Source organism: Streptomyces diastatochromogenes, assembly GCF_002242805.1.
GTDB classification, from domain to species: Bacteria; Actinomycetota; Actinomycetes; order Streptomycetales; family Streptomycetaceae; genus Streptomyces; species Streptomyces diastatochromogenes.
Genome location: NZ_MCGQ01000026.1, coordinates 1 through 115,343, shown reverse-complemented (window position 1 = coordinate 115,343; position 115,343 = coordinate 1). Strand labels below are relative to the sequence as shown.

Here is a 115,343-nt window from a genome sequence, read left to right as displayed (position 1 = left end):
GCTGTGGGTGTCGCTGGGCGTGCTCGGGGCGACCGCGCTGGCGCAGGCCGTGGTGGTGGCCCTGTCCGGGTCCGTGGCGCTGCTCGGGGACACCGTGCACAACGCGGCCGACGCGCTGACGGCCGTCCCGCTGGGCATCGCGTTCGTGCTGGGGCGGCGTGCGGCGACCCGGCGGTTCACCTACGGGTACGGGCGGGCCGAGGATCTCGCGGGGCTGGCGATCGTGCTGACCATCGCCGCCTCCGCCGCGTTCGCGGCCTGGGCGGCCGTCGGGCGGCTGCTCGACCCGCGCCCGGTGGAGCATCTGCCGGCGGTCGCGGTGGCCGCGCTGGTCGGGTTCGTGGGCAACGAGTGGGTGGCCCGGTACCGGATCCGGGTGGGCCGGGAGATCGGCTCGGCCGCGCTGGTCGCCGACGGGCTGCACGCCCGGACGGACGGGTTCACCTCACTGGCCGTGCTGCTGGGGGCCGGCGGCGCTGCCCTCGGCTGGCAACTGGCCGACCCGCTCGTCGGGTTGGCGATCACCGCCGCGATCACCCTGGTGCTGCGGGACGCGGCGCGGGAGGTGTTCCGGCGGGTGATGGACGCCGTCGACCCGGCGCTGGTGGACCGGGCCGAGCGGGCGGTGCGCGCGGTGCCGGGCGTGCGCGAGGTGGGCGAGCTGCGGCTGCGGTGGATCGGGCACCGGCTGCGGGCCGAGCTGGCGGTCGTGGTGGACGGCGAGGTGTCGGTCCGCGAGGCGCACGCGATCGCCGTCGAGGCCGAACACGCCCTGCTGCACGCCGTACCGAGGCTCACGGCCGCCCTGGTGCACGCCGACCCGGCACCGGTGCCGGGCGAGACGGACCCGCATCTGGCGCTCGCCCATCATCTGACGGCCTGAGTTCGGGCGGCCCCGAGGTTCAGGCGGCCCCGAGCCCTTCGAGCACCACCGCGCCGGGCAGCTCCGCGAACGCCTTGCCCGGGACCAGCAGCTTGCCGCGCCGGCGCCCGCTGCCGACCAGGACGTAGGGCAGGTCGACCACCGCCGCGTCCACCAACACGGGCCAGTCGGCGGGCAGTCCGACCGGGGTGATGCCGCCGAACTCCATGCCGGTCTCGCCGGTCGCGGTGTCCATCGCGGCGAACGACGCCTTGCGGGCCCCGAGTTGGCGGCGCACCACGCCGTTCACGTCGACCCGGGTGGTGGAGAGCACCACACACGCCGCGAGGGTGGTCTCGCCGCCCCGCTTGCCGGCGACCACCACGCAGTTCGCCGACCGCTCCAGCAGGTCGCGGCCGTAGTGCTCGACGAAGACGGCCGTGTCGGCCCAGCGCGGGTCGGTGTCGACGTAGAGGATCCGGTCGGCAGGGACGCCGCCGCCCTGCCAGTGGCGTACGGCGTCGGCGACCGGGGCGGTCAGTTCGTCCAGGCAGTCGGGGGCGGGGGTCGCGGTGTCGAAGTCTCCGATGGGTGCGCGCATGTCCGCACGCTAGCAAGGCCCGCCCGCCCGCCTCACCCACGTCTCAGTGCACGGGCGGCACCGAGACCGCCATGACCATCTCCATCGGGACGTCGCCGGTGTTGCCGTACACATGCGGGGTGTTGGCCTCGAAGGAGGCGCTCGCGCCGGCCGGGACGCGGTACTCCTCGCCGTCGACGGTGAGCGTCAGCTCGCCCGCGGTGACATGGACCAGCTCGACCGTGCCGCCGGGGTGCGGTTCGGAGGGGCTGCGCTCGCCCGGCATCAGCCGCCAGTCCCACATCTCCAGCGGTCCGGGCGCCTCGGTGCCGGCCAGGAGCCGGTTGTAGCTGCCGGCTTCGGTGTGCCACAGCCGCACGGCCCGCTCGGCAGGGACGATGCGGACCTTCGGACCCTGCTCGTAGTCGAGGAGGGTCGTGACGCTGACGCCGAGCGCGTCGCCGATCTTGACGACGGTGCCGATGCTCGGGTTGGTGCGGGCCTGCTCGATCTGGATGAGCATGCCGCGGCTGACGCCGGCCCGGGCGGCGAGCACGTCCAGGGTGAAGCCGCGCACCGCGCGCCAGTGCTTGACGTTGCGCGCCAGGGACTGGGTCAGGAGTTCGAGGTCCGACACGTTCCGTCCAAGGGTTCACTATTGGGTTCAATATTTTGGATGGCAGAGTTCACTGAACCGAACTACGGTGGGGTGCACCAGCTCGTTCACCAAACTGTACTGCGAGGCATCAGTGACAGCGTTCTTCGCCCTGACCACCAGCCTCCTGTGGGGCCTGGCCGACTTCGGCGGCGGGCTGCTGACCCGACGGACGCCCGCGCTGACGGTGGTGGTCGTCTCCCAGGCGATCGCGGCGGTGGTGCTGGGCGTGATCGTGGTGGCGACCGGCGGCTGGAGCGAGGCGGGCCCACGGCTGTGGTTCGCGGTCGCGGCCGGTCTGGCCGGCCCGTTGGCCGTGTTCTCCTTCTACAAGGCCCTCGCACTGGGCCCGATGGGCGTGGTCTCCCCGCTGGCCACGCTCAGTGTGGCCGTCCCGGTCGGTGTGGGTCTGGTGCTCGGCGAGCGCCCCGGGGCCCTGCAGGTCGCGGGCATCGCGGTCGCCGTCACCGGTGTCGTCCTCGCGGGCGGCCCCCAGCTGCGGGGCGCGCCCGTGCAGCGGCTGACGATCCTGCTCACCCTGGTCGCGGCGCTGGGCTTCGGCACGGTGTTCGCCCTGATCACGGAGGCCTCGACCAACGTCACCGGCCTGTTCCTGTCGCTGTTCGTGCAGCGCGTGACGAGCGTCGCCGCGGGCGGCGCGGCCCTGTACGCATCGGTCCGGCGGGGCACCCCCGCCCTGCCGGAGGGAGGCCTGCCGCAAGCCTCGCTGCCGGCGCTGGCCTTCGTCGGCCTCGCGGACGTGGCGGCCAACGGCACCTACGCGGTCGCCGCCCAGCACGGCCCGGTCACGGTGGCGGCGGTGCTCGCCTCCCTCTACCCGGTGGTCACCGCGCTGGCCGCACGCGGCTTCCTCAGCGAACGGCTGCGCGCGATCCAGGCCGCGGGAGCGGGGCTCGCCCTGCTCGGGACGCTGCTGCTGGCGACCGGCTGAGTCAGCCGTCGGCCTCCAGGCGGGCCAGCCGTTCCACACCCTCCTCGTCGAGGTCGGCCAGCGCGCGCAGCTGCTCCGGCGTGACCCCTTCCGGGGGCGGTACCGGCGCGGGGGTGCGCAGGGGCGGCTGCCAGCCGTCGTCGGGTGTCCAGCGCCGTACGACCCGGGCGGGCGCCCCCGCCACCACGGCGTGGTCGGGCACCGTGCCCCGCACCACGGCGCCGGCCGCCACGACCACGTTCCGGCCGATCCGCGCCCCCGGCAGGATCACCGCGCCGGTGCCGATCCAGCAGCCCGGGCCGATCTCCACCGGCTCCATGCGCGGCCACTGCCTGCCGATGGGCTCGTGCGGGTCGTCGTAGGAGTGATTGGTGGAGGTGACGTAGACGTACGGCCCGAAGTAGCAGTCGCTGCCGATCGTGACCGTGGTGTCGGCGATGACATGGCTGCCACGGCCGAGGACGACTCCGTCGCCGATGCGCAGGATCGGGTCCGGGCCGAGGTCCAGGTCCGGCATCAGGCCGGCGGTGAGGGTGACCTGCTCGGCGATGATGCAGTGGGATCCGAGGTGGATCCAGGGCTCGCCGAAGACGGTGCCGAGCGGGAAGGCCAGGCGGGTGGCTTCGCCGATCGAGCCGAAGTTCAGCCGGCCGGGGTTCTCGGCCGTCACCGATCCTGTGCGTTGGACCCATGACCAGGCCGCGTGGACCACGCGTTGTGCTGCGCGGCCTCGCCAGGATGAGAACGTGTTCTTGCTCTTCGGCACGGGGTCAAGTTACTCGTCGGGAGCCTCTGGTATGAGGGCGGGCTGCTGTGATCTTTGCCCCAGTCCTGACGTACCGTGCGGAGTACTACTGACGTGGCGAGGAGACGGTGATGACGCACAAGGCGCTGATCGTGGGCATCGGGGGGAAGGAGCCCCAGGTCGATGCGGAGGTGTTCGTGGCGCCTACCGCTTCGGTCATCGGGGACGTGACGCTCCGCTCGGGGGCGAGTGTCTGGTACGGCGCGGTTGTGCGGGGCGACGTCGAGAAGATCGAGGTCGGTGCGAGCAGCAATGTGCAGGACAACGTCACGCTGCATGCGGATCCCGGGTTTCCGGTGAGCGTCGGTGAGCGGGTGTCCATCGGGCACAACGCTGTGGTGCATGGGGCCACCGTGGAAGACGACTGCCTCATCGGGATGGGGGCGACCGTGCTGAACGGGGCCGTGATCGGGGCGGGGTCGCTGGTTGCCGCTCAGGCCTTGGTGCCGCAGGGGATGGTCGTGCCGCCCGGGTCGCTGGTGGCGGGGGTGCCGGCGAAGGTTCGGCGGGAGTTGTCGGAGGAGGAGCGGCAGGGAGTGACCCTCAACGGCACCATGTACGCGGAGTTGGCCAAGGCGCATCGCGGGGTGCATGAGTAGGTTGTTCGGCGGGTGCGCGTGGTGGGGGCTTGTCGCGCAGTTCCCCGCGCCCCTTAGGGGGTTTTACTCCCCGGCGCCGACAGGCTCTGCTTCTCGCTGTTCCGTCTGGACCTTCTTGGCCCTGCGCTTGATCAGCAGCATGGACGTCAGGCCGATCAGGACCGCTGCCGCCAGGCCCAGGTACGAGAAGCGCTTGAGCCAGTCCTCGGCCACGACGCCGACGTAGTAGATGACGGCCGTGGTGCCGCCCGCCCAGCAGATGCCGCCCAGGACGTTGGCGGTCAGGAACTTCCAGTACGGCATGTGGAGGACGCCCGCGAGAGGGCCGGCGAAGATGCGCAGGAGGGCGACGAAGCGGCCGAAGAAGACGGCCCACATGCCCCACTTCTCGAAGGAGCGCTCCGCGGTGGCGACATGGCCCTCGCTGAAGTGTCTCGGGAACTTCCTGCCCAGCCAGGCCAGCAGGGGGCGTCCGCCCTTGCGGCCGATCGCGTAGCCGATGGAGTCCCCGATGACGGCGCCGGCGGTCGCGCACGCGCCGAGGACGATCGGGTTGATGCCGGAGTGCTGGGAGGACATGAGCGCGGCCGAGACCAGGACGATCTCGCCCGGCAGCGGGATGCCCAGGCTCTCCAGACCGATCACCAGGGCCACCACGGCGTAGACGGCGGCCGGGGGCACCGTGTCGAGCCATTCCTGGACGTGCACCGCCGGGTCCTCCCCTGTCGCCTTGCTGATCTTCCGGGGCGCGGCTTGCGCGGCGCGCCCCATGGGAAGGCTACCTGGTCGGCGGTGAACGGCTGCTCCCGCGGACACCCGGCGGCACCGTCCCGCCCTCACTCCTTCGGTTTTCGGACATCCAGGTGTCACACGGGAGGGGAAGGCTCTCCGCGGTTTCGCCGCCCCGCTTCCCCCAGGTCCCCCGCGAGGGGGCCCGATGCGGAAGGACGACGTCCCCGTGTCCTCACTGTCCCCGCTGTCCTCCCCGATATCCCCGAGGTCTTCGCTCTCCCCGCCCGTATCACCTCTCTCGTCCGTATCACCTGTCTCGTCCCTCTCATCTGTCTCATCTGTCTCGTCCGTCTCTCCCTCGTGTCCTCGGTCCGAGGAGCCGGTACGCCGGGGCTCCCTCATGGCGGCCCGGCCGGTCCGGCTCGCCCTGTGTCTGGCTCCCCTGCTGCTCGCCGTTGGCTGGGCGCTGGCCAACCGGCCCGTGGCGTACGAGGGGGCCGCGCGCCTGCTCGCTGCCGACCCGTGGTGGCTGCTGGCCGGGGTGGGGTTCACCTGTCTGAACTGGGTGGCGGCCTCCTGCGCCCGGCAGGGTGCGCTGCCCGACCGGCTGCCGGCCCGGCTCCTGCTGGCCTCGCAGTTCGCCGCCGGTGCCGCGAACCACGCGCTGCCGGCCGGCCTCGGCGCACACGCCGTCACCGTGCGGTTCCTGCGCACCCGAGGGGTGCCGCTGCAACGGGCGACCGCCTCGATCGGCCTGTACTCGCTGGCCAAGTCCGGTGCGAAGACCCTGGTGCTGCTGGTGTTCCTGGCCGCGTCGCCCGCCTGGCGGCGGCTCGGGGACCTGGTACCGGACGGGCGGCTGCTGGTACCCCTCGCCGCCGTCGCGGGCGGTGTGCTCGCCGTGGCGGGGGTGCTGCTGACGGTCGTACGGCCGTTGCGGCGCCCCGTGACGGGGCTGGTGCGCTCCTCCCTCGCCGATGCGCGGGAGGTGCACAGCCGGCCCTGCCGGGTGCTGGCCCTGTGGGGCGGGGCTGCCGCGATGCCCCTGCTGCAGGGGGGTGTGCTGGTCTGTGTGGGGGCGTCGCTCGGCCTCGGGCTGCCCTGGGAGCAGGTGGTCCTCGCCTATCTGGCGGCCGGTACCGCCGTCGGGGCCGTACCGTCGCCCGGTGGTCTGGCGGTGGACGCGGCGCTGGTGTGGACCCTGGTCGCGTTCGGCGCCGAGCCGGCGGCGGCCACCGCGACCGTGATCGGCTACCGGGTGCTGACCGACTGGCTGCCGCTGGTGCCGGGCGCCCTGGTGCTGTCGGCGCTGATCCGCGCCAAGGTGTTGTGAGCGCCGGGGCGTCGTGAACCCGGCGTCGTGAACCCGGTCACTCGCGCCGGGCGACCAGGCGGTAGGCGTTGGACAGGCCGAGAGGGTGGGACAGCGGCCGTAGCGCGAAGCGGTCGAGGAGGGTGGCCGTGAGCAGGGCGGGGACGCCCGCGAGGAGGAGGGCGGTGCGCAGGGCGCGGCGAAGGGCGCCGGGGGGTTCGGGCAGCCAGGGTGCGTCGTCGCGCGGGGCGAGGTGGTCGAGGGCCAGCCAGACGGCGGCGAGCAGGTCGACCGGGTCGTGCGGCTCGGCGTGCTGCTCGGCGACCACCGTGAAGCCGAGTTCGGTCAGCCGCCTGCGCAGGTTGGCGACGGGCATGAAGTGCAGGTGCTGCGGCTGGAGCCAGGGCAGCCACCAGCGGCCGAGGAGGCGGGCGTACCGGCTCTGCGGGTCCGGTACCTCGATCAGCAGGTGGCCTCCGGGCCGTACGACCTCGTGGGCGGCGCGGAGTTCACGGTCGGGGTCGGTGCTGTGCTCCAGGTAGTGGAACATGCTCACCACGTCGTAGCGGCCCGCGAGGTCGGGCGCGAGGTCGGGGAAGGCGCCGCGGTAGGCGTGCTCCACGCGGCCCTCGCGGGCGGCGAGTTCGACGCCGTCGGTGAAGTCGAGACCGTCGAAGGAGGTGCCGGGCAGGACGGTACGGGCGGCCTCGCAGAAGTGGCCGTGGCCGGTGCCGACGTCGAGCCAGTTCTTCGCGGTGGGGTCGTGCGGCGCCATCGCCTGCGCGCGGTCCCGGTACATCGCGGTGCGGCCGCCGAAGGTGCCGCTCATACGCTGTTCGCCCAGGCCGTCGTAGAAGTCGCGGTAGTAGAACTCCAGCCCCGCGTCGGTCAGTTGCGGGTTCTGGAAGAGGTGTCCGCAGTCCGTGCAGGCGTCGAGGGTGAAGTGGCCGGGCTTGTGCTGGAGCAGGTCGGTGGTGTGCAGGCGGGGCGTCAGGCGGCTCGACTCGCACCAGGGGCAGGTGGTGCGGCGGGGTGCGAAGAAGCGTTCCGTGCCGTCGGCGAGGTCGGCCTGGTAGGCGGGGCGCAGGGCGGCGATACGCTCGCTCTTGTCACTGTGGTCGCTCATCGGCTCTCCGTTGTCCCTCCGCTGCTTCCTACGGCCAGTCGTTCGAGGTGGGTGGCGGCCGCGCGGGCGCCGCCCGCCGCACGGAACGCCGTGCGGACGCGCATGGCGGCGGCCCGGTACGCGCGGTCCTGCAGGACGGTGTCGAGGGCCGCGCCGAGGCGGGGTGCGGTGACCCGGCCGAACCGGACCCGGACACCGGCGCCCGCGTCCACGACCTGGGCGGCCACCACGGGCTGGTCGTCGCGGATGGGCGCCACGACGAGCGGCACACCGTGCCAGAGCGCCTCGCACACCGTGTTGTGTCCGGCATGGCAGACGACCGCGTCCATCCGCTCCAGCAGCGGGAGTTGGGGCACGGACCGCAGGACCAGCACGTCCTTGTCGGCGGGGTCGGCGGGCAGGGTGGCGCCCGGATCCACCAGCACCGACTGCACCCGGTCGGCGCGTTCGCGCAGCGCGGTGCGGCACTCGGCAAGGAAGCGGCCCCCGGCGTCGGCGTTGGCGGTGCCCAGGGTCACCAGGACCTTCGCCCGGCCGGGGTCCAGCCGGTCCCAAGGGAAGCCGGGCCCGCCGGGGCGGTCGTCGAGGGACGGACCGACGTAGTGGATCCGCTGCCCCAACGGCGCCTGGGGGCCGATGAGTTCGGGCGTGCTGAAGACGAGCAGCAGATGAGGCGAGTAGCGCGGGTCGGCGGTGCCGGCCGGGTCGCCGATCCTGGCGCGCAGCTCGGCCAGGCGCTGCCGCAGCCACTCGGCGACCTTGGGCATGCCGTCGTAGGCGCCGGTGAACTCGGCCGAGGTGGTGGCGGAGGTCGCCCAGGGCAGGCCGAGCCGTTCGGCCACCAGGGCACCGGCGAAAGCCTGCTGGTCGGCGACGACCACGTCGGGGCGGAACCGCTCGACGGCCGTACGGACGCCCGCCGCCATCGCGTCGGCGAGCGGCACCAGATACCACTCCCACAGGAACTTAAGCGCCTCCGCACCCCGCAGGTCGGGCGGTCGTACGGCGCCGTCGGCACCCGGCACCGGGCCCGCGCAGGCGAACACCTCCGCGTCCTCGCCCGCGAGCCGGCGCACCAGCGCCGGGTCGGGGCACGCCCAGGCGACGCGGTGTCCGCGCGCGGCGAGCCGGGCGGCGACGCCGACGGCCGGGTTGACGTGCCCGACCAGGGGCGGGACGACGAACAGGAACCCGCTCACCGGACCCCCGCCCGCACGCCGCCGACGGAGTGGATCAGGTCCAGAATGTGCCCGCCGACGGCCGGGGCCGCCTCGACCAGCACCGAGTGCTCGTGCCCGGGCAGCACGACCGGCCGGAAGTCCGTGAGCAGCTCCTCCTGCAGCGGCACCAGGTCCACCAGGTCCGAGTCGCCGCCGTACACGCCGAGAACCGGGCAGCGTACGGCCCTGATCTGCTCCTCGGTCAGCACCCGGCTGGCGGGGATGTCCCGGCCGAGGGTGGTCTCGCGGGCGAGCCGGGCCGCGCCCTTGGCCAAACGGGCGGTGTTGTGACCGCGGTTCGCGGCGATCCAGGCGAGGGCGTCGGGCTCGTTGTGCGCGAGTTCGGTCAGCACCCGGCGCAGGATGCCGCCGAGTTTCTCCGCCCAGGCGGTGGTCGCGGGTTCGGACTCGATCAGGGTGAGGCTGGCCGTGCGGTCGGGGTGGCGGGCCGCGTGGCCGAAGGCGATGGTGCCGCCGTAGGAGTTGCCGACGAGGTGCACGGGCCCGGTGATCCCCAGCCGGTCGAGGAGTGCCTCCAGGTCGTCGATGTTGTGGTCGAGGGTGTACCCGTCCGGCGGGCGTTCGCTGCGGCCGTGTCCGCGCAGGTCGTACATGACGACGTCGAGGCCGGCCGCCGCGAAGGCGGGGGCGACGGTGAAGTAGTAGCTGGCCAGGCTGTCGGTGAGCAGCCCGTGCACGAGGACGACCGTGGCGTGCGGGGTACGGCCGTCGGCGGGCCCCGTCCGCTGGACGTGCAGGCGGATTCCGCCGGCGTCGATCATCGCCATGGCTCAGCCCGCCTCCGTGGTCTTCAGGCTCCACACCACGTACTCGACGAGCCGGCCCACGGTCAGCTCGATGATCTCGTCGAACTCCATGCCGGCCAGGAACTCGGCGAGGTTGACCCGCCGTCCGTACCGCTCCTCCAGCAGGCCCGCCAGGGTGACGAGGTCGATGCTCTCCAGTTCCAGGTCGCGGTTGAAGGTGGTGGACATGCCGATCACCACGTCGTCCTCGCCGTACTCCGCGAGGAGGGTGCGGAGCATGCCGGTGATGTCGGCGAGCACGGTGTCGGTGGTGGGCTGCGCCGGCACCGGCTGGGTGGGGTTCATCGGGGGTACTCCTCGGCTGCTTCGTCTTGTCGTCCGTCGCCTGGTCCGGCGTCTGGTCCGTCGCCGGACCCGGGTCCCGTCGTCCAGGCCACCACGTAGGCGCGTGGGGGCAGCGCCGGCGGATTGCTCACCTGCGCGCAGTGCACGGTGTAGGCGCGCTCCAGCCGCCCGGAGACCTCGACGCGGCTCCCGTCCGGGGCGGCCTCCCGCACGGCGAAGTCCCGGGGGCGGCCGCCGAATCCGACGCCCTCGGCCTTCGCCACGGCCTCCTTGGCGGCCCAGAAGCGGGTGAACCACAGGTCCTCGCCGTCGGGGCCGTCCGCGCAGAGCGTGCGCAGGAGCCGGAGTTCGTCCGTGCCGAGAGCGGTGGCGAGGGTCGCGGGGTCGCGCGCGGTGACCTCCTCGATGTCGATGCCGGGGCCCGGATGGGAGGTGTGCGGCCGTACGATCGCCACGCCCGCCTCGGCCCGGTGCGCGAGCGAGACGTCCAGCGGGGGCAGGGTGCGGCCGTGCACGCCGGTGACGTACGGACGGCCGAGTTCGTCGTTGTGCACGCGCAGCTCCGCCGGGAAGACGGGCCCTTCGCCGTGCTGCCACAGCCACTGCCGTACGGCGTCCTTGACCGCGATCCGGCCCAGCAGCCACTGTCTGCGGCCGCGCGGCGGGCGTTCGGCGTACTCCGCGCGCTCCGCACCGCCGAGCGAGTTGCGCATGATCAGCTCGCGCGAGGCGAGGTCGGGCCACCGCTCGTGCACCAGCGCCCAGCCTCCGGACCGGGCCTCGGAGAGGGTGTGGCGCTCGGGGAAGCGTTCCACGGGCCGGGTCTTCGGGTCGTTGTCGAAACGGCGGTCCTGCCAGCCGCTGAGCACGGCCCACACCTGCCCGCCGACGGTCAGCTCCGCGTCCGCCTCCAGGACGGTGTCGGTGAGCGAGGTGATCCGCAGCAGGCAGTCGACCCGCGTCCCGGGAGCCGGGTGGGGCCCGTGGAAGCGCATCTCCCGCATCTGCACCGGGAACACGACGGTCCGCTCGGTACGCGTCGCCATGATCCAGTAGCCGAGCAGCTGGCCGACGTTGTCGAGCAGGGCGCCGGGCGCCGCGGGGGTGGTGATCACTCCGCGGATGTGCCGGTCGCCGATCGCGGTCAACTCGGTGAGGCCCTGGAAGGCCGGGCCGTGGAACATCCAGCGGTCACGGTAGAGCTGCGCGGCGGAGTGCTCGGGGGCGTGTTCGGGGACGTCCGGGCGAGGGCCCGGCGGAGGCGGTGCGGGGTGGTGCGGGGCGAGTTCGACCACGGCACGGGCCGTGGGGCCGAAGGCGACGGCGACGCGGTCCGGGCGGCCGGGCTCGGGGGTGACGGTGACGGGCACGTCGACGGCGGGCGTGGCGGTGAGCCACCGGTCGAACCGGGCACCGTGCACGGCGACGGCGCGCAGACCGGGTGCCGCGTCCTGAGCCGCGTCCATCATGTGCCGGACGATCGTGGTGGCGGGGACCACCGGCCAACGGTCTTCCATGTCCGGCCAGTTGGGGCGTTGGGGGAAGAAGCAGTGGTCCAGGAGGTGGGGCATGGCGTGGGGGGAGACGTGGAGGGTTGTGGTGGTGGACGGGGTCGGGGTCGGGGTCGAGGTCGGGGCTGGGGTGCGGGGTGTGGCGGCCGGGGGTGCCGGGGCAGCGGCTTGGGCGGTGGCGCGGGATGCGGAAGTCGGGGATGGTGCGGAGGCGGTGGTCGCGGGGGCGGTGATCCTGCCTGGGCCCGGCGCGCTGTCGCTTCGGCGGCCGCTCGCCGCGATCAGCTCCGCCGCCGTGTCCGCGGTGTCCCGCAGCAGGGCGGTCAGCTCGGCGGCGGCCGGGAAGCGGGTGGCCAGCTCGTCGAGGCGGGGGGTACCGGGGCGGGGCGGCTGCGAGGGGTGCGCTGCCTGCCGGCTCGGCCGCAGCTCCGACCGCAGTGCGTCCAGGTCCGGCCCGGCCAGGGACACCAGGGCACCGTCCAGGTCGAGGCGGACGGCGGGGCGCGCGGGTGCCTCCGCGGACGCGTGGGGGCCGGATGCGACCACGGATGCCTGGGCTGTTGCCACGCGGCCCGCCGCCCCGCGCGCGGAAGCAGACGACAACGCCGCTGCCACGCGCGCCCCCGCCGTCCACAACGCCGTCGCCACGCGCCGAAGTTGGGCCATTCCGGAGCGATGAGGCGAGTTCGCGGCGACAGCCAGGTGGTCGCGGTCGCCGAGGGTGTCGTCGATGAGGGAGGCCAGTTGGCCGGGGCCGGTCTGGACGAAGGTGTGGTGGCCCGCCGCGTACAGGGACTCGATCAGTTCGCGGAAGCGGACGGGCTCCAGCAGGTGGCGTACGAACAGCTCGCGCACCGCCGTCTCGTCGGACGGGAAGGGCGCCGCGGTCGTCCCGGACCACACCGGCACGGTCGGCGGGTGGAGCCGGAAGCGCTCGGCGGCCTGCTCGATGGGGGTGAGATACGGCTGGAGCATCGGCGTGTGGAAGCCGGAGCGGAACGGCAGCACCTGGCACAGGACGCCCTGGGCGCGGAAGGACCGTACGAACTCCTGGACCGCCGCGTCCGGACCGCAGACCATCGACTGGCGGGGCGCGTTGTCGTGGGAGAGCACGATTCCGGAGCCGGACCAGGCCTGGGCAAGCGCCGTCCGGACACGGTCCGCCGAGGCGCCCACCGCGGCGAAGGCCAGGCCCGGCACGGTCACCGTGTCCGGGTCGAACTCGGCCATGAAGGCGTCCACTTGGGCGCCCGAGTAGAGTCCGGCGGCCGCCATGGCAGTCCACTCGCCGACGCTGTGCCCGGCGACCGCGTCCGGTACGACCCCGATGCGGCGCAGCGCGGTGTCCAGGAGCCGGCCCACGCCCACGACGCCGAAGCCGTGCCGTCCGACGTCGTCGACGCGTACGTCCGTGCCGATCGCGGTGAGCGGGGGCAGGCCGAAGTGGGCGGCGATGTCGTCCGCGCGGGGCGCGAAGTCGCCTTCCAGGCCGGGGAAGACGAAGGCCAGCTTGCCGGGCCCGAGCAGCGGGGTGGGCCGGAACCAGACGTCGCTGCGGCCCTGCCAGGCACGCCCCTTGCCGACCGCGCGGCGGGCCAGGGCGAGCCGCTTGGCGGTGGGGTCGACGATGCCGAGGCGGGCCGGACCCGCGTTCGGGTGCGGATGCGCGGGGTCGAGCCCCGAGGCGAGGACTGCCGAGTCTTCGGCGTCGAGGAGGGCGGCGAGCGCGCCGACGTCGTCGGCGGCCAGGAGGAGGACGCGTTCGGGCTCGGTGACGGTGCCCTGGTGCCGGGAGCGGGCGGGGGACGGAGCCCCGTCGGCCGCGAGAACGCGTGCGGCGTCCGGGCGCCGGGTGCGGGCGGGTGACCGTACGGGCGTGCCCGGCGCCTCCTCCAGCACCACGTGGGCGTTGATCCCGCCGAACCCGAAGGCGTTCACGGCGGCCCGCCGGACCGGTTGTTCCGGGCCGGTCTCCCACGGGCGCGCCCGGTCCAGGGTGCGGAAGCGGGTGGCCGCGAGGGCGGGGCGGGGATCGTCGCAGTGGAGGGTGGGCAGCAGGGTGCCGTGGTGCAGGGCGAGGGCGGCCTTGACCAGACCCGCCACTCCGGCGGCCGGCATGGTGTGGCCGATCATCGACTTCACCGAGCCGAGTACGGGCCGCTCGGCACCGTAAACCGTTCCCGGCCCGAACACCTCTTTCAGCGTGGTGAGTTCGGCGGCGTCACCGGCCGGGGTGGCGGTGCCGTGCGCCTCCAGCAGGCCGATCGAGTCGGGTGCGGCGGGGTCGAGTCCGGCCGCCCGCCAGGCCTGGCGCACGGCACGGGTCTGGCCGCCGGGGTCGGGCGAGACGAGCCCGGCGGTACGGCCGTCGCTGGCCACGCCCGTCCCGCGGATCACCGCGTACACGCGGTCGCCGTCGCGTTCGGCGTCCGCGAGCCGTTTGAGTACGACGACGCCGGTGCCCTCGCCGATGAGGATGCCGTCGGCGTCACGGTGGAAGGGGCGGATGCGCTGGGTCGGGGACAGGGCGCGGAGCTGGGAGAAGACGCTCCAGAGGGTGATGTCGTGGCAGTGGTGCACTCCCCCGGCCAGCATCATGTCGCAGCGGCCGGTGGTGAGTTCGGTGACGGCCTGGTCGACGGCGACCAGAGACGAGGCGCAGGCCGCGTCCACGGTGTAGGCGGGGCCGCGCAGGTCGAGCCGGTTGGCGATGCGGGAGGCGGCGAGGTTGGGGACCAGACCGATCGCGGACTCGGGGCTGTCCGGGCCGAGCCGTTCGGTGAACGCCTCCCGCACCCGGTCCAGTTGGGCGGACGACAGCTCGGGCAGTAACTCCCCGAGCGTGCGGACGAGTTGTCCGGCGGTGCGCACCCGCTGGTCGAGCCGGACCAGGCCGGGGGTGAGGTAGCCGCCGCGCCCCAGGGCCACCCCGATCCGGTCCCGCCCGGGCAGCCGGTCCGTGCCGCCCGCGTCGGCGAGCGCGGCGGCGGCCACGTCGAGGGCGATCAGCTGGTCGGGCTCGGTGCCCGGCACCGAGGCGGGCATGATGCCGTACCGGGTGACCTCGACCTCGGCCAGTCCGTCCACGAATCCGCCACGCCGGCAGTAGATCCGGTCGGCGACGGCGGGCTCCGCGGCCGAGCCGGGGCGGTAGTAGCCGGCGTCCCACCGGCCCTCGGGTACGTCGCCGATCGCGTCCACGCCGTCGCGCAGGTTGCGCCAGTAGGCGTCCAGCCCCGCGGCACCGGGCAGCAGAACCGCCATCCCGACCACGGCGACAGGAGTCTGAGGCTCCGTCATCTCACCAGCCCGAGGCGGTGTAGACGACGGCGCGGGCCGAGCGGTCGCCCCAGGCGAGTTCCCGGAGCAGGGCCGCGGTGCCCTCGTCCGGGTCGATCAGCTTCACCCCGCGGCGGGCGTACTCCCGGCCCAGTTCCTCGCCGACCATGCCGTTGTGGATGCCCGAGGGCGCCCAGGGGCCCCAGTGGACGGTGAGCGCACGGTGGCCGGTTCGCTCGGACCAGTCGGCGCCGAGGCGTTCCAGGGCGTCGTTGGCGGCGGCGTAGTCGGCCTGGCCGCGATTGCCGAGGACGGCGGCGATGCTGCCGAACAGCACCGTGAATCCCGGTCCGTCGGGCAGGTCCTCCAGCGCGCTGAGCAGGGCGGCGGCCCCGGCCGTCTTCGTGCCGTACACGCGCCGGAACGAGTCGGGGTCCTTCTCGGCGATCAGCCGGTCCTCGATGACCCCGGCGGCGAAGACGACTCCGTCGAGCCGGCCGTGTTCGGCGTGGATCTCCTTGACGGCCTGGAGCGCGGCGTCCTGCTCGCGGAAGTCGACCGAGCGGTAGCGGGCCTCGCTGCCGAGGGCGGCCAGTTCGGCGAGGGTGGCGGTGATCTCCCGCTGGGCCAGAACGAGTTCGGCGGCTCGGTTGACCTCCGCCGGCTTGAGCGAGCCGGTCCCGGCGAGAGCGGCACGCAGTGCGACGGCGGTGCGGGCGGCGGCGATCTCCGGAGTCTCGGGCGCAGTGGGCGCGGGAGTGCGGCCTACCAGCTCGATACGGCAGCGGCTCGCGGCGGCCAGCGCGGCGGCGAACCGCGCCGTGATGCCCCGGGCCCCGCCGACCAGCAGCACCACGGAATCCCGGTCCAGGCCGAGCGCGGCGGCCTCGGCGGCGCCGTCACCGGCGGGCCCCGCGCCGGTGCTGCCGAGCGGGCCCAGGGGCGCGGGCACCAGCTCGAACCCGTGCCGCTGCCCCGTGGCCGTACGCAGGACGACGGGGGCCGGGGCCGGCGCGAGCAGCTCGGCGAGCAGGGCGTCGGCGACGGCCGCGGGTGCGGTGTCGGGGACGGTGACGATCCGGGCGAGGGTGTCGGGGTACTCCCGGGCGACGGTACGGAAGAGACCGTGGAGACCGGCCGACCGGGTCGCCGCCTCGCCGTCGGCCGGCTGGACGGCCAGCAGGCTGCGGGGTGCGCGTGCCAGGGCCGCCTGCAGCACGGGGAAGGCGTCGGGCAGCACCGGGAGTTCCGGGCCCGGGAGCGCGCCCAGGTACAGGACGCCGTCGACTCTGCCATCGGCTCTGTCGTCGATCTCGCCGAAGGGGTGGGCCTGGTCGGCGGTCACCGCGTCGGCCCCGTGCGCACGGAGCCGTACCGCTACCTCGGCCGCCGCTCCCCCGCCGTCACCGAGGAGGAGGTACCGCCGGCCGGAGAGGGTGGCGGCGGGGTCGGCCGAGGGGTCCGGGAGCGGCACCGGGCGCAGCTCACAGCGCTTCGGGGTTTCGCCTAGGGGCGTGTGCTCGTGCGGGGCCGCGGGTCCCTGATCAGCCCCTGCTGGGAGTTCCAGGTCGACCTCCGCTCCCCCGCCGACCCGCGCCATCAACCAGGCCGTCACCGACGCCGCCGTACGCGCCTTCGCCAGTTCCTCCAGTTCCGCGTCGTCCAGGATCTCCGCCCCGCCCGCGATCCCCAGGCGTCTGGCGAGTTCGCCCGCTATCTCGGCCCGTTTGATCGAGTCGATGCTCAGATCCGCTTCCAGGTCGAGGTCGGGCTCGATCATGTCGACGGGGTAACCGGTGCGCTCGCTGATGATCTCCAGGACGACCCGCTCGACGTCATGCCCGGGCTCGACGGTCTGGGGCAACGATGGCTCAGCCGCTGGGAGTCGGGCGGGTTCCGGCAGCACGGCCTGTGGGAGCGGCGCAGGGGCGGCGGGTGCCGGCGGGGTCGCTCCGGGTGTCGCACCGAAGTAGGTGAGCAGCACATCGCGCTGGGCGGCGATCATCTCCCGGCTGGTGCGCAGGAATTCGGCGATCAGTGCGTCCTGGCCGGCCGGGGCGCCGTACTGCGGGTTCGTCGTCACAGTCGTCTCCACGACTCGTCGGGCCGGTGCCAGGGCACCGGGGAGGAGTGCGCCGTCGGCGGTGCGGACGAGGTGTCCGTCGACCGTCCAGCCGGGCCGCCGCGGCGCCGGCGTCCGCAGCGCGTCGACGGCGTCGCGGCCCCGCAGGAGCCAGGCTGTGCGCACCGGCAGCCCCGCCAGGGCCAGGTGGGCGAGGGCGTCGAGCCAGCCGGGCAGGCCGCTGTCGGCGCGGGGCTCGCAGGCGACGGCGCGATGCGGGCGGTCCCCGAGGATCTGGCCGACGAGCCGGGTGAGGACCGTGCCGGGGCCCGCCTCCACGAAGATCCGTGCTCCGGCCTCGTACATCGCCTCGATCTGGGCGGCGAAGGCGACCGGCGCGCCGATCTGTGCGGCGAGTTCGCCGCGTACGGCGTCACCGTCGTGCGGGTACGGGGCCGCGGTGCGGTTGGCCCAGACGGGGAACTCGGGGGCCCGTACCGTCTTGTCCGCGAGGACCTTGGCGAACCGCTCTCCGGCGGCGGCCACCACCGGACTGTGGAAGGCACAGGCGACCGGGATGCGGCGCGCCCCGAGCCCGGCTTCACGCAACAGGCCCACGGCGGTTTCGACTTCGGCCGTGGGACCCGAGATCACCGACTGCTCGGGCGAGTTGTGATTGGCGACGACGACCGACTCGGGCGCCCCCGCGGCGCGCAGCGCGCGTACGACGTCCTCGGCACCGGCTCCCACGGCGGCCATGGTGCCGGGTTCGTCGCCCGCGGCCGCCAGGATCGCGCTCGCGCGTTCGGCGCTCAGCTCCAGCAGGGTCTCCGGGTCGAGGGCTCCGGCCGCGCTCAGGGCGACCAGTTCGCCGTAGCTGTGCCCGGCCGCGAGGTCCGGTCGGATGCCCGCGGCGGTGAGGAAGGCGTGGGCGGCGAGGCCGGTGATGCCGAGCGCGGGCTGCGCGGCCCGGGTGTCGGTGAGGTCGGCCCGGCGGCGTTCGCGGGCGGCCTCGTCGAAGGCGGCGGGCGGGTACAGGGTGTCGGCGTGGGCGCGGCCGAGGTGCAGATAGTGGCGCAGCTCGGGCAGGGCGACCAGCAGGTCGGCGAGCATGCCGGGCCGCTGGCTGCCCTGGCCGGGGAAGAGGAAGGCGACCTTGGCCTCACCGTCGGCGGGGCTGCCGTCCGCCGGCTCGTGCTCCCCGGCGAGGATCCGTCTCAACTGCCCGATCAAGTCGTCGACATCACGAGCCACGACCGCTGCCCGCACCGGTTCGTGGGAGGTGTCCGCGCGCCGGGCGGCGGCGAGTGCGAGGTCGCGCAGGCGCCAGGGGCGGCCGTCGGACTCGGCGGCCCGCAGGATCTCCTCGACGTCCCGGTGGGCCGCCGCCGTGTCCTTCCCGCGGAACAGGAACAGCTCGGCGGGCCATGCGTCCAGGGTCTGCTGAGGCGGTACGGCACCGTCGTAGGCCCCCACCACCGCGTGGAAGTTGGTGCCGCCGAACCCGAACGCGCTGACCCCGGCGAGCCGTTCCGCGGCCGGGGCCGCCCAGGGCTGGGCGCGCGTGTGGAAGGCGAAGGGGCTGTCCTGCTCCGACCAGGCCGGGTTGGGCCGGTCCAGATGGAGCGTGGGCGGCTTGACACCGGTGTAGAGGGCGAGGGTGGTCTTGATCAGGCCGGCGAGTCCGGCGGCGCACTTGGTGTGCCCGATCTGCGACTTGACCGAGCCGAGTGCGCAGGTGCCGGTCGCGGCGCCCGCTTCGGCGAACACCTCGCCGAGTACGGCGAGTTCGGTACGGTCCCCGACGACCGTGCCGGTGCCGTGCGCCTCGACCAGGCCGACCTCGGCGGGTGAGACGCCGGCATTGCGGTAGGCGCGCAGCAGGGCGGCCCGCTGCCCTTCGGGGCGGGGTGCGGTCAGGCCGAGGGAGCGGCCGTCGCTGGCGGAGCCGAGGCCCTTGATCACGCCGTAGACGCGGTCGCCGTCGCGCTCGGCGTCCGCGAGCCGCTTGAGGACCACGCAGGCCACGCCCTCGCCGAGGGCGATGCCGTCGGCGGAGCCGTCGAAGGCGCGGGAGCGGCCGGTCGGCGAGAGGGCGTGCACCGAGGAGAACAGGACGAAGTCGTTGATGCCGTTGTGCAGGTCGGCCCCGCCGCACAGCACGACGTCGCTGCTGCCGGAGACGAGTTCCTTGCAGGCCACGTCGAGTGCGGCGAGGGAGGAGGCGCAGGCCGCGTCGACGGTGTAGTTGGCGCCGCCGAGGTCCAGCCGGTTGGCGATGCGGCCGGAGATGACGTTGGCGAGCATGCCGGGGAAGGAGTCCTCGGTCAGCCGGGGCAGCTGCTCCTCCAGACCGTCGGGGACCTTGCCGTAGTACGACGGGAGGACGGCGCGCAGGGTGGCCGCGTTGGACAGGTCGCTGCCCGCCTCGGCACCGAAGACGACGGAGGTGCGCGAGCGGTCGAACTCCCGGCCCCGGTCGCCGTAACCGGCGTCCTCCAGGGCGCGCCGGGCCGCCTCCAGGGACAGCAGCTGGACCGGCTCGACGCTGCCGAGGGAGGCCGGCGGGATGCCGTAGCGCAGCGGGTCGAAGGGGATGCGGGGCAGGAAGCCGCCCCACTTGGACGCCGTGCTGCCGGCCTCGTGGTGCACGGCCGGGTCCCACCGGTCGGCCGGGACCTCGGTGACGGCGTCGTGTCCGGCGACCACGTTGGCCCAGAAGGTGGCGAGGTCGGGGGCCTGCGGGAACATGCAGGCCATGCCGACCACGGCGACGTCGAGCGGGGCGGGCGGCTCCGGTTCAGGGGCCTGCGAGGCGATCGGCCGCCTGGCCCGGGCGATAAGGAGGTCGGCGGCGCCGTCGGTCACCGCGCGATGCAGCTCCGCGACGGTGGTGGTCGCCGAGCGCAGCACGGCCACGTCGCCGGCCATGAACATCCCGTCATTGAGCTGCCGTTCCTCGCCCACTCCGGTCAACTCGCCCTGGGCCGACCGCTCGACGCCCTTGCTCGCGATGCGCAGCCGTCCGACGTTGAGCCGCTCCAGCGCCTCCCACACCTCACGGTCGGGCAGGCCGGACGCGCGTAACCCGGCTTCGCGGGCGCGGTAGTCGGCGGTGAACGGGCTGGGCACGCAGCGGGTGGCGTGGCCGGGTGCGGTCTCCAGCAGGGCGGTCGTGGTGGCGGTCAGGACCTGCCGCTGGAAGAGCGGCTGGATCGCGCCGTGCGCCACGGCCTCCTCGGTGAACAGGTAGGCGGTGCCCATGAGGACACCGACGGCGGCGCCCCGGGCGGCGAGGGGTGCGGCCAGGGCGGCGACCATCGCCGCGGACCGCTCGTCGTGGATCCCGCCCGCGAAGAACACCTCCAGCTGCCGCGCGGCTTCGGTATCGGCTTCCTCGTCCAGGAAGTCTTCCAGTACGGCGAGTTGGGCCTCCCACAGCGGAAAGGAGGCGCGCGGTCCCACGTGCCCGCCGCACTCGGACCCCTCGAACACGAACCGGCGCGCCCCGGCCTGCAGGAACTGGCGCAGCAACCCCGGCGAGGGCACATGCAGGAAGGTCCGGATCCCGGCCCGCTCCAGCGCCTCGGCCTGGGCGGGCCGTCCGCCCGCGATGATCGCGTGCGTGGGGCGCAGTTCCCGTACGGCCTCCAGCTGCGCGTTCCTGACGTCCTCGGGCGCGAAGCCGAGCACACCCACACCCCAGGGCCGCCCGTCGAGCACGGCACGCGCCTCGGTCAGCATCGCCCGCGTCCGCTCACCGTCGGCGAGCGCCAGCGCCAGAAAGGGCAACGCACCGTCCGCGGCGACGGCGGCCGCGAACGCCGCCTGATCACTGACCCGCGTCATGGGCCCTTGCGCGACGGGGAGCCGGGTACCGAGCGCGTGGCTCATGGGGGAGCCGGGGCGGAGAGCACGGGCGGGGCCGTGGTCGAGCGGATCGGTCGAGCCGGAGCCGAGCGAGGCGGCCGGGCCAGTGCCGGGCGGGGCAGCCTCGGCCACAACCTCCCGTATCGCCGCCCTGACCTCACGCACCGTCCGCCGCACATCCCCCCACCGCTCGGCGAACCGCGCCGCGAGGAAGCCGTCCTGGCCGACCGGCAGGAGTTGGCGGCGCAGGTCCTGTGCGCCGAGCAGGGAAGCGACCACGTCCGCGTCGTCCGGTGGTGGTGGCGGGGCGTCCGGGCCGCGCCGGCGCAGTACCCGGTGCCCGGCGACGAGCACGGTCTCGGAACCGTCCAGGGAGCGCACCGCGGCCCGCACCGCCTCCGGCAGCCGTGACTCGGCCAGCAGGGCCAGTTGGCTGTCCAGGACGACACCGGCCGCCCCGCCGGCCACCGCGGCCGCCGCCGTACGGGGCCCGATGCCTCCACAGGCCCAGACGGGAACCTCCAACCCACCTTCGGACAGGAGCAGTTGGAGCAAGACGAACGTGCTCAGCCCGCCCACCCGGCCACCGCTCTCGGCACCCCGCGCGATCAGCCCGTGGACCCCCGCGCGCACCGCCGCCCGCGCCTGCGCCAGATCCGTGACCTCCGCCAACACCCGGTACTGTGCGGCCACTTCACCCACGTCCCAGGGTGCGTCCGGGGCGAGGACCACGGTGTCGGGGGCGCCGGCCAGTGCGCCGGGGTCCAGTGCGCAGCGCCCGGTCACCCGTACGCCGAACGGCCCCGGCGCCGCTCTGCTCAGCCGGGTCAGCTCCTCGCGGGATCGCCGGTCGCCGTCGCCGAGGTCGAGGATGCCGAGCGCACCGGCGCCGCAGGCGGCCGCGGCCGGCCCGGCGTCGGGTTCTCCGAAGGGGGTGAGACACAGGATCAGGTCTTGGGCGCGCACGGGGGAGGTCATGATGCTCCGAAGAATCGGCAAGACAGCACGGTGGGGGGTGTGCGGCAGGACACTCTGGTGCGAGGCCACCGGAACCTAGCGAGGTGCTTACTGGCGGGTCAATAACGCCGCGTCCTTTTCACGGGCAGTGGCATCGATTCGGCCAGCCCGCCGAATTCCCCCGCAAGCGCCGGAAATCCGAGCAATCCCCTTCCGCCCCACGACCGCACGGCCGTACCGGCCCTCTCGGCACACCCCCACAAGCCCGTCAAACCACCGGGCATATTCACCGCGGACTCACCGGGGACTCACCCCGGAGCAACATCGCGGGACACGGGTTCGGTTTCTGTAAATTCCGCATGACGTCCGCGCGGTGGCTCGATCCCGGCACGCACCCGCGCCGAACGGGGAGACGACCGTTCGCGCCCGCGCCGTACGGTGAGATGGCCGTTCGCACCCGAGCCGGACGGCGTGATGGCCGGTGGACGGCGGGCGGGGGCCACCGCGTCTCCGCGGTGGCCCCCGGGTGTCAGCCGAGCAGTGAGCCGACAGCCGCCGGTACGGAGGCGACGGTGCCCGCGATCGGGGAGACGACCTCACTCACCGGGCCCTCGGGAGGGGCGGACTCCGCCGCGCCGGGATCCTCGTGGGCGCCGACCTGGGCGATCCGGGTCTCGTACTCCGACCCGGTCGGCCGACTCCCGTGCCCCTGTCCGGACCCCTGCCCCTGCTTCTTGTTCGGGGTGCCCTTGTCCGACCGCCCGGGCGGCGGCTGCTCGGCGGCCCCCTCCGAGGATTCGGGCCGCCCGGGGTCCGGCACGTCCGGCCCATCCGGCAGGGCGCCCCGCCCCGGTCGCACACCCACCCCCGCCTCCAGAACCCACCGCTGCCCCCTGGAGCCGTCACGCGCCGCGACCACCACCCGCGTCGAGGAGTCCCCCGGTCCCGGCGCGAGGGCGAGGCCCTTGGGGCTGCGCAGCAGGAGTTCGCCCCGGACCGTGAGGTCGTACGACACCTCCCCGGCGTGCACGACACAGCCGGACACCACGACGCCCCGCGTCCCCGGGTCGGCGGCCAGGCACAGCGTGGGATCGGCGGCGCTCCGCAGCAGTCCGTCGTCCTGGTACGACCACTGCTGCGATCCGGCGGACGAACACCCCGCCAGCACAGCACCCGCGCCCGCCTCGGCCCTCCCCCCACCGGCGTCCAGACAGAGCCCGGAGACGAGGCTGCGCAGCCTGCCGTGGGCGACCTCGACGGGATCGCCGACCGAGGCGGCGGACGGGGAGGCCGCGGGAGGCCGCTCGCTGTCGGCGCCGGGGCGGGCGGAACTGCCCACCGGGGCACCCCAGGTGGCCCCGGGCCCCGGGACACCGTTGTCATCGGACCAGCCCTTGGCCACGAGCACGGTGGCGAGCAGCGCGAGCGAGGTGAGGCCGACGCCCACCGCCAGGGCCGTACGACGCCTGCCCTCGGGCATCGTGCGGTGCCGGCCCCCCGGCGCGGGGCCTGCGACGTGGGGCGCGGGCGACTCCTCCAGGGCGCCGCGGCCGGGCCGGGAGTCGAGATAGCGGCGCGCTCCCCAGCCGAGCACGGTCTCGGCGAGCAGGACTTCCAGGCCGCCCTCGAAATGGCTGAGCTGTTCGGCGGCGTGCCGGCAGTGGCGGCACGCCGCCAGATGCTCCTGAACATCCGGCAGCAGGGAGCCGCCACGGCGAATGGGGACGTCCAGGAGGCGGTTGTAGAAGCGGCATTCCCTGGAGGGTGCGAGTTCCCGGTGGGCGCGTACGCAGCCCGCCCGGAATTGCTCGCGTGCCTGCTCAAGGGCGGTCGCGGCGGTGGGCGCGTCCACGCCCGACAGACCGGCGGGTATGTTTATGGGCTCCGCCTCGACCTCGGTATGCCACAGAAGGCATTGGGAGGCGCCGGGCAGGGCCTGGAATGCGCGTTCGGCGAGTTGCCGCCTTTCGGGCGTGCCGGGCATCGTCGCGCGTAGACCACGACCACCGGTGGGTTTGCGCAATTCCGGCATGACCACGCAGGCGCTCTCGTCGGCGGCCCAGGCGCGGACGGTCTCCCGGACGGCCACCAGCAGCTGCGGGCGCAGGGCGCCGCCGACCGCCCCGCCCGTCAGCCGGCCGAGTACCTGCTGGAAGGCGGCGGTGGCCACCAGCTGTGCCGTGGGCCCGGCAGCGGCCAGGCAGACGATCGCGTAGTCACGGGTGGCCCGCCAGTGCCGGGCCAGCAGCAGGGCGACAGCGTGATGGCGGCCGTCACCGGGGTCGCCCAGCCGGGCGACGAGATCACGGTCGGACTCTCCCGGCAGCGAACCGGGGCGGGGCGGGAACGGCGGGCGTGGGGGGTAGGGGGACTGCACGGAACACCATTTCCTTTCCAGCCGCAGGGCGGCATCCGAAATGGCGCCCCGTCGGAAAGCAGTGCCTGATTGGTGCATGCCTGATTGGTGCATACCTGAGGGGCCCGGCCTTGCCGTTCGGTTCCGGCCTTTGCCCCCTCACAGGAAGGCTCACCTTCGCACACGCGCCTCACAGGAAACAAGAAGTTCGAATGCCTGGGCGTCAAAGTCAGGGAAATACACAACAGTTACCGGCGGTATCCACACGCCTCTAACAAGGCAAGCGGTTGCCTGACACCCAACTTGTGTGCAGGGAAAGCCGGATGGCACACGAAATCTCCAACTTCCCGCCCGCCGACCTCTCGGCGGACACCCACAGCCGGTTCCCACGTTCCTCTCGGCGCACTCTCATCCGCGTGCCCCAGCATGGCCGCATGATCGCCCCCCACTCCACAGCGACCCCCGCCTCCCCACGCCAGGTGCGCAAGGCGGTCGTCCCGGCCGCCGGGCTCGGCACCCGGTTCCTGCCCGCGACCAAGGCGACGCCGAAGGAGATGCTCCCCGTCGTCGACAAGCCGGCCATCCAGTACGTCGTCGAGGAGGCCGCGGCGGCCGGTCTCGACGACATCCTGATGGTCACCGGCCGGCACAAGCGCGCCATCGAGGACCACTTCGACAGCGCCTTCGAGCTGGAGCAGGCCCTGGCGGCGAAGGGCGACACCGTGCGCCTGGACGCCGTACGCGATCCCGCACGGCTCGCCGACATCCACCACATCCGCCAGGGCGACCCGCTCGGCCTCGGCCACGCCGTGCTCTGCGCCCGCCACCACGTCGGCAACCAGCCCTTCGCCGTCCTGCTCGGCGACGACCTGATCGACCCGCGCGAGACCCTGCTCAGCCGCATGCTGGACGTGCGCGACCGGTACGCGGGCACCGTGGTCGCGCTGATGGAGGTCGACCCGGCGCAGATCCATCTCTACGGCTGCGCGGCGGTGGAACCCACCGGCGAGGAGGGTGTCGTACGCGTCACCGGTCTGGTCGAGAAGCCGTCACCCGAGAAGGCGCCGAGCCGCTACGCGGTCATCGGCCGCTACGTCCTCGACCCCGCCGTCTTCGGCGTCCTGGAACGCACCCCGCCGGGCCGCGGCGGCGAGATCCAGCTGACGGACGCCCTCCAGGACCTGGCCGCGAGCGGCACGGTGCACGGCGTCGTCTTCGACGGCCTGCGCTACGACACCGGCGACAAGGCGGACTATCTGCGCACGGTGGTCCGCCTGGCCTGCGCCCGCCCGGACCTGGGCCCCGAATTCCGGGGCTGGCTCAGGGAGTTCGTGGCGGGACTGGAGGACGGCGAGGCCGGCATCGGGGACCGGCGCCGGGCGGCCTGAGGCGACGCGGCGGGGAAACGCGACGGGGAGGGGCCCACCCGGACCCCTCCCCCCATACCTGCCGGCCCTACAAGTCCCGCAGGCCCGAGAAGTCCCGCAGATCCTACAAGTCCCGTATCAGTCCTTACTGTTGGGACGCAGCGTCCACACGACCTGCATCTCACTCGTGACGGCTCCGTCCGCACGGCGGATCTCGATCGTCACCGGGAACTCGGGACGCTGCCCCGCGTCCAGTTCGGCCACGACCTCGGCGGCCGGGCGGCCCAGCTTCGCGGTCGCGGTGACGGCGCCCATCGCCAGCTTCTTGTAGGCGATCTCGGCCCGCACGGCGAGCGGCACGGCGCGCGAGAGCTGGTCGCCGAACGCGGCCAGCACGATGGCGCCGCTGGCCGACTCCCCGAGCGTGAACATCGCGCCGGCGTGCGGCCCGCCCACGTGGTTGTGGTACTCGCCCTGGTCCGGCAGGGACACCACGGCCTGCTCCGGAGAGGTCTCCAGGAACTCCAGGTTCAGCGTCCGGGCCATCGGCACGGTGGCGGCGAGCATGTCGCCGATCGACATCTGGTCTGCGCTCATGCGGCCATGTTACTCATGAGTAGCACGGCTGGCCAGTGCCACCGGTGATCACCGCTGTATCGTTGCGGCCCATGTGGCCAGGGGAACAGCCGCCGGGAAGCGGCCAGCAGCACAACCCGTACCAGCAGCCCGGCTCCCAGCAGCCCAACCCGTATCAACAGCCAGGGCACCAGCAGCCGAATCCGTACCAGCAACAGCCGAATCCGTACGGCGGACAGCAGCCCAACCCATACGCCGGACAACAACCCAACCCATACGCCGGGCAGCAGCCGCCCGCCCCATGGGCACAGCCCCCGGCACCGCAGCCGCAGCCGGGCGGCGGTCGCACCAAGCTCGTGGCGATCCTCGCCGCGGCGGCCGTGGTCGTCGCGGCCTGTGTGACCGGGGTCCTGCTGCTGGGCGGCAAGAGTGACGACGAGGCCCGTCCCGGCCCCACCGCGTCCTCGCCCACCTCCGCCACCCCGTCGGTCACGGACGCCCCGCGCTCTGCCGACGACGTCCCGAAGCCGACCGTGGCCGGCTGGAAGGTCGTGGTGAACCCGGTCACCGGCGTCGCCTTCGACGTGCCCGCCGACTGGCAGGTGCGCTCCAAGGACTGGATCACCTACGTCACCGAGGGCACCGACCCCCAGGACCCCGACGGCAAGTTCCTGGTCGGCATGAAGGCCCCCGCCGTGCTGAAGGCGAAGTGGTGCGGCACGGACGAGGACAGGGACGGCAAGACCGACTACACCTCGCTGGCGAACGTGGGCACGCGCGGGAACAAGGGCGCCAAGAGCACCGCCGAGGTCGCCCGCCAGGACTCGGCGAACTGGGTCTACGGCTGGTACACGCAGCCGGACCACAAGAAGGTCACGACCGGCCCGGTCACGTCGTACACCACCGCGTCCGGCATCACGGGCAGCGTCGCCACCTCCCAATCGTCCGGGGTCGCCAAGCGGCACAAGTGCGACACCGACGGCAAGGCGACGACGTTCGCCTTCAAGGACTCGGACGGCGCCATGCTGTCGTGGTCCTTCTTCGGCGCCAAGGGCGTCTCGGAGGAGGTCCCGGACGCGACGATCCGTAAGATCATGCGGACCGTGCGGCTGTACGACGAGAAGTCGCACTCCTGAGAGGCGTCTCGCTCCTGGTTCGGTACGGCCCTGACAAGGGCCGGTGACCGAATCGTGTCCCCGGGCCCACTAGGGTTACTCGCCATGTGGCCAGGAGAGCAGCCGCCAGGGGGCGCGCAGAACCCGCAGAACAACCCGTACCAGCAGCCGGGTTACCAGCAGCCGAATCCGTACCAGCAGCCCGGCTACCAGCAGTACCCGCAGCAGGGCCAGCAGCCGAATCCGTACGGGCAGCAGCCTCAGTGGGGAGCGACCGCTCCCGCCGGCGCTCCGCAGCCGCAGCCGCCGCAGAGCGGTGGCGGCGGCGGTGGTGGCCGGACCAAGCTGGTCGCGATCGTCGCGGCCACGGCTGTCGTCGTCGCGGCGGGTGTCACCGCGTTCGTGGTGCTCGGCGGCTCCAAGAAGGACGAGGCCGACAGCGGCAAGGACAAGCAGAAGACGAGCCAGTCGCCGACGACGGACCCGACGGCGACCTCGTCCCCGACGGACGACGACCCGCGCGGCGACTCGACCGAGAAGCCGACCGTCGCGGGCTGGAAGGTCGTCGCCAACCCCAAGTTCGGCACGGCGTTCGAGGTCCCGGCCGACTGGGAGGTCGACTCCCCGGGCACCTCCGTCTTCATGGAGGACCACGCCGACAACGACAAGCTGATCACCTCCGTGTCCGGCCCGGCCGAGTACCAGTCGAAGTGGTGCACGACCGACAGCGACAAGGACGGCAAGAGCGAGGACACCCCGCTGGCCGTCGCCGGCACCCGGGGCGAGAACGGCGCGAAGAGCCCCGCCGACGCCGCGGTCACGCGGGTGCCCTGGTACGTCTACGGCGGCTACACCCAGCCGAACAAGAAGAGCATCACCTTCGACAGGAAGGCCACGCCCTACAAGACCGCGTCGGGCCTCCAGGGCGCCTACGCGTGGGCCCGCTCCTCGGGCAGCCCGCAGAAGGGCAAGTGCGCGAGCGACGGCAAGGCCCTGACCTTCGCCTTCAAGAACTCGGCCGACGACATCGTGTCGTTCGACTTCTACGGCGCCAAGGGCGTGCACAACGAGGTCGACACCGCGACGATCATGAAGATCCTCAGCACGGTACGGCTGCACGGCGACCCGACGGAGAGCGGCTGACGGACGGGCGCGGGACGCGGGGAAACCGTTTGCGGGCCGGACAGCAGGCGGCGATAGTCGCCCGGTGACCTCCACCACCGGCTCCTCCGCAGCCCGTTCCCGCAGACCCGCCTGGGCGGGCCGCAACTACTCCTTACTGACCGCGGCAGCCATCGTGACCAGCCTCGGCGCCAACGGCTCGCTGATCGCCGCCGCGTTCGCGGTGCTGGACGCGGGCGGCGACGGCGGCGACGTGGGACTGGTGGCCGCCTCCCGCACGCTGCCGCTGGTGGTGTTCCTGCTCATCGGCGGCGCGATCGCGGACCGGCTGCCCCGGCACCGGGTGATGGTCGCCGCCAACGCCCTCAACTGCCTCTCCCAGGGGGCCTTCGCGCTGCTCGTGCTCACCGGCGAGCCCCGGCTGTGGCAGATGATGCTGCTCACCGCGCTGGGCGGCACCGGGCAGGCGTTCTTCGGCCCGGCGGCCGAGGGCATGCTGATGTCGTCCGTCGAGGGCGAGCAGGCGGGCCGCGCCTTCGCGGTGTTCCGCATGGCCACCCAGGGAGCGGCCCTCGGCGGCGCAGCACTCGGCGGCGCGCTGGTCGCGGCGGTCGGCCCCGGCTGGGTCCTCGCGATCGACGCGGTGGCCTTCGCCCTCGCCGGAGCCCTGCGCTCCTTCCTCGACGTCAGCCACATTCCGCCGCGCGAGCCGGGCGACGGCATGCTGGCCGATCTCCGGGAGGGCTGGCGGGAGTTCATCGGCCGCCCCTGGCTGTGGGGCATCGTCGTCCAGTTCTCGATCGCCAACGCGGTGGTCGGCGCGGCCGACGCGGTGTACGGCCCGCTCGTCGCCCGCGACAGCCTGGGCGGGGCGGGCCCCTGGGGCCTGGCGCTGGGCGCGTTCGGCGCGGGTACCGTGGCCGGCGCCCTGCTGATGACCCGCTGGAAACCCCGCCGTCTGCTCCTCGCCGGCACCCTGTGCGTCTTCCCACTGGCCCTGCCCTCGGCCGCACTCGCCGTGCCGGTGCCGGTGGGCGTCCTCTACGTGGTCATGTTCGTCGCGGGTACGACGGTGGAGGTGTTCGGCGTCTCCTGGATGACCGCGCTGCACCAGGAGATCCCCGAGGACAAGCTCTCCCGGGTCTCGGCCTACGACTGGTTCGGCTCGGTCTCCCTCATGCCCCTCGCCACAGCCCTGGCGGGCCCCGCCGAGTCCGCCGTAGGCCGCACGACCGCGCTCTGGGGCTGCGCGGGCCTGGTCGTCCTGGTCACCGCCCTGGTCCTCCTGGTCCCGGACGTCCGCACCCTGACCCGCCGCACCGAGCGACCGACGCCCGCTCCGGCCGCGTCATCCGATACCGAACACGCCGTCGGGGGGCTCGGCTGACGGTACGGCGCCACACTCCTGGGACTTCAGCCGATGCCGAACGCCCCGTCAGGGGGCTCGGGTGACGGAACGGCGTCGGCATCGTGGACCGGCTGGGCGCCGCCGATGAAGTCCCGCAGCGCCGCGCCGTGTTCGACGCGGGCCGGAAAGACGTCGGCGGCGGTGAGACGAGCCACGCCGGCCGTGTCGACGGGCCGGTGCGAGGCGACGAGAACCGCGTTGCCGAACCGCCGGCCGCGCAGCACGCCCGGCTCGGCGATCAGCGCCAGCTCCTCGAACACGGCTGCCAGATTGGCCAGTTGGGAGCGGAGGAACCCGAACGGCGCCGCGTCGGCGAGGTTGGCCAGATAGACCCCGCCGGGGCGCAGCACGCGCTCGGCCTCGCGGGCGTAGGCGAGCGAGGTGAGGTGGGCCGGGACCCGTGAGCCGCCGAACACGTCGGCGATCAGCACGTCGGCCGAGTCGTCCGGGGCGGCCTCGAGCCAGGCCCGGGCGTCGGCGGTGTGCAGCGCGACACCCGAGCCCTGCGGAAGCGGCAGCCGCTCGACGACCAGCTCCAGCAGCCCCCGGTCGGCCTCGACGACGTCCTGCCGGGAGCCGGGCCGGGTGGCGACGAGGTACCGGGGAAGCGTGAGCGCTCCCCCACCCAGGTGCACCACGTCCAGCGCCCGCCCCTCCTCGGCCACGGCGTCCAGCACGTACCCGAGCCGCCGCGCGTACTCGAACTCCAGATACGTCGGCTCGTCCAGATCGACGTACGACTGCGGCGCCCCGTCGACGGTGAGCAGCCAGGCCCGCTCGCGATCGACATCGGGCATCAACTTGGCGGTGCCGTAGTCGACGGCCCGGGTCACAGGTATGGCTTCACTCACGAAACCATTGTCACCGGTACTGGAGAACACCGGTGCGGGGAGACCGACCTCAGGGGCGCGGGGCCGTATCGATATGCGGCTCCGCCGCGTGGGCGCGACCAGCCGCAACCGGCCCGCAGTCCCCCACGCACCTCACCTCCTACGAACCGACGGACACGACCGTCCCAGCCCCGACAGTCCTGCCACCCTCACGAATGGCAAACCCCAGCCCGGGCTCCAACGGCACCTCCCGCCCCAGTTCCACACTCATCTCCACCGTCTCCCCGGGTCGCGCAACAGCCACCTCCCCGAGGTCGACGTCCCCGACCACATCCGCCGTACGGATATAGAACTGCGGCCGATACCCCGTCGACACCGGAGTCGTACGACCCCCCTCGCGCCCCGACAGCACATACACCCGCGCCGTGAAACGCCGGCTCGTCACAACACTCCCCGGCGCAGCCAGCACGTGCCCCCGCCGGACGGCATCCCGCGGCACACCCCGCAACAGCACCGCCACGTTGTCCCCCGCCTGCGCCTCGTCCATCGGCTTCCCAAAGGTCTCCAGCCCGGTGACGACGGTCTCCACGTCGGTACCGAGCACCGAAACCCGGTCTCCCAAGCGGAGCGTCCCGCGCTCGACGGCGCCGGTGACCACCGTCCCGCGCCCGGTGATGGTGAGCACGTTCTCCACCGACAGCAGGAACGGCGCGTCCAGATACCGCTCGGGCATCGGCACGTACGTGTCGACCGCGTCGAGCAGCGCCTCGATGGACGCCGTCCAGCGCGGGTCGCCCTCCAGCGCCTTCAACCCGGAGACCCGTACGACGGGTACGGCGTCCCCCGGGTATCCCTGGGCGGTGAGCAGGTCGCGGACCTCCAGCTCGACGAGGTCGGTCAGCTCCTCGTCGCCCGCGTCGGCCTTGTTGAGAGCGACGACGATGTGGTCGACGCCCACCTGCCGGGCGAGCAGCACATGCTCGGCGGTCTGCGGCATGATCCCGTCGAGCGCGGAGACGACGAGGATCGCCCCGTCGAGCTGCGCGGCGCCGGTGACCATGTTCTTGACGTAGTCGGCGTGGCCCGGCATGTCGACATGGGCGTAGTGCCGGGTGTCGGTCTCGTACTCGACGTGCGCGATGTTGATGGTGATGCCGCGGGCGGCCTCCTCCGGGGCCCGGTCGATGCGGTCGAACGGGACGAAGGTGCCGGTGCCGCGCTCGGCCAGGACCTTGGTGATGGCGGCGGTCAGGGTGGTCTTGCCATGGTCGACGTGGCCCATCGTGCCGATGTTCAGGTGCGGCTTGGTGCGCACGTATGCCGTTTTGGACATGGCTGTACCTCGAAGCCTCTCAGCCGTACGAAAATGCGGGACCCCGAGGACTGGCCGACCCTCCCCCTGCGGGGTCCGCCGGACAATCCGGAGAGGGTCAGCTTCGGGCGCCGTCGACAGCGGCCACGAGGATCGGGACGGCAGCCTTCGGGGCATCCGCGACGGCGGATGCTGCGAGGAGGAAGGCGTACCGGAACATGACGACGATCATCGCCGACGGTTTGTCCGGCGTCGAATGGTTTTTCGCGGTACGCGAGTTGGGGTACCCGGGTCGAGGCCCCTCAGGACCCGGTGTTCTTCAGCGCCTCGCGCACCGTCAGCGGCGCGAACCGGCTCCGCTCGCCGGCCAGGAAGCCGCGTACGGCCTCGGGATCGGTCTTGGCGTACTCGCGCAGGCACCAGCCGATGGCCTTGCGCACGAAGAAGTCGGGGTGGCCGGACTGGAGCAGGCAGTAGGCGAACAGCCGGTCGGTGTCGGTGCGTTCCTTGTAGCGGAGCTGGTGCAGCAGGGCCGTACGCGCGAGCCAGAGGTTGTCGTCCGTGATCCAGGCGTCCATGTCGGCCGTGAGCCCGGGGTCGGCCGCGACCAGGGCGCCGACGACGTGCGCGGCGAGCAGGTCGACGGTGTCCCACCAGGAGACGGTGGTGATGAGCTGCCGGGCGACGGGCAGGAACGCGGAGGAGCAGCGGGCCGCGTACCGGCGCAGGTAGTCCACGGCGAAGTAGTGGTACTCGCGCTCGGGCAGCCGCCAGCAGCGCAGGGCGATCGCGGTGCAGTCGGCCTCGGTCGGCCGGTGCGTGCCGGCCAGGACGGTGCGGGACAGGGCGCGCCGGTCCGGGGTCGGGATCCCGAGGAAGGGCGCCACGTCCTTCATGTACGCCCGCATCGGCACGGCCCTGCCCGGATCGGCCGCGGCCGCGTACGTGGCGGTCAGCCGCTCCAGCACGGTGTCGGCGAGGGCGCTGGGCGGCACGTCCGGCGGGGCCGCACCTGTGACGGTCATGAGTCGAACGATACGGCGATCACCTGCTCACAGACCGTCCTGCCCCACGATGATCAGGCGGTCACCGTCGTAGGCCTCGCGCACGGCTAAGTTGTGACGGTGGGGACAACACTCCGACCCGCCGCGCGGGTCATCTGCCTGGACGCCGCCCACCGCGTACTCCTGCTGCGCTGGCGCGACTCCTTCGACGGGTCATGGCTGTGGGAACCGCCCGGCGGTGGCATCGAGCCCGGTGAGACACCGCTGGAGGCGGCACGGCGCGAACTGGCCGAGGAGACCGGCCTGGACCCGGCGGCGGTCATCGACCGGTCCGTGCCCGTCGAACGGGACGTGTGGTGGAACGGCAAGCGCTACACGGGGTCCGAGCAGTTCTTCGTGGCCCGTTTCGCCGAGGAACAGCCGACGCCGGTACGGACCGGCCTGCTCCCCGACGAACAGATCAACCTCGACACGCACGCCTGGATCGCCTGGCCGGACCTGGCCTCACTCCCGGACCGCCTGGAGCCGCCCCAGCTGCTGACCGTACTCGAGGCCCTGGTACCGGAGGGTCCCTGGCGGACCTGAGAGCGGGACACACACCACACACGCCTGCCGGTCCACGGTCATGAGACGGACCATACGGCGATCACATGTATGCGTCGGTTAGTGTCGCCGGATGCTCGATGCCAACCGCTCTGGCACCGCCACGGCCCCTCCCCGGGCCGCCGCCACGGAGCCGGCCGTCCCCGCGGCCGTGTCCGTACCGCCCCTGCCCCGCACGGGGTTCGTCGCCCGCTGCATACGCGTGGTGCTGTCGCCGTACGCGCGGCTGTCCCTGCTGCTCGCCCTGCTCGCGGGCGCCGCGTCCTGCGTGCTGGCGTTCGAGCCGCAGCGGCTGCTGACGCACGGCTGGCCGCCACAGCTCGGCGGGGCCGCGGCGGCCGTGGTGTTCGCGGTGGCGTACGGGCTGTGCACGGTGGCGTTCGTGCCGCGCCCCCTGCTGAACCTGGGGGCGGGCGCGCTGTTCGGCTCCCAGCTCGGGCTGACGACGGCGCTGGCGGGTACGGTGCTCGGCGCCGGGGTGGCCTTCGGGCTCGGCCGGATGCTGGGGCAGGACGCGCTCCGCCCGCTGCTGCGGGGCCGCTGGCTGAAGGCGGCCGACGGGCAGCTGAGCCGGCACGGGTTCCGTTCGATGCTGGCGGCGCGGCTCTTCCCGGGCGTGCCGTTCTGGGCGGCGAACTACTGTGCCGCCGTCTCCCGGATGGGCTGGCTGTCGTTCCTGCTGGCCACGGCGCTCGGCTCGATCCCGAACACGGCCGCCTACGCGGTCGCCGGCGCCCGTGCCTCAGCGCCGACCTCGCCCGCCTTCCTGATCGCGATGGCCGGCATCGCCGTACCGGCTCTGGCGGGCACGGTGGTGGCCTGGCGCAAGCGCCACCACCTGCGCGGGCACTGATCAGCCGGTGACCGGCCGGTGATCCGTCAGACGCCTTCCAGGATCATCGCGTTGGCGAGCCCGCCGGCCTCGCACATGGTCTGCAGGGCGTAGCGGGCGCCGCGCTCGCGCATCGCGTGGACCAGGGTGGTGGTCAGGCGGGTGCCGCTGGCGCCCAGCGGGTGGCCGAGGGCGATGGCGCCGCCGTTCACGTTGACCTTGGCCAGGTCGGCGCCGGTCTCCTGCTGCCAGGCGAGGACCACGCTGGAGAAGGCCTCGTTGATCTCGAAGAGGTCGATGTCGTCGAGGGTCAGCCCCGCTCGGCGCAGCACCTTCTCCGTCGACGGGATGACGCCGGTGAGCATCAGCACCGGGTCGGAGCCGGTGACGGCGAAGCTGTGCAGGCGGGCGAGCGGGCGCAGACCGAGGCGGGCCGCGGTCTCGCTGGAGGTGATCAGCACGGCCGAGGCGCCGTCGTTGATGGGGCTCGCGTTGCCCGCGGTGACGTTCCACTCGATCTGCGGGAAGCGCTCGGCGAAGGCGGGATCGTAGTAGGCGGGCTTGAGGCCGCCCAGGATCTCCGTGGTGCTGCCGGGCCGTACGCACTCGTCGCGGGCGACGCCGTCCAGCGGCGCGACCTCGGCGTCGAACAGGCCGGCCTGCCACGCGGCGGCGGCCTTGTGGTGCGAGGAGACCGCGAACTCGTCCATCCGCGCGCGCGTGAGGGACCACTTGGCGGCGATGAGTTCGGCGCTGACGCCCTGCGGGACCAGGCCCTCCGGGTAGCGCTCGGCCACGCCCGGTCCGAAGGGGTCCTTGCCGGCGGGCACGTTGGACCACATCGGCACCCGGCTCATCGACTCCACTCCGCAGGCGACGACGAGGTCGTAGGCGCCCGAGATGACGCCCTGCGCGGCGAAGTGCACGGCCTGCTGGGAGGAGCCGCACTGGCGGTCCACGGTGGTCGCCGGGACCGTCTCGGGGAGGCCGGCGGCGAGGACGGCGTACCGGGTGGTGTTCATGGCCTGCTCGCCGACCTGGTCGACGGTGCCGCCGATGACGTCGTCGATCAGCGCCGGGTCGACGCCGGAGCGGTCGACCAGGGTGCGCAGGGTGTGGGCGAGCAGTTGCACGGGGTGGACGTGGGCGAGGGAGCCGTTGGGCTTGCCCTTGCCGATGGGGGTGCGTACGGCTTCGACGATGACTGCGTCTCGCATGGTGCGGGCCTCCTGCGACGACTGGAGCGGCTACTGGTGAGTAGGAAATCCAAACTCACCATAACTCCATGAGTTGGAAAATCAAACCCTCCTCTACACTGAACCGCATGGCCGCCACGAAAGACCCGCGCCCCTGCTCCATCGCGGACGCCCTCGCCCTGGTCGGCGAGAAGTACTCGCTGCTCGTCCTGCGGGAGGTGTGCCTCGGCAACGGCCGCTTCGACCAGCTGGTCCGCAACATCGGCGCCCCGCGCGACGTCCTGGCCACCCGGCTGCGCCGGCTCGTGGACGCGGGGATCCTCACCAAGCGCGCCTACAGCGAGCGCCCGCAGCGCTTCGAGTACCGGCCCACACCGGCCGGGCTGGAGCTGGAGCCGGTCCTGATGACCCTCAAGGAGTGGGGCGACCGCCACCTGCGCAAGGGAGCCGACCTCCCCATGGTCGTCGAGCACAGCTGCGGCAACGAACTGGTCCCCCAGGTCACCTGCCAGGCCTGCGGCGAGCCCGTCCACCACGACGACCTGACGGCCCACCCTCAGGCCCCGGGCTGGACGGTCACCGGCCCGGCGGCCGCCTAGGGGGTGTCTTCCGGATCATGCCGGCGACGCGGGGCCCCTGGCCCCTGCCGGCCTCGGCGCCCGCGACGCTCTCCGCGAGGCCGAACACCGTCTCGCAGTTCGGGCACTCGGCCTCGAACTCCTCCAGCAGCATCTCCAGTTCCCGCGACCAGAACGGCACGCCCGTGCGTGCCAGACCTGCTCGTCACCCGGTCCGCCGTCGAGCCGGGCGAACAGTCCGGGTATGTCGTCGGCCGGCCCGTGGCGTGCGTGAGCTGCGACCAGTCGATCGTGAGGCGCGTCATGCGACGCATGGTGTCCCGCCCCTACGACAACGCCTCAGACCGGTACACGTCCAACCGCCCGCACATCCCGAACTTCCCCTGCTCCGACGGCTGTTCGGCGCGTACGACGGCGTCGGCGAGGTGGGAGACGTCGCCGCGTTCGAGGCGGTCCAGGTGGTCCCCGGTGGTCTCGGCGGCCGTTCGCGCCCCGCGCCGCCACCGCTCGCGCCACTCCGCCAGCCGGGGCCGTACGAGGGCCGCGGCGGCCCGGTGGAAGGCGGCCAGCGGCTCGGGGCCGGAGGCCTCGCGCAGGGCGCGGTAGCCCTCCAGGGCGAGGTCACGGCGGGCGCGGGCGATCCGCTCCCGTTCCCGCTCCGGCGCGTCGGCGGGGATCGTGGTCGCGGCGGCGTACGTGTCCGGGTCGGTCAGGTACTCCGGGGGCAGGGTGAGCACCGCGTCGCCGGCCTCCGGCAGGCCGCTGTTCTGCATCAGGACGGTGATGCGCAGGTCACCCTCGTTGACCAGCCGGTGGATGGTGCCCGGTGTGAACCAGGCGACCGTGCCCGCCGTCAGGGGTGTCACCTCGTACCCGGACGCCGTCAGCGTCTGGACGGCGCCGGTCCCGCCCGTGACCACGTACCCCTCCGAACAGGCCAGGTGCAGATGGGGGGTTCCGCCGTGCAGGCCGTCGACGGCGGGCCAGTCGTAGACGCACAGGCGCGAGACGGCGACCCCGCCGGGCAGCCCGCCGTAGGCGCTCACCACGGGTGCGCCTCCAGGTACTTGGCGATCTCCTCCCGCTCCCAGGCGCCGTCGGCCACGACGACGCGGTAGCGGCGGGTGAGGGTGTCGCCGGGGGCCAGCTCCAGCTCTCGGTGGAAGGCCCAGGACGGGGCGATGCCCGCGAAGGGGTCGTTGCGGACGAACCAGTGGGCGGGGTGGGTGCCCTGAGCGCCGGAATGATCGTTCTCCGGGGCGTGCGCGAAGACAACGGTGGCGTGGCCGTCGGTGCCGTCGTGCTCGCCGGACAGCGCCAGCCAGGGGCTCTGTGAGCCCATCAGCTCCGGCCCCTCCCCGTCGGGGCCGATGATCCGGCCGTCCCGGAAGGCGCGCGGGCCGCGCCAGAACAGGCCCGTGTAGCCGGCCATCTCGCGTCCGGCGGTGGTCGGACTGCCGAAGCGCAGCGGCTCCTCGCGGCGGTTGGTCACCGCGGACGTCCAGGTCAGCGCCCAGGAGCCGGAGGCCGGGTCGACATCGTGCACCTCGACGCGGCGGGCCTCCTCGGCCCACAGCTCACCGCTGTGCGGGTGCCAGGTCAGCCGCTCGGCGATGACGGCCCGGTCCTCGTCGGCGACGATCTCGTCGAAGCCGACGTGCACCATCGAGCCGACCCGCTGTGGGAGTTCGAGATAGCCCTTCCCGTGGACGTATGTGTTGCCGCCCCACAGGTTCGCCCCGGACAGGTGCGAGGCCGTCAGGGACAGGCCCTTGTGCCAGCGGTGGTCGTTGGGCCGGTAGTCGGTGACGACGTCGCCCGCCAGGGTCCGGACCGGGTGGAGGTACGGCTTCGGCGCCTCCCAGGCCGCCTCCGGACGGTAGACGTAGGCGAACAGCTCGACGCCGGTGAGCCGTTCGGTCACCGTGATCCGGTCGCCGTGCGCGTGGACGAGGCGCAGCCCGCCGCTCATGCCGGGACCTCCTCGGCCGCCGCGGGTGCCCAGCCGGGCGCGTCGCCGTGCAGGGCCGTGTAGTACGGGTCGCCCGGCCCGATCTCGCCCGCCCGTACGGTCGTGTCGGTGAACGCCGACTTGTACAGCGCGGTGATCAGCTCCAGGCTGGTGCGCCCGTCCGCCCCGCTGCTGCGCGGCCGCTCGCCCGCGCGCATGCTCGCGATCAGCTCCCGCAGCTGCGCGAGGTGCGAGCTGGGCACGTCGGGCCCGAAGTCCCGCCAGGCGGCTACCTGTTCGGACGGCACGTCCGGGGCCGGGGTGATGCGCCAGTTGTCGTTGGCGTGCCCGTAGAGGTGGGTGAGTTCGACGGTGGCGCGTTCGCAGTCGATACGGATGCGGCTGACCTCGTCGGGGCTCAGCACGCTGTTGACGACGGTCGCCAGCGCCCCGTTCTCGAAGCGGACGAGTGCGGTGGAGACGTCCTCGGTCTCCACGTCGTGCACCAGCCGGCCGGCCATGGCCCGCACCTCGCTCCACGGCCCGAGCAGGTCCAGCAGCAGATCCATCTGGTGGATGCCGTGCCCCATGGCGGGGCCGCCGCCCTCGGTGTGCCAGCGGCCCCGCCAGGGCACGGCGTAGTAGGCGGTGTCCCGGTACCAGGTGGTCTGGCAGTGGGCCACCAGCGGGCGCCCCATCGCCCGCTCGGCGAGGAGCTGCCGCACATGCTCGGATCCGGAGCCGAAGCGGTGCTGGAAGACGATCGACGCGTACGGCCCGCCGCCGGTGCCCTCCTCCGCCTCGATCGCGTCGAAGTCGGCGAGCGAGGGCACCGGGGGCTTCTCGCACCACACCCAGGCCCCGGCGCGCAGCGCGGCCACCGTCTGTGCGCGGTGCAGCGTGGGCGGGGTGCCGATGGTGACCAGGTCGGGCCGCTGTTCGGCGAGCATCCGGTCCAGGTCGGTGTAGGCGTGCGGGATGCCCGCCTCGGCGCAGAACGCCTCCACGGCGTCCTTGTCGATGTCGACGGCGGCCACGACCTCCGTCTCGCCCTCCTCGGCGAGTCGGGCGAGCGCGGGCAGATGCGATCCGCGCCCGATGGCGCCGGCGCCGATGACGGCCGCCCGGATGCGCCGGCCGGCGAAGGGGGATGTCGAGCGGGACATGGGCGGGTTCAGCACTCCTCCGGGGACGGCGGCGGCGCGGTGCGGCGGATGCAGCAAGCGCTTTCTCCTGCGCTGCAACGTAAGCGGAGGCGCCGGGGCCGGTCAACACCCGGCGCGACCTGGGGGCCTCCGTGTCCGGCCGCGCACCAGGGAGCAGGCGGCGAACCCCTGTTCCCGGGCGGTCTCCAGAGCCCGATACGCTGCTCTCGTCACATGATCACCACGCATCCCCATCGCCACGTATCCCATCAGCGCTTGGACGTCGCACCTTCATGTCTTGGTTTGAATCCCTCGTCCTCGGACTCGTCCAGGGGCTGACCGAGTTCCTGCCCGTCTCCTCCAGCGCGCATCTGCGGCTGACCGCGGCCTTCTCGGGCTGGAAGGACCCCGGGGCGGCCTTCACCGCGATCACCCAGATCGGTACGGAGGCGGCGGTCCTGATCTACTTCCGCAAGGACATCGGGCGGATCATCTCGGCCTGGTTCCGGTCACTGTTCGACAAGACGATGCGGCGGAACCACGACGCGCAGATGGGCTGGCTGGTGATCGTCGGCTCGATCCCGATCGGCGTGCTCGGCGTGACGCTCAAGGACCAGATCGAGGGGCCGTTCCGTGATCTGCGGATCACCGCGACGATGCTCATCGTCGTCGGCGTGGTGATCGGCGTCGCCGACCGCCTGGCGGCCCGTGACGAGACCGGCGGGCGGCACCGCGCGCCCAAGCAGCGCAAGGCGCTGGAGAACCTCGGTGTCAAGGACGGCCTGATCTTCGGCCTCTGCCAGGCCTGCGCCCTCATCCCCGGTGTCTCCCGCTCCGGAGCGACCATCAGCGGTGGCCTGTTCATGGGCTACAAGCGCGAGGCGGCGGCCCGTTACTCCTTCCTGCTGGCCATCCCGGCAGTGCTGGCGTCCGGGCTGTTCGAGGTGAAGGACTCGGTGGGCAGCGGCGATGTCGACTGGGGCCCGACCCTGTTCGCGACGGTGATCGCGTTCGCGTCGGGATACGCGGTGATCGCCTGGTTCATGAAGTGGATCTCCAACAAGAGCTTCATGCCGTTCGTCTGGTACCGCGTCGCCCTCGGCATCGTCATCATCGCGCTGGTGGCGGCGGGCGCCCTGAGCCCCCACGCGGCGGAATCGGCGAGCTGACGGCGCCGGCGCCCCGCCCCCTGCCGTTTCGGACATCTCCCGCGCGCCGGCCGGGGCGGACCTGAACGAGCCCTCTCCCACCTGCCCGAGGACTCCGCCGAAGCGGCCGTGGCCTGCGGATTCGATGGCTGCCCGGGGGACGAACGGGCTTATGCGGACCGGCGCTTCACCGTCGCCGCGACTTCTTCCGCCCGGCAGCCGGGTGGGGCATATGCCTTCTGGGCTGGCGCGACCGAGAACGCGGCCGCGATCGGCGGTGACCAACCCCATACGTTCTGCGTAGCGGCGCGGTAGCGCAGTGTCAGTGCTTGCCCCTAGGCTTGTCCGCATGTCCCCCGATTCCCTGCCCCCTGGTTCCGTGCGGTCTGCTGCCGAGGTCAACGAGCAGATCCGGGCGCTGTGGCTGCGTGCGGGCGGCACCCTGTCGGCCCAGGAGCGCGCGGAGTACGAGCTGTTGGTGGTCGAGTGGGCGGAGGCCATCCGCGGAGAGATCATCGAGGCGGCCTGAGCGCCACTCGCTCCCGCCGCTTCGGGCACACGGCCGTGTCGTTCCTCATCACCCCGGTCACCGTCCTCTAGGCTCGCGCCGCCACACCAGTTGCGATCTTCACGGAGGGCAGGACGGCGAGGATCAATCGCGAGCGTCTCGTCAGAACGCTGACGTTCTGGCTGCGTCCCGCCTTCGCGTTGCGGGTCATCAACCGGTTTCAGAAGATCGTCGGATTCGACCGCTCGATGGCCCTGGCCTCCAGCGCTCTCACCGCGCTGGTTCCGCTCGCCATCCTCAGCAGCGCCGTCCTCAGCAACGTCGTCCACTACGACTCCGCGCAGCGGATCATCCAGCGCTACCACCTCACCGGGGCAGGCGCCGAGGCGGTCGACTCCCTCTTCTCCCCCGCCACGGGCACCAGCACGAGCGGGGGCATCTTCGGGCTGGTCTTCCTGACGATCTCGGCGCTGAGCTTCGCGCGAGCCTCGCAGCGGCTCTTCGAACAGACCTGGGAACTGAAGCCCCTCAGCGTGCGCAACACACGCTACGGCCTGTGCTGGATCCTGACCCTCGGCGGCTACGCGGTGATCACCGGGTGGCTCTCCGCCGTCGTCGACGGGCACGGGCTGGGTCTGACGACCGCGCTGTGCGAGGCACCGGTGACCGCGGTGTTCCTGGTCTGGAGCGGCTGGATCCTGTCGGCGAAGCGGATCACGTGGTCCGACCTGATCCCCTTCGGCGTCACCGCAGCCGTTCTGACGGTGGCCTACTCCGTGGGCACAGCCTTCTATCTGCCGCACCTCTTCAACTCCTACGCCGCACGCTACGGGGTGGTCGGTGCCGTCTTCGCGATGCTCTCGGCCCTCTTCGCCGCCATGCTCATGCTCGTCGCATCGGCCGCACTGGGGCGAGAGGTATGCGACGAGCTCATCCGGATCCGCCAGGGCCACCGTCCCTCCGACCACGAGGTCCGCCGGCAGTGGGACAGCGTGGTCGAGCAGACACGGTCACGGTGGCGCACGGCACGGGAACAGGTCGCTCATCGTCGGGCCAAGGACGCGGACCACTGACGGCCGGGGCCGGCCGGCACCGGCCGGCGAACTCGACGGTTACGCCCGCAGATGCGCGAGCAGCTCGTCGGCCACGGGGTACGGCCGCTCCTCCGGCAGCAGCTCCGCCGCCCGGTCGAGGTCGCCGGCCCGTACCAGCGCGTGGATCTCCGTCGCCAGCGGCGTCACGTCCTCGATGCCGACGATCCACTCGTCGGCATAGCGCGCGGCCGCCTCGCCCGCGAGGCCGAGCTGCAGCGAGCGATGCGGCAGCGGGTTGAGGCGCAGGTCCCGCTCCGGGTCCCACTGGACACGGGCCGGGGACTGCCTCAACTCCCTCTTCCAGGCGGCCTGGTTCTCGTGCAGGCCCGACACGTAGTGCGACAGACAGGAGTGCCGCAGGGCCCACTCGAAGCCGTCGCGGGCGATCTCGACGGCGAGCACCGTCTCCTGCCCCTCCTTGGTGCCCCAGCCGCAGCGGTACATCATCCACAGGAAGGACGGCTTGATCCACGTCATCCGGTCCCGCTTCCAGGAGGCCGGAAAGCGGCCGGTGCCTGCCGCCGCGGCGCCTATCTCCGGGCGGTAGGCCTGGTAGACGGTGACCGTGGAGTCCGTGTGCCGGGCCCGGATGCGGAACTTGGGCTCGGATTCGACTGATTGATCGTTCACAGGGACAGGTTCGGCTGCCGGCGGCGCCCCGCACCACCGAATATCGCCGACGTTGACCTTGGACACGCGTCATGCACAGAATCCGCGGGCCGCGACGCCGGCCGGCGAACAGGGAGGGGCACCATGAGCGGACATCGCGGTCACCGCGAGACCCTTGAGGCGATCGCGCGCAATCCTGCGGCGCCGGCCGAGGTACTGACCCGGCTGCTGTCCGAGGAGGCCATCGCGGCCTGGGAGACGATCGTCCGGCGTGCTCTGCCGGACGAGGTGGTCGACGCCGTCGTCACGCATCCCGACCGCTGGCTGCGCACCGCATTCACTGACAACACCGAGGTGACGGCGGAACAACGCGCCCGGCTCGTGGACGACGCCGATCCACGCGTCCGCCATGCTCTGGCCGGCGGACCCGAAGGGTTCCGCATCCCCGTCATGCCCTTGCCCCTGTCCACGCAGCAGCGCCTGCTCGCCGATCCGGAACTGCGGGTCCGCCGCAGCGCAGCCTTCGGCCGCCACACTGCTCCGAGCCTGGTCGCCGGGCTCGCCGACGACCGGGACGCGGACCTTCGGCAGGCCGCCTGCCGCCAGTGGACCTTGCTCTCCGAGGACACCCGGGACCGTCTGCTCCGCGACACCGACGACAAAGTACGTCAGGCGGCCATGCTCAAGGCCTGCCGCGATGACGCGGGCTGCACGGACCTCCTGCTCGACGCGGGAATCGGCGGCTTCCACAGGCAGGAGGTGATCCGGTACGGCGCCATGAGCACGGCGACCGCCGAACAGCTCGCGGTGAGCGCCGAAGAGGAGGACCGGCGGGAGCTGGCGGCCAATCTCCATGTTCCCCTCGACATCGTCATGACGTTGGCGGACGACGACTCGTACCGCGTACGGCTGGAGGTATCGGTACGGCCCGAGCTGACGGAGACCGAACGTACCGCCATGGACGTCACCATCAGCCCGTCCGACCGGCACGATCCGGTCGAATGGGTCCGCCTCTGCGCCGATCCCGACGTCCTGCGCCGATGCGCCGGGTCGGCCCACACCCTGCTGCGGCGCAGCGCCGCCTACAGCCCGCACCTGCCCGCCGACGCCGTCGACCTGCTCTCGAAGGACGACGACTACGCCGTGCGCCTCCTGCTGTGCGAGAACCAACCGACCGTCGACGGCGAGGTGGTGCTGCAGACGTTTCTGGACTGCAAGGTCATCACCAAGGGCTTTCTGCTGCGCCACCCCAACTTCCCGCGCGCGGGCAACGGACAGCGCTTCGCCGACGACCCGGATCCACAGAAACGATGGCTGGTGGGGCTCGACCCCGAAGCGCCCGTCGATGCTGTGATCCGGCTGCTCGCCGACCCCGACGATCGCGTACGTGCCATGGCGGCCGAGCACCCCGCGCTGCCGGTCGACCTCATCCTCCGAAGCTGCGGGAATCCGGAGCTCTCCACCCACGCCCTCGGCAACCCGGGCCTTCCCACGGACGTCATGCACCGGTACCTGGATGATGCGGGCATCCCTCGCTGAGACAGGCGTACACAGGTTCGGGCGGCCTAATAGTCCGGCACGCCTCTTGGCACCTGCCGCCCCATGTCCAACACTGTCCCGATGACGCAGCGCGTAGAGCTCGCTACCGTGATGGACCGGCTGGCCGTGGACGAGTTGGTCACCGAGTACGCCGCGGCGGTGGACGACGGTGACTGGACGGCGTACCGAGGGCTGTTCACGCCGGACGGGCGGGCCGACTACCGTTCCGCCGGCGGTATCGAGGGCGAGGCCGGCCGGGTGGCCGGGTGGCTCGCCGAGAGTCTGGACCTGTTCGCGATGCGGCAGCATCTGATCGTCAACCGGCGGCTGCGGTTCGGGATCCTGGAGCACGACACCGGGGACACCGCGCGGGTGCGCGCCGACTACCTCAACCCGATGCGCTTCGCGGGCGACGGCGGCTCCGGTGCGCCGGACCTGGTGTGCGGCGGCCGGTACGACTTCGGGTTGCTGCGCACGCGGGACGGCTGGCGGCTGCGCGAGGTCGTCGTGCACGAGAAGTGGCGCCGCATGCCCGAGCGCAGCCCGGCGGCCGTGCCCGAGTGAGCCGCTGAGCCGCCCCGGTGCCCTCTGTCGGAGATCGCTTCCGGCGCGCACACTGGAGGCAGCCCAGGTAGGGAGACTCCGTATGAGGACGATCGACCGCTGGCTGACCTCCTCCTGGCGGCGCTCCGTCGTCGTCGCTCTCGCCGGTGCTCTGCCCGTGTTCGCGTTCCCGGTGCCCTCGCTGTGGTGGTTCGCGTACGTCGCCCTGGTCCCCTGGATCCTGCTGGTGCGCTCGGCACCGACCGGGCGGCGGGCGGCGTACGACGGCTGGTGGGGCGGCTTCGGTTTCATGCTGGCCGTGCACCACTGGCTGTTGCCGAGCCTGCATGTGTTCCTCTTCCTGATAGCCGGGCTGCTGAGTCTGCTGTGGGCGCCCTGGGGCTGGCTGGTCCGCAGGTTCCTGGGCGGGGTGCCGTCGCCGGGGCGGGGCGTGGCCGCGCTGCTGGTGCTGCCGTCGGCCTGGCTGGCGGTGGAGCTGGTCCGCTCCTGGCAGGGCCTCGGCGGGCCCTGGGGCATGCTCGGCTCCAGCCAGTGGCAGGTGGCCCCGGCGCTGCGGCTGGCCTCGGTGGGCGGGGTGTGGCTGCTCAGCTTCCTGGTGGTGGCCGTCAATGTCGCGGTCGCCATGCTGGTGGCCGTGCGCGAGTTCCGGATACCCGCCCTTGCCTCGCTCGTCGCCACAGCGGCCGCCACCTCGGCGGCCTGGGTGTGGTCACCCCGCCCGGACATCGACGGGCGCGTCCGCATCGCCGTCGTACAGCCCGGCGTCATGGACGGCGGCGACCGGCGCTTCGACCACGAGGAGCAGCTGACCCGGCAGCTGGCCGGACAGCACGTCGACCTGATCGTCTGGGGCGAGAGCAGCGTCGGTTTCGACCTGGGCCGCCGGCCCGACCTGGCGCGGCGGATCGCGGCGCTGTCCCGGCAGACCGGTGCGGACATCCTGGTCAACGTGGACGCACGCCGCTCGGACCGGCCCGGCATCTACAAGAGCTCGGTCCTCATCGGCCCGGACGGCCCGACCGGAGCCCGGTACGACAAGATGCGTCTCGTTCCCTTCGGGGAGTACATCCCGGCCCGCTCGCTGCTCGGCTGGGCCACCTCCGTCGGCAAGGCGGCGGGCGAGGACCGGCGGCGCGGCACCGAGCAGGTCGTGATGGACGTCGGGCACGGGCTGCGCATCGGCCCGATGATCTGCTTCGAGACCGCGTTCCCGGACATGAGCCGGCATCTCGCCGAGGACGGTGCCGACGTCCTCCTCGGCCAGTCCGCGACCTCGACCTTCCAGCACAGCTGGGCTCCGGAGCAGCACGCCTCGCTGGCCGCGCTGCGCGCCGCCGAGACCGGCCGCCCGATGGTGCACGCCACGCTGACCGGCGTCTCCGCCGTCTACGGCCCGAGCGGGCAGCGCCTCGGACCGTGGCTCGGCACCGGCGCGAGCACCGCGCGTGTGTACGACGTACCGCTCGCGCACGGCGTCACCCCGTACGTCCGCTACGGCGACTGGCCGGTGCACGGCGCGCTGCTGGTGCTGGCCGCGCTGTGCGGCACCGAGGGCGTGCGGGCGCTCAGGCAGCGCCGGACGGGTCGAGAACCGCTCGTACGACCCGCTCGCACAGCTCATGGGTCGCCAGTGCGTCACGGGCGCTGAGCACCCGGCCCGCGCGCACCGCCTCCAGGAACGCGAGGACCGCCTGCTCGATGCCGCGCTGCCGGGCCACCGGAACCCAGTCGCCGCGCCGGCGCACCGTCGGCTGTCCCTTGTGGTCGACGACCTCGGCGAGGTTGAGCACCTGGCGCTTGGTGTCCTGCCCGGAGACCTCCAGGATCTCCTCGGCCGAGCCGCTGAGCCGGTTCATCACGCCCAGCGCGGTGAAGCCGTCCCCGGCGAGCTGGAGCACGACGTGGTGGAGCAGCCCGCCCTCGGTGCGGGCGCGGACGGTGACGTCGTCGACCGGGCCCGGCACCAGGAACCGCAGGGTGTCGACGACATGGATGAAGTCGTCCAGGATCATCGAGCGCGGTTCCTCGGGCAGCCCGATCCGGTTCTTCTGCATGAGGATCAGCTCGCGCGGGTGGTCCTGGCACTGCGCGTACGCGGGGGCGTAGCGCCGGTTGAAGCCGACGAAGAGCGAGACACCGCGCTCCTCGGCGAGATCCACCAGCCGTTCGGAGTCGGCGAGTTCGTAGGCGAGCGGCTTGTCCACGTACGTGGGTACGCCCGCTTCCAGCAGCCGGGCGACGATCTCCGGGTGGGCGACGGTGGGCGCGTGCACGAAGGCCGCGTCGAGGCCCGCCTCCAGCAGGGAGTCGAGGGTCGTGTGCCGCCGGTCCTCGGGCAGGTGGAGCGAGTCCGCGACCCGGGTCAGGGTGTCGGGCGTGCGGGTCTGCAGGTGGAGGTCGACCCCGGCCTGGGTGCTCAGCACCGGCAGGTACGCCTTCTGCGCGATGTCCCCGAGACCGATGCAGCCGACCTTCACGTGCGCTCCCCTACCGCCTGTCCGCGTGTGCCTGCTCGGAAGCATACGGGGGCCGCCAGTCGGCGATGCCGTCGAAGCTCCGCAGGAACAGCGCGGGACCTGCCTTCGACAGGGCGGCGATCGCGGTGTCGCGTACGGCGACGACGGCACGGCCTCGCGCCATGTTGAGGCGGGCGACCTTGACGGCCTGGCGCCCGATCGCTGTCGTACGCGGGAGGCGGGCGGCTGTGTAGGCGGCGAGGTCGTCGGCACTGTGGGCGAGGACGATCGCGTCCTCGATCGCCTGGTTGCCGCCCTGGCCGAGCGTCGGCGGCATGGCGTGGGCGGCGTCGCCGAGGAGGACGGTGCGGCCCCGGTGGTAGGCGGGCAGGGGCCGGGCGATGTGGTGGACGTCGTGGCGCAGGACGTCCTCGGGCCGGGCGGCGGCGATGACGGCGGGGATCGGGTCGTGCCAGTCCCCGAACCGGCGCACGAGTTCGGCCTTCTCGTCGTCGGGAGCCCGCTCCCCGGCGGGGGTCATGGCGGCCGCGTAGGCGTAGACCCGGCCGTCCTTGAGCGGGTGGGTGCCCCAGATGCGACCCCGGCCCCAGGTCTCGTGCGAGGCGAACTCGGCGCCGGGCACCGGGATCAGCACCCGCCAGGTGGTGAACCCGGCGTACACCGGCCCCGGGTGGGCGGGGAACAGCGCACTGCGGACGCGGGAGTTGATGCCGTCCGCGCCGACCACCAGGTCGGCCTCCAGTTCCTCGCCGCCGGCGCTCACCCGGGCCGGGCGGGCCGTGTCCCCCGGGTCGGCGAGGGTCGCGGTGGCGGCCGTGCGGACGGTGCCGGGCGGGAGCAGGGCGGCGAGGCGGGCGACGAGGGTGGTGCGGGGCAGCAGGACCAGCGGGCCGCCGAAGCGGGCGGCGGCGGCCTCGGCGCTGGAGCGGGACAGCCACCGGCCGCCCGGGGTGCGCAGGCCTCCGTCGCCCTGCCAGTTGGCCAGGTCGCGGATCTCGTCGCCGATGCCGATGACGTCCAGGGCGCGCAGGGCGTTCGGGGCGAGCGAGATGGCCGCGCCCACCGGCTCCAGCGAGCGGGCCCGCTCCAGCACGGTGACCTCCCAGCCCCGCCGGTGCAGGGCCGCGGCCGCGGTCAGGCCTCCGATTCCGCCGCCGATGACGATCGCGCGGGCCGGCTGTGCCATGGCTCCTCCTGAAGACTACAGATGTAGTGAGCGCAACTTTACTACAGCCGTAGTGAGACGGGTAGGGTCGGCTCATGTCCGTACGCACCCCGAGCGCGTCCCGCGCCGATCTCGTGGCCGACACCGCCCTCGCCCTGCTCGCCGAGCGCGGGATGCGCGGCCTGACGCACCGGGCGGTGGACGAGGCGGCCGGGCTGCCGCAGGGCTCGACCTCGAACGTGGCACGCACCCGGCAGGCGCTGCTGGAACTCGCGGTACGGCGGCACGCCGAGCGGGAGGCGCGGGTGCTCGCGCTGGAGGAGATGCCGGACCCGCGGGGCGGGCGCGACGCGCTGGCCGAGGGACTGGCCCTGGCGGTGCACCGCTCCGTGACCGGGGGCCGCGAGCTGCTGATCGCCCGCTACGAGCTGGCCCTGGAGGCCACCCGCCGCCCCGAGCTGCGCGCCTTCTACGACGCGACCGGCGCCGTCTTCAAGGAGCAGTTGGCGGCGATGCTCACCGCCGTGGGCTCGACCGACCCGGCCCGGCACGTGCTGTCGCTGGTCGCCTGGGCGGACGGGCTGATGTTCTCGTGCGCGGCCGGTTCCTTCAGTGCCGAGGTGCCGAGCCTGGAGGAGGTGCGCAAGGGACTGCGGGAGCTGCTGGCCGGGATGCTGGGCACCTGAAACCCGCTGGTGGTACCCCGCCCGGTGTTGCGAGGATGCGGGCATGACGACGGAACGCCAGGAGCCCGCCCAGAACGCCGGTGAACGCGCCATGCTGGAGGGCTGGTTGGACTACCACCGCCAGACCCTGGCCTGGAAGTGCGAGGGCCTGACCGACGCACAGCTGCGGACCGCGTCCGTACCGCCCTCGGAGCTGTCCCTCCTGGGCCTGGTGCGGCACATGGCCGAGGTGGAGCGGGGCTGGTTCCGCAAGGTCCTGGTGGGCGACGACCCCGGCCCGATCTACTACACCGAGGAGGACCGGGACGGCGAGTTCCACCTCACCGAGGCGGACACCTGGGAGGAGGCGCACGGCACCTGGCAGGCGGAGATCGAGACGGCTCGGCGCAACGCGGCCGGCTTCGCGCTCGACGACCTCTCCCACGGGAAGAGCCGGTTCACCGATGAGCCGTTCAGCCTCCGGTGGATCTACACGCACATGATCGAGGAGTACGCCCGGCACAACGGCCACGCCGACCTCGTCCGCGAGCGGATCGACGGCGCCACCGGCGACTGAACGTCACCCTCGGCACTCCGAAACCCTCCGTACGGGGCACGAGATCACCCGTGCGGGGGGCGCAACCTCCGGTGCGCGGTGCCAATCCGGAGGCCGACCCACCAGAGTTGCCCGGGTGCATCGAACGACGACCACCGCAGCGCTCCTGGTCACCGTGGCCGTCTCGGCCCTCTCCGGATGTGTGACCGTACCGAGCCCGGCGGCGCCCGGGCCCCCGCCGGACACCGCGCCCTCGCAGCCGACCGCGCCCCGGCCGGACGGCAGTGCCGAGCCGCGGGTGGTGCAGGCACCGGCGCGGGAGGCACTGGCGATGGTCGGCCCGTCCAAGCACCCGCACCACGCCCATCCGTCCGCCGCCCCGCACCGGGCGTCGGCGGCACCGCCGGTCACCCACCGCCCACCGGCCCCGCCCGCACACCCCCGGCCGCACCCGCATCCCCACCCGGACCACCCCCGCAAGCCGCGCGTCGACCTCCCGGACGTGTCACAGCCGGTCCCGAAGGCCCCGGACGTGTGCGCTCTCGGCAAGCAGTACGGCGGCTGGCGCGGAGACAGCCCCGAGGCGGTGATCTGCGAGCAGACGTACGGCCATTGAGCCGGCCGTAGGCAGATGCAGCCTCTAGGGTGTGGGCCGCTGTCGCGGTGGTCGCCAGGAGTCGCCGTCCGGGGAGTCGTCGTCCCCCAGGCGCAGCTCCAGGCGGCTGATCGCCGCGCGTACGCCGTCGCCGTAGCCGTCGTCGGTCAGGGAGCCGGCGGCGCGGCGGGCCCGGCGCAGATGGCTGCGGGCGGCCTCGGCGCGGCCCAGCTTGACGTAGTCGGCGGCCAGGTTGAGGTGGAGCGAGGGGAAGAAGGCGCGGACGCTCAGCGGGTCACCGGCGCCCCGGCCGTCCGCCAGCTCCTCGGCCGCCGACAACGCCCTGAGGTCCCAGGCCAGTTCGTCGGACGGGTCGTCCTGGGTGTCGGCCAGGTAGTGGGCCAGGGTGCAGCGGTGCAGCGGGGCGCCGTGCTCGCCGACCTCCGCCCACAGCTGGAGGAAGCGGTGCCGGGCCTCCTCGCGGTCGCCGCCGTGATGCAGCATCACGACCTGCCCGATCCGCGTCAGCACGGCATCCGGCGCCGCCTGCTCCTGTCGCTCCGCCACGGTGCCCTCCGGGCCGTCGTCGGTGTGTCCGCTCCCGACGCTAACCGGCCCCACGAGGATTGCTGGTCAGGCGGCGCCGTTGCACTGTGGACCGGTGGTCGGCCGCGGGGGCGTGGTGGGCTGGTCGCGCCCCGCGGCGGAGCCGCACGGGGATGCGGCCCGCGCCCCTCGGGGAACTGAGCGGCCGCGGGCTGAGTCGTACCGCGGCCGCGGGCAGTCGTGCCCCACGCACCCGTCAGCCCAGATTCGGGACCCGCCAGTCGATCGCCTCGTGGCCCTGCGCGGCGATCGCCTCGTTGATCTGCGTGAACGGGCGGGAGCCGAAGAACTTCTTCGCGGACAGCGGCGAGGGGTGCGCGCCCTTGACCACGACGTGCCGGCTCGCGTCGATCAGCGGGAGCTTCTTCTGCGCGTAGTTGCCCCACAGTACGAAGACCGCCGGGTCGGGCCGGGAGGCGACCGCGCGGATGACGGCGTCGGTGAACTTCTCCCAGCCCTTGCCCTTGTGCGAGTTGGCCTCGCCGGCCCGGACGGTGAGCACCGCGTTGAGCAGCAGCACGCCCTGCTCGGCCCACGGCATCAGATAGCCGTTGTCGGGGACGGGCAGGCCCAGCTCCTCGTGCATCTCCTTGTAGATGTTCCGGAGGGAGGGCGGGGTCTTCACTCCCGGGCGGACGGAGAAGCACAGGCCATGGCCCTGGCCCTCGCCGTGGTACGGGTCCTGGCCGAGGACGAGGACCTTGACCTTCTCGTACGGCGTCGCCTCCAGCGCGGCGAAGACCTCCTCGCGCGGCGGGTAGACGGGGCCGTTCGCCCGCTCCTCCTCGACGAACTCGGTCAGCTCCTTGAAGTAGGGCTGCTGCAACTCGTCGCCCAGAACCCCGCGCCAGGACTCGGGCAGCATGGCGGTGTCGGTCACGTCAACGTCCTCACGATGTGCGGTCACTTGCAGATCTCAGAACCTACAGGCGACCACTGACAACCGGTGCCGCACGCCGGAATCACCAGCTGGTCTTGCGGTGCAGCTCCCACATCATCATGATCGTCGACGGGTCGAGGGCCTGCTCGCCGCCCGAGATGTCGTCGTTGGCCGCCACGAACTGCCTCCCCTGCCACAGCGGGAGCAGCCGGGCGTCGTTCTCCATGATCTGCTGGGCCGCCTCCAGGTCCTTCACCACCTTGGCGCGGTCGCCCTGGGCCCGCGAGCGGGGCAGCAGCACCGAGGTGATCTGCTTGGAGTCGTAGGGGGTGCCGAGCGCGTTCTTCTCGCCGACGAACGGCGCGATGAAGTTGTCCGCATCGGGGAAGTCCGGGAACCAGCCGCGGCCGAACACCGGGTACTCGCCCTTCTGGTAGCCGACCACATAGGTCTTCCAGGGGCGGCTCTTGAGGGTGATCGTGAACAGGCCGGAGTCCTCCAGCTGCCGCTTCAGCTCCTGGAACATCAGGGCCGTCTCGGAGCCGTAGCGGTCGGTGGTGTACCAGAAGGTGAGCGGGACGCGCTGGGTGATGCCCGCGTCCAGGAGGATCTTGCGGGCCTTGGAGACGCTGGGCTCGCCGAAGTCGTCGAAGAAGTCGGTGGAGTGGCCGGTGAGGCCCTTGGGGACCATGGAGTACAGCGGGTCCACGGTGTCCTTGTAGACCTTGTGCGCGATGGCGCCCCGGTCGACGGCCTGGGCGATGGCCCTGCGGACGGCGGGCTGCTTGGCCCACGGGTCCTTGGGGTTGAACACCAGGTAGCTGATGTCGGTGCCGGTGCCGTCCACCAGCTGCAGGTCGGTGTCGCCGTGCCGCTGCAGGGCGATGATGTCGTCGGCGGCCAGACCGCGGTAGGTGACGTCGATCTGCTTGTCGCGCAGCGCCTTGACCATGCTCGCCGAGTCCTGGAAGTAGCGGATGGTCACCTCGTCGTTCTGCCGCTTGGCGAAGCCGTCGTAGTGGTCGTTGCGGACCAGGACGGCCTTCTCGCCCTCCTCGTAGGACTGCAACTGGTACGGCCCGGAGCCGTAGACCTTGGTGTCCTTGCGCAGGGAGTTCGCGGGGTAGTCGTCGGGGTCGACGATGGACATGGCCGGGGTGGCCAGCACGAACGGGAAGGTGGCGTCGGGCTGGTTGAGGTGGAAGACCACCTCGCGGTCGCCGACCGCGTCCACCGAGTCCAGGCTGCCGAGCAGGCCGGCGGGTCCGCCGGGGGCGTTGATGGTGCGGATGCGGTCGATGGAGTGCTGGACGGCCTTGGCGTCCAGCGGGTCGCCGTCGGCGAACTTCATGCCCGCGCGCAGCTTGCAGCGGTAGGTGCGGCTGCCGGAGTCGGTGAAGGAGCAGCTCTCGGCGGCGTCGGGCTGCGGGGTCGTGGCACCGTTCGGGTAGGCGAGAAGCGTCTGGAAGATGTTCCGGTACAGCTCCCAGGAACCGTCCCAGGCACCGGCCGGGTCCAGCGTGCTGGGGGCGCTGGTGGTACCCACGACGATGGGTCCCTTGCTGCCGGGATCGCCGTCGGACAGCAGGCTGCAGCCCGCCACCAGGGATATGGACGCGATCGCCGCGACTCTCCGCAGGAATCGGTTCCGGTTGAACACGCGCACGCTCCTCGATCTGCCATACCAAGGGTCGGCAGACCATACCGCAGCGTCCGGGGCTCTGAACCACCCCCGGGGCGGGCGTTCTTGATCGATTGTGTTATGACGACGTTGTCATCGCGCTGTGCGGACCGTGTGAAGCGTTTCGGGCGCCGTTCCGCTGGGAAACGGCGCCCGAACGAGACGGGTCGGCAGAGCCGGTCAGGCGCCCACGCCGGCGTTGAGGAAGATGCCGCCGTCCACGACGAGCGTCTGGCCGGTGACCCAGTCGGACTGCGCGGAGGTGAGGAACGCGGCCGCCCCGCCGATGTCGGAGGGCACGCCGAGCCGGCCGAGCGGGTAGGCGGCGGCCGCCTCCGCCTCCCGGCCCTCGTACAGGGCCTGGGCGAACTTGGTCTTCACGACGGCCGGGGCGATCGCGTTGACCCGCACCCTGGGCGCGAACTCGTGCGCGAGCTGCTGGGTCAGGTTGATCATCGCGGCCTTGCTGACGCCGTAGGCGCCGATGAACGGCGAGGGTGCGAGGCCCGCGATCGAGGCGATGTTGACGATCGCGCCGCCGTTGTCCTTCTGCCAGGCGTGCCAGGTCTTCTGGGCGAAGCCGAGCGCCGAGATCACGTTGGTCTCGAACACCTTGCGGGCGACGTCCAGGTCGAGGTCGGCGATCGGGCCGAAGACCGGGTTGGTGCCCGCGTTGTTGACCAGGAAGTCGACGCGGCCGAAGGCCTCCATGGTGCGCTCGACGGCCTCGGCCTGGTGGGCGAGGTCGTGGGCCTTGCCGGCGACGGCGATGACCCGCTCGGCGCCGAGCTGCTCGACGGCCTCCTTCAGGGCGTCCTCGTTGCGGCCGGTGATGCACACGCGGTCACCGCGGGCGATCAGCGCCTCGGCGACGCCGTAGCCGATGCCGCGGCTCGCGCCGGTGACGAGCGCGACCTTGCCGGAAAGCTCCGGGAGTTCAGTCATGTCCGTGTTCCCCAATATCCCTGAATGCCCTAGTTCAGCGGTCCGCCGGCGACGTACAGCACCTGGCCGGAGACGAAGCCGGCCGCCTCGCCTGTGAAGAAGGCGATGGCGTTGGCGATGTCCTCGGGCTCGCCGACGCGCTGCACCGGGATCTGGGTGGCGGCGGCCTTCTTGAAGTCGTCGAAGCCCATGCCGACGCGGTCGGCGGTGGCCTTGGTCATCTCGGTGGCGATGAAGCCGGGGGCGACGGCGTTGGCGGTGATGCCGAACTTGCCCAGCTCGATGGCGAGGGTCTTGGTGAAGCCCTGCAGGCCGGCCTTGGCGGCCGAGTAGTTCGCCTGGCCGCGGTTACCCAGCGCCGAGGACGAGGAGAGGTTGACGACCCGGCCGAAGCCCGCGTCGACCATGTGCTTCTGGACGGCCTTGGTCATCAGGAACGAGCCGCGCAGGTGGACGTTCAGGACGGTGTCCCAGTCCGAGACGCTCATCTTGAACAGCAGGTTGTCGCGGAGCACGCCCGCGTTGTTGACCAGGATCGTCGGGGCGCCCAGCTCCGCCGCGACCCGGGCGACGGCCGCCTCGACCTGCGCCTCGTCGGAGACGTCCGCGCCGACCGCGATGGCCTTGCCGCCGGCCGCGGTGATCTTCTCGACCGTGTCCTTGCAGGCGGCCTCGTCCAGGTCGATCACGGCGACCGCGCGACCCTCGGCGGCCAGTCGTACGGCGGTGGCGGCGCCGATACCGCGCGCCGCGCCGGTGACGATCGCGACCCGCTGTTCAGTGGTGGACATTGGTGCTTCTCCTCGCCCTTGAGAGAACCTGTCTGGCTCTTGAGAGAACCTGCCTGGTGCGGTGAGCGACCGCTTAGTACCTTCAGCACCCGTGACGCTAGAAGCCCTGGCACCCGGTGTCAACGGGACACCGGGTGGTGTGATCCATTACCTCACCAGGAGGTCCAGCAGGCGCTCGGTTTCGGCCGCCGGATCGGCGGTCAGTCCGGTGTGCACGGGGCCGGGCTGAACGATGGTGGAGCGGGGCGCGACCAGCCAGCGGTAGCGGCGCCCCGCGTCGTCGCCGGCCGCCTGTCCGGCCTCCTCGCCGCCCGCGCAGTGGCGCTCGACGGCACCGAGCGCGGCCCGCACCCCGGCCACGTCGGCCGCCGGGTCGAGGGCGAGCAGCCGGGCCTCGTCGAGATGGGTGCGCGCGCCGACGTAGGCCTGGGCCCGGCAGTAGACGACCACGCCCGCGTTGATGCACTCGCCGCGCTCCACGCGGGGTACGACCCGCAGCAGGGCGTACTCGAACACGTCCCGGTCGCCGCCCTGGCCCGCCCGGGTGATGTGGCGCTCGGCCACATGGCCGGCCATGTGAATGTGGGTCTCGCTCACTTGCCCTCCTCGATACCGGTGATGCGCTCGGCGACGACGGCCGCCCGGGCGAGCAGGGGCCGCGTGTAGGCCCGCCGCAGGTCGTCGGGGGTGTCGAAGCCTGGCTCGCCGGCCAGCCAGGCGTCGGGGATCTCGGCGGTGACCTCGGCGAGGAGGTCCTCGGTGACCTTGGGGGCCAGCTCGGCCGCTGCGGCGGTCACGGCCGGGGCGAACCGGGCGAGGGCGTGGTCGGAGGCGTCGTAGGGGCGGGCCGCGGAGGCCTCGGCGGAGGGCCAGTTGTGGTGCCAGATCATCGTGGCGCCGTGGTCGATGAGCCACAGCTCGCCGCGGTGCACGAGGAGGTTGGGGTTGCGCCAGGAGCGGTCCACGTTGTTGATCAGCGCGTCGAACCAGACGATCCGCCCGGCCTCCTCCGGGCTCACCGGGAAGGCGAGCGGGTCGTAACCGAGGGCGCCGGAGAGGAAGTCCATGCCGAGGTTGGTGCCTCCGCTGGACCGCAGCAGCTCCTGCACCTGCTGCTCGGGCTCGCCGAGCCCCAGGACGGAGTCCAGCTCGACGGTGACCAGGCGGGGCATCCGGAACCCGAGCCGGCGGGCGAGTTCGCCGCAGACGACCTCGGCGACCAGTGTCTTGCGGCCCTGTCCCGCGCCGGTGAACTTCATGACGTACGTCCCGAAGTCGTCGGCCTCGACGAGCCCCGGCAGCGAGCCGCCCTCACGCAAGGGCGTGATGTAGCGGGTCGCCGTGACCTCTTTCAACATTTTCCCAGGCCATCCGTCTCTTCAGCCTTGCAATCCACGACCAACTTCGGAGGAGCGCAGTAGCGGGAAACGCCCGTAAGCGGCCCTGGGGAGAATCTGGGGAGTTTTGACCGGCATGCAGATTTCCCTGTCTCCCCAGCAGTCCGTCAATGGCCGTTCGCCCCTTGCTTCCGGCCTCCGGCATGAAGTGAGCATAGTAACCGAGGGTGATCGCGGGCGAGGAGTGCCCGAGCCACCGCGCCAAGGTCACGACGGACTCTCCCGCCTCCAGCATGATCGAGGCATAGGTGTGCCGCAGCACGTGGAAGCCGTCCTTCGGGGCCGCCGCCCACTGCCAGGGTTTCGCTCCCTCGGCGCGCGGCGGGATGATTCCGGCCTCGGCCAACGCGGGCTTCCAGGTGTAGGTGTTCCACGTGTTCACCGCGACGGCGTTGCCGAGTCGTGTGGTGAGCAGCAGGGAGAACTTCCTCCCCTGCCCCCCCGGCTTCCCCCACGGAAGCTCCACCTCCACTGGTGGGAACGCTTCGACATGGCGCTTCAACTCCTCAGCCACCGAGGAGGGCATGTCGACGGTACGGGTCTTGGCTCCCTTCGGCAGGGCGAAGTACAGCCTTCCCCTGATCGCCTGGATTTGGCGGCGTACGTGGAGGACGCCTCGCGCGTAGTCGATGTCCTCCGGGCTCAGCCCGAACACCTCGCCCTGACGGAGTCCGCACCCCAGGCCGACTACGACGGCTATCCGGTTTCGCGGGCTGATCACGTCTCGTACTCGCAGCGCCCTCTCCAACGGCCAAGCCTCGCGTCGTTCTTGTGACGCCTTGGGCCACCGCACGGACTTCGCGTGCATGGGGTTCCTGGCAAGCCGCTTGTCATCGACAGCCGCCTCCAGAATGGAGGACAGCTCGGACAGGATGCCGCGCCGGTAGTCGACCGAGGAGACAGTGGCCTCCAACTTCGCTATGTACGCACGCAGATCCGCCGCCGTGATGTTTCTTAGCGGGCTCTCGCCCAGGTGCGGAACGATATGAAGGCGCACTCTCCGCTCCTGGTTGTCCTGAGTCTTCGGAACACCTCCCTTGCCCGGCGCCCAGTGCATCGTGATGTAGTCGGCCAAAGTGATGGATCCGTCACGCGGGTCTACGAACTCGCCCCGCTCCTCATCCGTCGCTGCCCGACGAAGCCACGCCTTGGCGTCCTCCAGGGTGTCGAAGGAGCGATCCCGGACGCCAGGTATGCCGGCGACCTTGTACCGCTTACCCTTGCCGTAGCGAGCGGTTCTCTCCCTTTTTCCGGTCACGGGGTCCTTTTTCTTCTTGACCCAGCGATCTTCTATGTAGCCAGCCAGATGGGCCTCCTTGATGACGGGGGTGGCAACGACGCTCTACGACACATGGCGCGTCAAATGCTGGGCGTGCGACTGGACCGATATTGCGGAGTGGCGCTCAGCGGGCTAAGGACCGTGTTGGAGCGGGAGTCGGCCTGTTCTTGTTCGCGGATCCAGGCATCCACAGCTTCCAGCCGGTACATGACGCGACCGCGTGGCCCCATGCGGAAGCTCGGCGGTCCCTGCCGCCGGTGCCGCCAGACGTAAAGCGTGTGTGGTGAAAGGCCAAGGTACTCAGCGGCGCCCTTCACGTTGAGAAAGGCCGTGCGCGGAGTTGGCGCGGGAACGATGGAGCGAGCGGACATCGGTTGTGCAGGCATGAAAGGTTCTCTGTGACATGTGAGGAGGGGGCATCGGGTGCGCTGAGATCCGGTCCTCACCCACCGGTCGCCCACAAAGGACCCTTGTGGGCCAGCAGGCGGGCTACCGACCACCTTGAACGAGAGCTCAAGATGTGCAGGGGGACCACGGATCGGCGCATGAAAGGGGGCTACGGGGAAGATGACTCGACATAGCCAACGGATCGGCGGTCTGGAGTTGCTGAACCCTGCGCGCTGCTCAGCGAAGAGACGCTGTATGTCTCAGAGCGGAGGTCTGCCACGCGGACCTGCGTCGGCTCGAAACCGCCAATCCCCTTTGTCCGCACGGCTCCACCGCCAAGCACAGCCGGATGCGAACACCCTCAATGGTCCTCACAATGGCCGGTTTGCCTAACCGGCGATCCCGGTCTATGTTGCGCACTTACGCCGTGCTCGTGGCGCGTTGCCCCGCCGGTCGAACCTCGGGCCGAGACCCAGCAATCCCTGTGCAGCCACCAGGAACCCGCCGCCGACTGTGCGGGTGCGAGCGTTTGCTTCGAAGCTTCGGCCTCCTCAATAGCTGCCTCATAGGACTGTTGTCCGGCCGTGTACTTCCGGGCGTGTTGTACGTTGACATGGCCTCCGAACGGGTTCCAGTCCTTCGGCGATCTTTCTGGTCTGCCGTGGGCGAACTCAACTCACGAGCCACCGCAATGGAGCTGCCGGTGACGTGGTGCCGCCGCTCCCGCACCGGGAAATGTACGTCGATCGCGAGACGCTCTTCCTTGGGTAGGCGTCGGCACCAAACACCCTTCATTTGTCGCTCCGGATGCACAGAACATGCTGTGCGAGGCGCATCAGGTGCTGCCCGCGCTGCCGGGCCGCCGCGCGCTCCTGCTGACCCTGCGGCGCCCCGCAACCTCCCGGCAGGGCCCGGCGCGGCCGATACGATGTCCGGGCCCGGTTGTTGTCCCTGCGACGGGCCCACGCCCGAACGGAGGACCCCACAGTGAGCCAGCACCGTGTTGCCCGTGCGGCGGTGTTCTCGGCCGGGTCCTGGGGAACCGCCATCGCCAAGATCCTGGCCGACTCGGGCACCGACGTCATCGCGCACGCCCGCCGAGATGAGATCGCCGACGCGATCAACACACAGCACCGCAACCCCAGCTACTTCCCGGACATCGAGCTGCCCGCCGCCCTGACCGCGACGACCGACCCGGCAGCCGCACTGGACGGCGCGGACTTCCTGGTGCTCTCCATCCCCGCACAGACCCTGCGGACCAACCTCGCCGCGTGGGCACCGCACATCGGAGACGGCACCGTGATCGTGTCTCTGATGAAGGGCATCGAGCAGAGCAGCGGGCAGCGGGCGAGCCAGATCATCACCGATGTGACCGGCGTGAGCGCGGACCGGGTCGCAGTGCTGTCCGGCCCGAACCTGGCGCGCGAGATCATGGAGGGTCACCCCGCCGCCGCCACCGTCGCCTGCCTGGACGAGGACGCCGCCCACCGCTTCCAAAAGGCGTGCCACACCGGCTACTTCCGTCCCTACACCAGCACCGACGTGACCGGCTGCGAGCTGGGCGGCGCGGTGAAGAACGTCATCGCCCTCGCGGTCGGCATCGCCACCGGCATGGGCCTGGGCAACAACGCGACGGCCATGCTCATCACCCGCGGCCTGGCGGAGACCACCAGGCTGGCCACCGCCATGGGCGCCCACCCGGCCACCCTCGCCGGCCTGTCCGGCCTGGGCGACCTGGTGGCCACCTGCTCCTCCCCGCTCTCCCGCAACCGCACCTTCGGCACCCACCTCGGCCGGGGCCTGAGCGTCGAGGAGGCGACGGCCGCCACCCGGCAGACCACCGAAGGCGTTAAGAGCGCGGAGGCGATCCTCGCCCTGGCCCACGCCCACGACGTCGAGATGCCGATCACGGAAGTCATCTCCGCCCTGCTGCACGAGAAGGTCACCCTCGCCCAGGCCGCGGCCGCGCTGATGCAGCGGCCCCCCAAGCCCGAGCGCTGACCCGGCGCCCCGGTTCACGGAGCTGCCCACCAATGACGAGCGCGACCGGCCGAATTAGCCAGAGGCTTCCGAATCTCGCTGCTCGCCGAGCAGGGCGGACAGCCCTCCTTCCTCTAGGTCGCAGGCCGACCGGGATCAGTTGCCTCCTAGCGGGATGGCAGCGAGCGGCTCCCAGGTCAGGCGCCAGCCGCCGGTATCCCTGTTAATCGCGAAGCGGACATTCAGCAGGTGCACGATGTCAACCTGCAGCGGTGCCCGGCGCGGAGTGATGGCGCGCAGCCGACTGTTGAGGGAATCAGAGTTGGCCGAGTCGTAGCTGTATCCGAGAGACATGTGGAGCCGGCCGCCGTCATGTTGCAGCGCGGCGGCCCCGCGGGCTGTACGGATGGCCGCGCGTACCCGCCCCTGGAGCGCAACGGCTTGGGCGTCGGGCCACACGTCCAGGAGCGCGCCCGCACGGTTGCCGATCGGCGGACCGACCTCGGTCTCGAACCGCTCCACGTCGGCCAACTCCCCGTGGAGGGCTTCGATCAGGGCCTGCTGCTCATTCCGGCTGATCTCGGCAGTAGGGGCGTCAGCGACCATCTCGATCGTCACGTGCAACTCTCCGGGATCAGCCGCCTGCGCGGGGTACGCCGGGTCGATGGGGTAGTCCAGCAGCGCGGGACGGCAGGCATGCGCGAGGGCAAGCAGTTCTTCGTCGACGCCGGCCTGCGGCAGCAGGTACGCATGAATGACCTCCATCCCGTCCGCCCATGGCCTGCCCTGGAAGCACGGTGTGAACCGCTCCATTACGACATCCCTCCTCCTTGGGGTGGCACCACCGCGTCGGAGGTGCCTTGCGTACGTGACGGTTACGGTGCTCCGACGGTGAGTGGGGCGAACCGGGACCCTGCCTGGGCAGCTCGTCCGGACGCTCGCTATGGCACCGTCTCGATGCGGTCAACAGCCCGGCGTAGGGCGGCGGCTGCCTTCGAGATCGACTCGGCGTTTCGCGACTGCGTCGCGTGGAACAAGTCCTCGCCAGAAGCGAGCACGGATGCGTGCCCGAGAACGAATAGCTCGAGTTCCGAGAGGTCGCGGCCATAACCCTTTAAGAACCAGTCCCGCAGGATTGGGTGCTTGACCCACAACAGTGCCGGCCGCGCGAGGTCAATCACGGCAGCCATGATCTGAGACCGGCCGAACCCCGTGAAGGACAGGCTCTGGGACTGGCTCTGCCATTCCCAGTTCGAGGGGCCGAACGTGCCATGGCAGAACGCAACAGGCAGTTCCCGTACGTGTTCCAGCACGAGAGACACAGATCGCTGAACGGCATCGCCCTGCGACGGAGTCATCATTCCGCCGAGGTTGGCGATCATGGTTCGGCTTCGGTGTACGGAGCGCACTGTGGCCCGCGTCGCCTGCATGCGCGCTTCACCAGTGCGACCAGCACTGTCGTGCAGCACTCGCAGTAGTTGACCCACGTCCTCGTGAACTCGGGGCAGTAGTTGAAGGTTTGCGTTGTCCACGCGCCATGCCCTTGGCTGCACCGTCAGCAAGCTCCTGAGTCTTGGCTCGCTGGCGAGCAGTCGTGGGCCGTGGCTGCGGCCGAGACGGCCGATGGCGTTGCGGTGTGCATAGATCTCTCGACGGAAGTCCTCATCGGTGCACGTGATGCGGAGGTCGATGAGTCCTTGGGGCGAGGACATGCGCCACGCCTGGGTGCCGCCGAGATCGGCGGGGAGCGCCCAGGCGGCATGCCTCCCCACGTGCCCTCTGGCCCAGTCCGCAGCCTCGGCTGGTATGGCGGTCTGTGTCATGTCTCCTCTCACTCCACTGAGGGGTTAAAACAGGGCATGCTGGTTGGGCGCCACACCGTGATTGGACGACCCAGGCGCGGGAACCTGGCCCGTCCGCTCGTTCTGCAGATCCCACAGCTCCCGGAACAAGCCGCTACGGTCAGCCAGCAGCTCAGCGAAGCTGCCATGCTGGATGACCCTGCCCTTGTTGAGGACCACGATGCGGTCGGCGATCGCAACGTTGGTGAGCCGGTGGGTGACGAGAACGACAGCACGATCGGCGGCGTGACGGCGCAAACCCGCGAAGATGCGATGCTCGGCCCTCGGATCGAGCGCGGCCGTCGGCTCGTCCAAGACCAGTAGTCCGGCTGGCCTGTGGAAGGCCCGCGCGATCGCCATGCGCTGCCACTGCCCGCCGGACAGTTCCTGCCCGCCCCACCATTCCTTGGCGAGGAGCGTGTTCAGGCCGCTGCGAAGCTCTTCAACGACTTCGTCGGCGCCAGCTGCCCGAGCGGCGGCGAGGACGGCTTCATCCCCTTCGGGGGTGGGCTGGCCCAGGGTGATGTTCTCCCGTGCCGAGAGTGGCCAGCATGCGAAGTCCTGCGGAACCACGGCGATCCGCGACCAGGCGGCAGACGCGTCGATGTTCCGCGTGTCGGTGCCGTCCCAGGTGATCGTTCCGTCATCGGGAAGGTACAACGTCGACAGGAGCTTGCTCAGCGTCGTCTTGCCTGATCCGTTCTCGCCCACCAGAGCCAAGATCTCGCCGCGCCGGACTGCGACGGACACGCCGTCGAGGGCAGGACGGTCTGCGTTCGGGTATCGGAACGTGATGCTGTCCGCGGATACGATCTCGGGCCCGGTGGGGACCTCGGGGCCGCGGTTGATGCGGTGACCGCCGGCTTCGTCGATGAAGTCGGCCCAGTCGTCCAGGTACATGCCAGTGCGGAAGAGCTGGGCTCCGTAGCCGATGATCCCGTCGAGGCTGGTGCTGACTCGGCTCAAGGCGAGGAACGCCGTGCCCAAGGCGGCAACGGAGATATGACCAGCAACTACGAGCGCACCCAGCGCCGCCCAGACCACGGCACTGGCGAAGCCCCCTGCAGCGCCGCCGAGCAGAGAGATCTTGGCGCTCCGCAACGTGGCTTGGTCGGTGGTCTTGTCGATCTGGTCTCCAGTGGCGCGGTACTTGCTGATCAGGAAGTGGGCCATCGTCCCGGACCGGATCTGGGCCGCGGTCTGCTTGTCGACCAGGTACCAGCGCAGCATCCCCAGCAGGCGGCGGTCCTTCGCGGTGGTCAGCGAGGCGATGTACGTGACGCGTGCCGCCCGCACGCTGGCCAGGCCCTTCGGGAGTGCGGCAAGGATGAGCAGGGGAAGCAAGATCGGATGCACAGCCGTCAGGGCGCAGGACGATGCGATCAGCGAGGCGACCGCTGCGAGGATGTACTGGCATTGTGTGAGCAGCTCACGAGATACGTCCACCCCTCGGTCGGCCGCGTCCCAGCGGTCGTTGTACCCAGGGTTGTCATACGCGGCCAGCTCCGCATGGGTTGCGGCGTCCAGCAGTTTGAGTTCGGCCTCGCGGGAGATCCTGGGTGCTAGCCGTGCCGAGAGCGCCGCGCTCGCGATGCCAAGCAGGGCACGCAGTCCGATGGCCCCGACCACAACGGTCAGCGAGGGAGCGGCGTCGAGGAGTTGATTCGCACTGAAGTCCCCGGAGGCGATCACCGGCTTGATGACCCCAGTGGTGGCAAGCAACCCGAGCGCCTCCAGCACTCCGGACGCGGCCTCACACGCGAGCAAGGCGATCACCGAGCGGCGGTCGACCTGCCAGCCAAGTGCCAGAGCCCGGCGCATCAACTGGGGCAGGCGCCGCGCCATGGAACGCGTAGTGATCGCGTTGCCGACCTCGATGCGGCGGTCCCCCTGGGCGACGAACTTCAGCTGTTCATCCGACTGCTCCGTCTCCGCGGCTGGGGACGCGTGCTCCTTGGACGGTGTCACAGGCACCGCCCATGCAGCGTCGGAATGCTCTGGACCCGGCACACGGCACGGCACCCGACGGCCAAAGGCAACCAGCACGAGCTGATCGCTGTGTGTTCCAAAGCGTCCCCCTGTAATTGAAGTGCGAGTGGAGTCATCGGCGAACAGGGCGCCGCGGTCGACGTGGGCACAGACATCACTGGTGGCCTCCGCACGGTGCGATGTCGGCGAAGGCGCCGTCGAGATCGTCGAGATGGTCCAGCAGGAGGCGGATGGTGGTCTGTCTTTCCCGCCAGTGCCGCTTCAGATCGGTCTCGGCCTCCTCGGGCAAGCCGTACTCGGCGGTCGTGGCGCCATAGAAGCTGAACAGCATGTACAGAAGCGCGATCCGGGCGCAGGCCCGCACTTCCGGCAGGGGAAGGCTGGGATTCTCCGCGTGATAGGCACCCACCATCGCCAACGCGCAGGCGATCCACTCCGGACTGGTGGCGACAGTGCGTGGGTCGAACGCTGCTCTGCCCAGCTCCCAGGCCGGCAGCGCGCGTCTGCCGCGGAAATCGATGATCCCAGTGACGGCGTCGCCGAGGACGATCACGTTGGTGCGGGTGAGGTCGGCATGCAAAGCCTGTTCCACCAGCCCTTCCGGCAGGGCCCGTCTCAGCCGGTGTACGTGCTCCTGCAGGTCCTCACGGCGCTGGTCAAGGTCGAGCCGTAGTTGTCCAACCTCGTCATGACGCTGCCGGAGAGCGGTGGCCAAGACCCTCTCGCACTTCGCGACCGCGTCTTCCACGGCGGCGGTCCGCCAGCGAGAGTGCTGCACCTGCTTCGGCATCGGGTAAGCACCCAGCACCCGGTGCATGCGTCCCACCACCGTGCCGATGTGCTCAGCGAGGGCAACCGTCATTGCCGAGGCGATGACGCCTCCCGGTGCTTCGTCGGTCACCGCCCAAGCGCTGCCCTCCGCGAGCGTGACCAGGTCGCCGTCCCTGTCCGGCCACACACGCGGGACGGGAAGCTGCGCAGCACGGCAGTACTCCGACATGTCCGACGCTGTCCGGGCCGCATCCACATCAGCCGTTGACCGATACTCCTTGACGAACAGCCGCAGCCCGTCCTCGGTCAGCACCCACCGGTTGATCGTGTCCGTGCCCATGTGTACCGGCTCAATCACTGCAGCAGCGAGGCCATACCGGTCCTCGAGCACGTCCGACATCAGAGCCGCCCCTCGGGCTGCATCATTCATGTCCATTGCTGGTCCTTGGAGGGCGAGGGGCGGCGCGCCGTGTGCACGGTGAACGCGTTGTCCTCCGTGAGCACCCCACCCGTCGTGAAGGGAGCAAGAGCGTCTTCAAGAGCTGTCTCGAAGGCTCGGCGGCGGTCACCAAACAGTTGGGGGGCGGCGAACGAGGTCGAGTACAGGTAGCCGGTGACCTTGGCGATAATCCACTCGCGGTGCACCGGAATGACCGTGGTGGTGACGTCGCAGAACGCGGAGGCGCGCAGCACGTCCGCGAACGGCGGACCCGGCGGACCGAAGACGCCGGCTCCCGCGCGCCGATGCTCACCGAGAAATTCTCGGACGACTGCCCGTGCCGCCTGTTGCCATTCGTTGTCAGCGGTCCACAGGCTGCGGTCGCTGAACACTGCGACGACACCGTCCGGCGCGACGTACTCGCTGAGCCGGTCCAGGAAGCGGCGCTGGTCTAGCCAGTGGAATACGCGGCAGCAAGTCACGAGATGCGGTCGCCAACCCTCCGGTGGCACGAAGTCTTCCGCTCGTGTGTGCCGGATCTGTAGCCGGTGGCTGGCAGAGACCGCAGATTGAAGCATGGTTTCGGCCTCAGCCAGCATCGCCGTATCAGAATCGACGGCGAACAGGTCGTCGAAGTACCGCAGGAGCGCGTGGGCGACCAGTCCTGGCCCGGTGCCGACGTCCAGAAGACGCCGCGGAGAACCGACAGGTGCCGCCGCGTCGAGAAGGGCGGCAAGCTCGACTGGAATGCCGGGGCGGAGGCGCCGGTAGTAGGACGAGGTTCCGGCGAAGGCATTCACGAGCTCCACCCGCTCCACACGCGTCGCCCGTCTTCCAGACGCAGGTTCTCGAGCATGGTGTGGGCCTCATCGACCAGACCGAGGTCACGGTGCTGGATACCCCAGGCCAGTGAGTCGAGCGCGTCCGTTGCCGCGTACGCCCGGCATGCAGCCTGCTCTTCTTCGGTGAGCTGGCGCCCATATCCGTGGTGGAAGGCGGCGTCGAGGTTGGGTTTGTGATGCAGGACCCGGTAACGAAGGCGGCTCAGGTCTCGATGAGGTGCAGGCTGTAGTTCGGCCCTTTCGAAGTCGATGATTCGAAGCAGTTGTTCGGACTCCTCCCACATCCAGTTCTTCGGCATGTAGTCGCCGTGGGCCGAGACCCGCGGCAAGCGCGGAGGAGCATGCCTGATGAGTCTGCGCGCCAGGGCGAGATTGTGCGGCGGCACGAAGCCCGCTGTGCGTTCGAGCAGCCTGGCTACCGTCGCCTCCCACTCCTCCTCGGCTGTTTCGGGAGTGGGTTCGGCGACTGCGGCTGCGTGATGTCGGGCGAGGAGCTCGCCGGCCTGTTCGTAGGCATGGCGTTCCTGCCCCATGGGCAGGCGGAGTGTGTCGAGGCTCCGCCCGGGCACAGCCGTGATCAGCACGGTGCGAGTCTCGGAGTCCGCGGCGACCAACTCGGGCGCACGGTCGGAGCCCAGCGCAACGGTCCACTTCTGGTAGGCATGTACCTCACGCCGGTGCAGCTTGGTTCCCGCGTGCTGCTTGGCGAACCACCGCTCACCCTGCGGTCCGTTGATCTCCCAGACAGAGGGCCTGATGTGGCCGGGTCGGGAGTGCTCGGCTACCACGGTGTACATGTGGGTTACCGATCTCAACAGTTGGTGGAGTGCGCTGGGCATGTCGGTCACGTCGGTGCGCCCTTCCGCAGGCCGAGCACCTCGAATCACGTATGGTGGTCACACGGGTGCTCTAGGTGTTCAAATGGGGGTGGGTAGCTTGCCGGGAGCCATTGACAATTGGTGCATACCCGATCTTTTCCGGACCAGGGCAGCTGGGCTCGCGTAAGGCATCTCGCCCGGTCAGCCGGGTTGGTCGGTGTGCTGCAGACGGACGGGCAGAGTGCGATGCCCGTTGACGAGGAGGCTCGCGAGCGGTTCGAGCTCCTCAGCGGGTACGGCGAGGGCTATGTCCGGGAATCGATCGAAGAGGGCGGGCAGAGCGGCGCGCGCTTCAGCGCGGGCCAGGAGCGCGCCGAGGCAGAAGTGCGATCCGTACCCGAAGGACAGATGCTGCTTGTCCTCCCTCGTCACGTCGAACGTCCCCGCGGTGGTGCCGTGCAGGTTGGGATGGCGGCCGGCGGCCCCGTAGGCGGCGAGGACCGCCTCGCCTTGGCGAATCACCACCCCCTCCGGGAGAGGGATGTCCTCGACGGCGTACCGCAGGGGCAGGTGGCTGATGGGCGCGGCGTAGCGGAGGGTTTCGTCGATCACGGCGTCCCATGAGGCTCGCCCCCCGCGGACGTGAGCCAGCTGGTCGGGGTGAGTGAGGAGCGCTGTGACGGCCTGGTCGATCAGGTTGACGGTGGTCTCATAGCCTGCGCTGATGACCAGGAGCAGCGTATCCAGGAGCTCCTGCTCCGTGAGAACGGAACCGTCGCCCTCGTAGTCGCGTGCGTAGATGAGCGCCGACGTGATGTCCTCGCCGGGCGTGGTCCGCTTCGCCGCGACCAACTCCTTGAGGATGCCGTACAGGGACATGGTGTTGGCGCGGCTCTCCTCACTGCTCAGCGTGGTGTCGAAAACGCCGTCGACCACGGTGCGGAAGCGAGGCCACACGTCCTCCGGCAGTCCCATGAGATCGCCGATGACCTGGATCGGCAGGGGAAAGGCGAGAGCCTCGCGCAGTTCGACGACCTCGCCGGGCTTGGCCCCGGCCATCTGGTCGATGAGGCGGGCCGTGATCTGTTCGATGCGCGGCACCATCTCGGCGGTGCTGCGCGCGGTGAATGCCTGGCTGACGAGACGCCTGAGCCGCCGGTGGTCGTCTCCGTAGGCGGTGAACATGTTGTCCACGCCGACCCACAGGGCAAGCGGCCACTTCTCGGTGATCTCGCCGCTGATGAACGCCGGCCAGTGTTTGCGGGCGTCCTTGGACACCCGAGGGTCGTTGAGAAGGCTCTTGAGGATGGCGGGGTCACTGACCGACCAGGCGGTCACGCCAAGGATGTCCACGAGCATGGCGGGACCGGCGGCGTGGAGGGCGGCTTCTTCGGCCGGGCGGGCGCGGCCGGTGGGGTCGAGGACGAGGGGCGGAATGCGGTCCATGCTCGGGGCTCCCTAGGTCAGGGTGAGGTGCGGCGACGGGGGAAAGTGGACCGGCAAGCCGGTCAGGGCGCGGTGGAACGGACCGGGACGGTAGGTGAGTTGGTCGGCGGGAACGGCCAGCTCCATTTCGGGAAGGGCGTCCAGGACCTGCTCGATGGCCACTTGGGCGACGAGGTAGGCCAGAGGCTGGGCGGGGCATGCATGGGGCCCGGCGCTCCATGTCAGGTGAGAGCGGTTGCCGGCCCGCTGTTCGGAGACGACGGTGGGGTCGTTGTTGCAGGCAGCCATGCTGATGACGACGGGTTGATGAGCAGGCAGGATGACGTCGTCGATCTCCACGGGATTCGGCGGATACGACACGCAGTAGTTGGCCAACGGGGGGTCGACGAAGAGCAGTTCGTCGAGGGCGTCGCGAACGCTGATGCTCCCCCGCATCACGTCGCCGGAATAGCGGTCGTCGCTGAGAATGAGCCGCAGAGTGTTCGCGATGAGGTTCTGCTGGGGCTCGATCCCTGCGCCGTACAGGGTCACCAACTGGTGCGTCAGTTCTGACTCGTTCAGTCGCGCAGGGTGCATCAGCAGGCCGGTGGTGATGTCCATCCCGGGATGGCTGCGCCTGAGGTCCACGAGTTCGGTGAGGGCTTCGGCGAGCATGGCGTTGCCGGCCTCGGCGTTCACGCCTTCGAAGACGGCGGCCATCCCGGTCGCGACACGTTGACCGATCTCCGGCGGGCACCCGAGAACCGCGTTGAGGGCCTGGAACGTCAACGGGTGCGCGTACTGCGCCAGCAGGTCCGCGTGGCCGTCCTCGCAGATTTCGTTGATCAAGGGAATCGCGATCTGCTGCACTGTGGAGTGCAGTGCGTGGCGACGGACGTTGCCGAGAGCGGCCGTGTTCGCCGCTCTGTATCGATCGTGCGCGGGCCCCGAGTTGCGCAGCGCGTTCGGCCGCCATTCCAGCATCGGCAGGACCGGGCAGTGGGCGGGAACGCTCTGCTGCCAGACCCGCGGGTCAGCCGGGAACCGCACAGGGTCGTGCAGGATGCGGACCGCGGTGTGATAGCCGATCACCAGCGTGGCGGGCACGTCGGGGTCGAGGTACACCGGGACCACGGGTCCGAACTGCTCCCGCATGTGCGCGTAGAAGCGGTATGGGTCGGCGGCGAACTCCGGCGTGTACATCGCGAATCGCATCTGATCGGAGTGAATGAAGTAGCTGGCACGTGCTGACGGCGGCTGCATGGTCACGACAGGTGCTCCAGACGGCGGGATCGGTGGAGGTATTCGATAAAAGCGATCAGCGCGTGGATGGAGGACACCTCGTTACGGGCGTCGCAGGACGTGAGCACCACGTCGTCGTCGAGGGCCAGCGCCTGGCGGATCTCGTCCCGGGCGTATCGAGGAGCGCCCTCGAACTCGTTGACGGCGACACCGAACGGAAGGCCGCGTTCCTCGAAGAGCCCGAGGACGGGGTCGGAGTCCTGGAGGCGACGGGTGTCTACCAGGATCAGCGCGCCCAGGGCCCCGTGGAAGAGGTGCTCCCAGAAGGGGGTGAACCGGTTTTGTCCGGGGGTGCCAAACAGGTAGAGAGCGAGTTGGGGGCTGAGGGTGCGGCGGCCGAAGTCGAAGGCGACGGTCGTCTCTGTCTTGCCGGGCAGGCCGGCGAGGTCGTCGATGCCCGTGCTGGCTTCTGTGATCAGCTCCTCGGTGCGCAGCGGTTTGATCTCGGACACGCTGCCCACCAGCGTCGTCTTCCCTGCCCCGAAGTGGCCCGCGATCAGGATCTTCGCTGACCGGGTCACGGTGGCCGGCAGGTAGAGGTGCTCATCTGACGGCGAGAGCACGGAGTCCATTGAGCACTTCCTCCAGAACGCTGATGTCCGGCTGGCCGGCCGGTGCCGGGGAGTCGAGGTGGCCGGTGTCGAGAAGACCCGAGACGACGATGAGCGCGACGGTGGGAGGCAGGTCCAGCAACGAGGCGATCTCGGCGATCGACAACGGCCCGCGGCAGATCCGCATGACCCGCAGGGCTTCGACGTCCAGGCCATGGAGCGGTCGGTCTGCGGCGCGGACCAGAGTTGTCAGGGTCAGGCCGTCGCGGGACGGCGACGAGTGTCCTCGTGTCCGGACATACGCTCGGACCATGTCGGGGTCGCGCCGCGGACCCCTCATGGCCGAGTGCCGCCTTCGCCGCCCTGGTGCCGCGCCGGGGTGGCGAGTTCAGCGCCCAGGCGTTCAGTCAGCCCGTTCATTCGGTAGGTGAGGACTTCGGCGTCCACCGTTTCGGTCGTCGACACCGCCAGCAGCGCGTTGTTGCCCACGGTCTTGACGAAGAGGAGTCCCTCGTCGAACTCGCCCACGACTTGGCGCAGCCCGTTCTTCGCGCCGCCGGTGTACGGGGCCAAGGCGACGCCGATGGAGTGGAAGCCGCTGGTGGACGCGGCGATCTTGTCTGCGGTGTCGCGGTCCACCGATTCCGAGTAGCCCAGGGCGAGCCCGTCCGAGGCGAGAAGGACGGCGTAGCGGACCTCCGGCATGCTCGACAAGTCCCCGAGCATCCAGCCGAGCTTGTTCACCTGCGTCGTCATGAGTCGACGGACCTTTCTTCCTCGGTGTGTGTGGCCGTGTCCTGGGCGTCTCGCTGCGGGGGTGCGGCTGCGTCGCGAGCGCGCCTGCTGCTCTGCTGCCAGGCGCCGATCACCGCCGGGCGCGCTGGCTCGGTACTCGTACGGCGCCCAATAGGGGCCTGCTGTGGCTGCACCTGCCGACGGCGTGTTCGTGTCGGCAGCCCGTTCTCCGTCAGCGCCGGCTGTGGCGGTGCGGGCGCCTCGAGTACGGCGGGCTGCGGGGCGGCCGGTTCCAGATCCGTCGGGATGCTGGTGAGGAGGCCCTCGGGCAGGAAGACCGAGGCGCACATGCCGCCGTACCGGTTGGAGTCCGAGAGCACCACCTTGATGCCGTACCGGCGAGCAAGGAGCGCGATCACCGGGAAGCCGACCCTCGGGTGTGCCTCCGTGTTGAGGATGTCGACCTCCTGGCGGCCATCCAGGATGCGTCGTGTGCGCTCCAACTGCTCCTCGTTCATGCGCTTGCCGGCATCGTCGATGAGCAGAGTGACCCCGTGGTGGCCGTTCTGTGCGCTCACCTCTACTCGAGTCTGTGGTGGCGAGTAGCGGGCGGCGTTGTCGAGTAGGTGGCTCACGATGAGCTTCACAGGCCCTACCACGCGGGCGATCACAGCCCGGTCCGACGCATACGTCTGGACCCGTGTGTAGTCGCGGATGGCGCCCTGGGCCGCACCAACGACGTCTGTGAGTGTGCTGGCGGGCCACCGCTGCCCGAGCAGTCCGCCACAAAGCACGACGTACGACTGAGCTTGGTGGAGCATCTGCTGTACGCCGTGATCGATCCTGGTCAGCGTCTCGAAGATGCCACCGCCGCGGTGCCGGCGAAGGGCTTGAGCAATCTCGCTGCTGACGTCGATGCCGGTGCTCACCATCGCCGTGGCGAAGGACTTTACGGCCGTCTTCGCAGACTCGCGTGCCTCCGCTTCGACCTGCTGCCTAGTCAACACGGCGGTCTCCTGCTGAATCCGGTGTAGATCCGCGACGTGTCGCTCGCTGAGCACCCGGAGGTTCTCCACGAAGCCGGAGCCGATGAGAATGTCGGGAACCGCGAACTGCGGGGCGCCCGAGAGCGGTTGCTGGAGTAACGCCGCAACTCGTTCAGGGCCGTAAGAGACTGCCGTCGCCAGCATCAGGTCCTGGGCCGAGGCGAATGCCTTCCACTGTGCGGCGCGAGCACGGTGTTTGGCGGACTGCCGAGCGAAGTACGCGGTCAGCGTGACGGTGGCAATGAGCACGCCGGCTATGACGAGGGGTGCCGCGGCGGCTGTTTCGTAACTCATCGGATCTCTCACTGGGGGTCGAGCGGATGGCGACCGAGGAACGGGGACTGCGGACTGACGGTGCGGACCGTTGTGCTGACGCCGGCTGGCTGAGGGCAACGGAGCCTTGCCTCGCCTTGTGGAGCTCGTCGGCGGTGCGGCTAGAACTTGATCTGTCCGATCATCCGAACGAGGCTCGTTGTGGCCTGCGAGACCGTCGGCGCGATCGAGGAACTAGCGAGATAGAAGCCGAAGAGGGTGCAGACGACCGCGTGTGCGGCCTTCAATCCGCCCTTCTTGACGAGCAGGAACGTGATGATCCCCAGCAGCACGACGGCCGAGATGCTAACCGCCATACAGACCCGCCCAGTTGCGTACACCCGCAGAGCGCGTCAGTGCGAGCCAGTGAAGGAGGGCCGCGCCGTCGGTGCACACGTGCTGCCAGTCAGGGGGAAGCAGCCAGATCCCCGAGCAGCGCGAGTGCGCCGCGAGCTGCCCATCGAGCGCACAGCCCCACATGCCCGCGCGGCACACAGTCTGCGGAGCGTGCCACCGGTATGCCGTGTCCGATTCAACCGCAATGTGAATCCGGGAATGCACATGGCAGCAGAGAACCGGTCCCACAGGCAGCCCCCATTTTCGGACACCCTCGATCGCCCGTAGACCCACGAGGAGCCCCGCCTGCACGACATCCACTTCACTGAGCCGCAACAGCGGACGTCCCGTGAATTGGACTCTCCACTGCAGTTCGGTCTGCCCGGGTGGCAACGCCGGCTCCTGCAAGAGAGAGGAGTTTTGTGGCTGCTGCCAGCCATGCAGCGGTGTGACAGGTGCGGCCGACCACTGAGCGGTGAGCGGGTCGGGGACCGCTTCAACTCGGCCTGGCGAGGCAATCACCGGGATCTCCTGTACGTCCGAACGTACTGATTTGAGCCGCTTGACCAAGTAACTTCTGTCACAAGGGCGTTGGCTGATCCCTAATCCTGTTTACTGAAGGGCGATTACGCACATTCCGAGGGTGATATCACTGAGGTGATTCCGGCTCCGGAAAGGGCCGCACGTGCTCGCTCAGGGGAGGAAAGAGTGCTTCAGCAGGCGCAGCGACGGTGTGATCGGTGTGGCTGCTCCCTGAGTCAGTACAACACGGACACACTGTGCGGTGCCTGTGCTCGCTCACAAACCTGGGTGAGGCAGACTCCTACGGTCCCGGGAAGTGTCTGGTTTGACCCAGATGTGCGGGGCGCACTCGCTGCTTGGGACTTAGGCCGGGCCAGCCGTCTGATCCGCCTGCGCGGCGGCCTACGCCAAGAAGACATGGCGGAGCTCACCGGTCTGAGCCAAGCGTTCCTGTCCATGCTCGAGTCAGGCCGCCGTCGCCTCACCAACATAGACAAGATCGTTGAATTTCTGACAGGCCTAGGCGTACCCGCCGAATTGGTCTCCCTTCCCCTCCCTCATGCCCGCGTTCCGGCAGTAGAGCAGCAGGTCGCCGAGTTCGCAGGAGACGCCGATCCGACCCTGCCATGGACAGCCGCCCGTATGGTGGCAGCACTGGATACTGCGGTAGGAGGTAGCGCGATGGACCGTCGACGATTCCTCACCGCAAGCGGCGTCGCTCTCACCGCGTTCGTGAATGCGTGGGACACCGCCGAGGCCGACCCGCTCCTCCGTGCAGCGGAGGGAAGCCGCCTCACCCATGACCTGCTCGATGGCCTTCAGCGCACCACCGATGTCCTGCGGACCATGGACGCAAGCGACGGAAGCGGTACCCTCACGAGTCTCGGAGACCGCCACCTCCAGTTTCTCAAGCACCTCGTGGAGGAAACGTCGTACGACGAGGCGACAGGACGACGGCTCGCGGCGATCATCGCCGACACGGCCACCCAGACCGGCTGGTTCGTCTTCGACTCCGGCGACCGCGAGCGCCCGCTCAGCTACCTCTACGCCGCGCTCCGCGCCGCGAAGGCCTCACAAGACGTACGACTCGGCGCCGGCGCACTGTCCTACATAGCCATCCACGGGTACTCCACCGGAGCCCCGCACCACGCCGTCACCGCGGCACAACGAGCCCGAGACAAGATCAAGAAACTCGGCACGCCCGCGCTCGAGGCGATGCTCCTGACCCGGCAGGCCCGCGGGCACGCCAAACTCGGCGAACGACAGGCCGCGCTTGCCGCACTAGGAAGAGCCGCCGAACTCTGCGCGCAGGGCCGCTCTGAACACGATCCACACTGGCTGTACTGGATCAACGAAGGCGAGATCCACGGACAGGCCGGCAGTTGCTACCTTGACCTCGGCGACCCACGCAACGCCGTCGCCAGCTTCACGAAGGCCCGGGAGGCGCTCAACCCAGCGGACCACCGGACCAGAGGCCTGTTCCTCTCGCGTGCCGCAACCGCCCACATCGAGCATGGCGATCTCGAAGCCGGGTGTGCCACAGCACACGAAGTCCTCGACCTTGCCGCGAAGCTCCAGTCGGCCCGATTCGACAACCACGTCACGAGCATGATCGACCAGCTCCACCCCATCGCCCACAGCCCGTACGCTCAAGACGTACTGGAGCGACGCTCCGCAATGACGGAATCAGGGAGCCGAACTTGACCAGGGCCGGACAGATCCTAGTGCTGTGGGACATCGACCGCACCCTGCTGTACGTCGGTGACATCGACCGACAGGTCTACCGGGAGACCTTCGCCGAGATCGTCGGCCGCCCGCCGGAACAGCTTCCGGCCCGGGGCACCGGGGTCACCATGCCCCTCGCGATCCGATCCCTGCTCCTGGACAACGGAGTCCCCGAGACGGAGGTCCCCCGCCTACTGCCACGCATGGTGGAACTCCTGCCACAGCGCCTCGCCACGCACACCGGGGAGCTGCGCGAGCAAGGCGTCCTGCTGCCCGGCGCGGTGGCTGCTCTCAAGGCGGTGCAGGCACAAGCCGGCCACGTTCCGACCGTAGTCACGGGAAACCTCAAGCCGAACGCACTGCTGAAGCTCGAAGCATTCCACCTCGCCGGGTTCGTGGACACAGAGATCGGCGGGTACTCCTCCGACAACGACCACCGTCCAGCCCTCGTCGCCGTCGCACAGAAGCGAGCCCAGGCCAAGTACGGGGCGGCCTTCACCCGATCCAACTCCGTCATCATCGGCGACTCCCTCGAAGACGTCCGCACGGGCCTCGAAGGCGGCGCTCCCGTCATCGGAGTCGCCTCCGGCAAGACCTCCGCCGACGAACTGCAGTCAGCCGGAGCCGATGTCGTACTCGACAGCCTCGAAGACGTCCCGCGGCTCCTGGACGCAATCACAGCCGTGACCCGAGAAGGCGTCTGAGCGCACCCCGTAGCCCGTCTCACCTGCCGGTATCACGTTAGTGATACCGGGTGGACGACAGTCGCTCGTACGCTGGCGTCTGCAGACAAGGAACGGGGGTGCGATGCGGAAAGACGCCCGCGCATGCGTCGGCTGCGCATGCCGACTGAGCCAGTACAACCTGGAAGACAGGTGCGCGGCATGCTCCCGCGACAGGCAATGGGAGGCCCACCCCCGCCCCAGCATCCCGGACGCAGTCTGGCTCGACCCCGACGTTCAAGCTGCCATTGCCAGCTGGGACTTCGGACTCGCAAGCCGACTCATCCGCGAACGGGCGGGACTCCGTCAGGACGACATGGCGTTCATGACCGGACTCAGCCAGAGCTTTCTGTCGATGCTCGAAGCCGGCAGCCGACGCTTAACGAACCTCGACAAGGCTGCACGGTTCCTGCAGGGCATCGGGACACCGGACGCCCTCCTCACCCCACCATTCCGCGAAAACGCAGCACCCGTCACACCCGGCCGTGCAACGTACTCCGGGCCAGGGCCTGACCGTCATGACACCCTGCCAGCAACACACGACGTCACAGACCTCAACGTGCTGGCTGCACAGGCTGCCGGACAGTCGCTGCACTTCGCGGACGAGATCACAAAGACCAACGTGAGCGACGTCGAACTTGAGGGCCTAGAAGCCACCCTCACCGGGATCGCCAACGACTACGTCCACGCCCCGCTGCACAAGATCTTCACCAACCTCGTCAGAACGCGAGATCACCTCTTCTCGTTGCTCAACGGCCGCCAACCAATTGGCCAGACCCGCGAACTGTTCCTTCTCGCCGGAACGAGTTGCCTCCTGCTCGCCCACGCGTCACAGAACCTCGGCGACGAAGACGCTGCGATCGCGCAGCTCCAGACAGCCTGGACGTTCGCGGAACAGGTCGACCACAACGACCTACGGGCCTGGGTCAAGGGCACAGCCGCGCTCATCGCAGAGTGGTCCACTCGCCGACAGACTGCGCTCGACTACACCAGACAGGCGATCCAGCTGGCCCCTGGTGGGGAGACCCGCATCCGGATCGCCGCGATCGAGGCCAGGGCGGCAGCCCGCGTCGGAGACCGCGCCACGGCCATGGCCGCGCTCGAAGACCTGCAACGCGCTCGAGAACAGAAAGCAGCCCCTGACGCCCTCACCCGGTTCGGTGGCCTCCTCACGTTTCCCGAAGCGAAACAGGAGTACTACATCGGGGGAACCTTCGCCCTCCTTGGAGAACATCAACTGGCCGAACGGCACGCCACGGCGGCCATCGACCTGTACGAGAACGGCCCGGAGGAACGCCGGTCGTACGGCGACGAGGCCTTGGCCCGTCTAGACATCGCGACCGCACGCATCGCCGCAGGAGAGATCGAAGGAGCCAGCGAACAACTTCAGCCCATCCTAGACCTCCCTGCGGACCGGCGGATCCGGCAACTCGGCGACGCCATGCACGCAGTGACTAGGCTGCTGCAGGAGCCGCGGCTCGCTCGCAGCGCCGTCGCCCGTGACCTTGCGGACGCGACCCGCGGATACCAGGCGATCGACACACGAACGAAGGCCCTCACCGCATGACCATGACGGTCTCACCCGAGTCCGCCGCCCGCTTGGCCTGCCGGGCGTCAGGCCTGGCAGACCGATCCCTCACCCAACTCCACCAGCACGCCACTTCCGTGTTCCTGCTCGCAGAAGTAGGCGTGGTCGTACGCGTCAGCCTCGCCTCCCAAAGGCAGCGGCTCGAGACCGCTGTGTCCCTCACCCGCTGGCTAGTTGCGAACGACTTCCCTGCAACGGAACCTGTGGACGTCCCACAGCCGCTGACATACGAGCCCTACGTCGTGACATTCTGGCGCCACTACCCGCAACCGATGGACGGCGGTGCCCCACCCGCAGAACACCTGGGCGCACTGCTCCGCGCTCTCCACGCCATGCCTGCGCCACCGATCCCCCTCCCGCAGTACCAACCGCTAGCCTCGCTCAAGAACACGGTGGACTCCAGCACTTACCTGGAGCCAGACCTGCGAGCATGGCTGGCATCGCGGAGGGAAGAACTGCTGGACGAGTACGGATGCCTTGACTTCCCGCTGGGCCACGGACATATCCACGGCGACGCTTATCCAGGAAACACCCTCTGGGCCCATCAGGACGTCCGACTCGGCGACTGGGACGAGGCGGCTGTGGGCCCTCGCGAGGTCGACCTGGCCAATACCTTCCAAGGTGTGCGCTTCGGGCGTACTGCAGAAGAACTCGACACATTCAGCCATCAGTACGGATACGACATCAGGCAGTGGCCCGGACTCCGTGTCCTCTGCGAAATCCGAGACCTCCACACCCTCGGCTCCTACATTCGGCGCGCAGACCGGGGAGATGCCGCTGCTGCACAGCAGCTGTCGCATCGCATCGAGACGCTCAGAAACCGCGACGACCTAGCCAAATGGAGCCCTGCCTGACACATCCGGTGGCGGACCTGGGCGGGCGGCTCGCGTACCCGAGCGACCCGTCGGATGAAGCCTTGGGCTGATCCGGCCAGTGGTCGCCGCCTGGTAGGCGAAGAACCCCTCGGTCAACCGGCATGCGGGGCAGTACGAGATGCGGGAGATCGTGAACGCGATCCTCTGCCAGGCCCGCACCAGCTCCCAATGACGCTTCCTGCGACACGTCTGCCACGGAAGAACGGGGAGCACCACTACTTCGCCAAATCGCGCGACGCCGGCGCCGCCGAGACCATCCGCGCCCTTCTGCGCTGGCAGATTCGCGAGATGCGCAGGCAGCACGAGGATCCGACCGCCGTCGTGCGGACTCGGGGACCGTACGGACGTCCACGAATGCACCGAAGGAGACGACCGGCTGGATGGCATGGGCGTACCCGTGGTGCTCACCGGTCCAATGCTCGCACCTCGAACCTGCAGCCTCGCACTCAATCGAGTCACCGGGCCCAGTAGGGGGCGAACCCGGCCATTGCCTCATCGCACCCGCCCCGCGCTTCTGTCAGTGGGTGACGCTGGAATCCCGGAGCAATATCACAGCTGTTATGTGCGAAATCCAATTAGGAATACTAAGGAGCCGGAGCATGAGACTTACTCGACGTACAGGAACTCAGGCCCGTACGTCTGCCCGCTCCCGTCCGGCAACTCGTACTGCATCAGCGCCCGCGCAGGACGCTTCAGATCCCGCATCCGCTTTGCGGCTTCGCCGAGAGCGTGGTTCGCTTGCGTTTGATCGTCCGTCTGCCATGTCTTTTCCAGCCCTCGCAGCACTTCGGTGTAGAGCTGGTTGAAATTTGTAAGGAGATCCTGCACCTCTGGGTCAGGGCGGTATGTCGGCTCCTGCGCCCAGCCTCCCCTGGGTACAGTCCCCATCGGGTAGGCGTCAGGCATCGCGATGGGGCAGCCTTCGTAGGCCCACCCCTCGGGAGCCGTCGGCACCTCTACCAGCTTCTTGCCCTGCAGAATCTGACGGAACTCGTAGTAGTGGGCGAGCTCGCCCTCCCTGCCGAAGTAGGGGTTCCTCGGAGAGCTGTGGCTTCCCTCGCCCTGCTCCATGATGACCTGGATGGCGTCGTCCACGGCCTTTGGTGTGGACAGCGGGACGAGGCTGTTCCCTAGACCGTATTCGTCCTCCATGTCCTTCTCGACCTGGCGGTGGCCTTGGATCAGGTCGGCGTTCTGCTTGAACGCTTGCCGGATGGCGCTGTAGAAGGCCCCGATCGACTCGCCGGGTTCCTCGAATTCGGCGACGGGGTCCTCGGGCCGTTCGATCTGGCAGTACATGTCGAGGGAAGCGCGAGTCAGACCGCTGAGGGACACGCAGATCTGAGGTCGCACACCCCCGGGCAGGTGCCCCGGGTACTTCGGAACCAGGTCGGCGTGGTCGATGCGTGGGGATCCGCCGATGGTGGTGAGCATGTTGCACACGAGCCCCATGTGTGACATCTCATCCATGATGATCGCCTTGATGGCGTCGTAGACGGCCTTGTCCCTCACCGGGTCCTTGATCGACCACAGACCGCACAGATACGGAGGGAGGGTCGCGAGCTCCAGCATGATCGCCTGTTGCAAGGCGTCCTGTAGCCACTTTCCGTTTCGCTGCGGCTCGGGCTGGCCCATCAAGGCGACGATCGCCTTGCTCTCATAGGCAAGAGCTTGAGTCAAGGGGCACTCCTTCTCATCGCGGTCGCATCACAGCGGATCGCCGCTTCAGTGCAGTTGCTGGACGCCCGTCGCGTCACGGACGAAGACAGAACGGGTATCCGCGGCTCGGTAGCGCTCCTTGAGAGTGAACGCAGCCGGCGTACCCGACACCGGGGCGTCCGGCTGTTCCACGTATAGGACATAGGTCTTCGCCGCGTCCGTCTCGCTGTCGAGCTGCAGCCAGCCTCCACAGCCCGCAGAAGGAAAGGTGCCGGTTGCCGTGATGGTCACTGCGGTGGCCGTCTGGTTGAACGTGTACGTCGCCGTACCGAGTTCGAGCCGCTTGCAGGCACCGTCCTTCCAGCGTCTGAAGAGTTCAATCCATTCCTCTGGCCACGGTCCGCCGTGGGTGATCGGTGGCATGACCGGTGACTGGCCGTTCTCCAGGCGGTCGAGGATGTCGTCGGCCTGGGCGACGACGGTCTCGTAGTCCCAGAGGTCGAGATCGGAAATCATGTGGGCGCGGTCGGTAGCGCGGAACATAGGCCGGATGTGGAGTTCGTAGACGGGTGTGCGCACGCTAGCCGTACCTCCATCAGGATGTCCTTCACCGCTTCCTCCGTTTCTCGGCCGAAGGTAAAGGAAGCTGGAGGCGTATACGAGCCATCAGGCCGAATGTGGGCGTGCCGCCAGTCCGAGTGGGAAGGTGTTTCGGTCCCACGGCTTGCTGCACGATGACGGGGCAGAGAGCTCCACGTCATTGTGTTAGCCGTCACTAGGCTGGTGCACGGTTTGTACGTCGCAGGTACGGCCTTGAATTGATTCACCAGCTGACGTCACTCTCGGCATCTTCGGCAGCAACTACTGTCTCAGGACCTACGGAAAGGCCTGCTACTACGGCTTCTTCAGCTGGGAGTGCGCGGACTTCGATGAGACCGTGTACTGCTTTGGGTGACCCCCCATGCCACTGAGCATGAGGTGAACCGGCTGAGCCTGACGGGTGTTGTCGGCAAACCGAGTGCTCAGTGGTAGACAGACCTCGGTCGGCGGCCTTATCGACCCGTAGCGCTCTCATACCGCACGGTAACGTCGTGGCGGGTCAGCGGGCTGGCGTCGAGGTCATAGGCAGCCCGCGGCCACTTCCCGAACGAAACCGCGGCCTTGAAATGCGTATACATGGCCATCACGTCGCTGGACCCCACCGGCAAGGGCCAGGCCCGCTGGACCATGCGCTGGAAGACCGCCCTGAACGCCTTCGACATCACCTTCGATGGCCGCCTCTCAGCAGCCCGTCAGTAGCCCCAACACCCTGGTTACACCGCTCGTTTGACAGACCCCTGACCGGCGGGCGCGCAGGGGCCAACCCGAAACATCGGCTGCCGACCGGCACCCTCATCTCACGGCCCTGCCTTCTCCGATCAGAGGAGGCAGGGCCGGCTGCGCCATGCCGCCCGTCGCGGCTGGCCCGGCCGACGGGGTTGCGTGCCTTGCCCGCCGCCACACCACGATAGGGCGCACCGGCCCGGGGGAGCGGTGAACCTTGCCCGTTGCCCGGGCTAGATGGTGTGGTCAGGTGGACAGGTTGATGTTCAGTGTGCTCAGGACCCAGTCGATGGGGTTGGCGAACGTGGTTCCCGCTGCATCGTCGCCTGCGAACAGCAGGCCCACGGGGTTCGTCGCGGAGTCACCGGTCCAGATGATCGAGCCCGAGTCGCCTCCAAGGCAAAAGTTGTAACCCGGGTTGGTGATGGCGATCTGGCGGTCGAAGTAGGCTTCGTCGCCATCGTCATAGTCGATCTTGCCACTCCAAGTGGTGGACGTGACTCTCCCGTAGGTTAGTTGCGTCGTGCGGCCCATCTTCCCCACCCACATGTTCGGCGTGGCGACACGGGTCTGACTGCTGATTCCAAAATACTGGACGACACCGTTCACAATGTGGAACAGTGATTTGGTGACTCGGTCTGGGAAACACCAGCCGATTGCACAGTCGACATAGTTCGTCTTGCCGGAGAAGTCGAGGATTCCGTAATTCTCCAGGACTGCGATCTGCTCTGAGGGGCAACTGCCGCCGTCACCCGGGCCGGGTTGGACAATGCAGTCCCCCAGTTGGGCGCTGTTGCTCAGGGCGAGCACGTGGTTGCAGCTTAGGCAGAACAGTTTGCCTGCGGCGTCTCCACTCCGTCCTGTGGCCAGGCACCCCAGGGTTCCAAACCCTTTCTTGTCCTGGAAGTGCCCCACGGAGATCCCTCCGGGGGCAGGCCGCGTCCGGAACGCTCCGGACTTTGCCCTGATGATGCCGGCATGTATCACCTGGAGAGGCACGTCGCCTGCCAGTCGCACGTCCATGGCATCAACGAGCAACGCGCGCACTTGGTCTGCTGTCAGAGGCTCGGCCACATACACCTGCAGCACCTGCTGCCCTGGTGCGCCTTCCCCGCCGCGTTCGCCCGGCCCAACGGCGACGCCTCGTATCATGGCCGCACCGCTCAGACTCTCCTCGGTCCGAGGCCCAGGTGCCCTCCCGTAGAGGTCCTGCCGAATCGCTTCGGCAAGCGCCTCCTTGGCTTCCCGGACGCGTGGATCGCTGATGCCACTGGCCTCCTCCTGCTGAGCCAGCATCTCGGGCGAGGGCTCAAAGGAAACGCCGCCAGCCTCGCCAGTCGACCCTTGCATCCTCTCTCCTTGTGGCGGCACAGAAAATCCCATGCCGCTGCCGTCAGCAGCGTTCATTTCCTACCCCTCCAGCAACCCTTGCCGTTGTAGGCAGCTGATCGTTTCGTGGCTGTGGTCGTCGCCCACCGCGCGACCGCCACGGAAAAGTGACCGTGCTGGCTCAGCGTCAGTGAAGGATGATCGCAACGTGGAATGAGCACGGAACCTGGTGGTTCAGCCTCTGCGGAGCTCTTCACGCCGACGCAGGCTCACCGTAGAACATCCGGAAACCCGGGCGGATTCGCGCCTACCTCATTAGTCTCTCCGATGCAACCTGAAGTGGCAACTCTGCGCTGAGGCGTCGCGAATGGCAGGCGTCAGCACTGCGGGACTAGCGATGGTGGTTGAAAGCCGAAGCGGTGGCGGCCTCGGTCGGCCACGAGCGACGGTGCTGCCGTCGACCAACGCGGCAGCTCATGGCCAGACCCAGGCAGTTAGGGCACTCCCGGAGCAGCCTGTTGTGACGCGTAATCGACCACAGCCACGGTAATCCGCTCCATGAGATGCGGTCCGACCGTAAGAAGGAGATGATGGATTCGGGGAGAGGTGACGGCGCATGGGCCAGGAGTCGGAAGACCGGGCACGGGACGGACATGGCCGTTCCGCTCGCAGAGTGCGGCTTCCTGGATTCGTCGGAGACGATGAGATCGGCCTCGGGGAACTGGCTGAGCGTGTCACGCACGCGTTGGGGGTCACCCCGTGCAGCGGTTGCCAGAAGCGCGCACGCCGGCTGGATCGATGGATCGTCGTCTCGGGCCGCCCAAGTCGGCGCTGAGTGCCGCGTTCTCTGCTCGTGACCTGTGCTTCATTACCAGGCCAGCGAAGGTGAATCCGATCATGAGCGACCAAGAAATCGCGCCGGCCGGCGGCATCGGACCCGTAGAGCGCCGTGGAGATCGGCAATCAGCAATCGTCGTGCCCGAGGAGTGCCACCGTTGCGCTTCTCCAGGTCCTACCGAAGAGGCCGACGGTGACTATGACGCGCCATTCGGCGAACCGAGTCCATACGTCTACGCGCTTGGTCAGATCTCTTTCCGCTTTCCCGACGTCGGTGTTGAGCGGGAGTTCGCCCAGAGTATCGGCCGTACCGACGCCGCGCCCAGGACCGACCGGGAGGCACTGTACGAAACGCTCACTCGGTCGGAGAACCGCTACCTCGTGCGCCAGCTCTGTTTCGTCTTCAACGTCCAGGGAATGGAGACGTACATCCTTGAACCCTCCGATTCACACAGCTACGGGCTGCTGGCCGAGGAGGCCATACGTTCCAACCCCAAGACGACGGACCTCGACGTGGTGATCGGCCGTCGCGGACCGCTGTCCGCGCCCGAGGCGTGCAACGGGCTGACCCTGCCGACCGTGCGTCTCGCTCAGCTCTACTCCTTCGACCGGGACGAGCTCGTGCACTCCATCCAGCGACCGGACAGCGTGGCGGAAGAGGGATTCGAGGCAACCGCAAAAGAAGTGCTGGACCGCGTCCTGCGGATGACCGACAATACGGGCGCTATGCCCCAGCATCGCGCGATGAATTACCTCGCCGTCCGTTATCCTGTCATTTATCAGCAAACTTTTCGCAAGCACGCGGACAACGCCTCGCTAACTTCGATCGAAGTGCAACGTTCCGATGTCAGCGAGAACCGCACGGTCATGGACGCCATCTTCACGTATATGGACCGCGCCACGTTCCTCACCACGAAGTACGGCGTTCGGGCCGACGTCCACAACATGTTCCCGTTCGTTGTAAGCCCGCTTTCGCCCGTATGACGAATAAGATTTATTGAGGGATGAGTTGTTGTGAGAATGCCTGGATTTACCGCACAGTCGCTGTTGCCACATCCCACTATTCCGCCCTGGATTTTCGGGCCGCTGACCGAGGAGGAATGCAATAGACGGTGTGTTGCTCTTAGGTGCATTGCTGGACCCCCGGAGTCGTATGAGGCGTGTCGGGCCGGCTGCTCCTTTGATTGCAGGAATAAACCAGTGAATTGCAGGGGCGAAACGACGTGTGACGCCGACGGCATCCACTGGACGCGCACGGTATGCGATATGCGGTATGGCGACGATCATACCTACACGCCGTGGGTCGCGGACAAGCCGGTGAATTGCAGGGGTGAAACGACGTGTGACGCCGACGGCATCCACTGGACACGTACGGTATGCGATACGCAGTGTGGCGGTACCTCCACGCCGTGGACGTCGGACGGCATCTGTGTCAATACTGTCACCGCCTGACGGCTCGATTCCTTCGACCGGGAATGCGCTCATGCGATGGATCCAGCGAGCGGACAACGGAAAGGGAGGAGGAAGTCGCAGGCAGGCCCTGTTTGTGGTGAGTGCACTTTCATCCTGCTGTGAATGATGAATCTGATCGGGTAGGGGATGAGTCGCAGTGAGGTTGCCAGGATTCACCGCGGAGCCGGTGGTATATCCCGCACAGATAACCCCCGTTGAGGAGTGCAGGCCGATCTGTCACAACGACTGCTCGAGTCAGTGCCGGCACTCCAGCGACATGGCAGGCTGCATGGCCCGGTGCATGCCACCCTGCATGAGGAAGTGCACTTATGAGCCAGTCTGCACCGAGGAGGGGAAGTGTGACGCCGACGGAGTCCACTGGACGCGTACCAAATGCAGACAATACGACGGAAGTTACACCTACACGGTGTGGACGTCGGACGGCATTTGCGGCTGACTCGCCAGCGCCTGATGATCTGAGCCGGCTGTACGACCTAGTGCGACTGACTCCGCTGATGGCGCTTGGCTCCGGGCGCCCGGAGGTCGTCGTCGCCCTGATCGATGGCACCGTCTCCCGGGACTATCTCGGCCTCGATCGACGCCGATTGCGTTTCCTCGGCCTACCGGATGCCGAATGCCATGGCACCGATGTCGACACGGCCTGCCGGCACGGAACGCTGGTTGCCGGACTGCTCGGGGCACGAAGGACCGGCGCGGCACCGGGCATCTGTCCCGGTTGCACTCTGCTGGTGCGGCCCGTGTTCGGAACGGCCCCCTGCCGCTCCGTCGCCACGCGGCCGGAGGAACTGGCTACCGCCCTGACCGAGGTCTTGGCGGCCGGCGCCACAGTCGTCAACCTGAGCTTGACAGTGCGCCACGCCGGCAGCCTTGGCGCATCGGCGGGCCTTCGCCGACTGAGCGCGGCACTCGATGCGGCCGCTGCCCGCGGTGTGCCGATCGTGGCCGCTGCCGACGGTCCGAGTTTGTCCGGTAGTTCCGTCCTCACCCTCCACCCGGCCGTCCTTCCAGTCGTCGCCTGCTCCGCGGGCGGTGCGCCCTTGGGCGGCTTGCCGCTAGTTACGACAATCGGACGCTCTGGACTGCGCGCACCAGGAGAAAAGGTTCCGGGGACGGCCCCGAACGGCAGCACGACGGCCCGCTTCTCCGGCGCGAGCGCGGCGGTGCCCTTCGTCACCGGGACGATCGCGTTGCTGTGTTCGAGGTTCCCGCGAACGTCGGCGACCGTGGTGCGCTCGGCCGTCGCACAGTCACCGTTCCGGGTGCGCCGCTCGGTGGTTCCTCCGCTCCTCGACGCCTGGGCGGCGTACGCCACACTCGGCTCCCCGTACTTGCTTGCCTGAAAGAGGCCGCTTTGGGTCAGGCGATGGGCAGCGTGTCGAGGTACATCGGCCGACGGCTGATCTGGTTGTCGGCCGGCCCCTGGTAGCGCTCGAATTCCTGCACCAGCAGCCGCATAGGACGGTGGGCGGCGACCGCGTCCGGTGGCAGCTGGAGCGTCCCTTTCCAGCGGCCGATCACTCCAACCGCGTCGTTGTTGAGGGTCATGGGCGGCGAGGTGTCCAACGTAAGCCAGGCCAAGGCATCCCCGCCTGCGGCGACCGTCGCGCTGCGCACTTGAACCACGGCGGTTACCTCAGACGAGACGTCCCCCGCTGGTACAGCGGCTCCGGGAGGCGGCACCGGACCCACTACCGTCACGGTGACCGAGTTTCCGGTCCGGCTCATCGATGTCCTGCGGAAAGCGGGGATCTTGGCGAATCCGGCGTCCACCACCGACGAGAGCCGCAGGTCCGTCGGAGTGAGCAGCGCATGTTGCTGAAGACGTGCTACCCGCAGCCGTACGAACGGCTCGTACACCGAGTCGGCGGTGAACCGGATGTCGGCGTACCAGAGTTTGCGGATGTCGTCGAACTTCACGTCGTAGGCCATCGCCTGCCCGGGGCCGGTCTGCACCATGGCGTCGGCTTTGAGGTCGGACGGCCGCGGATAGCCGATGGTCTCGGCCGAACCCGCTCCGCGGACCGGATCCCGGCCCCACATCGTGGCCCACTCCGCGGAGTGGCCGTCCGGTGTGGCGTTCTGGCCCATGACCATCACGGCCAGCTGCTCGTCCTCGCCCGAGGCGTACCAGGGGCGTTTGAGGTAGACGCGCAGGGCACCGTGCCGGGTGCTGACCAGGGTCCCGCCCGACTGGTCCAGCTGCCATTTGAAGGCGGGGACGACCGACTCCACGGCCGGTGCAGGCGGCTGGACCGTCGCTGGTACGTCGAGCGAGGTGGCGGCGCTGGCCGAGGTGACCGGGGGTACGACGAAGGAGACGTCGACGGCCGCGTTGTCGGCGATTGCGCCACCGGGCATGCGGGTGACGGTTCCGTGGTCGGTGTCGACCCGCACATCCCGGTCGAGGAGGTAGGTGGTGCCCGGTTCGCCTGGGGTACCGCTCGCCGCGGTGGGGGGAACGGCCGCCCGGACCACGACGGTGCCCGGCACGAATGCGCCTGCCAGCGTGACTGGCGTGGTGCCGGCAAGGTGCACCGTCCGCCGCTGCGCGAAGTACTTCACGAACCGTGAGGTGCCGACGGGGGTGTAGCGGAGGCGATGATGGCGGTTGTCCCCTAGGTCATGGCGGGACCGGAAGTGCTCCGCGGCCAGCGTGGGCGCGCCTGGCGGCGGGGCCGGGCGGGTGTCGCGTTCGTCCTGTCGCAGGACGGTGCGCGCCGGGGAGGTGATGGGCCCGGACGGCGCCGTGTCGTCGAACTCGTCCCACGCGGCCTCGATGTGTACGGACTGGGTCGTGAGGTCGTGGACCTGCAGGGCCGGATCATCCAGTACGTAGGAGGTGGCACCGGGGTCGCGGAGTACCGCGACTTGGCTAAACGTCGGGGGTTGCAGGGGGCAGCGCACCGCGTGCAGGATCTGCAGCTCCGTCGCGGGTGTCAGCTGTGAGAGGCGGCCGGCGAGGGCGTCGGCCCGGGCCGCCGTGATCTCGGCGGGAGTGTGGCCGTTGTTGATGAACCAGCGCCACAGGCCGAGGTTCTCCTCGTCGCCCGTGCTGAGCGCACTGCTCAGCCGGACCGGGAAGGATGCACCGGGGGCTACGGTCACCTGTATGAGGCGTGCCGCCGCGTCCGTGGTCACCTGCGGTGCTGTCCCGGCCGCCCCAGGCCGCACCGTCAGCCGTACCGGGAACTGCTCGTGCCACGCGGTGCCGTGCGGCCACTCCATGCGCAGGGCAGCCATCGGCCATCCGTCGAGGGCGATGCCTCGGGAATATGGGTCGGGCGCCCATAGAGGCTGCATCCGGTCGACGTCCATGTAGGGAGTACCACCGGCGCCGTCGTCCGTAGTGGTGCGCGGGACCACCCCGCCGTCGAGCTGCTTCAACAGGGCGTAGACCTGCGGGTCCAGCCGGTGCTTGGCAGCCTCGTCCAGGACACCGTGGCGTTCCAGGAGCTGTACAGCCGCCTTCGGCGGCAGAAGGTGACGCTCGGACGGCGGCCCGAGCGTCGGTGCTGAGGGGTTCGCGTTGTCGGTCCGCACGATCAGCAGGGTGGGCGACTCGCCTTCGGTCATGCGTTTGCGGGGCACCAGGATGGGTGCCGGTATCGGCTCGTAACGGCAGTAGCGCAACGTCGGGGTCGCGGGCTCACCGGATACCGGCTGTTGGGTGAAGGGGGTGGCCCGTCCGGCGAGGTCGACGAGGCGGGCGCGGAAGCGGTAGCGACGACCGTAGCGCAGCGAGGGCAGCGTGTTGTCCGGGACGCCGAGTTGTACGGAGTACGGGAGCGTTGAGTCGTGGGACGCGCCCGGATCCACGGTGTTGCCGTTGAGGTCGAGTGTCCTGCCGTCGGGGGCGACGACCGGGCTCCAGCCGTTCCAGCGGAACACGTTCTGGTGCAAGGAGAGGGTGTTGCCGTCACCGTCCGCGTCGACGTTCTGGCCGACGACGTCCGTGACGATGCCCTCATCATCGATGGGGATGGTGTGGGCGAGGCCGCGCACCGTGTAGGTGCCGGTTCTGCGGCACAACGGGTACCAGCGGTTGGAGCCCTCGTCGAAGACGTCCAGGCGGAAGCCGGTCTGCAGGGTGTCGGACGCCAGGGTGGTGGCGTCGCCGGGCAGCCCCTGCTTGAGATCGTCGTTGGCGTTCTTGGCGGTGCGCAGTGCCTGCCCGAAGGCGATCTGACGATTCGCCTCCATCACCGCGATGCCGTCGGACCGCAGCGCCGGGGGCCGGACGGCCGGGGGCGGTTCATCGCGAGGGCGGCGACGCAGCAGATGCGCGTACGACTGGAGTGCCAGGCCACCCGCGTCCACGTCGACGTCGGTCGCGGTGTATGTGGTGGTGTCGTTCAGCGGAAGGAACAGCGCGGCGTTTCCGTCCCGCCGGGCGAGGAACAGCCGGCCGGACGCGGCGACGCAGGCGGTGCACGGCCGGAAGTCCTCGATCTGCGCACCGTGGGTGACGAACGCCTGCAGAGTCAATGGGCCGTCCGTCAGTGGGCTGGGCGGCGGAACGGCTAGCCGCCGGACGAGCCCGGTACGGGCCATGAGATCGGGGTGGTCGGTGAGGGCGGCGACCAGCGCATGGAAGTCATTTCCGGGCCGTTCGGGAGCCTCGGCCACAGGCTCCTGCACCTGCCCCGCAGGGCCAGGAGGGCTGTGGAACGCTGCCAGCCGGGCCCAGCCGTGCGGGTCGACGTCCAGGACGTCGGGCAGCGACCCGTGCCGGCGCAGAAGGTCCGACAGGGCGCGGACGGAATCAGGGTCATCGGGGGGCGCGATAGTGTCCACCAAGTGGTCGACCGCTTGCCATCGCTCTGTCGCCTCCGTCGTGGAGAGCCGCCACGGAACGACCGCGCGGACATGTTCCGCACCGTCGCCGCCTTCAGCGCCAAACAGTCGACTGTACTGCTCGCTCAGCGACCGTTCGACCAGATGGGCTGGGTAGGACCGGATCGGGGCGGGGGCCAGCGCTTCATTGAAATGGAAAGAGTTGACGGGCGTGGTGCTGGGGAACAGGTGGTTCCACAGGTCGGTGTCGAGTGCCCCGTCGTTGAAGACAGCGGCCTTCTGCTGGTGGCCGCCGGCTTGGTGGTACACGACAAACACCTGGTACGACAGGGTCGGCAGCGCCGCGATCAGCGGGTAGGACGAAAGTGGGTGAACCGCGGTACCCGGGGGGCTGCCGTCCGTGGTGGTCAGCCGCGGGCTCAGTACCAGCGTCAGATGGAGGGTGCCGTCGGCGCTGGGCGGGACTGCGGGATCCGGCAGCAGTGTCCAGACAATGGTGTACTTGACAGTCATGTCCCCTCCATGGGCGCGAAGGCGGCACAACGCCGCTGCCATGGCTCAGGCGTCGGAAAGGCATCGGCGAAGGTGGGGTCGCTGCCGCCGCCGAAGTCCCGGTCCACCTGGAGCGACACCGACTTGGTGAAGAAGGCGACCCGCACCCGTACGATGATTTCTGCGTGGCCGTGGACCACCTTGGTATTCGTGTCGTAGCTGAGCCCGAGGTAGAACTCGACGGAGATGCTGATGATGCCGAGGACCTCCAGTTCCCCGACCGCCCGCAAAAACCCTTCGAGATGGGCCTGGCTGCCCTTCATTTTGATGTAGATGCCTGCGGTTACACACACCGAGCCGCTGGCCACCCCCAGGTTGAGAGAGGCTGCCGCGCCGAACTCCAGTTGGGCCTCCAGCTCGAACCGTTCGGGCCGGTCGGACTGCACGGCGAGCGCGAAGAAGCCACCACCACCGAACAACGAGACGGTGACCAGGAACGGGTGGTCGCGTGACGAGACCGTGAACCGCGCCTTCACCGCGTCGCCGTTGAAAGGCAGCGTCACGGTCGTCGCGACCATCAGGTTCTGTAGCAGGAAGACGCCAGCCCCGATCGAAGGCACGGCCAGTACGTAGCCCACTTCGATGCCGTCGGCGGCCACATTGACCTTAGGGCCGCTGGCCGGTGAGGGCAGGTAGTCGCGCAGCCGTTCCAGAAAATGCAGATCGCCGCCAAAGTGCACCTCCGCGACCTTCGCATCCAGGCTCGGGCCCGCGCCGGGCCTGGAGGAGAACGCAAGCCGCTCGAAACGTACGGTCAGCAGGCGGTTCAGAAAATTCAGGGTGAAGTCGCGCAGTTCGCCTCGGCTGTCCACCTGCGGCTGGGAGCCGTCCAGGGGAGCCAGGATGGTGTTGTGCAGCTCCAGGGCTGCTCCGCCACCTGTGTGCAGCAGGCCATTGCAGAGGTCGGTGTTGCGTGGCACCTTGGGGCGCCAGACGAGACCGCTCTGCACACCCTGAGGAACGGGCACGGTGACGATGCGGGGGACGGTGTCGCCGTCACTGGTGGACATCGGCTGCACCCCCTGCACGACCTTCCGGAGATCCAGAAACCCCAGCAGCTTGGTCGGTAGTCCGGACTCTGGAGGCGGAAAGTAGGAGTCGGGATCAAAGGTGCCGCTCTTGAACTTCGCCAGATCGCCGCTCACGAGCCCTGTGGCGTCCGAGAGACCGGACACCTTCTGGGCGAGCGCCGCGATGCCGCCCGAAGAGGTCACCGGCGGTGCGACGCCGACCGGCGGCTGCACCGCGGCGTAGACCTTGCTGGCCGTGTTCAGTCCGTTTGCCAGGTAGTTGGCGTCCAGGGTCAGCCGAGCCGGGTCGGTTGCCCCCGCTGGAGACCCGGTGGGCGCGGCGGCGCTGCGTGAGGCCAGCGCATCCAGCGCTGGCAGGCGGGCCGTCAGGCCGGTCAGACGAGGCCAAGCGGGGAGCCGGCCCGCGGCTTCCAGCACCGCCGGGTCGCCGGCTGCCGGCTCGGCCCCAAAGCTCAGCCCCGTCACATCCACGCTGGTGTCGGTGCTGGCCGGCGGGATTACCAGCTCGAGACGCCCCGAGGCCGGCACGATGACGTCGCGGGCCTGCTGGTCGTACGCGTCAAGGGTCATGCGCAGCTGGGGTGCGGTGAGGCCACCCGGTACAAAGGCGAGCTCACTGGTGAACGAGACAGGGCGTTGTCGCACGTCCTCGGCGGCGAAGGTGAATTTGATCCGGGGGCTGCCCGGGGCCGCACGCAGCCAGCACCCGAACTGGAGCGGCTCGGCGGTGGTGCTGACCTGCATCTCCGTCGGGCCGCACAGCCGGACCCGGGCGAAGGGGAAGCTCCTGCCTCCGTTCGGGCAGCCCGTCACCCCCAAGTAGTCCATCACCGGCCCCATCACGATCAACTGGCTGACCTTGACTAGACCAGAGTCCAAGCGCCGTTCGGTGTGCGAGGTCACTTGGACTGGGAGGCAGAACGGGAGCAGAAAGCCGCGCAGGACCACATGGACCGAGCTGTCTCGGCCCGTCACCGATCTGTGGTGGTAGAAAGGCACCGTGGCGCCGGGCGTCCCAGCCCAGTCCCCGGTGAGGTCGACGCTAGCCCCCAGCGCACTCAGGGCCATGGACTTCGCCGATAGGGGCTTGCGCCCCATGGCGTCCTTGATCTGCTGCCGCTCTACCAGCGTCAGCGGTCCGTCAACGGGCTGAGTCGGGCGGGCAGGGCCGGCGGGCTGCAACCGCAGCTGAGGCGCCCCAGTCAGACGTGTGTGCCACAGCCCTGTCACACCGCCGGGCCCGGTCACCGGCTCTGCAGCATGCGACCACGTCAGGGGGTCGGGCGCTGGCGTGAAGGTCAGTCCCCACACGCACTCCAGAGAGGTCTGCTCCGCAACGTTCTGCAACCGCGTCCAGTCCAGCAGGCCCGCCGGCGTGTACGGAATCATCGCCCCGTCAGGCAGACGGAAAACAATCCCGCTCCCCGCAGACAGCGCGGCCCTCTTCAATGACGCGTCCCCCGGAACCGTGGTCTGTTCGAGCAGCGCCTGCGGCGGGAGCGAGACGAAAAGCAACGCCGGCCTCGTGGCGTCGGTGGCCTTCAGCACCTGCCCGGCCGCGGTGTCCACACGGGACACATTGGCGAAACGAAAGGTCATAACCGCCATGTCGTCGCGGCGCAGCAGCGTCACGGTGACGGAGTCCAGGGGTACGGATCCTGCCGCGCACATCAGTGACAACTCCTCGGGGCTTCCAACGTGATTCGGTAGTCCGCCGCGGTACTACGTGGCGATGTCGACCTGAAGTGCCTCCTGCACGTCGAAAATTGGCATAGCGAGGCCACCGCTGCCCAGGCCGGGGCCCAGGTCCTCTCTGGGAATTGCGAAGAGAAGCCCGAGAACCTGGTTGCTGGAATTCAGGACCACCGATCCCGAGTCCCCCCCACCTGCGAACAAGGTCACGAAAGGCACCGCACCACTGATTTCCATCTGATCGTAGGCTGGCACGAACGGCGACGAGATCAGCCTGACCACGAAGCCATAGGTCACCAGGGTCCGCTTGCCGCGCTTCTTGACGACTTCACCTATCGAGGGCACGTCGACTACAGCACCCTGCACCGCACCGATGTCCTCGATAGTCGCCTTCCCGCTGCGGGACCCGTTGAGATCAATGACGGCGCAGTCGAGGAACAGCGGATTGAACTCGCGGCGCAGAGCCGAAACGGTACCGACGATGTCGGTCGTTGGTGATATGGACCCCAGACCAGGCTGGTAGACGTCGATGTCGGTCTGCTGCACCACATGGGCACAAGTGAGTATCTGTGCGTCGCCGCCGTTCACGCGGCTAGTGACGAGTGCTCCCAGCGTGCCCGTCGGCGGCGCGAAGATGCCGTCCTGGATAAGGCGTTCACGTGACATCTCAATGCCGCCGCGCAGAGGGTCGTACCTCGCGGTGTCATCGATGAGCGTCGGCCGGGCCTCGACGACGTCCGTGACGTAGCCTCCGAACTCCGGCGGGACAAGCTCACCTTCCAGGACGTCCTTGGGAGGTCGCTTCTGGGGGACGTAGACGAAGAGGGCGATTTGTGTGGTGAACTCCCCGCCTGCCTGCTTCAACCCCACGCCGGTCGTGTACTTTCCGGCCTCACGTGCATTCAGGTGGTTCCGTAGCTCGATTGACGCCTCAATGGCATCCGAGGGAGCCGGAATCGGCCGCTCCGGGAGCATGTGATTCTCTCCTATCCAGGCTGAAGGAGTCGTTTGACTCCGCCCATGCGGGACATGATCAGCGGTAAAAGGAGAGGCGATACTGATGATGGCGGTGTGATCTGGCGATCGGACTTCGGCGTCCACCCCGCCGGTGAGTACCCCCACGAGGAAGGAGATTGCTTCTGGCTCTGCACGCAGGTACTGCAATGCGGGGCGCGACGCGCCGCTGGGGCCGACAGCCTCGGGTGCACCGGACCGCGCGCACTTCCCTTTCAGGGTCGCGCCGCCACTCGGTGTCCGCAACCTGACGGCCCTTGGTGGCCTCGGGTTTGACGTAGTCGATGTGGACGCGTATCGACCCGTCAGTACTGGTCACGGTGCGCGATCGACTCCGTCAGCGTTCGGGCCCTCAGCGTCGACCACCAGAGCCTGCCCCTGTCGATCGGTATTTCGGCTGCCACCTCGACGACAACCAAGCCCTCATCCCGCTGGTCCGCGGCATCCCGCCCGTACGCTCCCGTCGCGGCCCACGACGCCGACGGCCAGGCAAACTGCACGGCGACAAGGGCTACGACTACCGCTACCTGCACCGATGGCTCGCCTTCCCCGGCATCCGGCCTCTCCTCGCCCGCAAGGGGATTGAGTCTCCCCGGCACTTGGGCCAGCAGCGCTAGGTCGTAGAACAGACCGTGTCCTGGTTGGTCCGGCTGCCGCCGTCTGCACCGGCGCCACGAACGCAAGCCGGAACACTTCCTCGCCTTCACCGCCATTGCCGCGACGCTCATGCCACCGCCGCCTGGCCAAGTGAAATGACGTTTTAGACCGTGTCCTACGTGGTGAGGCGGACCAGTCGTTTGTAGCAGCAGATGGCGGCGGCGAGGCCGAGAAAGGCCAGGTAGTTGCGGGGATCGCGTTCGTAGCGGGGGCTCAGACGTCGGTAGCCGGACAGCCAGGACATCGTCCGCTCGATGATCCAGCGGCGGCGGCCCAATCGTTCGCTGGACTCGATGCCTTTGCGTGCGATCCGTACTCCGATGCGTTTGCCACGTAACCATTTGCGCAGGTCAGCTCGGTCGTAGGCTTTGTCCGCGTGGAGGCGCTGGGGCTTGAAGTGGCGACCGCGGTGGGGGTCGTGTCTCGTTTGGTGACCCTCGACCATGGGCTTCAGCCCTTCGCTGTCGTGGGCGTTGCCGGCCGAGACGCCGACGAGGAGGGGCAGTCCGTTCGCGTCCGACAGGACGTGCATCTTGGAACCCGGCTTGCCCCGGTCCACGGGGCTCGGGCCTGTGAGTTCGCCCCTTTTTTAGCGCGGACGTGCGCGGTGTCCAGGACGACGCGGGTGACGTCGATGAGACCGGCGTCGTCGAGCCGGTGCAGCACGGCTTCGGGCAGCCGCCCCCAGACGCCGGCTCTCGACCAGATCAGGAACCGGCGGTGGGCGGTCGACTTCGATATGCCGAAGCAAGGCGGCAGAGCCCGCCAGGCGCAGCCGCTGACTAGCACGTAGATGATTGCCGCGAACAGCGTCTCATCAGGTGTGTCCTGCGTTCCGCCGCCCTGCGGCCGCACCTTCGACGGTGGGATCAGCGGCTTCGCGATCTCCCACAGCCCGTCCGGAACAATCCAACTCCAGGTACCCCGCCCCATACATGGCTCAACGAACCCTCACCACGTAGGACACGGTCTTAGTCTGCTGCTCTGCAGGCAGTGTCATCTGCCGTGGGGCCGCAGCACCCTCCAAGTTCCAAGTGGGGCGGCAGTCGAGTCCACATCGCTGCGGTGATATCACCCGTGGAATGTTCCCGATGCGCATTGTGCGGAAAGCTACTCGCCGCACAGTCCTCCCGGACTCTGCACTCAGCAACAACGATCGTCGAGAGAAACAGAGCATTCGAAGGGAGAGAGCATGCCGACTCCTCGTCGGAACAAGAATGACCACCTGCTCTACGCCGACGTCGTCGACTCCAAGCAGAAGGCCGGCGTCTGGATGGGCGAGCGCGACGCCTTCCAGGCCAAGCAGACCGAGATCCTGGAAGCGGTGAAGGACCAGGCGAACTGGGTCCCGGTCAAGGACGCGATCATGGTGGTGAGCACCGAGCCCGCCGGCATCACCATCATCGCACCGAACCCGACCCTTCCCGGCGTGATCGTCCTCGCCGACGGCGGCTCGCCGGAGGCCTCAGCGCAGCTGCAGGCCGCCGGCGAGGAGCTCGTCCGCAAGGTCATGGCCGAGCGCGGCATCGTCGAAGAGGAAGCCGCGTAACACCGTGACTTCCTCACAGCTCCTGTGGGGGAAGTACGTCCAGTACGTCCGGGACGGCGAGGGCGCCCTCCTCGACCCGGTCACGCTGGACAGTGTGTACCTCGACCGCGGGGAGGTCACCGACCTCTCCGCGGTTCCCCCGACCGCGACACACAAAGCTCTCGCCGAGCTCGGCTTCACTCCCGATAGGCCCCGCGCCGATCAGCGTGAAGCACTCCGTGACCGGCTCCACCAACTCTGTCTGGATCCCGTTCCCGTACGGATCAGCGGCCTGCGCGTCGTCCTCACCGACCGCTGCAACATGAAGTGCAGCTACTGCTTCGTCAAGACCAACACCGGCAAGCCGGACATGACCGAGCAGGAGATCGCCGACGGCCTGACCTACCTCTTCGAGACAAACGCCGGCCGCGATGAGGTAGCCATCCAGTGGTTCGGTGGCGAACCGACAACCCGGTTCGACCTCATGCAGCACGGGGACACCGTCGCGGACTCCCTCGCCGCACAGTACGGCGTCAAACGGGTCCGCCGAACAGTCGTCACCAACGGGGCCAGTCTCACCGACGCCATGATCGACCACTTCGCCAGCTATGAATACGGCGTCGGAATCTCCATCGACGGACCACCCGCCATCAACGCCGAGCACCGGCGCCTCCTCGGCGGGCAACCGGCTGACGACCGCATCCAGCGCAACGTCCGCAGGCTCCTCGACACAGACGGCATCCATGTGGGCTGCAACCTCACCCCCACGCCCGCGAACATCGGCCGCCTGGCCGAGACCGTCACCTGGATCATCGACCACCTCGGGTTGAAGTTCATCTACGCCAACACCCCGATACCCACCAGCGGACGCTGGATGGTCAAGGGCAGGGAGCTTGCCGAGGAGCTGTACCAAGCACGCCTCGTCGCCCTCGGACGTGGCGGGTTGATGTTCTCCGTCCTCGACCGGGCATTCCAGGCGCTCGACCGACGCCGCCCCATGCTCTTCGACCACATGCAGAGCGACCGGACGCTGAACGTCGCCCTGCTCCCCGGCAACCGAGTCAGCCTCTGCGACATCAACTTCACCGCACCCTCCTTCCTGCACACCCTCGACGAGCTGCGAGCGGACCCGAACCTGCTGGGCGGCATCGCCAAGAAGGTCGCCCCTATCCCCGAATGTGGCCAGTGCCCGGCCCTGGCGATCTGCGGTGGCCCCTCCCGCAATGAGCAGCTCCTCATCGGTGGAGACCGACCGGACCCGCAGATGTGCGACTTCTACACCAGCACCGTGGAGATCGCCGTCTGGGACAGCACGGGGGTGCAGTGAACACCGTCGCCCACCCCGAAAGCCCGCCCACGTCAGCCCGGCAACGGTTCCGCTCCGCGCTCATCAGCACCGCCGGCCACTGCAAGATCGCCTGCGGATTCTGTTTCCGAGCCGATCGAGCCCACGGCTTCCTGGACATCTCGACCTACGCCCGGGCACTGTCGCGACTGAAGGAGATCGGCGTGGAAGCGATCTGCCTGACCGGCGGCGAACCCACCCACCACCCCGACCTCCGCCAGCTCTTACGGCTCGCCCACCAGTTCGGGATTCCCGTGTCGATCGTCACCTCGGCCCGAGACCCTGACGACGTCGACCGGTTGGCTGACATCGCGCACCTGCTCGCGAACGTCACTGTGTCCGCCGACTCCGCCGGCGCCATGGAGCTCGGACGCACCACCCGGTCCGTGTCATCGGCGATGGCGACGCTGGAGCAGGTCCCCACGTCAGTGCGAGTTCTCCACCTCACGTACTGGAAGCTCACAGCGCGCGAGTGCCAGAACATCTACGAGCACGTCGACGAGTCAGGAGTCCAGATCCAGCTCAGCCCGGTGGCGCTCGACGACACGGCACGACAGCGCGCCGGGCGCACCTTCTACGACTACCTGGCCCAGCAGAGAGAGGACGCCGATCTTCTCGGCCGCTACTTCCAGCTCAGCCCGCGGTTCCAGGAGCACCTCGCCACCCTGCGAGCCATGCAGCTGTATCCGGAGCGGCAGCCCTTCTGTGCGTCTGCGGTCTTGTACGTGTCCGCAAGCGGCGAGATCCGCCGCTGCCCCTACAGCAGGTCGGGGGTGAGCGTTCGCGCGCCTCGCGCAGAGATCAGTAGCTTCCTCCACGCTGATCCCCTTGACCGGACCACCGCGGAGTGCGCGGCCATATGCCGCGCCGACGACACCTGTGAGTAGACGATGACGACCCCAGTCACCACACCGGAAGAGTTCGTCGAACGGTGGCGGACCCCTCCTAACCTGCGCGTCAGCAGCGTCCTCACGGCGGCCGGCTTCACTTTTCCGCCCGCCCTTGACGTCCTCGACGCCGTCCGACAGGACGAGGAAGTGCGCTTCACCATCCTCGGGGACGAGGACTGGTCCGTACGCATGGACCGCACGTCGGCCTTCCGCACAGCCCCGATCGAGGAGGTCGCCACCTGGATGTTCCGACTCGTCCACTTCAACCTCACCCGCTTCTACAGCGGGCTCCTCAGCGGATTCCAAGAGCAGGTCATGATCCCCTGGCGAACCCGGCTGTCGAGCTGGGGGTTCACCTGGCAACGGTGCGCACCGCTGCTGTTCATCTCGACTGGCGGCGCATCATCGACGTACCACAACGACAACTCACACGGCCTCGTGTGGCAGATCGAGGGCACCAAGACCTTCCACAGCTACAAGGACCCCGACCAGTACCTCACAGCTGAAGCCGCTGTGGTGGGCGAGACCACCGCAGAGGAACCGCCCGAACACCGCCCGGCGGACCGCCAGTCGGTACGCATGCGGCCCGGTGACCGGCTGTGGAGCCACGCCCTGACCCCGCACTGGGTGACGACCGAGTCCCCGCTCGCGATGAGCGTCACCCTCTCTCACGGCGGCCTGTGCCACCAGGGCCGCTTCGCAGACCGCGAATTGGCACTCCGCTCCTACTGGGACCAGCACCCCGACGAGGCGTGGAAGCTCGATCTGCGCAACGTTCGCTACTAACCGACCGGGCCGGGGCCGCTGCACCCTTCAGACGGTGCAGCGGCCCCGGCCCTTGGCGGTGACTACGGGGTGAGCCGGTTCGGACCACGGAACAGGAACGTGGCCTCGCGGATCGAGTCGAGGCCCAGCATCACCATAAGGACCCGCCCGAGCCCCATGCCCAGCCCGCCGTGCGGAGGACAGCCGTACCGGAAGGCGTTCAGGTAGTCCTGCATCGGCTCGGTGCTCATGCCCTTCTCCGCCGCCTGCTTCTGAAGCACGTCGTAGCGGTGCTCGCGCTGCGCACCGGTGGTGACCTCCAACCCCTTCCACAGCAGGTCGAAGCTGAGCGTCACGCTCGGGTTGCCGGCCGGCCGCATATGGTAGAAGGGCCGGATGCTCGTCGGGTAATGGGTGACGAACACCCACTCGTGCCCTGTCTGCTCTTTGATGTGTGCTGCGATCCCGCGCTCACCCTCCGGGTCCAGGTCGTCCTTCACGCCCGCCGGGTCCCAGCCCTTGGCCCGCAGGATCTCCTGCGTCTCGGCCATCGTGATCCGCGGGAACGGTGTCGTCGGCACCGTGACCTCGACCCCGAACGTCTCCTGGATTGCCTCACCGTGCGTGTCGGCCACCTTGGCAATGGCATAGGCGAGCATCTGCTCCTCGAACGCCATCACGTCCTCGACCCCGTCGATCCACGCCAACTCCACGTCCACACCGGTGAACTCGGTGGCGTGCCGCGAGGTGAACGATGGCTCAGCGCGGAAGACGGGCCCGATCTCGAAGACCTTGTCGATGCCCGAGGAGATCGCCATCTGCTTGAAGAACTGAGGCGACTGCGCCAGGTAAGCGGAGCGGTCGAAGTAGCCGAGCTTGAACACTTCTGCGCCGGACTCCGACGCGGTCCCCATCAGCTTGGGGGTGTGCATCTCGGTGCACCCCTGCCGATAGGCGTACTCGCGCATCCCCTGCTCGAACGTGGTCTGCACAGCGAACAGCAGCTGCGCCTGGGGGCGGCGCCGTACGTCGAGGAACCGCCAGTCCATGCGGTGTTCGAGCCCGGTCTGCTCGTCGATGGGTAGTGGAGTCTCAGCCCGGTTCAGAACCTCGACCGATTCCGGGATGATCTCCAGGCCACCGAGCTTCACGATCGGGTTGTCGACCACGCGACCGGTGATCCGGACCGCAGACTCCGGCGTCAGCCCCTCCAGCGCAGCCTCAACCTCGTCGCCCTCGCCGCTGCGTTTATGGGTGACCTGCACCATCCCGGTGTGGTCACGCACCACGACGAACTGCATCTTGCTCTGCAGGCGGAGCGTGTTCACCCAGCCCGACACGGAAACGGTCTGACCGACATGTTCTCGCAGGCCAGACACCAGTACACGGCTAGTTGTGTGGATCATCGCAGCCCTCCCAGGGGCGTCGTCATGATCCCTTGGGGGCGCGGACGAGAAGGGGTACTCGCGGTGCCACCGCGCCTTTACCGAAGCCCAAAGGCCACGGCCTCATTCGTGCCCGATGACGGGGGCCGGCCGGCGGAGCATTGGGCCTGCCATCAGGCCGTTCCTCCCCGCACTCAGGAGGGTCTTCACCTCGGGACGCAAGACCGCCTTCTCAGCTACCAGCGGCTCTCTCTGCTCGCGTGTTCCCGCGGCTACTTGTCTCCTTCAACGCGTTGCTGCCGAGCATAGCGGGGCATGCAGGGTTACGACAGCAAGATCACGCCAATGAGTCGCCACGGCCACCCTCCATCGCCAGTGGCCTCACTCCGACCTCTGCCGCATCAGACTTGCCGGTGCAGCGGCCCGCTCGGCGTACGGCTCTGCTCCCTCGGACCAGTAGGTCCCTGGAGGTGACAGACCGACCATCAGGCCGCAGCGCCAGCCACGCCAGCAGATCTGCAGACCCTTTTTCTGGAATTTAATGGGCGATATAACGGAAGTGATTTTGGGTGACTGCGATCAAGCTATACGTTGCGTTGGTCGCGTCACGCATGGAATCGCCTACGCTCCGAGGGGCAGGGGCGATCTCGCTCGCGATGCCTACCAGCGCAAATTAGAAGATGTCGTTTCCAAATTTCTGCCAGCCTGCGATAGCGGTCCTGGCACGTATGAGTGATCGGCGAATGCCAAACCGGTCGCGAACCATTGTCCCGACTCACCACCATCGGTCCTGCGTGAGCGACTCAGGGAAGGAATCCCCTCGATGGAGGAAACATCCGCGCCCGGAACCATGGTCAAAATCCTCTCAAGCCTGCCGTCTAAGGCGCCCGACCGTAGCATCAAGCACGTCTTCAGAACCTCGGACAGGGCTACGTTCGAAGCCGTGCAACTCTGGGAAGGAGAGCACGGAGCCTATTCGATGTGCATGTCGGCCCAGGCTGGGTGCAGGCAAGGCTGCACGCACTGCGCCACCACCTTCGCGCGCACGCCCTTCGTGCGAAACCTGAACGCAGAAGAGATCACCGCTGCGGTAGAGCACCTGCAGGAGCGGGTGAGGGCACAGCAAGGGCCCTTGGTCTGGGTGGACTTCGCGGGGGTCGGAGAAGCTTCCGCCAACTGGGCTCACGTCACCACCGCTGCCAGAACAATCGTTGGACGAGGACTGGCTCAGCAGGTGAAGGTGACCAGCATCGCCCCGCGGGCATGGGTGCGAAGCCTCTTGAAGCCCAACTCCTGGCTCCCTGACCGCCTCATGTTCTCCCTCCACGGGGCCAACACTGCTCAGCGCAGGGTGATCATCCCCCGCGCGGACGACCCTTCAACCGTCCTTCCGCTGTGGGCAGCCGTTGCTGATTTACGCCCGGTGGTGCTGAACTACGTCCTCTGCGACCACAACACGCGACCGGAGGACGAGGCAGCGCTCGCCGAACTGCTCGCTCCCTACGCAGGAAGGTTCCTCATACTGAGGCTCTCCAGCTTCAATCCCGTGCAGGGCAGCCCGCTGCACCCAAGCTCGAGGGAAGAGCAGTTCATCGCCGCCCTCTCCCGCGATTTGAGCGGCTGGACCGTGTCCCACCACTTGTCAGCAGGCAGGGAGACGACCGCCGCCTGCGGGCAACTCCGGGCAGAGACCCTGGATCTCCCTACGCCGACCAAGCGGCCGGGGCTCTGACGATGCCGCCCGAACGGCTGCGCGAGCTGCCACTGCCGGCCCGCTGATGAAGAACAGCACCGGCCCTTCGGCCTTCCCCGTAGCTGGGGCAGACCCATCATGTCATCCGGTTCGACACTCGCCTTACAGCGCTGACGCGTTCCTCAAGGCCACGTTGACGCGCTCTCCGCGGCCCGTTACAGATGGCTCCGGTTGGGGATGCAGTCACCTTGACATCCCCAGAGCTCAACAGACTCTGAGTGGAGGCAGACGAACCATGCCAATCCTGATATGCCACCCCTGCCCTGCAGATGCGAGGCCTTCGGAACGAGAGCCCGGCTCTCAGTAATGCCGCGGCCGGGAAACCATCCAGCGGCTGTTGCTGCGGGCCTACTCCTCTTTGGGGGTGGAGCACTCCTTCTGGCCTCTCTGTTCGGAGTCTGGGCCGCATTCAGCGCGGTGGTTGGCACTTCCATCGGCCTGGCCACGGCCGTCGAAGTCCAACACCGTCGTAGCGTGCGACGCGAGCAGGAGGAGCGCGATTGGAAGCGCATAGTGTGGGAGGAGTGGGGCTATCGCACTGAGTGAGCCTTTTCCAACCTCAGTTTGAGCAGGTGAGGTTGAGGGTGAAGACGGCTTGGACGAGGCTGGTGATGCGGGTGGTCGAGCACCGGAGCTTGCGCAGGAGGCGACAGGTCTTGAATGTGGCGACCGCGGGTTCTACCAGGGCTCGGATCTTGGCCTGCGAGCGGTTGACGGCCTGCTGCCCCTCGGGCAGGTTGTCCCACCGGCCTCGACCGCGGTATCGAAGCGGGTCAGGGCCTCACGTGCCGCCGGCTGGATCGAGGCGGCCAGTAGCTACGAGCAGCCCGTGGGCCGGTACCGCACCGTCACCGTCACCCTGTTCAAACTCGGTGAGGTCCGGGCGTTGCGGGAGATGCCCGGCGTGGACTGGGAAGCCGTCCGTTACTGATCTCTTCGGATTGTTGTCGGGGGCGGTGACGGGTGGTGATCCCTGCGGTAGGCCGGTGGTATGCGGTACGCGCAGGGTGGTGGGCTGACTGCGGAGCGGCGGCAGTTTCGCGAGCGGATCCGGTACGAGGCAGGCGAGCTGTTCGCTCGTGGTGAGAAGACCGCAGTGATCGCGAAGGATCTGCGGGTGAGTGAGCGGTCGGTGGAACGCTGGCGCCGCGCCTGGCGGGAGGGCGGATTGGACGCCCTCGCCTCCACGGGGCCACCGAAACTTCCCAAGCTGTCCGATGGCCAGTTCGCCTGACTGCGGCGGCGCTGGGGGCGTACATCGTCTTCGAGGACGAGGCCGGGTTCTCGATGACGCCGCCACGCGCCCGCACCTGGGGCCGGCGTGGGCACACGCCGGTGGTGCGGGTGCGTGGCCGTTCCTGGCGCCGCTGGTCCTCCCGTCTGATCTACTGGCCGCGCCGCCACCGCAAACACCGTGGCAAAGGACGTGACACCTTTGCCTTCCACAGTTCCTCGCGTTCGGCGTTCTTGCCGGACTTCTTGTCGGCGAAGATCCGGATGCACCCTGCTTCGGTGAGTCCGTGGATCTGCCGGTCGAGCAACTGCCCTTTACTGGACACGCGTGCGTATCCCACGAGGCCGCCGGTCCGTACGGCCGGTACCGGGGCGAGGAGATCAGCGGTGTCGTCGCCCTGGGGTGGCTGCACCCCCCAGATCGTACAGAAAACGGTGCCCCTCAAGTTCTTGCGCACATCGACTTTCTGACATCGTTTTATGGGCATGATTTGACGTCGATCCGGCCGCGCGCCGCCGCTTACTGATCTTGCTCATCAATCGGTCGATAGATGAGCAACGGCCTCTATCGAGCCTCGCCTCCGCCAGTGGGCGAGCTGGTCTTTCGTTCTCAGGGTGCTGTGGTGGTGGGGTCCATGCTTTTGGAGCCGGACAACCAGTAGTTCGGCCAGGGCCTCGGCAGCTCCGGCCGCATCCCCAGCCTCTCCCCGTCGTATGGCCATCCAGTAAGCGACCTCGTCCTGCGTACTCAACGTATCTGGGTGGTGGGGTCCTTGGATCCGCAGCTGGTCGGTGAGTAGTTCGGCCAGGGCGTCGGCAGCTCCGGCCGCATCCCCAGCATCGCCCCGGCATCTGGCCAGCCAATAGCGAGTGTCCAGAGTGCTGGGGTGGTCGGGCCCCTGGATCCGCAGGCGGTCGGTGAGCAGTTCGGCGAAGGCGTCGGCAGCTCCAGCCGCATCCCCAGCCTCCCCCCGCCACCGAGCAAGACCGGTGCGAGTGTCCAGAGTGTCTGGGTGGTGGGGTCCTTGGATCCGCAGCTGGTCGGTGAGTAGTTCGGCGAAGGCGTCGGCAGCTCCGGCCGCATCCCCAGCATCGCCCCGGCATCTGGCCAGCCAATAGCGAGTGTCCAGAGTGTCTGGGTGGTCGGGCCCCTGGACCCGCTGATGGTCGGTGAGCAGTTTGGCCAGGGCCTCGGCAGCTCCGGCCGCATCCCCAGCATCCGCACGCCAGACAGCCAGCCCACGGCGGGCCCGCAAGGTGCTGGGGTGGTCGGGTCCTTGGATCCGCAGGCGGTCGGTGAGCAGTTCGGCGAAGGCTTCGGCAGCTCCAGCCGCATCCCCAGCCTCCCCCCGCCACCGAGCAAGATCAATGCGAGTGTCCAGAGTGTCTGGGTGGTCGGGCCCCTGGACCCGCAGGCGGTCGGTGAGCAGTTCGGCGAAGGCTTCGGCAGCTCCAGCCGCATCCCCAGCCTCCCCCCGCCACCTTGCCAAGCAGGATCGGTCGCTCAGGGTCTGGGGGTGGTCAGGGCCGAGAGCCCCAACCCGGTCTGCCAGTAGTTCGGCCAGGGCCTCGGCAGCCCTGGTGGCATGCCCCGCGCGCCCGTGCCAATCCGCGATGGCGTGGCGAGTATCCAGAGTGTCTGGGTGGTGGGGTCCTTGGATCCGCAGCTGGTCGGTGAGCAGTTCAGCGAAGGCTTCGGCAGCTCCGGCCGCATCCCCAGCCTTCCCCCGCCATAGAGCAAGTCCGGTTCGAGTGCCAAGGGTGTCTGGATGGTCGGGCCCCTGGACCCGCAGCCGGTCGGTGAGCAGTTCAGCGAAGGCGTCGGCAGCTCCAGCCGCATCCCCAGCCTCCCCCCGCCACCGAGCAAGACCGGTGCGAGTGTCCAGAGTGTCTGGATGGTCGGGCCCCTGGACCCGCACCCGGGCGGTCAGAAGTTCAGCTAGAGCTTCCACCGCACCGCGCGCATCGCCTGCCTGTCCTCGGTTCGCGGCAAGGTTGTCCCGAGCAAGCAGGGTCTCAGGATGGTCCGGACCGAGAGAAGCCCGAGCCCTGTCCACCAGATCCCGGAAGTACTCCACGGCAGCGGTGAACTGGCCGGCCTTGCTCAAGCTAACGCCAACGTGCATAAGCAGGTGATGATGCTTACTCCCGCTGAAAAGGGCGTCTCCAGCGCAGTAGATGAGGGCTTGTGCGTTGGCTCTCAGGGTCTGAGCTAGTGGGAGGTGGGGGTCGGGCCAGACCTCGAGTAAGGCGTCACCAGCGGCGCGGACGGTCTGGCGGTGCTCCTGAGGGCTGAGAGTGTCGCGGGTGGCGCGTTGGATGAGCTGGTGAATGCGCACTGACTGCTGTGGAGACTCGGGATCGTGGTCGATGAGGCTCAGACGGTGCAGAGCACGAAGTGCGCCCCACACGTCCAGCTCCGTCACTTCATCTGCGGTGCTCTGCTCAGTTACAGCCTGGGCACGGTGCCGAGCGAGGTAGGTCCGGGCGGGCTCACTGGTCAGGACGCTCTGGGGAATGTCGTTCGGATCCAACATCGCAGTGAGCTGAAGCGCGGGACGGGCGAGACCGGCGGGGTTGAGGCTGTCAGCACGTTCGATCGACAGCGACCATGTGGCGGCCACGGTGGTGTTCTGGTCGTCTGGCAGCGTGCCGGGCTCGGGCAGCATGCTGGCGAGGCTGGTGGCGCGGCCGGCGAGTCGGCGGCGGTAGCTGGGGCACTGTCGGTGGGCACATCGTGAGCAGCCGACGGGAATGCCGGCATCGACGATGTAGGCAGCAGCCTGCGAAAGGGCTAGCGGCAGGTAGCCGAGATCCTGGGCCAGCGCACGGATCTCGTCGGGATCATCGTGCCGCCCGTGCTCGGCAAGGAAGTCAACTAGATAGGCGACTGCCTGATCCGGAGTGAATACCCCGAGGTCGATCCGATGTCCAGGCAGAGCGACATCGCGACGCCGCGTGGTGACCACCGTGCGGCCGTACGGATTCTTCGCCGGCCAAAGCCCGGTCACGTCAGCGGGGTCGGCGACATCGTCCAGTACGACCAGCCATCGGCACACGCGCTCAGATCCTGGCGGCTTGGGTTCAAGCCATCCCAGGAACGCCTGTGCGGATCGCTCGGGGTCACCAGGTTCGTGGGCGAGGAGTTCTTCGGCGGCCTGGGCGAAGGCGGAGACGATGGCGGGGCGGCTGCTCGCGCTGACCCAGACCAGCACATCCAATTCCTCCCCAGTCCACGCCTGCCGCGCGTAGTGGGCGGCGAGCTGGGTCTTGCCGACACCGCCGGTGCCGCGTAGCACCTGGCACAGCACTGCGGTGCCGCCGTTGGTCACCGCGGCCCGCAGTTGGTCGGTCTCATCTCGTCTCTGGAAGGCCGCAGCTTCGCGGGGAAGGACACCGACCTGATGCGGCCACGGGACCGGCTCCCGCCCATGCACATGCACGGTCGTGATGTCGCCGCTGTGGTATCCGCTGATCGATACTCCTGCCGGCCCAGAAGTCGCTTGACCCGTATCCCGAACCTCGATACCCCGCCGTCCTGCCATACCGCTCCCCCTGCCGATGCCCTGGGCTACTTCTCGCTGTACCCGCTGATGGCGTCGCCGTCTCCGGTCGCTTCGGCATCGCCTGTCCGCTCAACGGTGACGGGGCGCGCAGATCCGCTCCCGTGATAACCCGTGACCGCGTTGCCCTTACCTGCTGTCTTAGCGGTGCTGGTTTCGCGAACGACAATGGCTGATTGGCTGGCGCCAGGGAGCGCTGCCCAGATTCCGATGCCCACCGCTGCCACACCTGCGAGAGCGGAAGCCACCGTCGCTATCCGGTTCGCTGTCTCCCACTGCGAGACGGCGAACACCCAACCCAGGACAGCGACCACGACGCACGTCACGACCAACACCACGCGCTTCAACGTCATCCCGTCATCGTCGCTCAGGCCGAGTCGCGATGGGAGTGCTTTGGCCGAGCCCCTCATCCTCCGATGCGCGGGGGCCAGGCACACTGACGACAGTGAGGTTGAGGCGGGCACCCATGTCGAGGTTGACCTCGCCGTACGGGCGCACTGTGGGACCAGAACAGCGGGGTCAGGCGACGCCGGTCAGCAGAGGTGAGGAGGTCGGCCCACTCCGGTTCGCCGAGGATGTCCTGGAGCATCAGGGTGTTCACGCAGACCAGGGCGGATTGCAGGATGCGCAGGCAGAGTACGAACATCTCCTGCTCGTCGCGCCGGTTGCAGGAGATCTCTCTGCCCTTGCCGTAGGCGATCACGGAGTTGGCGCCGTTGGAGGACTCCATGACGTTCAAGCCCTCCTCGATCTCACGCTGTCCCGAAGCCGCAGGTAGCGGGCCACGAAGATGGTTTTCTGGGCGCGGCCGACCTCCAGCATGGCCGCGTAGGTGGGGTGGGAGGCGTTGCGGGTGAAGCGGCGCACGATCGCCTCGGTGGACGCGGTCCGGGTCCGGATCGCGGTGGCGTACTTGATCATCTGGTCGTACTGCTGGGCGATGAGTGCCCAGCGGATCGGCCGGGTCAGCGCCAGGGTCAGCCGCGGGTACGCGTCCGGGTCGCCGGCCACCGGCCGGTACAGCTTCACCTTGTTGATCCACTTGATCCTGGGAAGCAGGTCGAAGTTCAGCAGCCTCGTGATGCCGAATCCGATTTCCGACTGGCCATGCGAGTCGGTGTGCCTCGACGTCCATGGCGGTGCCGTGCCGCATCGTGCCCTCGATCATCGCGGCGACCTCGGAGGCGGTGCAGTTGATCAGCTGGGAGTGGATGGCCAGCGGCTTCTTCTCCACATGCCAGTAGATGAGCACCCCGCGGCCGCCGTAGCGCGAGTGCCACTCGGTGAACAGGTTCCCAGGACCCTGGTGGCCGAGTGAGTTGCTTTGAGTACGGAAAAATCGTCTGGGATCCGCAGGGCGGGGCGAAGACCCGGCTGCACGATCAGTGACGGGCTCCTCAGTTGGGCTCTGTGACTTCACAGAGCCCAACCGGTGCGACCGCGCTTGGTGGATGGCCAGGCCGCTCCGGTCAGGCCTACGCCTCGTTGACCGGCTTTTCAGACGCCCTCTAGATCCCGTGATGGTTCTAAGCGCCAACGGCTGTACCGAGGTTCTCCAAGGCCGCAGAAGCACCCCTACGAGGCGTAGGTGTCGTCCTTGTAGTCGATGACGGCAGCCAACTCCTCGTACTGGAACCACTGCGGATCGGCCGCGAGCTCTCGCACCCGCTTGACGAACGCTGTCCATGCCGGATGAGACCGGAGCTGAGTGGCGTGCGTCCAGAATGTGACCGCGAGTTCAGTCATCCCGGACGCCTCTCGGCACTGCGCGTTATCGGCCCATGCGGTCAGGATGCCGTTCAGCTGCTCGGGCTGGATCAGGCGTGCGCACGGGATCACCGTCATCGCGGTGAGGCGCTCGGCGGTGCGCCAGCCGCCGGCCGAGGTCAGGATGGGCGCCAGGAAGTCGGTGAAGTAGGCGGAGGGCCGCCGCTCGATGACGGCGGCCTGCTGGGTCGGGTACAGCTGTGCGAACTTGCTACCCAAGGCAGGGATGCGGGCTCGAACAGCGTCAACCCCGGCCAGGGCAAGCACAGAGGCCATCGCGGGCTCCAGGAACCCGGAGGCGTCGGCGGGGAGGGCTGGCCTGCGCTCGACGTAGGTGCCGATCTGTTGGCACACCGTTTCATCCAGGGCGTCCACGAACACGTCGAACGCGCCCAGGCGGGCGATCGTCTTCAGCTGCTGTTCGATGGGAAGTCCGTTGAACGTGATCATCGCCTTGGCTACGGCCTCCCGCACGGCAACCCGGTCGTGCTGGGCGAAGGCGATCAGGCAGAGCGCGTGCCGGTCGGCCGCCACGCTCGCGGTGATGCCAATCTCCTCGGGCACCTCCAGTTCGAGCATGGCATGCTTGGCCGCGGTGCCCAGGATTTGCTTCCAAGCGCTGGACTTCACCCGCTGGGCGAACATCTGCACCAGGTAGTCGGCGTGGCCGACGAAGGAGGGGTCGCTCACGTGAGCCTTGTACCGGTCGAATGCCTTGCGGCCTTGGGTGGGCGGGTGCACCAGTAGGGCGTCCAGTGCGGCCACGAGGTGGGCCCGCGCGTACTCGCCACTCGGGGCGAAGACGTCCCCGAGCGGGCGCAGGGAAGGGTGCGCGCACAGATGGCGGTCCTGCTGCAGGCGTTCCAGCTGCCGGTGCTCGATGAAGTCGATGAGTTCCAGGTCGAGCGCGTTCTGCAGGAGCTTGCTCTCGACCTGCTGCATCGTCTTGACCGCTTCGGCGTCGGCCTTGCTGCGGGCTGCCTCGATCTTCTTGACGACCTCAGCGGCCGTGCCATCGCCGTCCTCGGCGAGCTGGTAGAGCTTGTGGATGATGTCGGCGCAGACCGCGGTCCAGGTGGCCACGATGGCGGCCCGGGGGGTACCAGTGCTGTGGCAGCGATAGGCATCCGCGACCAGCGGCCGGACCTCCTGGTGCCAGACTCGGGTGATGCGCTCTTCAAGGTTCAGCACCAGATGCTCGCCGTTCCGTCGGGGCCCGCGCGGTGCGGGCTGGCCCGGCGGCCGGCCGGGCGCGGAGTTCTCGTCCCCCTATGTATAGGCGGCGGACGCCCGGGTGGGCACCGGGTTTCCCGACAGTGCCGGCCTACAGCGGCACCGCGAGCTGGCCGGAGTTCTGCCCGGGGTTGTCGTCTTAACCAGGCCCGCCCACAACCTGCCCCGATCCCACGATCACCGGCTGAGCGTTAACCGCTGTACCGCTGTGCTCCAAGGCCGCTCCAGGCCGGCGAAGTTCCGGGGCCCCGCCTCGCTCTACCTGACCAAGCGTCACTCTGATTACAGAGAGCTACTTGTCACTTCGCCGTAGCTTCGGGAGAACATGGCCATCAAGATGCGTACGGCCAGACGGATTCCCCACCCTGCAGTGACTTTCTGTAGCCTCACTTGCGGTGTGGCAACTGGTCCGAGGGGAGCAAGTCGGCATGGCACGCACGTGGTTGTCCATCCGCGTCGAGCTGGTGTCCGGTCACGGAGCGGATCTGTGGCCTCGCCCCGGCCGGATCCTCGCCGCGGCACGGACCCACTCCTTCGCCCAGCTCGCGGAGGCCATCGATCGCGCCTTCGCCCGCTGGGACCTGGCCCACCTGCACATGTTCACGCTGGCCGACGAAACGGGCGTCAGCCCGCTGGATTGGTGGGACGGTGAAGCCCCGGACGGCCACACCGCCAAGCTCAGCAGGTTGCAGACCGGCGAGCAGTTCGCCTACGTCTTCGACATGGGAGACGACTGGGCGCACCTGTGCACGGTGGGCGACAAGCGTATCGATCCGCTGGAGGAGTTCGGCGAGACACCCGGCAGCCCGGTTCCATACTGGGGCTGGGGAAGTCTTCCGGATCAGTATGGTCGCCGCTGGGACGGCGACGACGGCGAGTCGCCCATGCCCAAGCGGCCCGCCCGAGGGCTGAGCGATCTGCCCCCGATCCTGCCTTGGTGGGGTGATCGGCGGCAAGGTTGAGGTTCACTCTGTGTAGCTGAAATAGCCGACAGTGGGATCGAAGTGACCACGGCGAACTGACCACCAACAGATTCGGAAGCGTCCCCTCCGAACGGCCGGCATCGGGACGTCTTCAGGCCGCTTGGGTCGGCTCGTGCTCGTGCACCGACTATTGGCAAGGGGTTCGCAAGCACCGGAAGGGCGTTGCCTGTGCTGCTGGCCTTAGCCTGCTGAGGCGGGACTTCACAGCGCGAGGTCGCCGTGGTCATGGTCACCTCTGCTGGGGATGGCACTTCCAGTTCGAACCAGATCGTCTTCCCTGCAACGCAGGATTGCGATCCCCACTCTGTTGCCAGTGCAGCAACCAGGAAGAGACCACGCCCGTGCTCGTCTACGGGCAGAGCTTGAGAGAGAGCCACCGGCGTGGGATCGATATCGGTGACTTCCACACGGAGCCGCTCTCCGGTCCACCGTACGCACACCACGCACGCGGCCTTCGTGTGCGTGACCGAGTTCGCGACCAGTTCTCCGGTAAGCAGCTTCAAGTTATCGGTCAGTTCCTCGCCCAAATCCAGCCCAAGCCGCCGAGCACGGTCCGCGACGCGGTCTCGTGCTGCCGGCACTGCCTCGACCCGAGGCGGGACGGTGAACGCGTAGGGCGATTCCTCAAATGGGCGCGACATAGCTGGAACCTCTCAACGGGCAGGAGCTAGGGCGTCAACGCGATCTCCTGTAAGTGAACGGATCGCTCGCCGACCTCACCGGGCAGCCCTGCAGAGCAACCGGAAGATCCGGTAAAGCCCGGCACTGGCGGATGACCACCATGAGCCACGGACCGCCCGATGCCCTATTCCTCCGGCGATATCACCGTCGCGATGCCAATGAGACTGCGCCAGCCATTCACCCAAGGCCGCGACGACCGAACTCACTCGACGACCGAACTCACTCGTCAAACGAACTCGTCGACATCTCGTGTCGCTGGCTCCCCCACGCGGCGCCCAACCTGAGCAGGTCTTGCTGCCGTACGACGCGGAATTCTCGATGCAACTCGGGAAGATCGCGCTCGGCAGCAGCCGGGCCGGCTGTACGCCGCGCGCCTGGCCGAGGACGGTGCGGACCGGCGGTTGGTGCTCTGTCCCCGAGGCTCGGCGGGCGCGGTCCGGATCCGCGGCGCGGTTTCTTCGGCGGCGGACACGCTGTACGGGAAGACCCGGGCGGCCATGCCCGCGGCCAGCCAGGTACGGAGAATCTCGGCACGCCAAGATGAGGCAGCGCAGTGGAGCGCCATGGCCCGTCAACTGCTGATGACCAAGCGGCCGGCCCGGCGTGGGCGCAGTGCTCGAACCGTGTCGGGCGGGCTTGCCCACGCGGAAGCCTCTTGCTCGCCCTTCTGGGCGAGGAATGGCTTCCTGGAGCCCCTGGTTCGTCTGATCAGGTGTCAGGCCGCGTCCGGGAGCGGAACAGCGGTCAAGCCCTCGATTCCTTGGTATGAGAGCGGGTCCCTGACTTCGACCGGCGTGGTGATCCCGATGAGGGGCGCGGTGTCGGCGAGCGCGATGTAGGTAATGCCGTGCACGCGCAGTCGGTAGTCGTCGGCGATGCTCCTGTGGGGAGATTTGGCCGTGTGGAACAGCAGCCCACGCAGTACGTGCTCCGCTCCAATGGCGAGGCGCTCTGCACGCTCGGGATCGCTGGGCAGGAAAGCTGCTTGCCAACGGGCGGCATACGGGCCAGTGGGCTGAGGCCAGCCGGGTGTTCCCGCATCTGGATAGTTTCTGCCGGTCGCCCAGTACCCCAGCTCCAAGAGAGCGTTGTCGAGGTTCAGATCTCCCGGCGCCCGGTTGTGGCGGACCATGCTCAGGCGGAATGTCTCGGCGATGGCGGCCGGGAGGTGCTCGATGTCGTCATCAAACAGGTCTGCATTGCGCAGGCTCCACCAGCCGACCTGCTGCTCGTTCGCCCGGGACCAGGCCAGGGCGGCTTCGGCCCACGGCCAGCAATCGGTGTACGGGTGTCGACCGTGCCGCGCAACGTACTTCTCGGCGTGCTCCTGCACCCTCATGTGCCCCTGGATGCCGCTCAGTTCCATCACGCCCCCTTTGAACGGTCATGATCTCCGCCGACTCGCCCAAGTGTCCCACCGGTCCTGCTGTGAGCGCCTTGCTTTCAGCCGCCCGGCGCGGCGCCCCATTGCCTGCATGGCGCAGCGGACCGCGACTGACTCCATGCCCCGATGTGCGAGGCGTCGCAGGAGCACTGGGCACGTCGGCTCACCAGAAGCAGCCGAAGGGGACGCCACCGCAACCGGCACCACCGCCCGGAAGACCGGGTAGCCCAAGAGCAAGTCCCCCCGGCTACCCGGCGTATCAGGGGATACGGCCACTGCCGCGAGTACGGCGATCAGCGCCGCGGTCTCGATCAGGAACAGGGCTGTCGTGCCGGTGCCCGGGGCGGGCGCCACCAGGGCGTAGTGGATGCGCAGGACGGGGTCGCCCCACACGAGGCGGGCCAGGGCCGGGCCGCTGACCGAACCGGCCAGCTGCGCCGCGACGTAGGGCAGGACCGCGCGGCCGGGAAACAGGCCGTCGGCCCACAGGAAGACGGTCACTCCGGGGTTGAAGTGGCCGCCGGAGGCACGGCCGGTCGGGGCGTACATGAGCGCGGCGAGCAGCAGCGCCACCACGGCACCGGCCGTGCCGAGCATGAGGTGGGCGTCTCTGATCGCCAGGGGCGAGTCCGGTAGCGCGAGCAGGCGCACCAGGCTGACCACGCCGAACAGGAGCACGGTCGTCGACAGGAACTCGTAGCCGGCGTGACGGGCGAGGTCCGCGCGGCTCGGGGCGGAAGAACTCATGGCTGTCCTCAGGGTTGGGGCCGGGCCGGTGATGTCCCGCAGGGCCAGGCAACCTGATTTTTTTCGCTGAGTGAACTTTCGTTCGTTCTGCGTGAAACCAGAGTCTGCGGTGCCTGTGCGGCGCTGTCAACGCTCGGTAGCGTTCTCTCGTCAGGGATCAGGACGAGGAGCACAGGAGCAGGGCCGGCGATGGCAGGACGCGCAAGGGCTACGACCACCGGTGGCGCCACGGAGGCGGGGTCCGGCGCGGAGCCGGAGGGCCCGCTGGCACGCGGCCTGGCCGTGCTGAAGGCCGTGGCCGACGCCGACGGGGCGGTACGCCTGGCCGACCTCGCCCGAACGACAGGCCTGGCGCGTTCCGCCGTGGACCGGCTGGCCGCGACGCTGACCCACCTGGGCCATCTGCGTCTCGTCGACCGCGATCTCGTGGCCGCCCCCCGGCTGATGGAGTTCGGCAACGCCTACCTGCGCGCGGCAGGTCTGCCCGACCGGGTCCAGCCTCATCTGGACGGCCTGGCCCGCACCCTGGACGAATCCGTGTCGCTGATCGCGGCCGACGGCTGCGACATGCGCATCGTCGCTCGCGCGATCCCCCCGGACCGGGTGATTCCCCTCGGCTTCCGGGTCGGCGACCTGCTGCCCGCTGACCGCTGCGCGGCCGGGGCCGTACTCGCCGACGCCTGGGACCCCGAACAGCACGCGGCCTGGCGGACGCACCGCGCCGCCGACCCACTCGACGCCGGCTACCCGGCTCTGCCGCCACGCTTCACGCGGCTCGAACAGGCAGCGGCGGAGGCGGACTTCGCCGCCTGGATCTCCGACGCGGCCGAGCAGGGCTGGGCCCTGGACGACCAGATCGCCGCCCCGGGCCTGGTCGCCTTGTCCGTTCCCGTTCCCGTTCCTGTTCGCGGCCAGGACGGCGGGCCCCGGTATGCGCTGAGTGTCCTCGCCCATACCAGCCGCTTCAGCGCGGAGGCGCTGCGCGCACACGCCCTGACCCATCTCACCGGGGCGGCACGGGAGATGGGTGGCGCCCTCGGTGCCGACGGTCCTGCGGCCGGCGGCCTCACCCCGTCCCCCTACGCCGATGCCAAAACCGAGCTAGGACCCCTGTTCCTGCAGGCCCTGGCTCGCGGCCTCGCCGTGCTCACCGCGCTCGGAGGGACCCCCGGCGGCCTCACCCTCAACGAAGCGGCGGAGGCCGCCGGCCTGTCGTACCAGAGCACGCGCCGCAACCTGCTCACCCTGCTGCACCTGGGCTACGCCGAGCAGCGCGGACGGCACTACCTCCCCGCCCCGCGCACTCTCGGCCTCGGCTACGCCCGCCTGTCAGGTCTCGGCCTGGCCGACATCGCGCAGCCGCATCTGGCCGAACTCGCCGCCCGCGTCCATGAGTCCGCCTCCGTCGCCGTACTCGACGGAGCGGAAGTGCGTTACCTGGCCCGCTCCGCCACCCAGCAGGTCACGAGCGTCAGCATCCATCCGGGAGCCCGGCTGCCCGCCTACGCCACCTCCATGGGGCGCGTGCTGCTGGCCGACCTGACACGGCCGGACCAGGAGCGACTGCTCGCCGCGCTGCCGCCCCGGCCGCTGACCTCCTTCACCCGTACCTCGCCCATGGATCTCACCCAACTCCTCGCCCAGGCACGGCAGGACGGGTACGCCCTGGTCGAGCAGGAGCTGGAGCTGGGACTCCGTTCCATGGCGGTCCCCCTGCGCGACGCGCGCGGCAGGGCCGTCGCCGCGGTCAATGCCGCCCTGCACGCGGGACCGGAGACACCCGAGCAGTCTCGCGAGCGTCTGCTCCCGCACCTGATCTCCACCGCCAGGGCGATGGAAGCCGATGTGGCCGCGGTCTTCGCGTTCGGGCCGGTACGCAACGACTGACGCGGGCCGGCAGCTGCCGGCTCCCTGCCACTCCCCAGGAGTACTACGACACACCCACCTTCGCGCGCACTTTCGCAACAGGCCCTAAGTGGGCGTTTACTCCG

Annotated in this window: 94 protein-coding genes and 6 pseudogenes (1 of these 100 running past the window's edge); 37 read left to right on the top strand and 63 right to left on the bottom strand. The window is 69.5% G+C overall.

Translation table 11 applies throughout. The features are described 5' to 3' along the window. Positions 1-883: the 3' portion of a cation diffusion facilitator family transporter gene (locus BEK98_RS28765; protein WP_094219590.1), read on the top strand. Its footprint begins 206 nt before the window's first position; only the last 883 of its 1,089 coding nucleotides appear in the window; the start codon falls outside the window, past its left edge; it ends in the stop codon at positions 881-883. A gap of 19 nt (positions 884-902) precedes the next feature. Here the strand turns inward: BEK98_RS28765 and BEK98_RS28760 are convergent, their stop codons facing one another. Together BEK98_RS28760 and BEK98_RS28755 are read right to left on the bottom strand one after the other, a co-directional pair. Beyond that, positions 903-1,463: a YbaK/EbsC family protein gene (locus tag BEK98_RS28760; RefSeq protein ID WP_094219589.1), complete on the bottom strand. Its 561-nt coding sequence runs from the start codon at positions 1,461-1,463 to the stop codon at positions 903-905. Positions 1,464-1,506: 43 nt separating this feature from the next. After that, positions 1,507-2,079, bottom strand: a complete 573-nt coding sequence (locus BEK98_RS28755) for a helix-turn-helix domain-containing protein (protein WP_067005762.1) — start codon at positions 2,077-2,079, stop codon at positions 1,507-1,509. A gap of 112 nt (positions 2,080-2,191) precedes the next feature. Between BEK98_RS28755 and BEK98_RS28750 the strand changes: the two genes are divergently transcribed. Then, positions 2,192-3,049 (top strand): EamA family transporter, encoded by an 858-nt coding sequence (locus tag BEK98_RS28750; RefSeq protein ID WP_094219660.1) that lies wholly within the window; start codon positions 2,192-2,194, stop codon positions 3,047-3,049. Between the two features lies 1 nt (position 3,050). Here BEK98_RS28750 and BEK98_RS28745 read toward each other — a convergent pair whose 3' ends face one another. After that, entirely contained in the window at positions 3,051-3,815 is a 765-nt protein-coding gene (locus BEK98_RS28745; RefSeq protein ID WP_094219588.1) for an acyltransferase, read from the bottom strand. A 110-nt stretch (positions 3,816-3,925) separates the two neighbouring features. Between BEK98_RS28745 and BEK98_RS28740 the strand changes: the two genes are divergently transcribed. Then, complete coding sequence (locus BEK98_RS28740) at positions 3,926-4,453, top strand: gamma carbonic anhydrase family protein (RefSeq protein WP_094219587.1); 528 nt, start codon at positions 3,926-3,928, stop codon at positions 4,451-4,453. 63 nt (positions 4,454-4,516) lie between these two features. Here the strand turns inward: BEK98_RS28740 and BEK98_RS28735 are convergent, their stop codons facing one another. Continuing rightward, positions 4,517-5,161, bottom strand: a complete 645-nt coding sequence (locus BEK98_RS28735) for a DedA family protein (protein WP_094219659.1) — start codon at positions 5,159-5,161, stop codon at positions 4,517-4,519. Positions 5,162-5,585: 424 nt separating this feature from the next. On the opposite strand from BEK98_RS28735, the gene BEK98_RS28730 reads away from it, so the two are divergent. Beyond that, the gene (locus tag BEK98_RS28730) at positions 5,586-6,518 is read left to right on the top strand and encodes a lysylphosphatidylglycerol synthase transmembrane domain-containing protein (RefSeq protein WP_094219586.1); all 933 of its coding nucleotides are present in this window, start codon (positions 5,586-5,588) and stop codon (positions 6,516-6,518) included. A gap of 37 nt (positions 6,519-6,555) precedes the next feature. Here the strand turns inward: BEK98_RS28730 and BEK98_RS28725 are convergent, their stop codons facing one another. The 7 genes from BEK98_RS28725 to BEK98_RS28695 all read right to left on the bottom strand — a co-directional run bounded on the left by BEK98_RS28725 (position 6,556) and on the right by BEK98_RS28695 (position 24,011). Continuing rightward, positions 6,556-7,623 carry a class I SAM-dependent methyltransferase gene (locus BEK98_RS28725; protein WP_208643260.1) on the bottom strand — a complete coding sequence of 356 codons (1,068 nt, stop codon included), beginning with the start codon at positions 7,621-7,623 and terminating at the stop codon, positions 6,556-6,558. Then, entirely contained in the window at positions 7,620-8,822 is a 1,203-nt protein-coding gene (locus BEK98_RS28720) for a glycosyltransferase (RefSeq protein WP_094219585.1), read from the bottom strand. The genes BEK98_RS28725 and BEK98_RS28720 overlap by 4 nt, the downstream gene beginning before the upstream one ends. Further along, complete coding sequence (locus tag BEK98_RS28715) at positions 8,819-9,631, bottom strand: alpha/beta fold hydrolase (RefSeq protein WP_094219584.1); 813 nt, start codon at positions 9,629-9,631, stop codon at positions 8,819-8,821. The genes BEK98_RS28720 and BEK98_RS28715 overlap by 4 nt, the downstream gene beginning before the upstream one ends. 3 nt (positions 9,632-9,634) lie before the next feature. Continuing rightward, entirely contained in the window at positions 9,635-9,955 is a 321-nt protein-coding gene (locus BEK98_RS28710; protein ID WP_094219583.1) for an acyl carrier protein, read from the bottom strand. Next, positions 9,952-14,766: a type I polyketide synthase gene (locus BEK98_RS28705; protein ID WP_094219582.1), complete on the bottom strand. Its 4,815-nt coding sequence runs from the start codon at positions 14,764-14,766 to the stop codon at positions 9,952-9,954. Before BEK98_RS28705 ends, BEK98_RS28710 begins: the two co-directional genes overlap by 4 nt. A gap of 1 nt (position 14,767) precedes the next feature. Further along, positions 14,768-21,655 carry a type I polyketide synthase gene (locus BEK98_RS28700; RefSeq protein WP_094219581.1) on the bottom strand — a complete coding sequence of 2,296 codons (6,888 nt, stop codon included), beginning with the start codon at positions 21,653-21,655 and terminating at the stop codon, positions 14,768-14,770. Positions 21,656-22,163: 508 nt separating this feature from the next. Then, on the bottom strand, positions 22,164-24,011 hold the full coding sequence (locus tag BEK98_RS28695; protein WP_244202040.1) for an RICIN domain-containing protein: 1,848 nt from the start codon (positions 24,009-24,011) through the stop codon (positions 22,164-22,166). Positions 24,012-24,424: 413 nt separating this feature from the next. Here BEK98_RS28695 and galU point away from each other — a divergent pair, with 413 nt between their 5' ends. Then, positions 24,425-25,378, top strand: a complete 954-nt coding sequence (gene galU, locus BEK98_RS28690; RefSeq protein WP_094219657.1) for a UTP--glucose-1-phosphate uridylyltransferase GalU — start codon at positions 24,425-24,427, stop codon at positions 25,376-25,378. A gap of 117 nt (positions 25,379-25,495) precedes the next feature. Here the strand turns inward: galU and BEK98_RS28685 are convergent, their stop codons facing one another. Beyond that, positions 25,496-25,954 carry a DUF4442 domain-containing protein gene (locus BEK98_RS28685; protein WP_244202039.1) on the bottom strand — a complete coding sequence of 153 codons (459 nt, stop codon included), beginning with the start codon at positions 25,952-25,954 and terminating at the stop codon, positions 25,496-25,498. Positions 25,955-26,025: 71 nt separating this feature from the next. On the opposite strand from BEK98_RS28685, the gene BEK98_RS28680 reads away from it, so the two are divergent. From BEK98_RS28680 to BEK98_RS28670, 3 genes are all read left to right on the top strand, one after another. Continuing rightward, positions 26,026-27,069: a DUF8017 domain-containing protein gene (locus tag BEK98_RS28680; RefSeq protein ID WP_094219578.1), complete on the top strand. Its 1,044-nt coding sequence runs from the start codon at positions 26,026-26,028 to the stop codon at positions 27,067-27,069. 84 nt (positions 27,070-27,153) lie between these two features. Next, positions 27,154-28,191: a DUF8017 domain-containing protein gene (locus BEK98_RS28675; RefSeq protein ID WP_094219577.1), complete on the top strand. Its 1,038-nt coding sequence runs from the start codon at positions 27,154-27,156 to the stop codon at positions 28,189-28,191. Between the two features lie 64 nt (positions 28,192-28,255). Beyond that, complete coding sequence (locus BEK98_RS28670) at positions 28,256-29,557, top strand: MFS transporter (RefSeq protein ID WP_094219576.1); 1,302 nt, start codon at positions 28,256-28,258, stop codon at positions 29,555-29,557. A 26-nt stretch (positions 29,558-29,583) separates the two neighbouring features. Here the strand turns inward: BEK98_RS28670 and BEK98_RS28665 are convergent, their stop codons facing one another. The 3 genes from BEK98_RS28665 to BEK98_RS28655 all read right to left on the bottom strand — a co-directional run bounded on the left by BEK98_RS28665 (position 29,584) and on the right by BEK98_RS28655 (position 32,745). Continuing rightward, on the bottom strand, positions 29,584-30,429 hold the full coding sequence (locus BEK98_RS28665; protein WP_094219656.1) for a spermidine synthase: 846 nt from the start codon (positions 30,427-30,429) through the stop codon (positions 29,584-29,586). Positions 30,430-30,568: 139 nt separating this feature from the next. Then, positions 30,569-31,741: an elongation factor Tu gene (gene tuf, locus BEK98_RS28660; protein WP_094219575.1), complete on the bottom strand. Its 1,173-nt coding sequence runs from the start codon at positions 31,739-31,741 to the stop codon at positions 30,569-30,571. A 281-nt stretch (positions 31,742-32,022) separates the two neighbouring features. Beyond that, complete coding sequence (locus BEK98_RS28655; protein WP_094219574.1) at positions 32,023-32,745, bottom strand: DNA alkylation repair protein; 723 nt, start codon at positions 32,743-32,745, stop codon at positions 32,023-32,025. A gap of 99 nt (positions 32,746-32,844) precedes the next feature. On the opposite strand from BEK98_RS28655, the gene BEK98_RS28650 reads away from it, so the two are divergent. Then, positions 32,845-33,309, top strand: coding sequence for an NUDIX hydrolase (locus BEK98_RS28650; RefSeq protein WP_094219573.1), 465 nt, complete (start codon positions 32,845-32,847; stop codon positions 33,307-33,309). 91 nt (positions 33,310-33,400) lie between these two features. Further along, entirely contained in the window at positions 33,401-34,180 is a 780-nt protein-coding gene (locus BEK98_RS28645; protein WP_094219572.1) for a TVP38/TMEM64 family protein, read from the top strand. Positions 34,181-34,206: 26 nt separating this feature from the next. On the opposite strand, the gene BEK98_RS28640 is transcribed toward BEK98_RS28645, so the two are convergent. Beyond that, on the bottom strand, positions 34,207-35,376 hold the full coding sequence (locus BEK98_RS28640; protein WP_094219571.1) for a thiolase family protein: 1,170 nt from the start codon (positions 35,374-35,376) through the stop codon (positions 34,207-34,209). Between the two features lie 107 nt (positions 35,377-35,483). Here BEK98_RS28640 and BEK98_RS28635 point away from each other — a divergent pair, with 107 nt between their 5' ends. Further along, complete coding sequence (locus BEK98_RS28635) at positions 35,484-35,954, top strand: winged helix-turn-helix transcriptional regulator (RefSeq protein WP_094219570.1); 471 nt, start codon at positions 35,484-35,486, stop codon at positions 35,952-35,954. On the opposite strand, the gene BEK98_RS28630 is transcribed toward BEK98_RS28635, so the two are convergent. From BEK98_RS28630 to BEK98_RS28615, 4 genes are all read right to left on the bottom strand, one after another. Then, entirely contained in the window at positions 35,932-36,114 is a 183-nt protein-coding gene (locus BEK98_RS28630; RefSeq protein WP_094219569.1) for a hypothetical protein, read from the bottom strand. The two genes, BEK98_RS28635 and BEK98_RS28630, sit on opposite strands and share 23 nt — an antisense overlap. A gap of 145 nt (positions 36,115-36,259) precedes the next feature. Further along, the gene (locus BEK98_RS28625; protein WP_094219568.1) at positions 36,260-36,982 is read right to left on the bottom strand and encodes a cupin domain-containing protein; all 723 of its coding nucleotides are present in this window, start codon (positions 36,980-36,982) and stop codon (positions 36,260-36,262) included. Then, entirely contained in the window at positions 36,976-37,905 is a 930-nt protein-coding gene (locus BEK98_RS28620; protein WP_094219567.1) for a DUF6807 domain-containing protein, read from the bottom strand. Before BEK98_RS28620 ends, BEK98_RS28625 begins: the two co-directional genes overlap by 7 nt. Continuing rightward, positions 37,902-39,050 carry a Gfo/Idh/MocA family protein gene (locus tag BEK98_RS28615; protein WP_094219655.1) on the bottom strand — a complete coding sequence of 383 codons (1,149 nt, stop codon included), beginning with the start codon at positions 39,048-39,050 and terminating at the stop codon, positions 37,902-37,904. The genes BEK98_RS28620 and BEK98_RS28615 overlap by 4 nt, the downstream gene beginning before the upstream one ends. A 272-nt stretch (positions 39,051-39,322) precedes the next feature. Between BEK98_RS28615 and BEK98_RS28610 the strand changes: the two genes are divergently transcribed. From BEK98_RS28610 to BEK98_RS28600, 3 genes are all read left to right on the top strand, one after another. After that, the gene (locus tag BEK98_RS28610) at positions 39,323-40,198 is read left to right on the top strand and encodes an undecaprenyl-diphosphate phosphatase (protein ID WP_094219566.1); all 876 of its coding nucleotides are present in this window, start codon (positions 39,323-39,325) and stop codon (positions 40,196-40,198) included. A 328-nt stretch (positions 40,199-40,526) separates the two neighbouring features. Continuing rightward, positions 40,527-40,706: a hypothetical protein gene (locus BEK98_RS28605; RefSeq protein ID WP_094219654.1), complete on the top strand. Its 180-nt coding sequence runs from the start codon at positions 40,527-40,529 to the stop codon at positions 40,704-40,706. Positions 40,707-40,885: 179 nt separating this feature from the next. After that, complete coding sequence (locus BEK98_RS28600; protein WP_244202037.1) at positions 40,886-41,758, top strand: YhjD/YihY/BrkB family envelope integrity protein; 873 nt, start codon at positions 40,886-40,888, stop codon at positions 41,756-41,758. Positions 41,759-41,797: 39 nt separating this feature from the next. Here the strand turns inward: BEK98_RS28600 and BEK98_RS28595 are convergent, their stop codons facing one another. Beyond that, positions 41,798-42,409 carry a DUF4291 domain-containing protein gene (locus tag BEK98_RS28595; RefSeq protein WP_094219565.1) on the bottom strand — a complete coding sequence of 204 codons (612 nt, stop codon included), beginning with the start codon at positions 42,407-42,409 and terminating at the stop codon, positions 41,798-41,800. A gap of 123 nt (positions 42,410-42,532) precedes the next feature. Between BEK98_RS28595 and BEK98_RS28590 the strand changes: the two genes are divergently transcribed. From BEK98_RS28590 to lnt, 3 genes are all read left to right on the top strand, one after another. Then, positions 42,533-43,927, top strand: a complete 1,395-nt coding sequence (locus BEK98_RS28590; RefSeq protein WP_244202036.1) for a hypothetical protein — start codon at positions 42,533-42,535, stop codon at positions 43,925-43,927. 81 nt (positions 43,928-44,008) lie between these two features. Beyond that, positions 44,009-44,491 (top strand): nuclear transport factor 2 family protein, encoded by a 483-nt coding sequence (locus tag BEK98_RS28585; protein ID WP_094219564.1) that lies wholly within the window; start codon positions 44,009-44,011, stop codon positions 44,489-44,491. 82 nt (positions 44,492-44,573) lie between these two features. Continuing rightward, positions 44,574-46,139 (top strand): apolipoprotein N-acyltransferase, encoded by a 1,566-nt coding sequence (gene lnt, locus BEK98_RS28580; RefSeq protein ID WP_094219563.1) that lies wholly within the window; start codon positions 44,574-44,576, stop codon positions 46,137-46,139. On the opposite strand, the gene BEK98_RS28575 is transcribed toward lnt, so the two are convergent. Both BEK98_RS28575 and BEK98_RS28570 read right to left on the bottom strand, forming a co-directional pair. Next, a complete protein-coding gene (locus BEK98_RS28575; RefSeq protein WP_094219562.1) occupies positions 46,057-46,968 on the bottom strand; it encodes a Gfo/Idh/MocA family protein in 912 nt (303 codons plus the stop codon). The genes lnt and BEK98_RS28575 overlap by 83 nt on opposite strands. A gap of 10 nt (positions 46,969-46,978) precedes the next feature. After that, positions 46,979-48,154 (bottom strand): FAD-dependent monooxygenase, encoded by a 1,176-nt coding sequence (locus tag BEK98_RS28570; RefSeq protein WP_094219561.1) that lies wholly within the window; start codon positions 48,152-48,154, stop codon positions 46,979-46,981. Between the two features lie 74 nt (positions 48,155-48,228). On the opposite strand from BEK98_RS28570, the gene BEK98_RS28565 reads away from it, so the two are divergent. The 3 genes from BEK98_RS28565 to BEK98_RS28555 all read left to right on the top strand — a co-directional run bounded on the left by BEK98_RS28565 (position 48,229) and on the right by BEK98_RS28555 (position 49,970). Continuing rightward, positions 48,229-48,819, top strand: coding sequence for a TetR/AcrR family transcriptional regulator (locus BEK98_RS28565; protein ID WP_094219560.1), 591 nt, complete (start codon positions 48,229-48,231; stop codon positions 48,817-48,819). Positions 48,820-48,862: 43 nt separating this feature from the next. Beyond that, positions 48,863-49,375, top strand: a complete 513-nt coding sequence (locus BEK98_RS28560) for a DinB family protein (protein WP_094219559.1) — start codon at positions 48,863-48,865, stop codon at positions 49,373-49,375. A gap of 115 nt (positions 49,376-49,490) precedes the next feature. Beyond that, positions 49,491-49,970: a hypothetical protein gene (locus tag BEK98_RS28555; RefSeq protein WP_094219558.1), complete on the top strand. Its 480-nt coding sequence runs from the start codon at positions 49,491-49,493 to the stop codon at positions 49,968-49,970. A 24-nt stretch (positions 49,971-49,994) separates the two neighbouring features. Here the strand turns inward: BEK98_RS28555 and BEK98_RS28550 are convergent, their stop codons facing one another. The 9 genes from BEK98_RS28550 to BEK98_RS28510 form a co-directional block, all read right to left on the bottom strand. After that, positions 49,995-50,516, bottom strand: coding sequence for a tetratricopeptide repeat protein (locus tag BEK98_RS28550; RefSeq protein WP_094219557.1), 522 nt, complete (start codon positions 50,514-50,516; stop codon positions 49,995-49,997). A gap of 235 nt (positions 50,517-50,751) precedes the next feature. Next, the gene (gene ung, locus BEK98_RS28545; RefSeq protein ID WP_094219556.1) at positions 50,752-51,435 is read right to left on the bottom strand and encodes a uracil-DNA glycosylase; all 684 of its coding nucleotides are present in this window, start codon (positions 51,433-51,435) and stop codon (positions 50,752-50,754) included. Positions 51,436-51,517: 82 nt separating this feature from the next. Beyond that, the gene (locus tag BEK98_RS28540) at positions 51,518-53,095 is read right to left on the bottom strand and encodes an ABC transporter substrate-binding protein (protein WP_094219555.1); all 1,578 of its coding nucleotides are present in this window, start codon (positions 53,093-53,095) and stop codon (positions 51,518-51,520) included. A gap of 201 nt (positions 53,096-53,296) precedes the next feature. After that, entirely contained in the window at positions 53,297-54,061 is a 765-nt protein-coding gene (locus tag BEK98_RS28535; protein ID WP_094219554.1) for an SDR family oxidoreductase, read from the bottom strand. A 29-nt stretch (positions 54,062-54,090) separates the two neighbouring features. Continuing rightward, entirely contained in the window at positions 54,091-54,852 is a 762-nt protein-coding gene (fabG, locus tag BEK98_RS28530) for a 3-oxoacyl-ACP reductase FabG (protein WP_094219553.1), read from the bottom strand. Between the two features lie 147 nt (positions 54,853-54,999). Continuing rightward, positions 55,000-55,449: a DUF3037 domain-containing protein gene (locus tag BEK98_RS28525; RefSeq protein WP_094219552.1), complete on the bottom strand. Its 450-nt coding sequence runs from the start codon at positions 55,447-55,449 to the stop codon at positions 55,000-55,002. Continuing rightward, positions 55,446-56,210: a HipA family kinase gene (locus BEK98_RS28520; RefSeq protein WP_094219551.1), complete on the bottom strand. Its 765-nt coding sequence runs from the start codon at positions 56,208-56,210 to the stop codon at positions 55,446-55,448. The genes BEK98_RS28525 and BEK98_RS28520 overlap by 4 nt, the downstream gene beginning before the upstream one ends. Then, the gene (locus BEK98_RS28515; RefSeq protein ID WP_244202050.1) at positions 56,164-57,555 is read right to left on the bottom strand and encodes a tyrosine-type recombinase/integrase; all 1,392 of its coding nucleotides are present in this window, start codon (positions 57,553-57,555) and stop codon (positions 56,164-56,166) included. Before BEK98_RS28515 ends, BEK98_RS28520 begins: the two co-directional genes overlap by 47 nt. Positions 57,556-57,608: 53 nt before the next feature. Beyond that, complete coding sequence (locus BEK98_RS28510; protein WP_244202049.1) at positions 57,609-57,899, bottom strand: helix-turn-helix transcriptional regulator; 291 nt, start codon at positions 57,897-57,899, stop codon at positions 57,609-57,611. Positions 57,900-58,902: 1,003 nt separating this feature from the next. Between BEK98_RS28510 and BEK98_RS28505 the strand changes: the two genes are divergently transcribed. Next, positions 58,903-59,916: an NAD(P)H-dependent glycerol-3-phosphate dehydrogenase gene (locus tag BEK98_RS28505; protein ID WP_094219549.1), complete on the top strand. Its 1,014-nt coding sequence runs from the start codon at positions 58,903-58,905 to the stop codon at positions 59,914-59,916. 135 nt (positions 59,917-60,051) lie between these two features. Here the strand turns inward: BEK98_RS28505 and BEK98_RS28500 are convergent, their stop codons facing one another. The 13 genes from BEK98_RS28500 to BEK98_RS28440 all read right to left on the bottom strand — a co-directional run bounded on the left by BEK98_RS28500 (position 60,052) and on the right by BEK98_RS28440 (position 72,283). After that, entirely contained in the window at positions 60,052-60,708 is a 657-nt protein-coding gene (locus BEK98_RS28500; RefSeq protein ID WP_094219548.1) for a 2'-5' RNA ligase family protein, read from the bottom strand. Positions 60,709-60,836: 128 nt separating this feature from the next. Then, a complete protein-coding gene (locus tag BEK98_RS48660; protein ID WP_143684169.1) occupies positions 60,837-61,718 on the bottom strand; it encodes a phosphotransferase in 882 nt (293 codons plus the stop codon). A 24-nt stretch (positions 61,719-61,742) separates the two neighbouring features. Beyond that, complete coding sequence (locus BEK98_RS28490) at positions 61,743-63,704, bottom strand: ABC transporter ATP-binding protein (protein WP_244202035.1); 1,962 nt, start codon at positions 63,702-63,704, stop codon at positions 61,743-61,745. A gap of 175 nt (positions 63,705-63,879) precedes the next feature. Continuing rightward, on the bottom strand, positions 63,880-64,896 hold the full coding sequence (locus BEK98_RS28485) for a phosphotransferase enzyme family protein (RefSeq protein WP_244202034.1): 1,017 nt from the start codon (positions 64,894-64,896) through the stop codon (positions 63,880-63,882). 26 nt (positions 64,897-64,922) lie between these two features. Next, on the bottom strand, positions 64,923-65,735 hold the full coding sequence (locus BEK98_RS28480) for a class I SAM-dependent methyltransferase (RefSeq protein WP_208643259.1): 813 nt from the start codon (positions 65,733-65,735) through the stop codon (positions 64,923-64,925). Next, positions 65,732-66,616 carry an aminoglycoside phosphotransferase family protein gene (locus BEK98_RS28475; protein WP_094219651.1) on the bottom strand — a complete coding sequence of 295 codons (885 nt, stop codon included), beginning with the start codon at positions 66,614-66,616 and terminating at the stop codon, positions 65,732-65,734. The genes BEK98_RS28480 and BEK98_RS28475 overlap by 4 nt, the downstream gene beginning before the upstream one ends. A 180-nt stretch (positions 66,617-66,796) precedes the next feature. Further along, complete coding sequence (locus BEK98_RS28470) at positions 66,797-68,041, bottom strand: cytochrome P450 family protein (RefSeq protein ID WP_094219543.1); 1,245 nt, start codon at positions 68,039-68,041, stop codon at positions 66,797-66,799. Between the two features lie 12 nt (positions 68,042-68,053). Further along, complete coding sequence (locus BEK98_RS28465) at positions 68,054-69,283, bottom strand: cytochrome P450 (protein WP_244202048.1); 1,230 nt, start codon at positions 69,281-69,283, stop codon at positions 68,054-68,056. A gap of 2 nt (positions 69,284-69,285) precedes the next feature. Then, a complete protein-coding gene (locus BEK98_RS28460; protein ID WP_094219542.1) occupies positions 69,286-69,894 on the bottom strand; it encodes a GTP-binding protein in 609 nt (202 codons plus the stop codon). Further along, positions 69,866-70,186 (bottom strand): DUF742 domain-containing protein, encoded by a 321-nt coding sequence (locus BEK98_RS28455; protein WP_208643263.1) that lies wholly within the window; start codon positions 70,184-70,186, stop codon positions 69,866-69,868. Before BEK98_RS28455 ends, BEK98_RS28460 begins: the two co-directional genes overlap by 29 nt. 23 nt (positions 70,187-70,209) lie before the next feature. Further along, a complete protein-coding gene (locus BEK98_RS28450) occupies positions 70,210-70,629 on the bottom strand; it encodes a roadblock/LC7 domain-containing protein (protein WP_094219540.1) in 420 nt (139 codons plus the stop codon). Then, a complete protein-coding gene (locus tag BEK98_RS28445; protein ID WP_094219539.1) occupies positions 70,626-71,948 on the bottom strand; it encodes an ATP-binding protein in 1,323 nt (440 codons plus the stop codon). Before BEK98_RS28445 ends, BEK98_RS28450 begins: the two co-directional genes overlap by 4 nt. A 140-nt stretch (positions 71,949-72,088) precedes the next feature. Further along, positions 72,089-72,283, bottom strand: coding sequence for a hypothetical protein (locus BEK98_RS28440; protein WP_094219538.1), 195 nt, complete (start codon positions 72,281-72,283; stop codon positions 72,089-72,091). 829 nt (positions 72,284-73,112) lie between these two features. Between BEK98_RS28440 and BEK98_RS28435 the strand changes: the two genes are divergently transcribed. The 4 genes from BEK98_RS28435 to BEK98_RS28420 all read left to right on the top strand — a co-directional run bounded on the left by BEK98_RS28435 (position 73,113) and on the right by BEK98_RS28420 (position 77,713). Further along, entirely contained in the window at positions 73,113-74,528 is a 1,416-nt protein-coding gene (locus BEK98_RS28435) for a helix-turn-helix domain-containing protein (protein WP_094219537.1), read from the top strand. Continuing rightward, positions 74,525-75,253, top strand: coding sequence for an HAD family hydrolase (locus tag BEK98_RS28430; RefSeq protein ID WP_094219536.1), 729 nt, complete (start codon positions 74,525-74,527; stop codon positions 75,251-75,253). The genes BEK98_RS28435 and BEK98_RS28430 overlap by 4 nt, the downstream gene beginning before the upstream one ends. 103 nt (positions 75,254-75,356) lie before the next feature. Continuing rightward, positions 75,357-76,838 (top strand): helix-turn-helix domain-containing protein, encoded by a 1,482-nt coding sequence (locus BEK98_RS28425; RefSeq protein ID WP_094219535.1) that lies wholly within the window; start codon positions 75,357-75,359, stop codon positions 76,836-76,838. Beyond that, positions 76,835-77,713: an aminoglycoside phosphotransferase family protein gene (locus tag BEK98_RS28420; RefSeq protein WP_094219534.1), complete on the top strand. Its 879-nt coding sequence runs from the start codon at positions 76,835-76,837 to the stop codon at positions 77,711-77,713. Before BEK98_RS28425 ends, BEK98_RS28420 begins: the two co-directional genes overlap by 4 nt. 627 nt (positions 77,714-78,340) lie before the next feature. Here BEK98_RS28420 and BEK98_RS28415 read toward each other — a convergent pair. Both BEK98_RS28415 and BEK98_RS28410 read right to left on the bottom strand, forming a co-directional pair. After that, positions 78,341-79,414 carry a ferritin-like domain-containing protein gene (locus tag BEK98_RS28415; protein WP_244202032.1) on the bottom strand — a complete coding sequence of 358 codons (1,074 nt, stop codon included), beginning with the start codon at positions 79,412-79,414 and terminating at the stop codon, positions 78,341-78,343. 45 nt (positions 79,415-79,459) lie between these two features. Next, a complete protein-coding gene (locus BEK98_RS28410; RefSeq protein ID WP_143684168.1) occupies positions 79,460-79,972 on the bottom strand; it encodes a hypothetical protein in 513 nt (170 codons plus the stop codon). A 549-nt stretch (positions 79,973-80,521) separates the two neighbouring features. On the opposite strand from BEK98_RS28410, the pseudogene BEK98_RS48060 reads away from it, so the two are divergent. Next, positions 80,522-80,692, top strand: a pseudogene (locus tag BEK98_RS48060) (IS256 family transposase); the annotation flags it as partial. A gap of 270 nt (positions 80,693-80,962) precedes the next feature. Here BEK98_RS48060 and BEK98_RS28405 read toward each other — a convergent pair. Continuing rightward, a complete protein-coding gene (locus tag BEK98_RS28405; RefSeq protein WP_143684167.1) occupies positions 80,963-82,123 on the bottom strand; it encodes a chymotrypsin family serine protease in 1,161 nt (386 codons plus the stop codon). An 819-nt stretch (positions 82,124-82,942) separates the two neighbouring features. Here BEK98_RS28405 and BEK98_RS28395 point away from each other — a divergent pair. Both BEK98_RS28395 and BEK98_RS28390 read left to right on the top strand, forming a co-directional pair. Further along, on the top strand, positions 82,943-83,866 hold the full coding sequence (locus BEK98_RS28395; RefSeq protein WP_143684166.1) for a cyanobactin maturation protease PatG family protein: 924 nt from the start codon (positions 82,943-82,945) through the stop codon (positions 83,864-83,866). A 983-nt stretch (positions 83,867-84,849) separates the two neighbouring features. Then, positions 84,850-85,695: a S8 family serine peptidase gene (locus BEK98_RS28390; protein ID WP_167444279.1), complete on the top strand. Its 846-nt coding sequence runs from the start codon at positions 84,850-84,852 to the stop codon at positions 85,693-85,695. A 16-nt stretch (positions 85,696-85,711) separates the two neighbouring features. Here BEK98_RS28390 and BEK98_RS28385 read toward each other — a convergent pair whose 3' ends face one another. The 3 genes from BEK98_RS28385 to BEK98_RS28375 form a co-directional block, all read right to left on the bottom strand. Further along, positions 85,712-89,662, bottom strand: coding sequence for a hypothetical protein (locus tag BEK98_RS28385; protein ID WP_244202031.1), 3,951 nt, complete (start codon positions 89,660-89,662; stop codon positions 85,712-85,714). Then, positions 89,659-92,364: a hypothetical protein gene (locus BEK98_RS28380; RefSeq protein ID WP_244202030.1), complete on the bottom strand. Its 2,706-nt coding sequence runs from the start codon at positions 92,362-92,364 to the stop codon at positions 89,659-89,661. Before BEK98_RS28380 ends, BEK98_RS28385 begins: the two co-directional genes overlap by 4 nt. 90 nt (positions 92,365-92,454) lie before the next feature. Then, positions 92,455-93,399, bottom strand: a complete 945-nt coding sequence (locus tag BEK98_RS28375) for a S1 family serine peptidase (RefSeq protein ID WP_094219527.1) — start codon at positions 93,397-93,399, stop codon at positions 92,455-92,457. Positions 93,400-93,750: 351 nt separating this feature from the next. Between BEK98_RS28375 and BEK98_RS28370 the strand changes: the two are divergent. Next, a pseudogene (locus BEK98_RS28370) lies at positions 93,751-94,189 on the top strand (transposase); the annotation flags it as partial. Positions 94,190-94,210: 21 nt separating this feature from the next. On the opposite strand, the gene BEK98_RS28365 reads toward BEK98_RS28370, so the two are convergent. Further along, positions 94,211-95,028 (bottom strand): IS5 family transposase gene (locus BEK98_RS28365; RefSeq protein ID WP_094219526.1). Its coding sequence is split into 2 segments (ribosomal slippage): positions 94,211-94,680 and positions 94,680-95,028, totalling 819 coding nucleotides; the frame shifts between segments, so codons are not numbered across the junction. A 259-nt stretch (positions 95,029-95,287) separates the two neighbouring features. Here BEK98_RS28365 and BEK98_RS28360 point away from each other — a divergent pair. The 4 genes from BEK98_RS28360 to BEK98_RS28345 are packed head-to-tail and all read left to right on the top strand — an operon-like array spanning position 95,288 to position 98,644. Further along, positions 95,288-95,644: a hypothetical protein gene (locus BEK98_RS28360; RefSeq protein WP_094219525.1), complete on the top strand. Its 357-nt coding sequence runs from the start codon at positions 95,288-95,290 to the stop codon at positions 95,642-95,644. A gap of 4 nt (positions 95,645-95,648) precedes the next feature. Continuing rightward, positions 95,649-96,950: a radical SAM protein gene (locus BEK98_RS28355; RefSeq protein ID WP_244202029.1), complete on the top strand. Its 1,302-nt coding sequence runs from the start codon at positions 95,649-95,651 to the stop codon at positions 96,948-96,950. After that, on the top strand, positions 96,947-97,855 hold the full coding sequence (locus BEK98_RS28350) for a radical SAM protein (protein ID WP_094219524.1): 909 nt from the start codon (positions 96,947-96,949) through the stop codon (positions 97,853-97,855). Before BEK98_RS28355 ends, BEK98_RS28350 begins: the two co-directional genes overlap by 4 nt. A gap of 3 nt (positions 97,856-97,858) precedes the next feature. Then, positions 97,859-98,644 (top strand): cupin domain-containing protein, encoded by a 786-nt coding sequence (locus BEK98_RS28345; protein ID WP_094219523.1) that lies wholly within the window; start codon positions 97,859-97,861, stop codon positions 98,642-98,644. Between the two features lie 62 nt (positions 98,645-98,706). Here BEK98_RS28345 and aspS read toward each other — a convergent pair whose 3' ends face one another. Beyond that, entirely contained in the window at positions 98,707-100,029 is a 1,323-nt protein-coding gene (gene aspS, locus BEK98_RS28340; protein ID WP_094219522.1) for an aspartate--tRNA(Asn) ligase, read from the bottom strand. 802 nt (positions 100,030-100,831) lie between these two features. Here aspS and BEK98_RS28335 point away from each other — a divergent pair. After that, positions 100,832-101,740, top strand: a complete 909-nt coding sequence (locus BEK98_RS28335) for a hypothetical protein (RefSeq protein WP_094219521.1) — start codon at positions 100,832-100,834, stop codon at positions 101,738-101,740. Between the two features lie 580 nt (positions 101,741-102,320). Here the strand turns inward: BEK98_RS28335 and BEK98_RS28330 are convergent. Beyond that, positions 102,321-102,515 (bottom strand): annotated as a pseudogene (locus tag BEK98_RS28330) (IS5/IS1182 family transposase); the annotation flags it as partial. Between the two features lie 237 nt (positions 102,516-102,752). Between BEK98_RS28330 and BEK98_RS51340 the strand changes: the two are divergent. Beyond that, positions 102,753-103,204, top strand: a pseudogene (locus tag BEK98_RS51340) (helix-turn-helix domain-containing protein); the annotation flags it as partial. On the opposite strand, the gene BEK98_RS50200 reads toward BEK98_RS51340, so the two are convergent. The 6 genes and pseudogenes from BEK98_RS50200 to BEK98_RS28300 form a co-directional block, all read right to left on the bottom strand. Further along, the gene (locus BEK98_RS50200; protein ID WP_244202027.1) at positions 103,147-103,482 is read right to left on the bottom strand and encodes a recombinase family protein; all 336 of its coding nucleotides are present in this window, start codon (positions 103,480-103,482) and stop codon (positions 103,147-103,149) included. The pseudogene BEK98_RS51340 and the gene BEK98_RS50200 sit on opposite strands and share 58 nt — an antisense overlap. Before the next feature lie 48 nt (positions 103,483-103,530). After that, positions 103,531-106,326: a tetratricopeptide repeat protein gene (locus tag BEK98_RS28310; RefSeq protein WP_244202026.1), complete on the bottom strand. Its 2,796-nt coding sequence runs from the start codon at positions 106,324-106,326 to the stop codon at positions 103,531-103,533. Between the two features lie 239 nt (positions 106,327-106,565). Continuing rightward, on the bottom strand, positions 106,566-106,910 hold the full coding sequence (locus BEK98_RS48055) for a hypothetical protein (RefSeq protein ID WP_107428299.1): 345 nt from the start codon (positions 106,908-106,910) through the stop codon (positions 106,566-106,568). 53 nt (positions 106,911-106,963) lie between these two features. After that, positions 106,964-107,287 (bottom strand): Tn3 family transposase, encoded by a 324-nt coding sequence (locus tag BEK98_RS51335; RefSeq protein ID WP_425276630.1) that lies wholly within the window; start codon positions 107,285-107,287, stop codon positions 106,964-106,966. A gap of 5 nt (positions 107,288-107,292) precedes the next feature. Further along, a pseudogene (locus BEK98_RS28305) lies at positions 107,293-108,244 on the bottom strand (Tn3 family transposase). Further along, positions 108,133-109,515, bottom strand: a complete 1,383-nt coding sequence (locus tag BEK98_RS28300; RefSeq protein ID WP_094219519.1) for a hypothetical protein — start codon at positions 109,513-109,515, stop codon at positions 108,133-108,135. The pseudogene BEK98_RS28305 and the gene BEK98_RS28300 overlap by 112 nt, the downstream one beginning before the upstream one ends. A gap of 470 nt (positions 109,516-109,985) precedes the next feature. On the opposite strand from BEK98_RS28300, the gene BEK98_RS28295 reads away from it, so the two are divergent. Beyond that, a complete protein-coding gene (locus BEK98_RS28295; RefSeq protein ID WP_094219518.1) occupies positions 109,986-110,519 on the top strand; it encodes an IS1096 element passenger TnpR family protein in 534 nt (177 codons plus the stop codon). Between the two features lie 296 nt (positions 110,520-110,815). Here BEK98_RS28295 and BEK98_RS51330 read toward each other — a convergent pair. The 3 genes and pseudogenes from BEK98_RS51330 to BEK98_RS28275 all read right to left on the bottom strand — a co-directional run. Continuing rightward, positions 110,816-111,181, bottom strand: a pseudogene (locus tag BEK98_RS51330) (ATP-binding protein); the annotation flags it as partial. Between the two features lie 755 nt (positions 111,182-111,936). Then, positions 111,937-112,587, bottom strand: a complete 651-nt coding sequence (locus BEK98_RS28280) for a hypothetical protein (protein WP_094219516.1) — start codon at positions 112,585-112,587, stop codon at positions 111,937-111,939. A gap of 18 nt (positions 112,588-112,605) precedes the next feature. Continuing rightward, positions 112,606-113,352 carry an aquaporin gene (locus BEK98_RS28275; protein ID WP_094219515.1) on the bottom strand — a complete coding sequence of 249 codons (747 nt, stop codon included), beginning with the start codon at positions 113,350-113,352 and terminating at the stop codon, positions 112,606-112,608. 189 nt (positions 113,353-113,541) lie between these two features. Here BEK98_RS28275 and BEK98_RS28270 point away from each other — a divergent pair, with 189 nt between their 5' ends. Next, positions 113,542-115,239: an IclR family transcriptional regulator domain-containing protein gene (locus BEK98_RS28270; RefSeq protein ID WP_094219514.1), complete on the top strand. Its 1,698-nt coding sequence runs from the start codon at positions 113,542-113,544 to the stop codon at positions 115,237-115,239. Positions 115,240-115,343 lie beyond the last annotated feature (104 nt).

What these genes read in the sequence shown, in the direction of transcription:
- BEK98_RS28760 (WP_094219589.1), bottom strand. Translation starts at nt 1,463, where the DNA reads ATGCGCGCACCCATCGGAGACTTCGACACCGCGACCCCCGCCCCCGAC.
- BEK98_RS28740 (WP_094219587.1), top strand. Translation starts at nt 3,926, where the DNA reads ATGACGCACAAGGCGCTGATCGTGGGCATCGGGGGGAAGGAGCCCCAG.
- BEK98_RS28730 (WP_094219586.1), top strand. Translation starts at nt 5,586, where the DNA reads ATGGCGGCCCGGCCGGTCCGGCTCGCCCTGTGTCTGGCTCCCCTGCTG.
- BEK98_RS28725 (WP_208643260.1), bottom strand. Translation starts at nt 7,623, where the DNA reads ATGAGCGACCACAGTGACAAGAGCGAGCGTATCGCCGCCCTGCGCCCC.
- BEK98_RS28715 (WP_094219584.1), bottom strand. Translation starts at nt 9,631, where the DNA reads ATGGCGATGATCGACGCCGGCGGAATCCGCCTGCACGTCCAGCGGACG.
- BEK98_RS28710 (WP_094219583.1), bottom strand. Translation starts at nt 9,955, where the DNA reads ATGAACCCCACCCAGCCGGTGCCGGCGCAGCCCACCACCGACACCGTG.
- BEK98_RS28705 (WP_094219582.1), bottom strand. Translation starts at nt 14,766, where the DNA reads ATGACGGAGCCTCAGACTCCTGTCGCCGTGGTCGGGATGGCGGTTCTG.
- BEK98_RS28700 (WP_094219581.1), bottom strand. Translation starts at nt 21,655, where the DNA reads ATGACCTCCCCCGTGCGCGCCCAAGACCTGATCCTGTGTCTCACCCCC.
- galU (WP_094219657.1), top strand. Translation starts at nt 24,425, where the DNA reads ATGATCGCCCCCCACTCCACAGCGACCCCCGCCTCCCCACGCCAGGTG.
- BEK98_RS28685 (WP_244202039.1), bottom strand. Translation starts at nt 25,954, where the DNA reads ATGAGCGCAGACCAGATGTCGATCGGCGACATGCTCGCCGCCACCGTG.
- BEK98_RS28680 (WP_094219578.1), top strand. Translation starts at nt 26,026, where the DNA reads ATGTGGCCAGGGGAACAGCCGCCGGGAAGCGGCCAGCAGCACAACCCG.
- BEK98_RS28675 (WP_094219577.1), top strand. Translation starts at nt 27,154, where the DNA reads ATGTGGCCAGGAGAGCAGCCGCCAGGGGGCGCGCAGAACCCGCAGAAC.
- tuf (WP_094219575.1), bottom strand. Translation starts at nt 31,741, where the DNA reads ATGTCCAAAACGGCATACGTGCGCACCAAGCCGCACCTGAACATCGGC.
- BEK98_RS28655 (WP_094219574.1), bottom strand. Translation starts at nt 32,745, where the DNA reads ATGACCGTCACAGGTGCGGCCCCGCCGGACGTGCCGCCCAGCGCCCTC.
- BEK98_RS28645 (WP_094219572.1), top strand. Translation starts at nt 33,401, where the DNA reads ATGCTCGATGCCAACCGCTCTGGCACCGCCACGGCCCCTCCCCGGGCC.
- BEK98_RS28640 (WP_094219571.1), bottom strand. Translation starts at nt 35,376, where the DNA reads ATGCGAGACGCAGTCATCGTCGAAGCCGTACGCACCCCCATCGGCAAG.
- BEK98_RS28635 (WP_094219570.1), top strand. Translation starts at nt 35,484, where the DNA reads ATGGCCGCCACGAAAGACCCGCGCCCCTGCTCCATCGCGGACGCCCTC.
- BEK98_RS28620 (WP_094219567.1), bottom strand. Translation starts at nt 37,905, where the DNA reads ATGAGCGGCGGGCTGCGCCTCGTCCACGCGCACGGCGACCGGATCACG.
- BEK98_RS28615 (WP_094219655.1), bottom strand. Translation starts at nt 39,050, where the DNA reads ATGTCCCGCTCGACATCCCCCTTCGCCGGCCGGCGCATCCGGGCGGCC.
- BEK98_RS28610 (WP_094219566.1), top strand. Translation starts at nt 39,323, where the DNA reads ATGTCTTGGTTTGAATCCCTCGTCCTCGGACTCGTCCAGGGGCTGACC.
- BEK98_RS28605 (WP_094219654.1), top strand. Translation starts at nt 40,527, where the DNA reads ATGTCCCCCGATTCCCTGCCCCCTGGTTCCGTGCGGTCTGCTGCCGAG.
- BEK98_RS28590 (WP_244202036.1), top strand. Translation starts at nt 42,533, where the DNA reads ATGAGCGGACATCGCGGTCACCGCGAGACCCTTGAGGCGATCGCGCGC.
- BEK98_RS28585 (WP_094219564.1), top strand. Translation starts at nt 44,009, where the DNA reads ATGACGCAGCGCGTAGAGCTCGCTACCGTGATGGACCGGCTGGCCGTG.
- lnt (WP_094219563.1), top strand. Translation starts at nt 44,574, where the DNA reads ATGAGGACGATCGACCGCTGGCTGACCTCCTCCTGGCGGCGCTCCGTC.
- BEK98_RS28570 (WP_094219561.1), bottom strand. Translation starts at nt 48,154, where the DNA reads ATGGCACAGCCGGCCCGCGCGATCGTCATCGGCGGCGGAATCGGAGGC.
- BEK98_RS28565 (WP_094219560.1), top strand. Translation starts at nt 48,229, where the DNA reads ATGTCCGTACGCACCCCGAGCGCGTCCCGCGCCGATCTCGTGGCCGAC.
- BEK98_RS28560 (WP_094219559.1), top strand. Translation starts at nt 48,863, where the DNA reads ATGACGACGGAACGCCAGGAGCCCGCCCAGAACGCCGGTGAACGCGCC.
- BEK98_RS28535 (WP_094219554.1), bottom strand. Translation starts at nt 54,061, where the DNA reads ATGACTGAACTCCCGGAGCTTTCCGGCAAGGTCGCGCTCGTCACCGGC.
- fabG (WP_094219553.1), bottom strand. Translation starts at nt 54,852, where the DNA reads ATGTCCACCACTGAACAGCGGGTCGCGATCGTCACCGGCGCGGCGCGC.
- BEK98_RS28520 (WP_094219551.1), bottom strand. Translation starts at nt 56,210, where the DNA reads ATGTTGAAAGAGGTCACGGCGACCCGCTACATCACGCCCTTGCGTGAG.
- BEK98_RS28510 (WP_244202049.1), bottom strand. Translation starts at nt 57,899, where the DNA reads ATGTCCGCTCGCTCCATCGTTCCCGCGCCAACTCCGCGCACGGCCTTT.
- BEK98_RS28500 (WP_094219548.1), bottom strand. Translation starts at nt 60,708, where the DNA reads ATGGAGCGGTTCACACCGTGCTTCCAGGGCAGGCCATGGGCGGACGGG.
- BEK98_RS48660 (WP_143684169.1), bottom strand. Translation starts at nt 61,718, where the DNA reads ATGACACAGACCGCCATACCAGCCGAGGCTGCGGACTGGGCCAGAGGG.
- BEK98_RS28485 (WP_244202034.1), bottom strand. Translation starts at nt 64,896, where the DNA reads ATGTCGGACGTGCTCGAGGACCGGTATGGCCTCGCTGCTGCAGTGATT.
- BEK98_RS28475 (WP_094219651.1), bottom strand. Translation starts at nt 66,616, where the DNA reads ATGCCCAGCGCACTCCACCAACTGTTGAGATCGGTAACCCACATGTAC.
- BEK98_RS28470 (WP_094219543.1), bottom strand. Translation starts at nt 68,041, where the DNA reads ATGGACCGCATTCCGCCCCTCGTCCTCGACCCCACCGGCCGCGCCCGC.
- BEK98_RS28465 (WP_244202048.1), bottom strand. Translation starts at nt 69,283, where the DNA reads ATGCAGCCGCCGTCAGCACGTGCCAGCTACTTCATTCACTCCGATCAG.
- BEK98_RS28460 (WP_094219542.1), bottom strand. Translation starts at nt 69,894, where the DNA reads ATGGACTCCGTGCTCTCGCCGTCAGATGAGCACCTCTACCTGCCGGCC.
- BEK98_RS28455 (WP_208643263.1), bottom strand. Translation starts at nt 70,186, where the DNA reads ATGGTCCGAGCGTATGTCCGGACACGAGGACACTCGTCGCCGTCCCGC.
- BEK98_RS28450 (WP_094219540.1), bottom strand. Translation starts at nt 70,629, where the DNA reads ATGACGACGCAGGTGAACAAGCTCGGCTGGATGCTCGGGGACTTGTCG.
- BEK98_RS28445 (WP_094219539.1), bottom strand. Translation starts at nt 71,948, where the DNA reads ATGAGTTACGAAACAGCCGCCGCGGCACCCCTCGTCATAGCCGGCGTG.
- BEK98_RS28440 (WP_094219538.1), bottom strand. Translation starts at nt 72,283, where the DNA reads ATGGCGGTTAGCATCTCGGCCGTCGTGCTGCTGGGGATCATCACGTTC.
- BEK98_RS28425 (WP_094219535.1), top strand. Translation starts at nt 75,357, where the DNA reads ATGCGGAAAGACGCCCGCGCATGCGTCGGCTGCGCATGCCGACTGAGC.
- BEK98_RS28420 (WP_094219534.1), top strand. Translation starts at nt 76,835, where the DNA reads ATGACCATGACGGTCTCACCCGAGTCCGCCGCCCGCTTGGCCTGCCGG.
- BEK98_RS28405 (WP_143684167.1), bottom strand. Translation starts at nt 82,123, where the DNA reads ATGAACGCTGCTGACGGCAGCGGCATGGGATTTTCTGTGCCGCCACAA.
- BEK98_RS28395 (WP_143684166.1), top strand. Translation starts at nt 82,943, where the DNA reads ATGAGCGACCAAGAAATCGCGCCGGCCGGCGGCATCGGACCCGTAGAG.
- BEK98_RS28390 (WP_167444279.1), top strand. Translation starts at nt 84,850, where the DNA reads ATGGCGCTTGGCTCCGGGCGCCCGGAGGTCGTCGTCGCCCTGATCGAT.
- BEK98_RS28385 (WP_244202031.1), bottom strand. Translation starts at nt 89,662, where the DNA reads ATGACTGTCAAGTACACCATTGTCTGGACACTGCTGCCGGATCCCGCA.
- BEK98_RS28375 (WP_094219527.1), bottom strand. Translation starts at nt 93,399, where the DNA reads ATGCTCCCGGAGCGGCCGATTCCGGCTCCCTCGGATGCCATTGAGGCG.
- BEK98_RS28360 (WP_094219525.1), top strand. Translation starts at nt 95,288, where the DNA reads ATGCCGACTCCTCGTCGGAACAAGAATGACCACCTGCTCTACGCCGAC.
- BEK98_RS28345 (WP_094219523.1), top strand. Translation starts at nt 97,859, where the DNA reads ATGACGACCCCAGTCACCACACCGGAAGAGTTCGTCGAACGGTGGCGG.
- aspS (WP_094219522.1), bottom strand. Translation starts at nt 100,029, where the DNA reads ATGATCCACACAACTAGCCGTGTACTGGTGTCTGGCCTGCGAGAACAT.
- BEK98_RS28335 (WP_094219521.1), top strand. Translation starts at nt 100,832, where the DNA reads ATGGAGGAAACATCCGCGCCCGGAACCATGGTCAAAATCCTCTCAAGC.
- BEK98_RS50200 (WP_244202027.1), bottom strand. Translation starts at nt 103,482, where the DNA reads ATGCCCATAAAACGATGTCAGAAAGTCGATGTGCGCAAGAACTTGAGG.
- BEK98_RS48055 (WP_107428299.1), bottom strand. Translation starts at nt 106,910, where the DNA reads ATGACGTTGAAGCGCGTGGTGTTGGTCGTGACGTGCGTCGTGGTCGCT.
- BEK98_RS51335 (WP_425276630.1), bottom strand. Translation starts at nt 107,287, where the DNA reads ATGGAGTCCTCCAACGGCGCCAACTCCGTGATCGCCTACGGCAAGGGC.
- BEK98_RS28295 (WP_094219518.1), top strand. Translation starts at nt 109,986, where the DNA reads ATGGCACGCACGTGGTTGTCCATCCGCGTCGAGCTGGTGTCCGGTCAC.
- BEK98_RS28280 (WP_094219516.1), bottom strand. Translation starts at nt 112,587, where the DNA reads ATGGAACTGAGCGGCATCCAGGGGCACATGAGGGTGCAGGAGCACGCC.
- BEK98_RS28275 (WP_094219515.1), bottom strand. Translation starts at nt 113,352, where the DNA reads ATGAGTTCTTCCGCCCCGAGCCGCGCGGACCTCGCCCGTCACGCCGGC.
- BEK98_RS28270 (WP_094219514.1), top strand. Translation starts at nt 113,542, where the DNA reads ATGGCAGGACGCGCAAGGGCTACGACCACCGGTGGCGCCACGGAGGCG.